Raw genomic sequence first — 111,035 nt, forward strand, 5'->3', positions numbered from 1 at the left:
TCGAAGTCGGCCGGGTCGGCCTTGACCGCGGCGAGGTGCAGGGCCAGGTCGCCCACGACTTTCGACGACGGCGTCACCTTGGGCACACGGCCCAGGATGCGATCGGCCGCCGCGTACATGTCCTCGATCAGCTCGAAGTCGTCCGCCAGGCCGAGCGCGATGGCCTGCTGACGGAGGTTCGACAATTGCCCTCCCGGGATCTCGTGCCGGTAGACCCGTCCGGTGGGGCCGGCGAGACCCGACTCGAACGGGCGGTACAGATGACGCACCGCCTCCCAGTACGGCTCGAGGTCGCTCACGGCGGCGAGATCGAGACCCGTGTCGCGCTCGGTGTGCGCGAGGGCGGCCACCAGAGCCGACAGCGACGGCTGGCTCGTCGTTCCCGCCATCGGCGCGGCGGCCGCGTCCACGGCATCCGCTCCGGCCGCCGAGGCGGCGAGCAGAGTCGCGAGCTGTCCGCCCGCGGTGTCGTGCGTGTGCACGTGCACCGGGAGGTCGAAGCGCTCGCGCAGAGCCGTGACGAGCTTGGTCGCGGCGGCGGGACGCAGCAGTCCCGCCATGTCCTTGATCGCGAGGATGTGCGCGCCCGCCTCGACGATCTGCTCGGCGAGGCCGAGGTAGTAGTCGAGCGTGTACAGACGCTCCGCGGGGTCGAGGAGGTCGCCCGTGTAGCAGAGCGCGACCTCGGCGACGGCGGTGCCGGTCGAGAGGACGGCGTCGATCGCGGGCCGCATCTGCGAGACGTCGTTGAGCGCGTCGAAGATCCGGAAGATGTCGACCCCGGATGCCGCCGCCTCGGCCACGAAGGCGTCGGTGACCTCCGTCGGGTACGGCGTGTAGCCCACCGTGTTGCGGCCGCGCAGCAGCATCTGGATCGCGACGTTCGGAAGAGCCTGACGCAGCGCGTCGAGGCGCTCCCAGGGGTCCTCGCCGAGGAACCGCAGCGCGACGTCGTAGGTCGCACCTCCCCAGGCCTCCACCGACAGCAGCTCAGGAGTCATGCGAGCGACGTAGGGCGCGACCCGGACGAGATCCCGCGTGCGGACCCGCGTGGCCAGCAGCGACTGGTGCGCGTCGCGGAAGGTCGTCTCCGTGACGGCGACGGCGGTCTGCTCGCGCAGGGCACGGGCGAAGCCCACCGGACCCAGCTCGCGCAGGCGCTGGCGCGAGCCCGCGGGTGCGGCATCCGTCAGATCGATCCGCGGGAGCTTGGCGCCGGGGTCGATCGAGAGGGGGTTGTCGCCGTGGGGGCGGTTCACCGTCGTGTCGACGAGCCACGACAGGATCTTCGTGCCGCGGTCCTTCGACTCCCGGCCCTTCAGCAACTCGGGGCGTTCGTCGATGAACGATGTGCTGAGATCCCCCGCAACGAACGCGGGGTCATCGAGCACGGCCTGCAGGAACGGGATGTTGGTGGAGACGCCACGGATGCGGAATTCGGCGAGGGCCCGGCGGGCACGCGCGACGGCCGCGGGGAAGTCACGTCCGCGGCAGGAGAGCTTCGACAGCATTGAGTCGAAGTGCGGGCTCACCTGCGACCCCGCCGCGGTCGTGCCTCCGTCGAGACGGATGCCGGCTCCGCCGGGCGAGCGGTAGGTGGTGATCTTGCCGGTGTCGGGGCGGAAGCCCTGCGTGGGATCCTCCGTGGTGATGCGGCACTGCAGCGCGGCGCCGCGCAACTGGATGTCGTCCTGCTGCAGGTGGAGCTCGGCGAGGGTCTGCCCCGCGGCGATGCGCATCTGCGACTGCACGAGGTCGACGTCGGTGACCTCCTCGGTCACGGTGTGCTCGACCTGGATGCGGGGGTTCATCTCGATGAAGACGACCTCGCCGGCGCGCGGTCCCGCGGTCTCGAGCAGGAACTCGACGGTGCCCGCGTTCTGGTATCCGATCGACCGGGCGAAGGCGACGGCGTAGCGGTGGAGATCCCGCCGCACGGCGTCGTCGAGGTTCGGCGCCGGGGCGATCTCGATGACCTTCTGGTGGCGGCGCTGCACCGAGCAGTCGCGCTCGAAGAGATGAACGGTCTGGCCCGTGGCATCCGCGAGGATCTGCACCTCGACGTGACGTGGACGCTGCACGGCCTGCTCGAGGAACATCCGCGGGTCGCCGAACGCGCTCTGCGCCTCGCGCATCGCCTCGGCCAGAGCCGGCGCGAGCTCGCCCATGGCCTCCACGCGGCGCATGCCGCGTCCGCCGCCGCCGGCGACCGCCTTGGCGAAGAGGGGGAAGCCGATCTCCTCCGCCTGCGCCAGCAGGGCGTCGATGTCGTCGGACGCCGGGGTCGAGCGCAGCACCGGCACGCCGGCTGCGATCGCGTGCTCCTTGGCGGTGACCTTGTTGCCGGCCATCGACAACACCTCGGCGGGAGGGCCGATGAAGGTGATGCCGTTCGCCGCGGCCTTCTCGGCGAGCTCCGGGTTCTCCGAGAGGAAGCCGTATCCGGGGTAGATGGCATCCGCTCCGCACTCCCTGGCGACGCGGATGATCTCGTCGACGTCGAGGTAGGCGCGTACGGGGTGACCGCGCTCGCCGATCTGGTAGGCCTCGTCGGCCTTCAGCCGGTGCAGCGACGCCCGATCCTCATACGGGTAGACCGCGACGGTGCGCGCTCCGACCTCGTAGGCGGCACGGAAAGCGCGGATGGCGATCTCTCCGCGATTGGCGACCAGGATTTTCGAGAACATGCGCACCTCACGTCAAGCTGGCGGGGCTGAATGTGCTCACAGCCTAGGGGACGGTAACGTGGACTCTTGTGCACGTACTCTCCGTCAGCTCTCTCAAAGGCGGGGTCGGCAAGACGACCGTGACACTGGGGCTGGCTTCGGCCGCCTTCGCGCGTGGCGTTCGCACTCTCGTCGTCGACCTCGACCCCCAGTCCGACGTGTCGACCGGGATGGACATCCAGGTCGCCGGTCGGCTCAACATCGCCGATGTCCTGGCGAACCCGAAAGAGAAGGTCGTCCGCCAGGCGATCACCTCGAGCGGGTGGGCGAAGGTGCATCCCGGCACCATCGACGTGCTGATCGGCAGCCCGTCGGCCATCAACTTCGACGGGCCGCACCCGAGCGTCCGTGACGTCTGGAAGCTCGAAGAGGCCCTCGCGACGATCGAGAGCGAGTACGACCTCGTTCTCATCGACTGCGCCCCCTCGCTGAACGCCCTCACGCGCACCGCGTGGGCCGCGAGCGACCGCGTGGTCGTCGTGACCGAGCCGGGACTGTTCTCCGTCGCCGCCGCCGACCGCGCGCTGCGCGCGATCGAGGAGATCCGCCGCGGTCTCTCGCCTCGTCTGCAACCCCTCGGCGTCGTGGTCAACCGCGTTCGCCCGCAGTCGATCGAGCACCAGTTCCGCATCAAAGAGCTGCGCGACATGTTCGGCCCCCTCGTGCTCAACCCGCAGCTGCCCGAGCGGACGTCGCTGCAGCAGGCCCAGGGAGCCGCGAAGCCGCTGCACGTGTGGCCGGGCGACTCGGCGCAGGAGCTGGCCGCCGATTTCGACGCGCTGCTCGACCGCATCGTACGCACGGGCCGTATCCCGGTCGACAACGAGGCCCCTCAGGCCTGACCTCTTCTCGAGACGCCGTCCCGCTGCCGCGCAGCCGGGGCGGCGTTTCCTTTCGGCACCGAGCCGTCGGAAGTCGGCACCCCCGCCGGCACCGGTGGCTTCGGCACGCTCAGCCACCTCCGACGCGAGAACGCTAAGCCTCGTGACGGATCCGGGAAACAGCCGGTATGCACGCGAGGACCCTGAGCCTGTCGAAGGGTCCGGGCCGCGCGTCGGGCCGCTGCGCGCGGCCGCGCGACGAAGCCCCGGATGCCGAGGCGTCCGGGAAGGGCGTGCCTCAGGCGGTGCGGGCGGCGCGACGGGCGGCGAGCTCGTCGACGGCCTCGGGCGTCGCGGCTTCGAAGTCGACGAGCGTCGACTCGACCTCGCGGAGCACCTTGCCGACCGCGATGCCGAAGACGCCCTGACCGCGGCTGACGAGGTCGATGACCTCGTCGTTCGAGGTGCAGAGGTACACCGACGCTCCATCGCTCATGAGGGTGGTGCCCGCGAGGTCGCGGATACCGGCGGCACGGAGCTGGTCGACGGCCGTGCGGATCTGCTGCAGCGAGATGCCGGTGTCGAGCAGACGCTTCACGAGCTTCAGGACGAGGATGTCGCGGAAGCCGTAGAGGCGCTGCGAGCCGGAGCCGCTGGCTCCACGGACGGTGGGGACGACCAGTTCGGTGCGGGCCCAGTAGTCGAGCTGGCGGTACGTGATGCCGGCGGCACGCGCGGCGACCGCGCCCCGGTAGCCGGTCTCGTCGTCCATCTCGGGCAGACCGTCGGTGAAGAGGAGGTCGGCGGCGAACCGGGGTTCACCGAGTGCATCGCCAGCGTTCATGCTCGCGTCCCTCCTCATCGGCTCGTTGGTTCCAACGCTAGATCAGCGCGGGTCCCCCGGCAATGACATCCGCTCCGAGGGCCGCGGCGTGTCGCGATCAGGACAGCATTCGCTCGATCGCGTCGCGCACGAACAGGGTGCGCACCTCGTCGAGACGGCCCGCGAGTTCGGGCGCGAGCTCGCTCGCGCGGGCCCGGGAGGCGGCGTCGGGACGACGCAGGAGCGCGGAGAGGGCGGATTCGACGAGCGACACCTCGCGTTCGGCACTCTGGCGCAGCGTGCGGACGTGCCGCGGCTCGATCCCGTGACGGTCGAGGGCGACGAGGGCGCGCAGCAGGGTCACGGTCTGCTCGGAGTAGGTGTCGGCCCCCGCGATCACGCCCGTGCTCACGGCGTCGTTCAAAAGCTGCGGGCGTGCTCCGGCGGCAGCGAGCAGCTCGTCGCGGCGGTACCGGCGCGGCGCGGAGGTCATCGACGGGATCGACGTCGGCGGGGCGGGGTTGCGCCCCGCGTCGAGGTCTTCGAGATACTCGCGGATGACGACGAGCGGCAGATAGTGATCGCGTTGCAGCGTCAACGCGAGGCGCAGCCGTTCGAGATCGGCCGGCGAGAACTTGCGGTACCCCGACTCGGTGCGGGTGGGCGAGACGATGCCCTGCACCTCGAGGAAGCGCAGCTTGCTCGAGGTCAACGCCGGGAAGTCGGGGGTCAGGCGCGCGAGCACCTGTCCGATGCTGAGCAGCCCCGCAGCCGCCTGACGACCACGGGAGGGGGCTGCCGCCATCAGTGCTCTGCCGCGGGCAGGTCGACCGGCGAACCGAAAAAGTTCAGGCGGAACTTGCCGATGCGCACCTCGGAGCCGTTCACGAGAGCGGAGCGGTCGACCCGCTCGCCGTTGACGTAGCTGCCGTTGAGCGAGCGCTGGTCGACGATCTCGAACGCCGAACCGGAGCGGATGATCTCGGCGTGGCGACGCGACACGGTCACGTCGTCGAAGAACAGGTCGGCCTCGGGATGACGCCCGACGGTGGTGACGTCGGTGTCGAGCAGGTACCGGGCACCGGTCGTGGGACCCGACCGCACGATCAGCAGCGCCGCCCCGGAGGGCAGCGCACCGATCGCTTCGAGCTCGGCCTCGGTGAGGTCGGCTCCGAAGGGGACGAACGACAGGTCGGCGTCGTGGGTCTGGGTCGTGTCGTGCGAGCTGTCGCGGGCGACGGCGTCGGCCGCGCGTCGGATCTCGTCTCGATCGAATCGGCTGGTCTCGTCCACGGCTTCTCCTTCATATTCACCATAACCGATCGGTTCAGATCGAACGGGGGGAACCGACCGCGCGCGGGCCATGGTGATGCGTGATGTGTCTTCATTTCGTCGACACCGGACACCGCGGTTCGGGGCGCGGAAACGGCCGACGAGACACTCGAACCTATCGACCCGGGGTCCGTCGTGTCGAGTCCGGTGACGCCACGGGTGTGGCGGGTGAGGAGCGCGAAGACGCAGGTGACGAGAACCTGAGCCGGTGAGGCCGCCGCCGGAGGACCCTTCGAGGGGCTCGAAGCCCCGCGCGCCGGGTGGGCGGAACCGCCGCGGGGTCCCGGACCCATCGACAGGCTCAGGGTCCTGGGGCACCGAGGTCGGGGTCCTGTGCGGGAGGTGGCTGAGCCCGTCGAAGCCACCGGAGCAGACGGGGCCCCAGACCCTTCGGCCAGGCGCAGGGTCTGGGGCGGGGAGAAGGGCCGGTACCCGGGGCGGCCCGTCACGCCGACGCCCTCGTTAGGGTCGAAGGATGACGTCCCCCTCGGCGCCGCGTCGGCGCAGCCTCCCCGCCGTCCTGGCATCCCTCCTGTTGGCCGCCGCCGTGCTGTTCGTCCCCGCGACGCCGGCCTCCGCGCACGACGAGCTGGTGTCGACCGATCCCGCGGCCGATGCGGTGCTCGAGGCCGTGCCGCAGCGCATCACCCTCACGTTCAGTGCCGACGTCCTCACCGACCCGGGCGCGACGGTGGTCGAAGTGACCGATGCGAGCGGCGCGTCGCTCGCGGAGGGTGCCCCCGAGCCGTCGGGCACCGAGGTGACCCAGGCGCTGGCGGGGTCGGCATCCGGTGCCGTCACCGTGAAGTGGCGCGTCGTCTCCAGTGACGGACACCCGATCGACGGCTCTTTCGCGTTCACCGTCCCCGAGGCCGCCCCGACCCCGACGGCGACGCCCACGACCTCGGCGTCGGCATCCCCCTCCCCCACCGTCTCCGCCTCGGCCGCGCCCACGGAAGCGGAGACCCCCGTCGCGGCGCCGGTCGAGGAGTCGTCGGCGAGCTCTCCCCTGCCGTGGATCCTGCTGGCCGTGGCCCTGGTGATCGTTGCGGGCGTGCTCGTCTACGTCTTCGCCTCGCGCGGGCGTCGGAACGCCGCCGGTGGCGGCACGACCGGGCGATAGGCTGGAGCCATGCCTCATTACGATCTGGTCATTCTTGGTGCGGGTCCCGGCGGGTACGTCGCCGCGGTCCGCGGTGCGCAGCTGGGACTGTCGGTTGCGATCGTCGAAGAGAAGTACTGGGGCGGTGTCTGCCTCAACGTCGGCTGCATCCCCTCCAAGGCGCTGCTGCGCAACGCCGATCTCGCCCACACCTTCCACGCGAAGGCTGACCTGTTCGGCATCTCGGGCGACGTCACCTTCGACTTCGGCAAGGCGTTCGACCGCAGTCGCAGCGTGGCCGCCGGTCACGTCAAGGGCATCCACTACCTGATGAAGAAGAACAAGGTCACCGAGTACGAGGGTCGCGGATACTTCGCCGACGACCACACCATCGACGTGACCAAGACCGACGGCTCCAAGGAGCAGGTCACCTTCGACAACGTCATCATCGCCACGGGCTCGACAGTGCGCCTCCTCCCCGGCGTCACCCTGAGCGAGAACGTCGTCACCTACGAGGAGCACATCCTCACCCGCGAGCTCCCCGAGTCGATCGTCATCGTCGGCGCCGGCGCCATCGGCATGGAGTTCGCCTACGTCATGACGAACTACGGCGTGAAGGTCACGATCATCGAGTTCCTCGACCGCGCCCTCCCGAACGAGGACGCCGAGGTCTCGAAGGAGATCCAGAAGCAGTACAAGGGCTACGGCGTCGACATCCTCACCTCGACGAAGGTCGACTCCGTCACCGACCACGGCGACAAGGTCACCGTCGCGTACACCGCGAAGGACGGCTCGACCGGCTCGATCGACGCCGACCGCGTGCTGATGTCGATCGGGTTCGCCCCCAAGGTCGACGGCTTCGGTCTCGAGAACACGGGCGTGAAGCTCACCGAGCGCGGTGCCATCGACATCGACGACCACATGCGCACCAACGTGCCGCACATCTACGCCATCGGCGATGTCACCGCGAAGCTGCAGCTCGCGCACGTCGCCGAGGCGCAGGGCGTCGTCGCCGCCGAGACCATCGGCAACGCCGAGACCCAGACCCTGGGCGACTACCGCAACATGCCGCGCGCCACCTTTTGCAACCCGCAGGTCGCGTCGTTCGGCCTGACGGAGCAGCAGGCCCGCGACGCCGGCCACGACATCAAGGTCGCGAAGTTCCCCTTCTCGGCCAACGGCAAGGCAAACGGCCTCGGCGAGCCGGTCGGCTTCGTCAAGCTCGTCGCCGACGCCGAGACGCTCGAGCTCATCGGCGGCCACCTCATCGGTCCCGACGTCTCCGAGCTGCTGCCCGAGCTCACCCTCGCGCAGAAGTGGGACCTCACCGCGCTCGAGGCGGCCCGCAACGTCCACACGCACCCGACGCTGTCGGAGGGCCTGCAGGAGGCCTTCCACGGCCTCGCAGGGCACATGATCAACCTCTGATCGCTCCACGCAGAAGGCCCGCCCGGTTCGCCCGGGCGGGCCTTCTGCGTGGGTGTCGGGAAGCCGCTCCCGCCAGGAGACATCACCTCGCCGACATGCCGGTCGCCGGATGTCCCGGAGTCGTCAGCGAGACGCTGTCTCGCGACGGGCGGGCTGTCGCGGCGGCGGGGAGACCCCGTCCAGGTCGATCAGTGGCCGAGGGCGCGGGCGAGCTTCGAACCGGATGCCGCGGGGCGGCCACCGGCGGCGAAGACGGCCGCATCGACGGCGGCGAAGAACGCCGCACGACCCTCGTCGTCGGTCGGACCGGCCGCGCCGAGCTCGACCTCCCATTCACGCCAGGACGACTCCACGCCCCGGCGCTCGTCGCGCGCACGGACCCGGTCGTCGACGAACTCGGCGACCTCGTTGCCCTCGGCATCCCGGAGCGCGTACGCCGTGCGGTGGTTGCGCAGGCGGGCGAGGGCGGCGAAGGGCGGTCGAGCGATCGCGGAGACGGCATCCTGAACCGCCGGAGGCACGACCGGGTCGGCCTCGGGGTCGACGTCATCGGCCTCGAGCGGCCACTGCGTCTCGGTGCGACCGGCGCCCTCGGCGGGCCCCTTCACGTGCCAGCCCGCGTCGGGACCGCCCAGACGGCGCCGCATCGCCACGCCCGCACGGGCCAGATCGGCCGCGGGGGTGTCGAGGTAGCGCGCGTCGAGATCTCGCGGCTCAGGGTCACCGACCGTCGCCACCCCTGGAAGGGTCGACCAGTCGGGCAGGGGCGTGGCGTCGTCGACGTCGTACTTCGTCTCGACCTCGACGTTCGACGACCCGTTCGGGCCTGCGCTCAATCGTCGCGCCCGTCGGCGTCGGGGTTGATGTCCTCGGTCTCTTCGGCGAAGGCGAAGACCGCCTGGGTGGGGCCGTCGGAGTCGCCCGTGTTCGTGGGCTCGCCCTCGCGGCGGTAGACGAGCTGTCCCTCGCTGTAGGGCATGATCAGCGTGTCGTCGGTCTCGTTCTCGAGCGGGATCACCTGCCCGTCGAGCGGGCCTCCGGTCAGTCGTGCAATAGCCATGCCGTCAGCGTAGACCGCACCCGCGACGAGGCCCCGCGCCTTGACACCGCGTCGCCGCGATCGCTCGCGCCGCTGCTCCGGGAAGCACTGCGCGCCTCGCCGCCGCTCCCGCGGGGACCACTCCGCGCCTCGCCGGCGGCGCTGCCCCGGGAACCACTGCGCGCCCCGCCGGCGGCGCTCCCCCGCCCGACGCGGGACCGCCCGACGGTCGCCGCCCGCTCGCCTAGACTCGCTCGGGTGAACGCGACGGACCTGCCCGGTGACCGCCCGTTCGTGCTGCTCGCGACGCGCGCCGAAGACGGCCCCGCCGACGAGGAGTACGCGCTGTTCCTGCGCTACACCGGGCTGCCGCCGCACCGTCTGCGCCGCGTGCGTCTCGAGCGCGAGACGATGCCCGCGATCGATCTCGACGAGGTGTCGGGGGTCCTCGTCGGCGGAAGCCCGTTCAACGCGTCCGACCCGTTCGAGCGCAAGTCCGTCGTGCAGCGTCGCGTCGAGGCGGAGATGGCACAGCTCGTCGCCGAGGTGGTCGCACGCGATGCGCCCTTCCTGGGCGCGTGCTACGGCGTCGGCACCCTCGGGACGCACCTCGGTGCGCCGATCGACGGCACGTATGCGGAACCCATCAGCGTCGTCGAGGTGACGTTGACCCCGGAGGGGCGCACCGACCCCCTGTCGGCGGGCCTCCCCGATGCCTTCACCGCGTTCGTCGGTCACAAGGAGGCCATCAGCGTCCTGCCGCCGTCGGCGGTGCTGCTGGCGTCGTCGGCCGCGTGTCCGGTGCAGATGTTCCGCGTCGGGCGCAACGTCTACGCCACGCAGTTCCACCCCGAACTCGACGTCGACGGGATCGTCACCCGCATCCACGCCTACGCCGGGTACGGGTACTTCGCTTCCGGCGACCTCGACCTCACCCTGTCGGCGGTGCGGCGGGCACCCGTCACAGCACCGTCGCGCATGCTCCGCACCTTCGTCGAGCGCTACGCCCGCTGAGCGGCGGCCGGCACCACTCGGCCCCTACGCCTCGGCAAGGGATCCCGGCGAATCGACCCGCACGACCTCGATCGGCGCGGTGACCGCCGGGTGCGCCCGCCGCAGGTACGGCTCGAGTCCCAGGTCGACCAGGTGCACCCGCCCGGCGAGTTCCGGGCCCCGACCGCGCACGAGACCCGACTTGATCGCGCCGAACGTGACCGTGACATCGGCGGCGAGCACGGCGGCATCCGCGGATCCGTCATCGGGATCGAGTCCGCTCGGGAGGTCGACCGCGACGATGCGCGGACGGCGGGGGCGGGCGAGCAGGCACTCCACGATCGCGCGGGCGCTGCCCCGCATCCGCCGGTCGGCGAGACGGCCGATGCCCAGGATGCCGTCGAGCACGAGGCTGTAGTCGTCGATCGCGCCGCAGATCTCCGACGCCTGCCGCACGACCACGCCGGCGGCGACGGCGGCGTCGAGGGCGGCGCGATGCACGCGATCGCGCACGAGCACGATGTCGACGCGGGAATCGGCGGCACGCGCCAGTTCGGCGGCGGCGTACAGCGCGTCTCCCCCGTTGTCGCCCGCGCCGACGAGGACCAGCGTCGGTCCGGGTGCCGTGTCGCGCTCCGCTGAGGCGACGACGGCGAGGGCATGCGCCGCCCACCGCATCAGCGGTCTCCCCTCCGCGAGGAGAGGCGCCTCGGCCGCGCGAACGGCATCCGCGGTGTATGCGGCGACGCGCGCCGCCCCCGCGGGGGTCGAACCGTCAGACACGCGCGTCCGCTTCCGCCTCGTCCGCACGCGCGGCGGCGGCGGCGTCGCTCTCGGCGAGGGTCTCGCGCTCCTTCTTCTCGGCCGCGCGCGCGGCGTCGAGCTCGCCCGCGGCGGCGCGGACGGCCTTCTCGGCGCGCCGCACCCGGAATTGGATCATCGTGGAGGCGCCGTACTTCGCGCGGACGCGATCGTGGTCCTCCTCCGTGGCGACGGTGATGTACGCGCCCGCGATCAGGATGACCTGGCTGGACAGGTTGAGCCACAGCAGCAGGGCGATGAGCGAGGCGAAGGTCGTCAGCAGCGGGTTGTTGCCCGCACCGCCCACGAACAGGCCCGACAACTGCTGCAGCACCACCAGACCGACGCCCCCGAGCAGCGCCCCGCGCCACAACGTGCGGCGACGGGTCTTCACGCCCGACAGCACGGCGAACGCCACCGCGACCGCCGCGGTGTCGAGGGCGAGGACGACGATCGTGGAGAGCGACCAGGTCAGCACGGCCGTGAGCCAGGAGTCCGCGGAGATGCCGAGCAGCCCCCGGACGAAAGTGAGACCCGCCGTCGCGAGGAAGGTCACCGCGGCCGCCCCCACCAGCGCGACGCCGATGCCGACGGCGACGGCGAGGTTGCGCACGATGACCAGGACGGGCAGGGTGTCGTCGGTCGTCACCCCCGCGATCTGGCGGAGGGCAGTTCGGAGGGAGCCGATCGCCCCGATCGCCGCGCCCAGCAGACCGATCGTTCCGATCACGCCCGCGATGGTGAACTCGGTCGGCGCCTCGATCGCGCTGACGTCGAGCAGACCGTCGGGGCCCACCAGGCCGGGGACGACGTTGTTGACGGAGCGCTCGAGCGCCGCGAGGCCCTCGGGGTTGCCCGACAGCCAGATCGCCGCCGCCGAGAAGCCGAGCAGCACCGCCGCGAACAGACTGAACAGCGTGCGATAGGTGACGCTGTCGGCGAGGACGGGGCCGCGTGCCCCCGAGTAGACGAGGAAGGCGCGCACGAGGCGGAGCGACAAGGCCCACGCGGTGACGCGACGGATGAGGTCGGCCATGGGGTCAGCGTATCGATGCGGCCGCGCCGGGCCGGACGGGCTTGACCCGCCGCCCGTCGAGCGACAAGCGGCCGGGCACCGGTCACGACGCCGGGGTCAGCAGGCGCACCCACGCACCGAGCAGCAGGAACGGGCCGAAGGGCAGGCTCGTTCCGCGCGCACCCGCCGCGAGTACGCCGACGGCGGCGACGCCGGCGGCCACGAAGCCGAGGGCGACTCCGGATGCCACGGCCTCCGGGCCGAACCACCCGAGGTGCGCACCGACGAGGGCGGCGAGCTTGACGTCGCCTCCGCCGAACGCCTCGGGCCGCGACAGACGCACCACCAGGCACGCGCCGAACGCCCCGACGGCGCCGAAGGCGACTCCGGCCGCGAGTGCCGGTCGTCCGGCGGTCGCCGCCGCGACCGCCAGGATGAGAACCGCCGCCGCCGTCGCGGGCAGCACGACCACATCGGGCAGACGGCGTCGACGCACGTCGGTGATCACGAGCACGACGCTCACGACCGCGAACAGCGAAAGCGCGACGACGGGGAGCGACGACGGTGCGTCTGCCGATGACGGCCGCAGCACAGCGCCGTGCGTCTCAGGCGTCGAGCACCGCGAGGTCGACCACGACGGTACCGCCCGGCTCGATCCCCTCGGCGTCGCGGACCGCCCGCTTGAGCGGCAGCACGTACACGCCACCCGCCTGCGGGAAGATCGACGTGCGGAACGACGTGGAACCGATGGTGGCGTCGACACGCACCCCGCCGAACCCGCGGCGGAACGTCTGGGTCTCACGGATGTCGTCGCTCAGCTCGGCTGGGAGGGCGACGAAGTACCAGTCGCTGTCGCTGCGGGCCTCCCACCGGAACACGACGCCGTCGAACTGCACGAGCACCGGGCCCTCCTTTCGTCGCGGAACCGTCACGCTACCCCGCGACGTCCCCGGGGCGCGGCATCCCTCCCCGGGGAGGAGCCGTCGGGCGGAGAGACCGCGGATCCCCGCCCGACGGCGCACGCACCGCGGGCGGGCGACCGGGTCAGCCCGTCTCAGCGCGCCGGGCACGCACCCTCGTCACCACGCCGTCGACGCCGAGAGCGCTCGCGACCGCAAGCACGTACACGACGAGGTCGCGCGCGTCGAACCCGGAGCCCAGCACGAGGGCCGCGACCGGCATCCGCTCCGCCAGCGTGATCGGCACCCCGGTGAGCTGCAACAGCTCGACGGCGACGCACCACACGACCGCGCCCGCCGCGAGAACGAGCGGTCGTGCGCGCGGGAGCAGCAGGACGAGCCCCGTGTAGGCCGCCACGGCGTACAGCGCGTCACCGGCGACGTCGGATGCCACCGAGGAGGGCATCAGACGGTGCACCGCGAGCCCCGCGGCGACGACGACGGCGAGGGCGAGGACCGCCGCGAGACGCCGTGTCATGAGATCACCCCGGCCGCGCGCGCGGGAGCAGCGTAGGCGGTCGCGAGCGACTCGACGGTGTCGTGCGCGTTCAGACCGCTCGGGTTGGGCAGGACCCATGTCTCGCATCCGGCGATCGCCTCGTCCTGTCGACCCGCGACGGCTTTCGCACGGTCGAACCCCTGCCGATACGCGGTCAGTCCGACGACCGCGACCACCCGCGGCCGCCAGGTCGCGACCCGCTCCGCGAGTGCGTGCGCGCCCGCGCGCAGCTCGTCGCGCGTGAGCTCGTCGGCCCGGGCCGTGGCGCGGGCGACGAGGTTGCTCACCCCGATCCCCGCATCGAACACGAGACGCCGGTCGGCCTCCCCCAGCGTCGACGAGTACGCGGGCGAACGCGGCAGGATCCCGGCTTTCACCAGAGCCGGCCAGAAGCGATTGCCGGGTCGGGCGAATGGGGTGCCCGTGGCCGCCGTCCACAACCCGGGGTTGATCCCCACGAACAGCAGCCGCACCCCGGGCTCCACGAGGTCGGGCACCGTGGCGTCGCGGAAGGACTCGAGCTCGGCACGCGTGAATCCCATGAGACCACTATGACCAGTACCGGGCCCGCACGCGGCGTTCTGCCAGGATCGGAGGAATGGATGCCGTGCCCGCCCTCACCGAGATCCCTCCCGCGCAGTTCGTCATCGTCGGGGACAACGTGCGCCTCGCCACCTACTCCTGGGGCGATCCCGAGGCGGAACCGGTGCTGTGCGTGCACGGTTTCGGCTCGAGCACGCGCGACAACTGGATCAACACCGGGTGGGTGCGCGATCTGCTGCGCGCGGGCTTCCGGGTGATCGCCGTGGACCAGCGCGGGCACGGGGCGAGCGAGAAGCCCCACGACGCCGCGTCGTACACGATGCCCACCCTCGTATCCGACCTCGTGGCCGTGCTCGACACCTACCTCGTCGACCAGGTGCGCTACCTCGGCTACTCGCTCGGCGGTCGCGTCGGCTGGCAGCTCGCCGTCGACGCGCCCGAGCACGTCGAGCGCGCCGTGCTGGGCGGCATCCCCGACGGCCGGCCGCTCGCCCGACTCAAGGTCGAGCAGGCGCGCGCGTTCCTCGATCACGGCGAGCCCGTCCAGGATGCCACCACCCTGCGCTACGTCTCGCTCGCCGAGCGGGTGCCCGGTAACGACCTGCGCGCGCTCGTGGCGATCGCCGAGGGGATGCGCCTCGGCGAGACCGACCCCGACCCGGCATCTCCCCCGCAGCAGCCCGTGCTGATCGCGACGGGGACCGAGGACCCCATCCACGACCAGTCCGCCCACCTGGCGAGCCTCCTCCCCCGCGGCGAGTTCGCCGACATCCCCGGCCGTCACCACGTCAACGCCCCCGGGGCACGCACGTTCCGCGAGGCGGGCCTGGAGTTCCTCGGCCGCGCCTAGCCCGGCCGCCGCTCCGCCGCGGCGTGCCCGCTCCCGCTCCCGCTCCCGCTCCCGCTCCCGCTCCCGGCGAGTGTCCACGACACCCGGACGGTTTTCGAGATCGACCGGGTGTTTCGGACAGTCGATCGCGCGGAGGGGCGGCGGCGATGCGCGCGGGGACGAGCTCAGCCGCAGGCGTACACCGTCGAGGGGGCGCTGCTGTCGATCGCGCAGTTCTCCCCGACCCAATCGCGGATCTGCGCCGACGCGCTCGACGCGGCCGCGGCCGGCGACCCGACCCCTCCGCCGCCGCGCTCCTGCCCCTCGATGACGAAGCGCACCTGGCCCGACTCGACGAGTGCGACGAACTCGTCGAGGGTGGGCACGGCATCCGTCCCGTTGAATCCGCCGATGGGGAGGAACGAGCCGCCGTCGCTGGCGATGATGAGGGATGCCGCGGACTGGGCGCCGAAGGTCGCGGCCAGGTAGGTCGACCCGGCGGCGTTCTGCTCCAGCCAGGAGATGAGGGCCGTGTCGGCGGTTCCCGCGCCGGCGCCTCCGCCGGCGCCTGCGCCTCCGCCGCGGTTCGAGCCGCCGTCGTCGGCCCCGCCGGGCGCTTGCGCGCCGCCGTCGTGCGCCGAGGAGCCGCCCGCGGCCGAGCCCGGTGCACTCCCTCCCGGGGCTGCACCGCCCTGCGCCGAGCCCCCCGCAGCCGAACCGCCCGGCGCCGCACCGCCGGGCGCCGCACCGCCCCCGGGGAATGCGCCCGAGCCGCCCGCGCCGCGGCCGGCACCCGGCATCCCGCCGCCGAAGCCTGCGCCCGACATCTCCGACACGCCCCCGGCGACCGGGTTGATCGAATTCGGGTGCGCGATCGTGACCGCCGACCAGACCGCGGGGGTCAGCAGCAGGCCGACCAGCATCGCCGCCGTGGTGACGGTGGGCGACCCGCGGCGAGCGAGCAGCAGGGCGATCGCCACGGCGGCCACCACGGCCTGCGCGAGGGAGACCGGGATGCTGTAGCCGCCCGAGGCGAGCCCGATCCCCAGCGCCGTCACCGCGGCCGTGCCGACGATCGCCACCTGCGGCCAGGTCCGCTCGGCGCGGTGCGCGACCGCCAGAGCCGTCGCCACGACAAGGCCGAGAGGCACGGCGAGGGCCGCGGTGTAGAACTGGTGCATCCCGGCCACCGTCGAGAACATGGCGACGAAAGTGGCCGTCCACACCGTGAGGAGCACCGTGAGCGGCCGCGGGAACCGCATCACCCACAGCACCGCGAGTGCCACGACCGCCGCGGGGATGAGCCACGCGACCTGTCCGGCGAGCTGCGCGTTGAACAGGCGCAGCACCCCCGGGTCGCCGGAGAACGGAGGGGTGAACGACTCGTACGCGCTGCTGTCGCTCGTCGCCGTGAAGCGGCCCAGGCCGTTGTAGCCGAAGACCATCTCCCACGGGTCGTTCGACAGCGTGCTCCCGATGTACGGGCGGCTGCCGGCGGGGATCGCCGCGACGATCGCCACCCACCACAGCGAGGCGACGAGGCTCACGACACCCGCGACGAGCGAATGCCCCACACGGCGCCCCCACGACTGCCGCGTGCAGAGATATGCGGCCGCGAGAGCCGGCCACACCGCCCACGCCTCGAGCATGTAGAACTGGAACGACAGCCCCACCAGCGCGCCCGCGGCGATCAGCCACCCGGCGCTGCGCTGCTGGACGGCGCGCACGGCGGCGGAGGCGGTGAGAGCGAGGCCGAGGACGAAGAACGTCTCCGGCTGATTCGACCGGGCCACCGCGACGAGGATCGGGGTGACCGCCACGATCGCCCCGGCGACCAGACCCGCGCGGACGCCCGCGAGCCGACGCGCGGTCGCCGCCGTCACCAGCGCCGCCCCGACGGCCGCCAGGGCGTTCGGCAGGATCACCGCCCACGCCGAATAGCCGAAGACACGGACGAACAGCGCCGGGATCCAGAACGACCCGGGGATCTTGTCGAGCGTCACCGTGCCCGCGGGGTCGACGGCGCCGAAGAAGAAGTTCGACCACGACCGGCTCATCGACAGGGCGATCGAGGCGTAGTACTCGCTCGGCGCCCCCGCCCACACCTGCCACCCCGTCAGCACGAGGGCGAGCAGCCCGATCGCGACGAGCCCGACCGTCCAGCCCCCGGGCCGTCGTCGCGCGCGCGGAAAGGAGACGGAGGGGGTGGGAGCGGGGGTCAGGACGGCGGTCACCCGCGCAGCGTAGACAGCGATCCCCTCGACCAGCCCTCACGCTTGTTATGCGTGAGCGATGGATACCGGTATCCCCGACCCGCCGTGTCCCTCCGCGCCACGGCGAGACCCACTGTCGCGGTGAGGGGTCGCGGTCGCACCGTGCGCGGGCGCTGCGCCCGCCGATCGACGGAGCTCAGGATGCCGAGACGCGCAGCGTCGGCGCGGTCGGCGCCGTGGTCGCGGCGGCCTGGAACCCCACCCGCACGCTCTGGCCGGGCGCGAGGGCGGCCGCCCAGTCGCTCCCGGTGCACGTCACGGTGATGCCGGCGACGCTGCACGACATGCCCCAGGCACTGGTCACCGCCGACGTTCCCGGCGCCTCGAACGACACCGACCAGCTCTTCACGGCCGCCCCCGCGGTGAGGGACAGCTCGGCGACGTACCCCTCCCCCCAGGCGCTCTGCGGCACCCACGTCGCGGAGAGGCTCGTCGCCGAGGGCTTCGGCGAGGTCGAGGGCGAGGGCTTCGGCGACGTCGACGTGGTCGGCTTGGGCGACGTGGACGGGCTCGAGCTCGGCTTCGGCGAGGTGGTGGGCTTCGGCGAGGTGGTGGGCTTCGGCGACGTCGACGGCTTGGGCGACGCGGACGGGCTCGAGCTCGGCTTCGGGGAGGCCGACGCGGTCGGCTTCGGGGATGCCGAGGCGCTCGGCCTCGGGGAGGTCGTGGGGCTCGACGTCGGCTTCGGAGTGGGCACCGTCACGGGGGTGAGGATCGGTCGCAGCGCCGCGAGCTTCGCCTTCTGAAGGGTGCGCCAGTCGTCGGCGACCAGGCCGCCGGTGTCGCCGCTGTTCGGATTGAACGACCAGTACGCGTAGCTGATCTTCGTCTTGGCGAGATAGGCGACGAGCGTGCTCATCCACTTCTTGTCGCTGTCGGTCTCGAGCTTCGTCCCGAATTCGCCCAGCAGCACGGGCGCGATGCCCTTGCGCACGAGGTAGCCCCAGTTGGCATCCCAGACCGCTTCGAGGTTGGTGGGGTAGCCCGGCGCCGTGAACCAGGACTGCTGGTGCACCGTGGCCGGGTAGTCGTGCGGGGAGTACACGACGCGGTTCTTCACCGACAGGGTCACGGGAGCCGCGCCGACGTCGCGCAGGCCGCCTCCCCACCACGTGCTCGAGCCGTCGTTCTGGCGCTCGACGCCCTCGACGACGATCAGCAGCTTCGGGTTGACCGACAGCACGGCGTTTCCGGCGCGCGTGGCTGCCGCGCGCCAGTCGCGGGCCGGATCGCCGCAGTTCCAGCAGGCCGGGCCGTGCGGTTCGTTGTGCAGATCGACACCGATCACGGCGGGCTCGTTCTTGTACCGCTGCGCGAGCATCTTCCAGTCGTCGATCCACCGCTTCTCGCTGTAGGCGCCGGTGTACCAGAGCTCGCTCTGCGCCGCGGAGTCGGGGCGATGACGGTCGAGGATGACCGACAGGCCATAGGCCTTCGCTCGGGCGATCACGGTGTCCATCAGCTTCAGGGGGCTGAGGGCGACGAGGTCGGCATTGACGGAGGCGTTGATCGAGTTCGACGACGAGGCGGCGAGGCACTCGTTCGAGAAGGGCAGGCGGATGGTGTTGAAGCCCATGCCCGCGATCGCCCGCAGACCCTCGTCGAGCGAGAGGGACCACAGGCCGTGCGGTGCGCAGTTGGAGGTCTCCATGCCGAACCAGGCGACGGCCTTGATGGTGTACGGCGTGCCGGCGGAGGTGACGATGCTCGCCCCGCGGGTCGAGAGCCAGCCGGGAAGAGTCGACGCTGCGGTCGCGCTCGGTGCGGCGACAGCACCGGTCACGGCGAGCGCGGCGACGGCGACCGCGGCCGCCGCGCGAAGGACGGTGCGGCGCGCAGACGACCACCGTTCGAGCCACCCCGACATCCGCACCTCCGCGGTCATCGTAGCGGCGCCGCGGACCATCGCGCGGACGCGCGGCGCACCGTCGGGGCCGCGGCATTGCGGCAACGACGGTTTCCGCGGTGTTACGCCTCCGTAAATGTCGAGATCATCATTGATTCAGCCAATGTTGCGCTGATACCGTCGCCCATCATGAGTCCCACGGCCGAACGCAGTCCCGCCCTCGATCGCGTCTCCAAGGCGATCGTCGAACAGCTGCAGGAAGACGGCCGCCGCTCCTACGCCGAGATCGGCAAAGCCGTCGGTCTCAGTGAGACCGCGACGCGCCAGCGGGTGCAGAAGCTGCAGGATGCCGGCATCCTGCAGATCGTCGCGGTCACCGACCCTCTGCAGCTGGGCTTCGCCCGGCAGGCGATGATCGGGGTTCGCGTATCGGGCGACACCCGCGTCGTCGCCGCGCAGATGACCGAACTGCCGGGCGTGATCTACGTGGTCTCGACGGCGGGCTCGTTCGACCTGCTCGTGGAGGTCGTCTGCGAGAGCGACGACGACCTCATCGATCTGCTCAACGATCGCATCCGGTCTCTCCCCGACGTCGTCTCGACCGAGACGTTCGTCTATCTCAAGCTCCACCGTCAGCTCTACAACTGGGGAACGCGATGACCCTCATCGAAACCGATCAGCACGCCGACCTGCAGGCGAAGGCCCGCGACCACCTCTGGATGCACTTCTCCCGTCAATCGACCATGACGGAGGGCCCGGGCGTGCCGATCATCGTCAAGGGCGAGGGGCACCACATCTTCGACGCCGCCGGGAAGCGCTACATCGACGGCCTCGCCGGTCTGTTCGTGGTCAACGCCGGCCACGGACGCCGCCGCATCGCCCAGGCCGCCGCGAAGCAGGCCGAGGAGCTCGCATTCTTCCCCCTCTGGTCGTACGCGCACCCCGCGGCGATCGAGCTCGCCGAGCGCCTCGCCGACCTCGCCCCCGGAGACCTCAACCACGTCTTCTTCTCCACGGGCGGCGGTGAAGCGGTCGAGACGGCGTTCAAGCTCGCCAAGCAGTACTGGAAGACGCAAGGCAAGCCCACCAAGCACAAGGTCATCTCGCGCGCGATTGCCTATCACGGCACCACCCAGGGGGCCCTGGCCATCACGGGACTCCCCGTGATGAAGCACATGTTCGAGCCGGTCACCCCCGGCGGTTTCCGCGTGCCCAACACGAACTATTACCGGGCCGAGGAGTCCGGCTTCGGGGGCGGCACCCCCGAGGAGTTCGGGCTGTGGGCGGCCGACCGCATCGAGCAGATGATCCAGTTCGAGGGCCCCGAGACGGTCGCCGCGGTGTTCCTGGAGCCCGTGCAGAACGCGGGCGGGTGCTTCCCCGCCCCGGCCGGGTACTTCCAGCGCGTGCGGGAGATCTGCGACAAGTACGACGTGCTGCTCGTCTCGGACGAGGTCATCTGCGCCTTCGGTCGTCTGGGCCACTACTTCGGCGCCTCGGCGTACGACTACCAGCCCGACATGATCACCTTCGCCAAGGCCGTCACCAGCGGCTACTCCCCGCTCGGCGGCACGATCATCAGCGACCGGATCTACGAGCCCTTCGCCCACGGGGATGCCACGTTCCCGCACGGCTACACCTTCGGCGGCCACCCGGTCTCGGCCGCCGTCGCGCTGGAGAACCTGGACGTGTTTGAGGAGGAGGGCCTGCTCCAGAACGTGCGGACCAACTCCCCCGTCTTCCGCTCCACCCTGGAACGGCTGCTCGACCTGCCGATCGTCGGCGACGTGCGCGGCGACGGCTACTTCTTCGGCATCGAACTCGTCAAGGACAAGGCGACCAAGGAGACCTTCGACGACGACGAATCGGAGCGACTGCTGCGCGGCTTCCTCTCGAAGGCGCTGTTCGACGCGGGCCTGTACTGCCGCGCCGACGACCGGGGCGACCCCGTCATCCAGCTCGCCCCGCCCCTGACCATCGGCCCGTCCGAGTTCACCGAGATCGAGCAGATCCTGCGCTCGACCCTCACCGAGGCGTGGTCGCGCCTCTGATCCCGCGGGATGCCGGCCCACACCCGCCGGCATCCCTCCCCCCATCGACGGTCGCACCTCGACCGCTCATCCGGCTCCACCCCTGCCGACACCCCCGCTCCCACCCCGAGCGGTGCTCCGACCGCTGTACCCCCGACATCAGCCCACGGACGCGACACCCGATCGCGCACCGCACCCCTCTAGGAGGAGCCACGAACGAGAACCTCGCCGCCGACGCGGCCACGTCACGCTCGGGAGCCAAACTCGCCCGCACCCTGGGTCTCTGGTCGATCGTCGGCCTGGGACTGGGGTACATGACCCCCACCGTCGTGTTCGACACCTTCGGTCTCGTCGCCGACAAGACCAACAACGTCGTCCCCGCCGCCTACGCGGTCGCCCTCGTCGTCCTCGTCTTCACCGCCATCAGCTACGGCAAGATGGTGCGCGTCATCCCCAGTGCCGGCTCCGCCTACACCTACGCGCGGGAGTCCATCCATCCCGGCGTCGGCTTCGTCGTCGGCTGGACGGCGCTCATCGACTACATGCTGCTGCCGATGGTCAACGCCCTCATCCTGCGCAGTTACATGGAGGCCCTCTTCCCCGATGTGCCCGGCTGGATCTGGGTCGTCGTCTTCACCGCCGGTGTGACCGGGGTGATCTACCTCACGATGCGCGGTACCTCGAACGTCAACATGGTGCTGCTGGTGTTCTCGATCCTCGTGATGACGGTCTTCGTCGTCATGGTCGTCGTGCAGTTGGTGGGTGGTGCGGGAGCCGGCACCGCGGTGTCGCTCGCTCCCTTCGCTCACAGCGACGTGCAGTTCGGCGCCGTGCTGGCGGGGGCAACGGTCGTGTGCTTCTCGTTCATCGGGTTCGATGCGGTGTCGATGTACTCCGAGGAGGCGAAGACCCCGAAGATCATGCCGCGCGCGATCGTGCTCACGCTCATCGTGGGCGGTCTCATCTTCCTCATCGCGTCCTACGTCACGCAGCTGCGCTTCCCCGAGGCGACGGCGTTCCCGCAGGAGGCGATCGAGGACAGCACGCTGCCCGAGATCGGCGTGCAGGTCGGCGGCCCCGTGCTGCAGGCCGTCCTCACCGCCGCGGGCTTCGCGGCGACCCTGGCGTCGTGGCTCGCATCCCACGCCTCGGTCTCGCGCATGCTGATGGTGATGGGCCGCAACAACGTGTTGCCGCGCCGCATCTTCGGTTTCATCAACCCCAAGACCCACACCCCGACGTTCTCGATCGTCATCGTGGGTCTCGTGAGCCTCTTCGCGATCTCGTTCACCCTCGAGCAGATCGCGGCCTACATCAACTACGGCGCCCTCGTCGCGTTCACCTTCGTCAACATCTCGGTGATCGCCTGGTTCGCGGTGCGCAAGGGGCTGCGCAAGACGCCCGGCGACATCGCGCGGTACATCGTCATGCCCGCGATCGGCATGCTGCTGACGGGCCTGCTGTGGGTCAACCTCGACATGCACGCCCTCGTCGGCGGCCTCATCTGGACCACCCTCGGCGTCGTGTACCTCGTGATCCTCACCCGCGGCTTCCGCCGGCCGATCGCCTCGTTCGACGAGAACCAGCCGGTCACCGGGGTCAACAAGGTGGCCCCGGGGCCGCGCTCGGAGATCTGACGCACCCCCGCACCGCGGCCGCGGCATCCCCCACCGGATGCCGCGGCCCTCGCGTGCACACCGCACCCGCCGTCCGCGGCTCGGGGCGGACCGGACCGCCCGGAGCGGTCACAGCCCGCTGATAGTCCGAACATACGCGGTGCCGTTGCGGCGGGAGCACTCTTCTCGTCGTGACCTCTCCCGTCGTCCTCGCGCGCTGGTGGCGCGAACCCTGGTGGGCCCGGATCTCGCTGACGCTCGTCGTCGCGGCATTCGTCGTCCTGACGTGCTGGAACCTCGCCCGTGGCGGCGACTTCTCCTTCTACGAGGCGTCGGCGCGGTCGATGGCGTCGTCATGGCACGCGATGCTCTTCGGCGCGTTCGACCCGGCGGCGACCGTGACCCTCGACAAGCTGAGCGGGTTCGCGGTGCCGCAGGCGCTCGGCATCCGGCTGTTCGGCATGTCGACCTCCGCGATCGCCCTGCCCCAGGTGATCGAGGGCGTGGTGACCATCGTCGCGTGCGCGGTGCTGGGGCTGCGATCCGGCGGGCGCGGGGTGGGCCTGGTCGCCGCCGCGGCCGCCGCGTCGACGCCCATCTTCGTCTCGATGTTCGCGCATCCGATGGAGGACGGGCTGTTGACGATGGCGCTGGCCGTCGCGGTGGTGTGGTGGCAGCGGGCCGTGATCACCTCCCGGTGGTGGCCGCTGCTGCTCTGCGCGGTGTTCATCGGCATCGGCTTCCAAGCCAAGATGATGTCGGCCTGGTTCGTGCTCCCGGCGCTCGTCGTCGCCACGGTCGTGGCCACGAGCGGTCGCCGCCGCGGCCTCGCACGGGCCGGCGTCGTGACGGGCGCCGCCGTCGCCGCCTCGGTGGCGTGGATCACCGCGATCGCCCTCGTCCCGACGGGTTCGCGCCCGTACATCGACGGCTCGACGGATGACGACGTCTTCGCCATGGTCTTCGGCTACAACGGTCTCGACCGCTTCGCCCCGGGCGCGGTGCCGGGCTCGGTCGGCTCCCCCGCGGCTTCGGGCGGGTGGGGGGCCACGCTCACCGCGCTCGTGCACGCCGTGACGGGGCACGGCGCCGCGGCCGGCGCCGGGGCGTCGTCGTCGCCGACGAAGCTGCTCGAGCTGCCGCTCGTCACGCAGATCGGGTGGCTCTATCCCGCGGCGATCGCCGGCATCGCCCTCGGACTGTGGCGCTGGTGGCCGCGTCGCGAGGAGGGGCGCGTCCGCGGGCGCCGAGCGGATGCCGCACGGCCCGGGGCCGAGGCGACGGCGATCGACGCGCGCGCCCGGTTCGCGCTGGTGGTTCTGGCGGCGGTCTGGCTCGTGACCGCGGCCGTCGTGCTGTCGCTGACGCGCGTCCCGCACACGGCCTATGTCGCCGCACTCGGCGTGCCGCTCGTGCTGCTGACGGCCATCGCGTGGGGCGAGGGCGTGCAGCTGCTGCGCGCGAACAGTCGGGGCCGACGCCTTGTGCTCCCGGGTATCGCGCTCGCGCAGGGGGCCTGGTGGGCGGTGCTCGTCACGCAGGCCCGGCTGCCCGGCATCCTTCTCCTCCCGGCGATGGTCGTCGGGGTCGTCGGTGTCGTCGTCGGGGTGGTCGCGGCTCTCTCGTCTGCACGAGGGCGTCGCGTGGCCCCCGCCGCCCTCGCTGCAGCCCTGCTGTGCGTGCCGATCGCGACGAGCCTGCAGGTGCTCGACGACGCGCGCGACGGCAGCGGCGGCGACGCGTACGTGGGCGTCACCGCCCAGAAGAGCGATCCGGACGAGACGTTCGCGGTGTCGAACCCGGCGCCCTGGGGCGGAAGCGCGGGGCTCACCCCGGCGATGGCGCAGCTCGTCGACACGGCCCGCGCCCACGGCGGCGGGAGCAGCGGTCAGGCCCTGATGGTCACCGACTCGTGGGCGATCTCGGCGCAGATCATCGACGCCACCGGTGCCGACGTGCTCACCGACGGCGGCTACTCCGGTCACGTGCCGGTGTTCACGGTGCACGCGCTCGAGCAGATGGTCCATTCCGGTCGGGCCCGCCTCCTGGCGGTGGCGAAGGGGGCGCCCGAGTCCGACCCCGTCCGCCACGTCGCGACGGAGCCCGGATGCCGGCAGGTGGGCGAGTGGTCCTTCTCGGCGGCGCACGAAGGCGGCGACGTGAACAAGGTGTCGGGCGTCACGCTGTACGACTGCGAAGGGGCGTGAGAGCGGGCCCAGTCCTATTCACCCACCCCGTCATCCGCGCGGGCGCGCGGGCCCGCGCCGGTAGACTTCAGCCAGTGACCCGCACCCGAGCCGAAGCCGCCTTCCTGCGCTCGGCGACGGCGTTCAAGAACCCCACCCTCGACCTGCTGCACGGGCGTTTCGCGCCCTTCGTGGTGGCCGCCCTGTCGGTGGTGTTCACGCCCGATCGCCCCGCCGTCGCGGTCGCGGACGCCCACGTGGAGGTCGCGGAGGTCATCGAGGAGCTGCGCGCCGCCGGCATCGACACCGACGACGAGCGCCGCATCCCCGCGGGCTCCGCGCGTGAGATCTGCCGCGGCTGGGTGCGCGTGGGCTGGCTCGGCCTGCAGATCGAGGACGACGTCGAGGTCTACCGCCTCTCGGCGCACGCGGTCGGCGCCCTCGAGATCGCCGGTCGTGCCGGCGGCGGCCGCGCCCGGGTCTCGCGCTCGCGCGTGCGCACGCTGCTCGACGCCGTCGAACGTCTCGCCCGCGACGCGGAGAGCGACCCCGGCCGCCGCCGCGAGGCGCTGCTGGCCGAACGCGCCGCCCTGGATGCCGAGATCGCGGCGCTCGACGAGGGCGTCGTCGAGCCGCTCGACGACGACCATCTGCTCGAGGAGGCCGAGAACGTCATCCACCTCGCCCGCGAGCTGCCCGCGGACTTCTCACGCGTCGCGGAGTCGATCACGGCGATGCAGCGCGACGTCGTGGCGGAGCTCCGCCGCGACGTGCGTCCGACGGGCGACGTGCTGCGGGAGTACCTCGAACGCGGGCGGCAGGTGATGCAGGCCACGCCGGAGGGCCGGGCGTTCCAGGGAGCACTGCGCCTCATCGGCGACCCCGAGCACATCGACGACCTCACCGAGCAGCTGCATGCGGTGCTCACCCAGCCGTTCTCGCGCCTCATGACCCCCGAGCAACGGGGCGAGCTCGACGCGATCGCCCGCCGCGTCGAGGCCGGCGTGCAAGAGGTGCTGACCGCCCAGCGGCGCGCGTCGCACGTGATCACCGCCCAGGTGCGCACCCATGACCCGATCCGCGACCGCCAGGTCGACGACCTCCTGCGCGGCGTCATGGCGGGGCTGCACCGCTGGAGTCAGACCCGCGCGCCCGGCCGCGTCGAACCGGTGCGGACCCTCCCCCTCGCCGACATCGGCCATCTGCGCCGCTCGGTGAGCGACGTGCGGCCGCCCGGAGCGCCCGAGCCCCTGGCATCCGCATCCGAGACGGCCGACGTCGAGTTCGCCACGGTCGACACGCGTGCCTGGGGCGGACCGCACTACCCCGAGCTCGAGGCGTACGTCGCCGGCCTCGGCGGCGACTTCGATCTCGCCGCGGCCTTCGCGGGCGCCGACGCTGAGACACGGCGCCCCGTCGACCTGGTCGGCCTGCTCGAGATCGTGCACCGGGGCGGCCTCGTCGAGACCGACGAGGTCTCGATCGTGGAGGCCGTACGCCCCGACGGAACGACCCGGCGCTTCGCGTTCGGCGCGGTCCGCGCCCAGAGCCACACAGAAACGGATGCCGATGACTGACCTCGAGTCCTCCCTCGCCGACACCGGCACCGAGACGGACACCCCCGCGTTCATCGCGCCCGTGGCGATGGAGAACGACCCCGACGCGCTCTTCGCCGGCGATCGCGGCGTCCTCGACGCGGACGTGCGCCGCGTGCTCGTGCGGATCTTGCAGCGCCGGTTCCTGCTGGCGGAGTCCTCCCCGACGGAGTGGAAGCTGCTGCTCGCCCACCAGCAGACGATCGAGTCGCGGCTGAACGACCTGTTCGTGCGCCTCGTCGTCGACCACTCCCGCGGGGTGGCCTACAAGGAGCAGGTGCGCAGCGACGAGCTCGACGTGCCGATCCTGCTCAAGGACGAGGCCTACTCGCGCGCCGAGACCCTCGTGCTCGTCTATCTGCGCACGGTTTTCCAGCGGGAGACCACCGCCGGTACCGGGTCCGCCCGCGTCGACGTCGAAGAGGTCGAGCAGACCGTGCTGACCTACTTCTCCGAGAGCGACGGCACGCGCGCGAGCCAGCAGCGCGCCGTGCGCACCGCGATCGCCCGCCTCGACCGCGAGGGCATCATCGAGGAGGAGTCTGAGGGCCGCTACCGCATCGGTCCCCTCATTGAGATCGTGCTGAGCGCCGAGACGCTGCGCGAGCTGCAGCGCTGGCTGGACGAGCAGACGACGGATGCCGCGACGCCGGCGGTGCGCAACGCCGAAGCCGACGCCGACGCCGACGCCGAGGCGGAGCTCGTGGCATCCGGAACGACCGAGGGAGAGCTCCCATGACCATGCTCGAGACCCTCTTCGGGCTCATCCCCGCCGCCTCCCGCGGGCAGCAGTGGGTGGCGGAAGACCTGCAGCTGATCAACTGGGGCGGCTACGACGGGACGCACCGCGTGCGTTTCGCGCCGACCGCGACGCTTCTGTGCGGCGGGTCCGGCTCGGGGAAGTCGACGCTCATGGACGCGTACGTCGCGTTGATGATGCCGCACACCACCCCCTTCAACGGCGCCTCGAACGGCGCGGTCGTGGGGCGCCCGCGCGGACAGGAGCAGCGCAACATCCTCTCCTACGGGCGCGGCAAGCTCGACGAGTCGCGCACCGACGAGGGCACGAAGGTGCGGGTGCTGCGCGGCGACGGCGTCGACACCTGGACGGCGATCGGCATGACCTGGGCCGACCACGACGGCGCCCGCTTCACCGCGGTGCGGGCCTGGTATATCCCCGCGACGGCCCGCACGCTCGACGACGCGGTCAAGGTGCGCGCGACCGTGCACGGCGCGTTCGACCTCCGAGACCTCGAGCGAGCGGCGCAGAGCCACCTCTCCGACGCGGCGGTCCGGGCCACGGGCCTCGACACCCTCGCCACCGACCGCGAATTCTCGGCCCGCCTTCACGCGGTGCTCGGCATCGGCGCGGCGGGGTCCGGGGCGAAGGCGATGAGCCTGCTCGCGCGCATCCAGGCCGGGCAGCAGATCACCACGGTCGACGATCTGTACAAGCGCATGGTGCTCGAGGAGCCCGAGACGCTCGCCGTCGCCGACGCCGTCGTGTCGCACTTCGACGGTCTCGAGGGCACGCGGACGCGCATGCTGGAGGCCCGCCAGCAGGTGCGGGCGTTGCAGCCCATCCGCGCGATGAAGACCCGCATCGACGAGGCCGCGGAACGACTGCGCCTCATCGACGCGCTCGGACGCTTCGGCGACCCCGAGTCGCGTGCCTCGCTCTGGCGCGCCCAGCGCCGCGTCGATCTCCTGGCGGCGGTCGAGACCGAGCTGCGCGAGCGTACCCACGCCACCGACGCCCTCGTCCGCGAGCGACAGGCTCTGGCGGATGCCGCCGAAGCCGAGCGCGAGGGACTGGGCGACGTGCTGCGTGCGGCCGGAGGCGACCAGCTCGACGCCGCCCAGCGCGAACTGCGCGCGCTCGAGCGGCGGCTCGCCGGGATGCAGCGCGACCGCGAGAGGTTCGACGCCGCCCTGTCTGTTCTGCACACGGAGGCGACCTCAGAGAAGCAGTTCGGCGCGCTGCTCGCCGAAGCCCGCGCCACCCTCGGCGATACTCTCGGCAAGAGCGCCGTGCGCGACGCGTTCGTCGCCGCGAGCAGCCGGCACACCGACCTGCGCCAGCAGCTCTCCGCCCTCGAGGCCGAGCACCGCCGCACGCAGACGCGCGACGACAACATCCCCCCGCGCCTGCACGAGGCGCGCGAGGCGCTGGCCGAGGCCGCCGGTCTCACCGCCGCCGACCTGCCCTTCGTCGCCGAGCTCGTCGACGTCCGCACCGAGTTCGAGCCGTGGCGCGGGGCGTTCACCCTCGCCCTCGGGGGCTTCGCGACGACCCTCCTCGTGGATGCCGCGCACCTGGCATCCTTCCGTGCCGCCATCGACGGTGTGCGCCTGTCGGAGCGGCTGCGGTTCGAGGGCGTGTCGACCGACCTGCCCGAGCGCACCGGGCTCGACCCCGCGACCCTGCCCGGACGCCTCGAGTACCGCCGCTCCCCCTTCACCGGCTGGCTGCAGGACCGCCTCGAGCAGCAGTTCGCGTTCGTCTGCGTGGATGCCGCCGCCGACCTGGCGCAGCACCGCCTGGCGCTCACGATCTCGGGGCAGACGAGTCAGGGCTCCCGCGGTGCGCACGGTGGATCGGTCCGCCAGAGCGTCCTGGGCTTCTCGTCCCGCGTGCGTCTGACCGAGCTCGGCGAGCAGATCGTCACGGTGCGTCGCGACCTCGCCACCGCGAAGTCGGCGGTCGACGAGGCCGCTGCGGCCCTCGACGCGTTCGACGAGCGGCGCAGCGCCCTCGAGAAGATCGCCGATCTGTCGTGGGACCAGGTCGACACGGCATCCGTCGAGCACGACCTCGAGCGCTGGAACGAGACGATCGTCGAGGTGACCGCGGGCAACCCGCGCATCGCCGAGCTGCAGGAGCAGATCTCCGGCACGCGCGCCCGCGCGGCGCGGCTGCGCGAGGAGATCGGGGCCGCCAAGACCGAGCAGCAGGCGCTCGCCGCACGCTGGGCCGAGGTCACCGACGAGGTGGATGCCGCGAACGAGCGCCTGGAGCGGGCGGAAGACGCCGCGATGACGCTGACGGTCGACGAAGCCGCGTACCTCGACGGGCTGTTCGTCGCGCCCTCCGACGACGCCTCCCCCTCGCAGCTGCTCTCCCGCTTCGACGCCGCCCTCGAGTCCGCCTCGAAGCGTCTGCTCGAGGAGCAGCGCGCCGCCCAGGAGACGTGGAGCGATCAGCGCGAGAGCCTGCGCCGCACCCTCACCGCCTTCACCGACCGGTGGCCGAGCCCGAACCTGCTGGCCGACCCCGACGAGTCGCTCGGCGACTTCGAGCGCATCCTCGCCGATCTCGAGGCGAGCGGCCTGCACGAACTCGAGGCGGAGTGGCGCGACTCGCTGCTGCAGCTGTCGGGCAACGACCTCACGAACCTGGACTCGGCGCTCACGCGGGCCCTGCGCGAGATCCGCGAGCGCATCGCGCCGATCAACGACATCATGCAGGATCTGCCGTTCTACGACGACGACCACCGCCTGCAGATCGTGCCGCGCGAAAACCAGTCCGAGGTGCGGCGCCGTTTCCGTCGCGAGTTGCGCGACGTGCGGGCGGCGATCGACGCGGCATCCACCGACGACGAGCGCGAGGCCGTGTACGGCCGCATGGCGCGGCTGATCGGCCGGATCCGCCCCACCGCACCCGACTTCGCCGACCTCGTCGACGTGCGCAACCACGTGCGCGTGAGCGCCGAGCGTTTCCGCGCCGACACCGGCGAGCACGTCGCCCTCTACGACCACATCGGCGAGAAGTCCGGCGGCGAGTCGCAGGAGCTCATCGCGTTCATCGTCGGCGCGGCCCTGCGCTACCAGCTCGGGGATGCCGGATCGGAGCGTCCGCGGTACGCCCCGGTGTTCCTCGACGAGGCCCTCATCAAGGCCGACGCGCACTTCACCAAGCGCGCGATCGGGGCGTGGCGCGGTCTCGGTTTCCAGCTTGTCATCGGCGCTCCGAACGACAAGTACAGCGCGATCGAGCCGCACGTCGACGTCGAGTACGACATCCTCAAGGACACCCGGGGGCGGTCGTGGGCGAAGGCGAAGGTGGGCGTCGCCGGCTGACGCGAGCGGCGGCGCCTCGGCTCGCGCGGGCGCAGCGCGCGCTCATCCCTCACGGGCGCGGAGCGCGTCGTCGACGCCGCGGAGGACGGCGGGTCCGGGGCCGTTCAGCTCCGCTCGCGCCGAAGGGACATCGCGGAAGTACCGCACCACCGTGGCGACCTGGTTCGGGTCCGAACCCAGCGCCAGCATGGGCGCTTCGATGCCGGGTCCCCCTGCGTCGGCGACGAGCCGGAGCTTCGCGACCGGTCCCGTGCCCACATCCACCTCGGCGAGCTCGTCCCAGGTCCAGTCGATGCGGCCGCGACCACGAATACCTGTGAGCCCCTCCACCGTCACGTGGAGGCCGGCCGCCTCGCGCAGCCGCACGGTGTTCACGACGATGATGCCGAGGCCGAGCAGTCCGAGCGCAGAGGGCGCGCGCGTGAGCAGGAACGACGGCATCGTCGCCAAGTCCGCCACGTCGACAACGATCTGCGCGACCGCGGGGAGCAGCAGAAGGCTCCCGAGCACGAACGGCATCGCCGTCGCGGCCGGGGCAGGGCGGAACCAGATGCCGGATGCCGACTCGTCGATGCGCACCACCCTCTCCCGCATCGTGCGGAGGAGCAGGTTCAGGCAGCCCGCGACGCCGAGGAGGGTGACGGTCGACGCACCCGTCACGAGGCGCAGGCCGGGTCGGCCGTCGGCGACCGCCATGACACCGGGCAGCACGGCGAAGAGCACGACGACGACGACGAGCCACGCGGGGCGTCGGCCGTTCGGGAAGACGGGCACACGCGCCTCCGCGGACGCCAGTCGAGGCGAGGTCGTGACGACACCCATCACCACGCTCCCCCGTCTCGTCGGCGCGATCGCGCCATCGGCCGATCGCCCCGTTCCTCCGCCAGAGTATCGAAGACGAGAACTGCTGCCCCTTCGATGCTCCTCCGCACCCTCCACAGCATGCTCATTCGAAACCGGTCGCTGAACGCGGCTACGCCGTCGTCGAGAGCGAGCCGCCCCGACCGGCGCGAACACCCCCTCGGGAATGTGCGGGCCTTTCTCTACGCTGAGTCCTGAGGGCATGGCGAAAGGCGGCACGGATGCAGGGACTCGAGATCACGGTTCTGCTGGGCCTCGCGATGCTCGTGGGCACGGTGCTGGCGCCGCGACTGCGCGTCGCGACGCCCCTGGTCCTCCTCGTCATCGGCCTCGCCCTGGGATTCATCCCCGAGCTCCGTCAGATCGAGCTCCCGCCCGAGACCGTGCTGCTGCTGTTCCTGCCGATCATGCTCTTCCGTGAGGCGTGGACCACGTCCCTCCGCTCGGTGCGCCGGTCTCTGCGCTACATCATCCCGATGAGCACGCTCCTCGTCGTGGCATCCGCGTTCGCCGTCGCCGGGGTCGCGACGCTGCTGGGCGTGCCGTGGGAGGCCGCCCTGGTGCTCGGCGCGGCGGTGGCACCGCCCGACGCCACGGCGGTCGCCGCGCTCGGGCGCCTGCTGCCCGCCAAGACCTTCATGAAGCTCAAGGCCGAGAGCCTGACGAACGACGGCACCGCCCTGGTCCTCTACGCGATCGCCGTCGCGCTCCTGCTGGGCGACCAGATCACGCCGCTGCAGATCACCGGCATGGTGCTGCTGTCGTACCTGGGCGGAGCGGCCGCGGGGATCGCCGTGGCCGCTGCGGCGTTCTTCGCCCTGCGACGGATGCAGTCGACCCTGACGATCAACCTCACCATGGTGCTGGTCCCGTTCGTCTCCTTCCTCATCGCCGAGCTCATCGACGCCTCGGGGGTGCTGGCGGTCGTCTTCGCGGGCCTCATCATGGCCTGGGTGTCGCCGCGGATCACCACCGCGATGTCGCGGAGGGCGGCGGATGCCACGTGGCCCTTCGGCGTCTACCTCCTCAACGGCGCGCTCTTCGTGCTGATCGGCCTCGAGGTGCAGCTCGTGCTGCACGAGATCTCGGGGTCGGAGATCGGCATCCTGCTCATCGTGACGGTCGCCGCCTGGATCGCCCTGTTCGTGGTGCGCTATCTGTTCCAGTGGATGTTCTCGCCCTTCTCGCGACCCGCCGCGGGATCGTCGCGGTCGCTCCGGCACCGGTCGCGGGTCGTGAGCACCGTGGCCGGGTTCCGCGGAGCCGTGTCACTGGCCATCGCCCTGTCGGTTCCCGTCACCACGGCCGCGGGCGACCCGGTCGCGGGACGCGACGCGATCGTCTTCGTGACGGCGGGCGTCATCGTCCTCACCCTTCTCGTGCAGGGACCGCTCCTTCCCGCGGTCATCAAATGGGCGAAGCTGCCGAACGACGATGCGGCGATCGAGGAGTACGAGCTCGCCGAACGCGCCATCTCGGGAGCCGCCCTCGCCGCCCTCGACGACCTCGCGGTCGAACACGGCATCAGCGATCGGGTGCGCGACCGCGCGCGGCGTGAAGGCTACGAGCGTCTCGAGCTCGCGAACGCGCGGGCCGTCGCCCGGCAGCGCGCCATCGAGGAGCGCGACCTCGCCGAACTCGACGCCTCTCTCGACGACGACGGCTCGGCGACCGGACCCGTCCCCCCGGACGGTCACGAAACCGACCGGCGCGGCGACGATCGCCGGGTCGACGACGGGGACGCGGCGGGCACGGCCTTCACCGGGCCCCTCCGGATGATCGCCGTCAGCGAAGACATCGACGTCACGCAGCGCTCCCCGCTGCTGCGTCACAAGGAGGCGCAGAGGCTGCGGCTCGCGGTCCTCGACCGCAAACGCGAAGTGCTGCTCCGGCTGCGCCGCGAGGGCACGATCGACGACCTCGTCGCACGCAAGATCCTCGCCGGCCTCGACCTCGAAGAGATCCGCACCCGTGGTCTCGAGAAGGCGGGCGAGTAGCCGCGCCGAGGGGAAGCGGCCCTGGGTGAACGGGCGGCAGCGCTCGTCAGCGCCCCGCAGACGAGGGCGTGAGGGCATCGGTCCCCGGTCGCGCCTGACCGGCGTTCCGCTCCGTGGGGATCAGCGGCGAGGGACCCCGCCCGAGCGGAGCGCCGCGGACGCCGCCTGATCGCGCGCGAGCACATCGTCGCCGCCGCGACCGCGCGTCTCGCGCGCCGACAGCCCCGCGTCGGTCAGCCGCCGGCGCAGGCCCGACCGCAGTGTGGGCAGCGTCGCCGCCATCCGTGCGGGCCGACGGGAGAGACCGAACAGCAGCACGAGCCCGGGGCCGTCCACCGGCCGTAGCTCGACGCGGGTCGGCGCCTCGCTCGCCGCCCAACGGAGCGACCGGAGCTCGGCGAGACCGAGGTCGACGATCGGTGCGCCCTCCGGCATCCGTTCCACCACCATCCGATCAGTGGTCACCCGCACGCGCGCGTCGACGGTGCGGGAACGTGCGATCAGCAGCAGGCCGCCGTAGACGGGCAGGCCGACGAGCCAGCCCAGGACGATGACGATGAGCAGCGGGCTCATGCGCATCGCGACATCGGAGAACCCGACCACGAAAGCGACCAGCGCGCCCCCGCCGCCCCCGATCAGGATGCCGAGCACGAGCCGATACGTCGACAGCCGCAGCGGCACGACCGGCAGGCGCAGCCCCCACACGTCTCCGCTCCGCTCCCACTCGGGAGTCACCAGCCGTGCCGCGCGCCGAGCGGAGTCCGCGCGGACGAGACCGGACACCCGCCCGATCAGGGTCAGCCAGACCCATCCCTCGGCCGGGACGGCCGCGTAGGACGCCGCCGTGACGATCGCCGCATCGACCGGAGCCGGCGCCGCGTGCTGCGTCAGCGCGTACAGAGCCACTCCGGCGGCCGCCGCGAGGCCGATGTGCAGCGAGAACGAGAGGGCGAGCGAGCGCAGGGTCATCAGCGCGCGGACGACCGCGTGCGCGACGAGCCAGCCCGCGGCGAGACAGAGGAGGAACCCTCCGAAGTCGAACGCCGTGCCCAGCAGGGGCACGGCCGCGAGACCGCACACCACCGCCCAGACCAGCGGATGCCCGAGCGCACCACGAACCCCGATGAGGCGTCGCCCTCCGCTCATGCGATCCCCCGCTCGTCCACGCCGACCCACCCCGCCGGTGTCACGATCCTACGAGGACCCGTGCGCCGACCCCGGCGGACCCGTCGGAGAGCGATGAGCCGCCCCGCCGCGCGCCCCGACGACATCCGCGCGGGCGACGATCGTGACGGTGGCCGTCACTCCCCCGGGACCAGCAGCCCGCTCTCGTACGCCGCGATCACCAGCTGCGCGCGGTCGTGCGCACCGAGCTTCAGCATCGTGTTCTTCACGTGGGTCTTCGCCGTGTGGGGGGAGATGAAGAGGGATGTCGCGATCTCGTCGTTCGACCGCCCGCGGGCGATGTGGCGCAGGACTTCGCGTTCCCGGTCGGTCAGCACGTCGAGCGACGGCGCCTCCCCCGCGACCGGCGCTGCGCGCCGCACGTACTTCTCGATGAGACCGCGGGTCGCCGCGGGCGACAGGAGCGCGCCCCCGTCGTCGACGGCGAGCACGGCGTGGATGATCTCCTCCGGCTCGGCGCCCTTGCCGATGAAGCCGCTCGCTCCGGCGCGCAGCGCTGCGACGACGTAGTCGTCCTCCTCGAACGTGGTGAGGATCAGTACGCGGGTGTCGGCCAGCGCCGGGTCGGTGCAGATACGGCGGGTTGCCTCGATGCCGTCCATGCGCGGCATCCGGATGTCGCACACCACGACATCGGGGCGAAGCGCCTGGGCGAGCGCGACGGCCTGCTCGCCGTCGGCGGCGTCGCCGATCACCTCGATGCCGTCGGCCGCGTCGAGGAGGTCGTGCACCGCGGCGCGGATGAGGGCTTGATCGTCGACGACGATGACGCGTGTCGGGCTCATGCGGAACCTCCGGGTCGAGCAGTCGGGCGGGGGGCGGGCACCGGCAGACGCGCGGCGAGACGATAGCCGCCGGGCGCCGGTCCCGCGTCGAGGCGACCGCCCGCCGACTCGACGCGCTCCCGCAGGCCGATCAGGCCGAAGCCCGACGGGGAAGGCTCGGCGGCGGCCTCCTCGGGGCGGAAGGGGTTGGTGACCACGACCTCGAGATCGTCGCCGTCACGACGCAGCAGCACGTGCACGCGACGGGCCGTGCCGTGCTTGAGGGCGTTGGTCAGCCCCTCCTGCACGACGCGGTAGGCGACGATGTCGACGCCGAGGGGCAGCACCTCGTCGGGGTCGCGCTCGTCGCGGACGGCCGCATCCCACCCGGCGACGCGCACCGACTCCACGACCGCCCCGAGGCGCGCGAGCCCCGGTTGGTCGCGGGCGTCCACGTCGTCGGGGGTGCGCAACACGGCCAGCATCGAACCGATCTCGGCGAGCACGTCGCGGGAAGCGGTGCGGATCGTGGCGAGCGCCTCGCGGGCCTTGTCCGGGCGGGTGTCCAGTGCCGAGCTCGCCACTCCCGCGTTCAGGCTGATGACCGAGATCTGATGGGCGACGGCGTCATGGAGGTCGCGGGCGATGCGCAGGCGTTCTTCGCTCACGCGGCGCCGCGCTTCGGCCTCGCGCGTCTGCTCGGCGCGCCGGGCGCGCTCGAGAACCGCCGCGACGTACGCGCGGCGGGAGCGCGCGGCATCTCCGATCGCTCCGGCGAGCGCGACGGCGAGGCCGACCTGCAGGAACCGCGTGTCGAGCCCTGTCATGAGGCCGATGACGATGCTTGCGCCGACGAGCCCCACCACCCCCGCGATGGCCACGGGCGCGGCCTCCCTGCGCCCGACGCGGTCGGCCATCCCGTAGGCCGCGATCGCCGTCGCCAGCGCCGCCCCCGGCGCGAGTGTCCCGAGCACGAGGGCTCCCACGAAGATGGCGATGCAGACGACGAAGACGAGACGCGGCCACCGGCGGCGCAGCGGCAGCAGCAGCGCCGGCAGCACGATGAGCACGTGCACCAGGGGGCTCGACGGCCGCAACTCGGGGAACGGGACCGGCGCGAACGAGGGCACGACGACCAGCACGGCGATGACCACGTCGACGAGCCAGGCGCGCCCCGCCGGCACCAGGCGCGGCGGCGTGTCCGTGGCCGGGTCGGGTCGCATCCTCCCAGTGTGGACTGCTCACTCCCCCGCGGGTATCGCCCGCACGGGGCATTCGCGGAATACCCCCGCGGGGGGAGTCGCCCACCCCGCGCGAGCGACGCGGAGCGGTGCGCTCGCGAGCGACAGTGAGGTCATGGCATCCGAACCTCCTCCTCCCCTGCTCTCCGTCACCGATCTGCACAAGTCCTACGGCCGCGGATCCGCGCGCTTCGACGCGCTGCGCGGTGTGAGCCTCGACATCCACCGCGGCGAGAGCATCGCGATCGTCGGCAAGAGCGGATCGGGCAAGTCGACCCTCATGCACCTGCTCGCTCTCATGGACGCCCCCTCGAGCGGAACCGTGCGTCTGGAGGGGAAGGATGCCGCGACCCTGCGCGGGCGCCACCTCAACCGCACGCGCAACAAGACGTTCGGCTTCGTGTTCCAGCAGTTCTTCCTCACCCCCAGCGCCTCGGTGCTCGAGAACGTGATCCTGCCGTTGAAGATCGCGGGCGTCGGACGCGCTGAACGCCGCCGGCGGGGACTTGCGGCGCTGGCCGAGCTCGACATGCAGGACAAGGCGAAGAACAAGGCCACGGCCCTCTCGGGTGGGCAGAAGCAGCGCGCGGTGATCGCCCGCGCTCTCGTGAACGACCCGCGGGTCATCTTCGCCGACGAGCCCACGGGCAACCTCGACTCCGCCACCGGCGCCGTGGTGGAGGACATCCTTTTCCGCCTCAACCGCGAGCACGGCATCACTCTCATCGTGGTGACCCACGACGACGAGCTGGCGGCGCGGTGCGACCGCCGGGTGCAGATCCGCGACGGCGTCATCGTCACCGAGGAACGGAGCGCCGCATGAAGACCACCGACCTGGTCGCCACGGCCGCCGCGAACACGTTCCGTTCCAAGACCCGCACGATCCTCACGGTGCTCGCGATCTTCGTGGGCGCCTTCACGCTGACGTTGACGAACGGTCTCGGCACCGGCATCAACCGCTTCATCGACGACACCGTCTCCTCCATCGGCGCTGCCGACGTGCTGACCGTGACGAAGACGGGAACGGGGGCCGCGGCATCCGCAGAACCGCAGAAGTACGACCCCGACGCGGTCTCCTCGGCGAACACGAACCCCGGTCGCCCCGGCGCCACCGCGACCGTCTCGGCACTGACGGATGCCGACATCCGGACGATCGAAGACCTTCCCGGTGTCGCGTCGGTGAGCCCCACCCGCGCCGTGCAGATCGACTACGTGCAGGTCGACGGCGGCGAGCGCTACGTCGCGAGCGCGGGCTCGCTCATCGGCGGCCAGACTCCGCAGCTGGCGGCGGGCGCCGCGCCCGACGAGTCCTCCGACGCGCTCGAGACCGCGATCCCCGAGTCGCTCGTGACGCCCCTCGGCTTCGCGGACGCCGCGGATGCCGTCGGGGCCACACTGACGATCGCCGTGTCCGACCCGGTGCGCACGCAGCACGTGGTCTCGGCGACCATCACGGGCGTGACCGAGGGCGCCTTCGCCTCCACGACCTCGTTGACCACCAACACCGCTCTGGAAGACGTGTTGTTCACCGCGCAGAACACCGGGGTCCCGGCCGATGAGCTCGATCGGTACGCGAGCGCGAGCGTGACCCTGTCGTCGGCGGCGGCGCAGGACGTCGACGACGCCAAGACCGCGCTGTCGGATGCCGGCTACTCCGGCCAGACCGTCTCGGATCAGCTCGGCACCTTCAAGGCGGTCATCGACGGCATCGTGCTCGTCCTCAACGCGTTCGCCGTCATCGCGCTGTTGGCGGCGAGCTTCGGCATCGTCAACACCCTGCTGATGTCGGTGCAGGAGCGCACGCGCGAGATCGGGCTGATGAAGGCGATGGGCATGGGCAGCGGCCGGGTCTTCTCGCTGTTCAGCCTCGAGGCGGTGATGCTGGGACTGTTGGGCAGTCTCATCGGCGCGGTCGTCGCGATCGGCGTCGGCACGGCCGTGAGCGCGCAGCTGGGGCAGACGCTCTTCAGCGATCTGCCGGGGCTGCAGCTCATCGCCTTCGACCCCGTGTCGATCCTGGTGACGACGGTGGCGATCATGGCGATCGCGTTCCTCGCGGGGAGCCTCCCGGCCGCGAGGGCGGCACGCGCCGATCCGGTGGAGTCGCTGCGGTACGAGTGACGGCGGGACGGGCCCGGGGTGACGCATCCCGGGCCCCGAGCGCAGCGCTGCACACGGCACGGCGCTCGGTCCACCGGAACGTCGACGGGGGTCCTCAGGCGAACACGAGCTCGATGTTCGCGTGATCGCGGAACACCCCGACGACGCGGTCGAAGTACGTCTCGCCGCGTCCGGCCTCGAGCTCGTCGAGGGCACGTCGCGCCGGTGCGACCGCATAGACGTCCGGGCGTTCGAGCTTGCGCCGCAGGTAGGCGAGGGTCGTCTCCACCCCGAGCGCCGCTCGCGCCGCCTCCGCGTCGCGCCACAGCACGCGCACCGGTTCCGAGCCGTGCAGGACCCCGAACCCGCCGTACAGCAGATCGTCCAACGCGTCGAGGCTCTCGCCGAGGGTCCAGGGCTCGTCCGGCATGAACACGCGGTTCAGCTCCGCGTACAGGGATGGGATGCCGTGCACCCGCGATCCGTCGATCTCGATGAGCCGCGCGGTCATGGCATCCGCCCTCCTTCCACGGGATCACGACGAAGGACCGGAGCCTGTCGGCATCCGGTCCTGTCGTGAGTGGCCCTGGCGGGCCGCGGGACGATCAGTCTCCGCCGTTGATCACCGAGAGGTACGAGCCGAAGGGGCGCGCGGTCTCGGAGGCGGAGAAGTCGTCGGCGAGGCCCTCGTGGGGCGTGGTTTCGAACTGCATGCATCGAGTGTGCCCGCACGGGCGCTTCACCACATGCTGCTTGACAATCCGCCGATATCTCGTCTAGCTAACTACTTGGCTCTCTAACTGAATGGTTCCGTCGGCCGGATCTCGAATCGGATGCCGTCACTCCGGCGCCCCGGCCGAGTCGGGCGCGAGCACGATGATCCCCGCCCCCACGAGAGCGACGGCCGAGCCGACGTAGTCCCACACCGTGGGACGGAAGCCGTCGACGACGATGCCCCAGGCGAGAGAACCCGCGACGAACACCCCGCCGTAGGCGGCGAGGACGCGCCCGAAGTGCGCGTCCGGCTGCAGCGCCGCGATGAAGCCGTACGCGCCGAGCGCGACGATCCCGAGCAGCGCCAGCCACCAGCCCCGGTTCTCGCGCACCGCCTGCCAGATGAGCCAGGCACCGCCGATCTCGGCGATGGCGGCGAGAGCGAAGAGCACGACGATGCGGGCGGTGACCATCGGGCCATTATGGCCGCGACCCGCCCAGGGAACCCTGCCGCATCCGCCCGGAAGACGGTCTGGAGACGCCCGGGTTACGGTCGTCCACGCGCGCATTACGGAAAGGAAAATTCTCGGCCAGGACCTATCTCCGAGGGCTACATTCCCCGCAGGGGGTGATGATGACTCGACCTCGCACCTTGACACACATCTACACACTCGCGGGCGGCTGGCAGAAGGCCCCCCACGAGCCCCTCACGCCGGAACGAGCCGCCGCGTTGCGCGACCAGGGGATCATGCTGGTACGCGCGCGTCGCGGCTTGTTCGACACGCGTGAGATCTCGCTGCGGCAGTATCCGCCGACACGCTGACCCTCCGAAGAGGGGACAGACACCCCCACCGACGACGCGTAACGTCGTCCTCCCCCGCTCCAATGGCGCAGCGCCCTCGAAAGCTCGTGTTCTGGAGTGGAAATGACTCGCCCTCGCACCGTGACCCACGCCTATCGCATGCCCGGCGGATGGGAGACGCTCCCCCACCGCCCCCTCACCGCCGAAACCGCCCACGCACTGCGTGACGAGGGGTACACCCTCGTCCGGGCTCGACGCGGGTGGGGCAACTCGAAAGAGCTGTCGCTCTCGCATTACACCCAGCAGCCGGCCGGCGCCGCCCCGTGGTCCGACGCCGACATCCGCCCGTCGGGGTCGTCTGCGGCCTGACCACACAGCCTCCCCCTGAGCGGTGAGGACCCGGATGCCGTGCGTATCGTCCCGCGCGCATCGGGCGCGGCGTCCGGCCTCACGGCATCCGCGTCCTCGTCGTGAGCCCCCCAACTCCGCGCCCGGATTCCGGGGACGGCCCGACGGGGGAGGCCGATCGAACCGGAGCTCCGACGAATCCCGGTAGTGCGAGCGGAAAGCGATTGCCCCACCGGCAGGTAAAGTCGCTTGAATCGGTCCGCTGCATTCAAGGGGGGCAATGCCGATGCCAGGGTCGCAGACGATCACGCACGCCTATCGACTGCCGGGAGGGTGGGAACCCGTGCCGAAGCAGCGATTGAGCGTCACGAACGCTCTCGCTCTCCGCGCTCAGGGCTACACGATGATCCGCGCGAAGCGGCGGTTCCGCAGCCCGTACAACCACTCGATGGTGCAGTTCCTCCAGGCGGCCGGTCACTCGGACCGCTGAGGCGCGACCTCTCCCAAGACGGTGCTCTCCCGGTGCCTGCGCATCCAGGAGACCCCGCCGACGCGCGTCGTATTCCGTATAGCCTTGGCGGATGACGTGCACTCGCCCCGCATTCGACGAGATCTCGCAGTGGGTCGCCGACTACGAGCAGGACGACCGCGTCGCCCACGCGACCGTTCACGTCCTCCCGCAGGACGACCCCGAGCACGCCGACTCGGGCATCGTCGCCGTCCATCTCAACCACGGTCCGGCGTCCATCTACCTCAACATCGACTGCGACCGCACCTGGACCGCGACCCTCACCGAGCGTTCCGGGGAGTTCCCGCTCACCGGAACGCACCTGATCTCCCTCGGCGAGGAGCTGTTCACGACGGGCAAGCTCTGCGAATACCTGCAGAAGCGAACGGATGCCGCGACGGTGGACGCCGCCTGATCTCCCCCGCCGCGGACGTGCCACCGTAGCTCGGAGCCCCGCGTCCGACGCCGAGATACCTGCGCAAGGTGTGCGCGCCGCTCGACAACGGGTGCGAGACTGCCGGTATGGAATCGCTCGAGGACTCGCCGCCCCGCCGCTCCCGCGAACAGCTCGAAGCATGGGTCGCGGAGTTCGAAAGCGAGGAGCACTGCATCGCGGGTTCGATCTCGGTCGCCCCTCAGGAGGACGACGGCGAGGACGACACGGGGCTCGTCATCCTGCGCCTGCGCAACGCGTCGGCATCCATCCACATGCGACCGCGCAGCTACGACGACCCGATGTGGGAACTGACCCTCAGCGAGCAGCCCGAGAGTCTGTCTCTGTCGATCCACGACATCACGAGCCTCGCCGCCGAATACGTGATCGCCAGCAACCTCTGCACTTTCCTCCAGTGGAAGTCGCTCGAGTGGGACCGCAACAGCGGGCGGCACGCGGACTGACTCGGCGGGCGCGCCCGATCGGATCGACACGGGAGGGCACCGGATCACTCCGACGCGTTCCGAATGGTCACCGGATCGTGTCCGTCCGCGTGCGCGTCGACGGCGTGCAGTCTCGCCCGCCGCAGAAGCATCCCGAATGCGGCGCAGTCGACGCACGAGCAGGGGCCGCGCGTCGGGCGCATCGCTGACCCGGACCGGAAGCCCGCCTGACGCACGCGGCGAGCATTCTCAGCTCGTCGAGCATCCGGTGAGCGAGGAGGTGACAACGGCGTCCGACTTCGCCCCTGTTGCGGTGTAGCCCTCGGGCAGCGTCATGAGAGCGTTCAAAGTCCACCTCGCGCTCGTCGACAGAGTCGTGCGGAACGAGATGGCTGTTCCCGCCGGAAGGTCTGCGGTCAGCGTGAATTGGGTAGCCGTGCCGCTGAGCCGAGTCTGCGTTGTCATCCCCGAAGGGGTCGAGGAGAAGACTCCGATACTGGAAACTCCTGTGCCGGAGATGAGCACCGTCGTTCCTGTCGGTACCGGTGCGGTGGCGCTGGCGACGAGAACGAACCCCGGCCCCTGAATACCCGGAGCTCCGCAGGAGCCGGAGAGCGAATACGCGCCGACATCGGACGTGGACGCCGCCGCGCGGGGTGCCGCGACGGCGATGGCGATTGCGGGAACTGTCCACGCAGCCGCTTTGATAACGGTGCGGCGATCCATTCCAGCGTTCGCGGTGGAATGGTCGGTGATGAGCTCGGTCACGAAGTCCCCCGTCGTTGCGGGGGTGCTGCCTCGATCGACTGGTGCCGCCCCGTGCAGTCCCATTGCCACCCCGTGCCGCCGAGTATGCATGAATCACATGACGTCTGTGTAACTGAGCCAAGAAATCAGCTCGGCAATTCCGACATCGCGTGTCCGCGGCACTTCAACAGCCGATAGCATCCGTGGCATGAGCGATCTCGAACGCGGTGTCATCAGTCGCCGCGCCCTCGTCGGGGCTGCCGCATGGAGCGCGCCCGTGATCGCGTTGGCCGTCGCTGCGCCCCTCGCATCAGCGAGCACCACACCTCAGCTCACCTACCGGGTGAGCGGCCCCACTGACAACAACGGCATCACGTCCTACGTGATCTGGATCACCAACGACGGCACCACTGCCCTTGCCGCCGGCGACCTCATCGCTGACCTTCCGGCGACCGAACCGGATTACTTCTACTCGGGATACAGCGGCGATGTCGCTTGGCGGTACGGCGACGGAGGCGAGTCCGTCGTCTGGTTTTTTGCAGCACCCATCGAGCCCGGCGCCGAGAGCGGGGCTTTCATCATCTACCTCGGCCGCCAGGGGCCGGAGCAGAGTTCCCCGCCGACGGCTGTCATCACCTTCTCGGCGCCGGGTCGAGGTTCGGTGTCAATTCCCCTCACGCTTCTCTGAGTAAAAGGACGCCGGGGCAATGAGTGCTGGCGTCAGTCGGACCGAACACGATCGCTTCCGCCGGGACTGCTCCTCCCCGGAATGTGGTGCTGACCCATCGGAATGAGTCACATGCGATCACGCACCCCAGGGGCCTTTGCTGCCGGCCTGCTCACCCTCTCCCTCATCACAGCCCCCACCGCCGCCAGCGCCGACTCGGCACCCGACTGCCTCACGGTGCCAGGCAAGGCCGGTGCCGCCATTGACGCGAACATCGCCGGCTACCCGGTCGAGAAGCCGAGCGAGTACCGGACTGTCGACGGGCAGAAGGAGCCGGTGTACCGCGTCAAGATCGGGCAGACACTGCACATCCCCACCCGTATAACCAATTCGGGCACCTGCCACTACTGGACGTTCGGCGGCGACCTCACCGCCATCGGCCACGATGCCTTCAAGACGCCCGGCAGCAGCACCTACGTCGAAGGAATCGGAAACCGAATCTGGGCCGCGTCCATCGGCGTGCCCACCTGGGACCCCGACCCAGACCGAAATCACCCGTACACACGACGCTCCGAGCGCCTCTACGTAGAGGTCTCTCCCGGCGACACCGCGAAACGACTGTGGCCGATCACGGTGGACAATATTCCCCGAGCAGGAGTCCTCTACGGCGTCCGGTTCCGTTACGACACCGACGTGTCCGACCCGCCTGTATCCGACAACGCCACCAGCAAACGTATCTGGCTCGTCCGCGACTGACGTCAGTGCCAGGTCCAGACGATTCTGTTAGAGCCGCTGATCGAACCGCACTCGGCGCTCATGTGCCCGCTCATGAGACGCACGCCCGTCGCCGGAAACGACAAGAGGCCCGAACCCCCGCAATCCTGCGGAAGTTCGGGCCTCAACTGTCGACATTGTCTATCTCTGTTCCAATAAATCAACGACCTCTGTTACGGCGGCGCAACTCCTTGAGATTTCCGCCTCTGTCAGGGATTCTTTGCGAGAGTTTCAACCTCGAGCCAAGCGTGGCTGGAACCGCCTGAACACCGACCAACAGTCTGCGGTCGTCACCCGGTACAGCAACGGCGAGACCTCAACCACACTCGCTGAGGAGTACGGCGTCGCGAAGTCCACCATCCTGCGGATCCTGCGCGAAGCCCGGGTCCTCGTGCGCCGTCAGCCGATGACTCCCGACCAGGTGAGCGAAGCATCTCGGCTTTATCAGGCGGGATTATCACTTTCGCAAGTCGAAAAACAGCTCGACGTGAACCAGGAGACGATGCGCGCAGCCATCCTGAGGGCTGGTGTCGTGCTGCGTGAACCGACGAAAACAAAGACCGCGTAACGCTGCCGCTCGGCCGTCAAACAAGTGAAGGACCGCACCCGTACAGACGGGGCGGTCCTTCACTTGTTCGGCGCCGTCGTCACAGGTCCGGGAGGTCGTCCAAGTTATTGCGGGTCGTGTTGTCCCGATCCGTGCGGAGATACTTGCCAGTCGCGCCGTTGACGACACGGATCTCCGTGCGCTTCTCAGGCCACTGCACGTAGTACGTGTGGATGCGGAGCTCGATGTCGCTGATGGCGTCTGCCTTCGCACGCGGCGACCAGTACTGGCCAGGCGTGCCGATGGCGGTGATGTCACCGTCGCGGTTCTTGCGGGAGTGGGTCACTCGTCGATCTGGCATGATTCCTTGCTCTCTTGATGAGGGTGAGATGAAGCGGTGACGAGCGAAGCCGACCGCGGGCCGGCTCCGCTTCGATCACTTCTCGTTGCGGACGCCCTTGTGCTGGTTGGGGCTGCCGTTCATGATGCGGCCCGTCGAGGTGTCTCGCTTGAACCAGGTCTTGCCGACCTGGAACTCACTGCGCCCCTTGACCGCGCCGACGCGGTGACCGCGTCCCGTGTTCTTCGCCATTTCCGGCTCCATCTCTGGGGGCTGACGGTCAGCCCCTCACTAAGTAGTCGGAGCAGGAGGCGATCGAGTTAGCGGCAGCTTTCGCAGAGGCCGTCGACGAGCAGGTGGCGTTGGAAGAGCATGTAGCAGCCGGTGCAGGCTTCCTCGGTCTTGGCAGCTCGGTCGCACTGACAGTTCTTGCAGACTGGGCAGAATCCCTGGCCGCACGCGGGGCAGGGATAGCTCTGGAATGATCGACTCTGTCCACAGCAGAAGACGGTCAGGAGGGGGCGCGTGTCGAAGTCGCGCGGCGGGATCATGTAGCCAGGGTCGACCCTCCAGATGTCATGTCCGGCCAGTACCGCGATGATCCGCCGGTCAGCGGCGATGGCGTCGGCATAGAAGTCGGCGGTCCTCCCCCACGAGTCACTCCACGTGATCCGACGGGTGAAAGCCGCTCCGGGAGCGATCTGCCGGAGGGCATGGGCGTCCGGCAGGGTCTGTCCGCGCCATGGGTAGACGACGGGCCACCCATCATCGGGCTCGGGCTGGATACTCGCGTGCGCGACTTGACCGTCGAAGCGGTCGACAAGCACGACGGCGCCCAGTCCTCGGATGCGTCGTGAGATCGCGATCGCGCAGGCCTGATAGCTGGCCTGGCTGTTGTCGAAGAGGTCCTGCACGTGGTGGGCACGCACCAGATCCGCGCCAACGACTTCGGCAACAAGCGCGTCGGGCAGCAGAAGACGCTGGGCAATCTGGTCGCACACCGTCTCGAGCAGCGCGGCCGGATCCGACTGATCAGCGATCCAGTCAAACAGCCCCTGGTCTCGCTCAACGATCCAATGGCCAAGCTCGTGCGCAAGAGTGAAGTTCTGGCGCCGGCTGTTCGGTGTTGGCGCGTACAGAATGACCCCGTCGTCGAGAAACGACATGCCATCGCAGAAGCCACCATCGCCACGACTGCTTGACAGCGAGTCCACCGCACGGACCGACAGATGCAGACCTGCGGTGAGCGCTTCGCTTGGGTCGAGGACGAACTGCTCCTGTACCGCGGGGGCGAGGATCTTCACGGCGCGCTCGATCCACGGTCCGAGCTTCACGAACCCTCGGCACTTTCGACTGACTCGACCAGCGCCTCAAGCGTCTCGAGCAGAACATCGGCTTCGGGAGCACCACCCCGGTGCACCGCGACCAGCATCCGCGACTCCAACGCAGAAGCCGCCAGCGCGATGGTAGTTCCCTGGATCCGCGCCCACCGCTGCGCCAGTGCCTTGAATGCTTCTGATCCAACGACAGCGGCCAGACGCGCACGCTCAGGGTCGGCGCCTGCGCTCCGGCGCAGGCGATCCGCGTCGACGCCGGCCTCCTCCGCGAGCGCATTGATCAACGCGGGGGTGTGAGTCAGATTTTTGCCACTCTCCCAAGCGAAGACATCCTTGCTCGTGACGTCCCAGCCACGCGCGGTGAGGTGCTGCGCTAGCGCACTGATCGTCAATCCCGCGCGTTTGCGAGCGGTTGATAGTGCCTTGCCATCCAGCTCAAGCTCCGCGTCGGGAACGAGCCCGAGCATGGCCGCGACCGGATCATCGGCAAGGGGCGGAGCGCTCTGCTGACTAGCCCAGGCGACATCGGCCGCCTCGAGCAGCCCTTGAAGCTCGGGGCGGTCCGACGCGTGGTCCGCTCCTGCGACAACGGCCGACCGGCCGACGCGGGCGTCAAGGATGTCCGCAATCTCCTGGTCTCGATCATCTGAGTGCATGGTCACCCTCCTTCCTCCGCTGCGGCTTTGATCTTGGACAAGACTTTCGTACTGATCTGGCTGACGCGACCAGGGCTGACGCCGAGCTCCGCCGCAACTTCGTCACGCGTACGGTCCAGCACGATGTACTGGGCCAGCACTTGCTGCTCCTGAGGGTCGAGGAGCGCGACCACAGGACGCACACGCGCCATCTTCTCGAGCCACTCCGCGGCATCATCTTCATCTGGCGCCGCCACTCCGCGCACATACTCCTCGGAGTACTCCACACCCCGCACGACCGCGGCGGATCGCACGATGTCGAGCGCCCGCCGCTTCGACGTTGCCACTAGCAAAGCTTCCCAACTACGTGGAGGCTCCGCCGGAGCCGCCTTCATGAGCGACACCATCGCCTCCTGGACCGCATCAGCGGCCAGGTCGAAACGCCCACTCCCGCGCAGCACTTCGTAGGCGACCCCGTACATCGCATCGCGATGCTTCTGATACAGGGCCGCCCAGTCGTAGGAGGGATCAGGCATGCGGAGGGTCCTCGCCGGGTGCACTCATCTCGTATCCCTCCATCGGCGCCGACGGTCGTCGCCTTAAAGATTAGTCGGGACAACCCACCGGATAGTTAGCGACGCATCAGCAGTTAGACGCATCACACAGACAACTCAGCTCACTCCTTCCCCTTAGCGACGGTGGTCGGCGTCAACGCTAAGGGCAGCCAGAAGGTGGCACCGGCAGAGCCCTGTCTACAGGAACGATTGTTGACTCGCGTGGCCTCCGTCTTGCCCGCTGCAGCACGGGCGCTGGTCGTATCGGCCGAAAGTGCCCGTGGGATTCTAGGTGATCCACGGCCAGGGGACGCGGTCGCGCTAACGGATTAAAGGGTGGCCCACGGAGACTCGGTTATCGGGCGGTCAAGCCGGCGGGCCGACGTCGTGGCCGTTACGGCTTTAGCTTGCTGAGACGTTCACCGATGCGGGTGCCGTCGCGGCGGTCCGGCGGGCAGTGGGCGAGCCAGCGTGTCAGCACCGTGATTTCCTCGCTGCGCTGCCCGAGCTTGCGGTGGATAATCGCGGCCTGCTCGGTGTACCACGGCGCTGGTTCGCTGCCCTCCCTATGAGCCTCCGCGCCTTCAATCGCGGCGTAGCAGAGGGTCAACGCCTCGTAGAGGCGTCCCTCGCGTTTGAGCTGCTTGATTGGCTCGACCAGCTGCAGGTAGTGGACGTCGGCGATCATGCCTCGCTCGAAGGACTCGGCTCGCGCACCGCCGCCCGAGAGCGCATCCGCCACCATGCGGTCGATGTCTTGTTGGTGCGCCGCAACTTTCGCACCCGACGATAGCGGCGGGCGGTTGGCTACAGACCACTGCCACTGCGCCGGCCCCTCCGCCAGCCACGCCCAGGCCTCTGCCCGCAGCCCCTTGGGAAGGACCTCGGTGAAAATCTGCACCTGCGCTTCTCGGGCGCCACTCGTGGATAGGTCGATCAGCTTCGCCAGGTAGCCAGGGAGGTACCCGATCTTCTCCCCCTCGACGTGCACGGCCACCGCATGAGGATCCGCCTGATTGTCCGGCTCACGTTGCAGCGTGCCGCCCGTCTCGATGTAGCCGCCCTCACCGGCGCCACGCCGTTCGGCAAGACGCGCAATCGCGTCTTTGGCGAAAGTCGTCGTGCCGGTGAGCTTCACAAGGTCTTGCTCGCCGCCGAGCGCGTATGTCATGTCGGCCCGCACCTGCGGACGGGCGAGATTGCGCGTTTCGGGCGGCTTCGTCGCCACGACCGGCGTCTCCGCCGACTCGGCACGACCGAAAAGCTTGCTCAGGAAGCCCATAGTAAGAATTCTGGCAGGCAGGCCTCAGACGGCGCCGTCTTCTTCGTCAATGCGCGCCAGGAGGATGTCGTAGATCTCGTCCCGGTACCGCGGCTTCACGCGGTGGCGAACGCCGCGCTGCATCTCGGTCACGAGCTTCGAGATGTCGGCAGCGCCCCGAAACGACCCACCCACGGCGAAGTACGCGCGCATCCAGAGCACCGGATCGACGGGGTATCCATGCGGCGCGAAGGCGCGCACCAGCTGCACGATGGCGTCCTTACCTCGGCCGGAGGAAAGTCCGTTGTAATCCTCGCTCTTGATGGACTCAGCCGCCTGCAGCAGCACCGGGCTCAGCACATCTGCCACTGTCCCGCTGTGCAGATCAGTGGCTCCCATCGCATCCAGCCAAATGCGGATGGGGTAGTTCTCGTGATGAACGATCACAAACAGCTTCTCCAGGTGACCTCCGCGGACGAGCTCAGCGAGCAGGTCACAGTGCCGTTCCTCGAATGGGCGGAGCACAGTGATCGCGTGAGAGATGGTCGCGTCGTCGCGGATCAGCTCGTCGAGCTCCCGAATCTCGACCACCGTCCGATCGGACGCCGTGGGAGCAATATGTTCCACGATCGTGCGGTCCAGACTGGCTTGGTCTTCATAATGCTTCTTGCTCGCCGTGGCGAACAAGTATGGAGCGGGCCCAAGCCACTCTCGTATGCGGGCGCTCTGCGGCTCCATGGTGGTGCCGCGCTGGCCCCAGTTCGACAACGTCATGTACGCGAGTTCTGTCACGCGCATCATGCTGGCATGGGCTTCCGACATGCGGCACACATAGGTCTCGACGTCGGATCCGGGGAGCACCATGGGACGAGTCTGTCTTCGCCGCCGGCCGGGGAATCACGTGCCTGACCTGGACCCCACCACGTTCCTAGAAGCAGCCGCGTGGGTACCCGACGATGCCCCGCGGCTGTCGTGGGAAGAAGCCGCTGACCTCGCCCTGCAATTGACATGGGAGCGGAGCGACGAGGAGGGCACTGTACCCCTAATTGTGAGCACCACGTTCCAGAATGGGCGAGGCATCCGAAGCCTGGGCGACATCGCTGGCCGAGATGAACACGCGACCCCGCATGGCAAAGAACGATTCAACGCCGGCCCCGTGTCCGGCAATCTATATGATCGGCTCGCTCCGCGTCGATCATTCGAACCAGAAAGGACAGCCGGTTTGAATATCCTCGTTGTCCTCCCCTCCCTGACGACATTGTCTATTTCTGTTCCAATAAATCAACGATTTTCGTTACGGCGGCGCAACTCCGCGAGATTTCCTCCTCTGTCGGGGATTCTTTGGGAGAGTTTCAACCTCGAGTCAAGCGCGGCTGGAACCACCTGAACACCGACCAACAGGCTGCGGTCGTCACGCGGTACAGCAACGGCGAGACGTCAACCGCGCTCGCTGAGAAGTACGGCGTCGCGAAGTCCACGATCCTGCGGATCCTACGAGAAGCACGCGTAGTCGTTCGTCGACAGCCACTAACGCACGATCAAGTCCGTGAAGCAGCGCGCCTTTACGAATCTGGGCTGTCACTTTCGCAGGTCGCGAAGCGCCTCGACGTGAACCAGGAGACCATGCGGACGGCCATCCTGAAGGCCGGTGTCGTCTTGCGGGAGCCGACACGGGCAAATCCGCATAAGTGCACACACCGCGCTCATGCACCCCAACTGTCGTAGCTCGGGCCATCAGACGCCGGCGGCGCCACCGGCTTCTGAATCCGCACGCTCACTGGAACGGGGAATTCGACGCCCATCAGGATCGCTTCTCCAGGCACGAGGCTCGGGAGAAGCTTCGTGGCGGGGTGATCGAGTTCGGCGGCCGCCTGCTCAACTCGCTGACGATCACGCCGATCCGCAAGTCCGTGCACGATTTGTCATACCGACCTGGCTGAGCACGCTGGCTGGCAGGTCGCGTGGACGCTGAGTGTCCACGTCGACGGTGAGCCCGCACTTCCGGCCTTCCTTCGCAATCGCGTCGTGGTGTCAGGAGTGCAAGCTGATTTGAGGTGTCGTCAGGTCAGCTACGTCTGTCGAGGCGGCAGCGCGCATGGCGGAGGCGAAGCGCAAGCGGGACAATCAGGTCGCCCGAGCCGAGCGCGAACTCAGGAAGGCGGAGAAGGCTGCGGCCGAGGCGGGGAAAAAAGCTCGTCGAGCTGCAGGTCGGTCGGTGACGACAACCGATTAGATCCGGTAGTAGGTCTCCGGCTCCAAGCTCGGCTTCCAGCCCTGGTTCTTCGGGTGCGTCATGAGCCACCGAACCATCCCGTTGAGCGCGTCGCTGAGGTCGTGAAGCAATGCCACTTGCCGATGCACGAAGGTCTTGTCCGTGATGTTCGCCCGCAGGACGTGTGCTGGCTTTTGCCGCGCTTGGCGAATCTCCCGCAGGGGCTTCATGAGCGCCTTCGCATCAACCGCGCTGAAGCCTCTGGACTCCAAGAGCGCCGCGAGACGAGTCAGCGTGCCAAGGTTCTGGTCGTTCTTGTCCTTTCGCGGCGCACCCGCGGCGTCCAGAGCGTCGTGGCGGACGTTCTCGGACAGCAGCTTGTCGAGCTGCACGATGAACTCATCCCATTCGCGCTGCGACGGGCGAAGCATCCAGCCGAGATCCTGCGGCCGATCGATGTTCTTGAAGAGCGGCTCGCCGAAGGCGCCGGCCCAAAGGGAGTTCAGGCTTTCCAGCTCGAGGAAGAGGTGATGGAAGGGACCAATGCCGTCCGGCCAGTGCCCCATCTGCGTCTTCCACCAAACCGGGTGGGCCTCGAGCTTGTCGTCCGGGACTTGGTACGACTGCCAGCGCTGCTGGTGCTCTGGAGTGAGCTTCGAGAGGTCTCCATAAAACGCTGCGACGCGGCGCACCATTGGTGAGTCTGGGTTCTTCGGGTCGTAGCCAGTGAGGTCGTACGCGAAGCCCAGGTGACTCAGCGAGATCTTGTCGCGCTCGAGCTCACTCTGGTCGAGGAAGGCCTCGTCGCCGATCCCCATGTCGACGCCAAAATCCCAGAAGGTGAATTGGTAGCGCGGGTCGTTCCGGTACGGCTCAAGGACATCGAAGCTGAAGTAGGCCAGCTCGAGCGTCCCGCGACCTTTCGCCATCGCAGTGCTGAACGGATACCCGTTGTAGCGAGCAGGAATCCGGACGCCTTTCAGGACCGACGGCGTTGGGTAAAGCACGATCCCGTAGAAGGCCGCCCCGAGCTTGTCGAGCGATTCAGCCTGTGACTCCACAGTCCGGCGCGAGGGCCAGGGTCGTATGTGCGGGTTCGGATAATCGAGGTGTTCGACCATCACCTCGAGCTGGCCGCCGAGCACCAGGCCCTTGGCCACTTCCACGAGGGCGGGGTCGGTGTCAGGCTCCAGATAGAGACCGTTGAAGTCCCCCGAATTGAAGTAGCGATCAACGACGGCCTTCATGAGAGCGTCGGGAGTGGCTTCAATCATGGCTCCATTGAATCGCATCGATGGCCTGGAACTGAATCGGCCCGACTATGTCGAACGGAGTGCCAGGCCCGACAAACCTGGACCTCGAAGCGCATCGCATCATCCAAGCGCATATCGTGATGACGACCGGCGAACTCCTCACCGCCGAGGGTGCGCCCGATGAGTTCGCCAGCCAGATAGCCCAGGCAATCTTCGCGAATTAAGCTGGCGCCGGTCGCTCTGTTACGTCGCATCTGGGTCAGGAAGTTGTGTCGCAGCCACCGTGGCGCTCTTCTTCGCGTAGCCACCACGGTAGACGCTCCAGGCTTCAAGCTCCTCCGTATCCGGATTCTCGAAGACGAGTACCCACGGTTGCCCACGGAACGAATTGTCGGCGGAGATGTTGCGGTAAGCGCCAATGAAGGAAGAGAGATTCCAGCGGCCACTCGCGCCGTCTGCGGTCCACTTGTTCATGACATCATCGATGGTCCAAAGCGGAACGTCGCCAGGATTGAATACTGCGCGGCGCTCACCGTCCAGGTAAGCGATGCGGCTAGCGTCAGATACCTCAGTGTCTTCCGGCTCTGCCGACTCGTCGGTCGGCGCACTGGGGTCTGGCGGTTGAGCGTCCGTCGTCTTCGCAACCACAGACAGCTTAGCGTCCATGCCGAGCGCTGTGTCTCGCGTCTCATCTGCAATCTGCCGGATCTCCGCGAGCAGCAACTGTTGCTTCTTCATGAGCGCGCTGTGATGACGGTTGTCCGCGCGGGTGCGGTCGGCCTGCTTCGCGAAGATTCGTATGGCCAAGTAGACCCCAAACAGCGAAATGGCAGCGCCGAGCAGAGACAGGGCAATCGTGCCACTGAGGCTCGGGTCGAATAGGCGGAAAGTGGATGTCGCCCCGAGCAGCCAGTCAAGTCCGGCCAGGATACAAAAGACCGTACCCACGCCGGTCGCTATGAGCACCGGCACTTCAAGGCGCTCAAACCATTGCCTGTGATTTGTAGTTTGGTCTTCTTCTGTTGGTTGCGGCACCGCATGATTCACGATGGCGAATCTATCGCGCGCCGCCCGCGAGCATCATCATCGCCGGCGGCGGTGTGCCCTATGGACGGCGCGTACGCTGTGCGGACTGCACGGGATCTTCGTTGCACGGCGGGCATCAACGTGGTTGACGAGGCGCTGAGCGCCGCTACCCCGCGCCTCGCCACCTGCCTCTTCCCGCTCGCGGTGAGCCCGAGTATTCCTACACGAAACTGCTCTGAGTGCTGGGTCGTCAGTCTCGACTGGGACTGCTTCGGTCGCTCACTCGCGGGGCGGGGGAAGCTCGCTTTGACACCGTCCGGGCGTTCATCCGCCCATGCCTCGTTGCCTACTCCTCGCCGCGCAGGTACCGATTCCTGGCAACGATGTGAACGCCGACGCCTCCGGGTTGGACGTGGGCGCAACCGTGGTCGCGGGAACCGTCCAGCTGCGACCGATTCCCGGACCGACGTGCATTGCCGCTATGCCGTTCTATTCATCGGCGTAGCCGAGCAGCTCTTCATGCGGAGGCGAGTCCTCGCGCCAGTACGGGTTCGCGCCATCAGGCTTCGCGCGATGACGTGCCGTGGTGAGCACGAGTTCGTCCTTCGCTCGTGAGATCGCAACGAAGAATTCCGCCATCACGTCCTTCGGCTTGCTACCCCAGAAGAACTGTGGCTCGACCCCAAGGACAATGACCTTCTCAAACTCCAGGCCCTTGCACTTATGAACCGTCAGGATCCGCACGGCGTCTTCCTCGGACAGCCTGTCGAGTGCCTCTACCGGATCGCCGTCAACGTCCAGCTCGCGCTTGAATGCGCCGGCGGCTTCCTTGATGACATCTTTAAGGCGGGAGCCCTGCTGGTACGAAGGCGAGAGCGCGTTCAGCGCCGGACGCGTCACGAACTTTAAGAAGGCGGAGATGAGCGGCTTCCACGACACAAAATTCGCCTGATCGAAGCTGGCAGCGCGCACGGCCAGTCGGTCCTGAAGGAGAATCGTTCGCAATTTGCTGTCCAGTACACCGTCGACCTCCTCGATACCCCCTCGCGTCACGACACGCACGAGCTCGCCGTAGGCGGTCGGGCGTCCTTCGTCCGCAACCACTCGCAGGTAGTTGAAGATCAGGGCCGCGACCGGCTCTGTCGTCAGGTCTTGGGACTGCTGCTCGTTGCGAAAGGGAATCCCCGCCGCTGTGAGGTGCCCAGCCAGCACGGCCGTGATCAGATGCGGCTGTTGCCGAGCGAGCACCGTGATGTCTTTCGGCGGCACGCCAGCGTCGAGCCACTCCTGGATCAACGTTGTCACAGTTGCCGCCTCATCCTCGTCGGTGTCGAAGCGGAGCGCCTGAAGCACGCCTTCATCGCCGACGAGGTCAGCCTCGGGACTAGCAGCAGTCGGATCCATCTCGAGAATCATGCGGTTCTGCATCCGTCGCAGGCGCGGCTTCGAACGAAAGTTTTGATAGAGCTGCAGCTCTAACGCACCGAAGTCTGAAGCAAATGTCGCCATAACCCCTTCCAGCGGCAGGCGACGCCGCCCGCGAGCTCGGAGCGACCGTCGCGGAGGAGTTTGTCGACCCAGGCCACTCGGCGCAGTCGATCTAGAGGCGCCCAGAGTTCAAGCGCATGATGCGCTACATCGATGAGCACTCGGAGGTGCGATATGTCGTGATCTACATGCGCTCCCGCGTCTTCCGCAACCACCTCGATGCCGCCGTCACCAAGATCCGGCTCAGGGAGAAAGGCATCACCCTCGTCTCGGCGAAAGAGAAGTTCGGCGACGGCTACATGGGCGACGCCATGGAAGCGATCACCGACATCATGAATGAGGTGCAAGTTCGCCAATCCGGTGAAGACATCAAGGTCAAGATGGCTCATAAGGTGCAACGCGGCGGCAGTGTTGGTCGGGCAAAGCTCGGGTACCTCAACGTCCGCAAAGAGTTTGACGGGCGCCTGGTCAACACCATCGACCTCGACCCCGACCGCTATCAAATTCTGCAGTGGGCGTTCGCGCAGTACGCCACCGACCAATACTCCATCTGGCAGCTGTGTGGGTTGCTCGAAGAACAGGGACTGACAACCCGCCCATCTTTGAAGCGTCCGGCTCGACCACTTTCGCCCAGCGCACTCGCAAAAATCCTCCGAGACCCGTACTACGCAGGGACCATCCGCTACAAAGGCGCGCTCTACGCGGGACGTCACCAAGCAATCATCGACAAAACGACGTTCCTCACCGTTCAGAAGATCCTCGACCGACGCAACCGCAAGGGCGACCGAGACATCACCCACTTCCACTACCTGAAAGGCCTGCTGGCCTGCGGACAGTGCGAATCCGAAGGTCGCACCAGCCGACTCGTCTATAGCCAGAACGTCGGCAACGGTGGCACCTACGAGTACTACCTGTGCGCCGCCAAACAGCGCGGAAACTGCACCATCGGCACCATGAGACTGGACGACATCGAAGCAGCCGTGGCCCGCGCCGTCGCCGCCGAACGCTTCCACACCGAATCCATCGACACGATCCGACGCGAGGTCACCCGCGCCATGGAGACACTGCAGGCAGCCGACCGAGAGCTCAAAGACAGCCTGCGGAAGCAACTGACCACCCTCGAAGCGCAAGAAGATCGGCTCATCGACCTCGCCGCAGACGGCGCCATGCCCAACGACAAGCTCCGCGGCAGACTCAACGACATCACCCTTCAAAAAGCCTCGATCAAAGAGCGTCTCGCCAAGACGGAAACCCACCTTCGATCAGGCGCCGAACGAGTAATCGCGTACGTCGACCTCCTCGAAAATCCTGGAGACCTCTACACCAGCCTCGCAGGCAACACCCGACGCGACCTCCTGGCGGCGTTCTTCCAGCGCCTGATCGTGCACGTGGAAGACGACGGCCTGCACATTCGCCCGGTCCGAACCGACGTCAACGAAGCGCTCCACGACTGGGAAACGAACACCCCCGCTGCAAACGAAAGAGCCTCCCGCGTTTCCGCGGAAGGCTCTCCGTTTTCGACCATCCAAAGGGACTCTTCGTCCAATGGTTTGAGTAACAGTCAATTGGTCGGGATGACAGGATTTGAACCTGCGACCCCTTGACCCCCAGTCAAGTGCGCTACCAAGCTGCGCCACATCCCGTTACCCGCGAGCGGGCAACTCCCCTATATTAGCCCCTCCCCGACACCGTCGCGAACCAGCGCCCACCCCGGGCGTGTGGCGCGCGTCGAACGGCGTGATGCCCTTGTCGATGTCGGACCCCCTCGCTAGCGTCGCGACATGACGATCGAGATCCTGCCCGCCACCGGTGACCGCTTCGACGACGCCGAGACGGCCCTCGACAGCGGCGACGGCCCCGGCTGTCAGTGCCAGTGGTGGCTGCTCACCAACGCGCAGTTCAACGACGAATCGCGCAGCCAGTTGACGGAGCGGTTCCGCGCCGAGACGCGGAGCGAAAGGGCGCCCGGCCTCATCGCCTACGTCGACGGCGAGCCGGCCGGGTGGGTCCGGGTCGGTCCACGTCTCGCGCAGCCGCGCCTCGTCCGCACGCGCGACGTCAAGACCGCGACCGTGGAGCCTCTCGACGCCGACGACGTGTGGGCCGTGTCGTGCTTCGTGGTGCGGGAGCAGCACCGGGGCACCGGCCTCACCCGTGCCCTCCTGCATGCCGCGGTGACCTTCGCCCGTGAGGGCGGTGCCCGCGTCGTCGAGGGCTACCCCCTTGATCCGTCGGTCCAGAAGCGTTCGGCTGATCAGCTGTTCCGCGGCACGGTGGCGGTCTTCCAGGATGCGGGCTTCGACATCGTCGACCGCCCCAAGCCCGACCGCGCCCTGGTCTCCCTCACTCTCCGCGATTGATCGCCCGTCTTACGATGGAGGTTCGCCGACGAAGGACCTGAGATGACGGATGCCACGACCACCGCTCGCGTCGACGCGTGGCTGTGGGCGGTGCGCGTCTACAAGACGCGGTCGGCCGCGACCACGGCGTGCCGCGCCGGACACGTGCGCGTCAACGGCGAACGGGCGAAGGCGGCTCAGCCGGTACGTCCCGGCGACGAGCTCCGCGTGCGCATCCAGGGGTTCGATCGCATCCTGGTCGTGAAGAAGACCATCGCCAAGCGCGTCGGTGCCGCTCTGGTGGCCGAGTCGGTGGACGATCGCACTCCCCCGCCCCCGTCGAAGGAGAGCATGCCGTTCGTGCCCGTCCGCGACCGCGGCGCAGGACGCCCCACGAAGCGCGACCGCCGCGAGATCGAGAAGCTGCGCGGCCGCGAGCTCGACTGAGCCCGTCGGCGTCGCACCACGCGGGGCTGCGTCCGGTCGTTGCGCCGGTCGCGGGGACCGATGGCTTCGACAGGCTCAGCCACCTCGCCGGGAAGGGAATCGCCGCCGGTCGGAAGCGCCGTCAGCCCAGCTGATCCAGCGCCCAGCGTGCGCCGCGCACGGTCGCGCCGAGAGCCTCGACGCGGGCCGCGAGCTCACGGTCGCCGGTCACCACCACGACGGGATCGAACGCCCCCACGAGCCCGCGCACGGCCTCGACAATCTCGTCATCACCCTCACCCGGGGCGCGGCGGACCTCGAGGGCCGGAGCCACCGGCTCCGCCGCCCGAGACTGTCCCTCCAGCACGGCGACCACCCGCGGGAACCAACGTGTGGCGGAGAGGCCGAGGAGGTCGGCATCCACCCCCTGTTCGGCGAGACGGGAGAGCTTCGTGACGAGGCGGGTCGCGGCTCCCGCGCGATCCTTCCACCAGCCATCGGGAACCGACCCCATGACGTTGGCCACGTCGACCACGATCGCCGGACGAGAGCCCAGCGCTGCGCGCAGCGCCGGCCAGGCCGCAGCGAATCCGGGGTGCAGCGGAAGGTCCGTCACCCGATCGACCGCGACCCACTCGAGGGCCACGCTCTCGGGGTCGCTGATGACCGGCTCGAAGGGCGTCGTGACGTCGGCGACGAGCGTGGAGTACGACCAGATACCCAGATCGAGGACGCTCTCGAAGCGCGCGCGCACGGCATCCACGGGCACACCGGCCTCTTCCGCCGACTCGCGCAGAGCACCGTCGCGAGCGGACTCCCCCTCGTGACGCGCTCCGCCGGGCAGCGCCCAGGTGCCGCCGAAGTGGCTCCACGAGACCCGGTGCTGCAGCAGCACGCCGCGCTCGGGGTCGAGGGCGAGCAGGCCCGCCGCGCCGAAACGTCCCCAGTACTTCTCGCCCGTGGGCGCGACGACCCACGCGTCGCCGGGGTCGCGCGGCCCGTGCGGTCGCCGCGGTTCGCCCGGGGCGGGAGGCTCGATCGTCATCCCGTCCAGCCTGGCACAGCCGTCGGGTGGGAGCGCCGCCGTGCGTCATATCCCGCCGCGGAACGCGCCACACTTGACGGGTGGAGTACGAATTCGACGACGACCCCCGGCGCATAGACCGTGACGCGGTCTGGCAGTGGCTGAGCACCGAGGCCTATTGGGCCCGGTGGCGCACCCGCGCCGACGTGGAGGCTCAGCTCGACAGCGCGTGGCGCCTCGTCGCCGCCTACCGCCGCGACACCGGCGAGCTCGTCGGCTTCGCACGGGCGATCTCCGACGGCGTCGCCTTCGGCTACCTCGCCGACGTCTTCGTCGTCGAGGGGCACCGCGGTCACGGCATCGGCCGGGGTCTCGTGTCGCTGATGATCGACGAGGGTCCGGGCCCGCACTTCCGCTGGACCCTCTTCACCAGCGACGCGCACGGCCTGTACCGGAAGTACGGATTCGTCGAGCCCGACCGGACCGCCCTCGTGCGTCCGGCGGCGTCCGTCTGACGCCGGCCCCGAGACGGCGCGGTGGACGGGCAGGGCCCCCGGTACCGCCACCGACGCCACTCGCGAGCGGATGCCGAGCGCAGGGCCAGCGGCATCCATCCTCCCCGCACACGCGAACGTCCCGACCCCCATGGGGGCCGGGACGTTGGGTATCGAGATCAGGCGTCGAATTGCGCTCCGCGCGGATCGCTGGGCAGCAGCTCGAAGACGAAGAGGATGATGCCGCCGACGAGCGGAACGAACCCGATGAAGATCCAGAACCCGCTGCGGTTGGTGTCGTGCAGACGGCGCACGATGAGCGCGAGATGCGGCACGAACGTCGCGAGGCCCCACAGCGACAGGATCACGTAGAACACGAAGCCGAGACCCGACGGCACGGCGGTCTGTCCGAATTCGTCGACCCCCGGTCCGCCGGTGAGCAGCGCCAGAACGCTGAGCACGATGGACACCAGCGCGTTCGCGAGGACCCACCACCAGAATTCGCTGCGGCTGGCGCGACCGCGGAAGGTCGCGTACTTCTTGAAGAAGCGCTGCACGGCGGCGCCGAACGAGGCGCCGTAGAGCGGCTGAGAAAGCGGAGTAGTGCTCTGCGTGTACGACATGTGTGTCCCCCTGACACGATGACGGATGATGCCCGATGCGGCGGCTGATCGCCCCCCGCTCGTGCACTGTATCGAGACTGCACGCCCGCCGTACGAGAACGACGCTCCATGACGACTCACACGTCGAAGCGCGCACCCTCCGGCCGCGGCCCCTGAACCGTGAAGACGAGGAGCACCAGGACGCCGATGAGGGGCACGATCCCGACGAGCATCCACAGGCCGCTCCGCCCGGTGTCGTGGAGGCGCCGCACCAGCACGGCCAGTGTCGGCACGATCGTGCCGAGGGCCCAGACGATCCAGATCAGCGAGAGGATCACCCCGTGCGGTCCCGTGATGGTCGTCGAGCCGTCGGCCTCGATCCGCACGCCGTCGGTCAGTGTCGGCAGCGCGTTCAGCACGGTGCCCACGACGGTCCCGGTCAGGACCCACCACCAGTACTCGCTGCGACTCGCCCGTCCGCGGAAGGTCGCGTACTTCGCGAAGAACCGCCTGACGGCAGCGCGAAGCGGCGCGCCGTAGTAGGGCTGGTCGAGGGGTGGTGCGATCGCGGTCATGGCGCGCCTCCGGGAGGGATCAGGGATGCCACGGCCCCCGCCGTCGCCCGTGCACTGTATCGGCACCCGGCTCGCGGCCGCGGACCCTTGCATCCGGCCCCGCACGGGACTCGCCACGAGCAGCCGGCCGGCATCCCGGCGGGATGACGCCGAGACGACAGGCACCCACCATCTTGCGCCCCCGGCGCCTCGCCGGACATCGCCCCGCGACCCCGGCACGCGTCGCAGTGACCGCCCGCGGCGACGCGAACGCCCCGACCCCCCGAGAAGGGGACCGGGGCGTCGGACGCGCGGCTCAGCGCTGGCGCTTCTCGCGGATACGCATGTTCAGCACGATCGGCGTGCCCTCGAAGCCGTAGATCTCGCGCAGGCGCCGCTGGATGAACCGGCGGTAGCCCGGGTCGAGGAACCCGGTCGTGAACAGCACGAATGTCGGCGGACGCGTCGCCGCCTGCGTCCCGAACAGGATGCGGGGCTGCTTGCCGCCGCGCAGCGGATGCGGGTGCTCGGCGACGAGCTCCGAGAGGAAGGCGTTGAACTTGCCGGTGGGGATGCGGGTGTCCCACGACTCCAGCGCCGTCTCGAGCGCCGGCACGAGCTTGTCGAGGTGACGGCCGGTGCGGGCCGAGATGTTCACGCGCGGAGCCCACGCCACGTGCGCGAGGTCCTGCTCGATCTCGCGCTCGAGGTAGCGGCGACGGTCCTGGTTCTCCATGTCGTCGTCGTTCAAGCGGTCCCACTTGTTGAACGCCAGCACGAGAGCGCGACCCGACTCCAGGACGAGGTCGATGATGTTGAGGTCCTGCACGCTGATGGGCTGCGACACATCGAGCACGACGACCGCGACCTCGGACTTCTCCAGCGCGGTCGAGGTGCGCAGCGACGCGTAGAAGTCGGCCCCCTGCGACAGATGCACGCGGCGCCGGATGCCGGCGGTGTCCACCAGCGTCCAGAGCTTGCCGCCGAGCTCGACGACCTCGTCGACGGGGTCGCGGGTGGTGCCCGCGAGCTCGTTGACGACGACGCGCTCCTCGCCCGCGGCCTTGTTCAGCAGCGACGACTTGCCGACGTTCGGGCGACCGAGGATCGCGACGCGGCGCGGTCCGCCGATCTCGTACTTCGCGACCGCCGAGACCTCGGGCAGCACCTTCATGAGCTCGTCGAGCAGGTCGGCGACGCCGCGACCGTGGATGGCCGAGACCGGATGCGGCTCGCCGAGGCCGAGGTTCCACAGGGCCGTGGCCTCGGGCTCCTGGCGGGCGTCGTCGACCTTGTTGGCGATGAGGAAGACGGGCTTCTTGCTCTTGCGCAGGAGCTTCACGACGTGCTCGTCGGTCGAGGTCGCCCCCACCGTGGCATCCACCACGAACAGCACGACGTCGGCGAGGTCGATCGCGACCTCGGCCTGGGCGGCGACGGAGCGGTCGATGCCCTTCGCGTCGGGCTCCCACCCGCCGGTGTCGACCAGCGAGAAGCGGCGGTCGAGCCACTCGGCCTTGTACGTGACGCGGTCGCGCGTGACACCGGGGGTGTCTTCCACGACCGCCTCACGGCGACCGAGGATGCGGTTCACGAGCGCCGACTTGCCGACGTTCGGCCGACCGACGATCGCGACGACCGGCAGTGCGGGCAGGAACTCGATCTCGCCGTCGCCCGACGCCAGCCCCGCGAGCAGTTCGGCGTCGTCCTCGTCGAGGTCGAAGTCGGCGAGGCCCGCACGCAGTGCTTCGGCTCGCTGCTCGGCGAGCGCCTCGTCGAGGTTCTGCATCTTCTCGGCGAGCTGGTCGGGCCCGCCTTCGTATTCGTCTTCTTCAACGCCCATCGCGGGCTCCCATCGTGTTCTCGACGACGCTCAACACGGCGTCGACGGTCTGTGCGAAATCGAGGTGGGTCGAGTCGATGACCTCGACGCCGGGCGCGGCGGTGAGGAAGTCGACGACCGTGGAATCAGCGGCATCCCGCTTGTGCAGAGCCGCGGCGACGGCCGCGGCGTCCTGCGAGGTGAGTTCTTTGCTGCGTCGGGCCGCCCGCACCTCGGGGGCCGCGGTCAGCAGGATGCGCACGGGCGCGTCGGGGTACACGACCGTCGTGATGTCGCGCCCCTCCACCACCACGCCGGGAAGACCCGCGGATGCCACGAGCCGACGGAACAGCTCGTTCACCGCGTGCCGCACGGGGGCGACGCGCGCCACCCCGCTCACCGCGTCGGTGACCCGGGGCTCCCGGATCGCGGCCGTGACGTCGGTAGACCCGACGCGCACCCACCGGTCGGTGGTGTCGAGCGAGATGGCGTAGTCGAAGTCGCCGAACACCTCGAGCACCGCGGTGGCGTCGGAGGTGTCGACCCCGTGTTCGAGCGCGTGCCACGCGAGGGCGCGGTAGGCGGCGCCGGTGTCGAGGAAGCCGTAGCCGAGGCGCGCGGCCGCAGCCTTCGACACGCTCGACTTGCCGCTGCCGGCGGGGCCGTCGATCGCGACGACGACGGGAGCCACGGACGCCGACCCCTCGGCCGGGGCGCCGAAAGCGGGCTTGAGGAGGGACTCAGTCATGGGTGGTGCTCGCAATCCGCCATCCGCGCTGCTGGAGCCCGTCGACGGCTCGACGGACCGCGTCGGGCACGACGCTGATCTCGGCGAGGCCGAACGGAGCACCGGGCGAGTGCTCGAGGCGCAGGTCTTCGACGTTGACGTCGAGGTCTCCGAGCTCGCCGAAGAGGCGGCCCAGCTGTCCGGAGGTGTCGTCGACCATGACGACGAAGGTATCGAAGCGGCGGTTCTGTCCGTGCTTGCCCGGCAGGCGTTCGACGCCCTCGTTGCCGCGGCGGATGGTGTCGGCCACCGTCCGGCGGGCACCGGGCACATCGGGATCGCGCAGGGCGTCGGCCACGTCGGTGAGATCGGAGGCGAGCCGATCGAGCACGTCGACCACGGGGGCGGCGTTCGCGCCGAGGATCTGCACCCAGAGTTCGGGAGCGGATGCCGCGATGCGCGTCGTGTCGCGCACGCCCTGGCCGGCGAGACGGAGGGAGCCGTCGGGCGCCTCCACGAAGCGTCCGGCGAGCAGGCTCGCGACGAGCTGCGGCACGTGCGACATGAGCGCGACGGACTCGTCGTGCTCCTCGGGCGTCATCTCGATGAGCGTCGCGCCGAGGTCGAGAGCCAGCCCCTCGACGAGCGACAGATCGTGCGCCGAGGTCTCGCCGTCGCGGCAGACCACCCACGGGCGGCCCACGAAGATGTCGGCGCGCGCAGAGATGGCTCCCCCGCGCTCTCGCCCCGCCATGGGGTGGGAGCCGATGTAGTGGGTCAGGTCGACCCCGCGTGCACGCAGAGTGCGCAGGGGCTCGAGCTTCACGCTCGCGACGTCGGTGACCACGGCATCCGGGTATCGGGCGAGCTCGCGCTCGACGACGTCGGCCGTGACGTCGGGCGGTACCGCCACGACGATCAGCGAGGGGGCGTCGTCGGGGCGCTCCGCGCGACCGGCGCCGTAATCGATCGCCAGCCGCAGCTGGGAGGGCGACGCGTCGACGAGCACCACATCGACCCCGCGCGCGGTCAGTGCGTGGCCGATGCTCGCGCCGAGGAGACCGGAGCCCACGACACGGACCGTGCCGCTCGTGCGGGTCGCCAAAGGCCCCGCCGCGCGCGCGGACGCCTCGTTCGATTCGCTCATCGGGTCTCCTGCTGCCCTGGGCGGTGCCGCACGCACCGCGAGACGCCCGGGAGGCTCACTCCACCGGAGCGTCGCCGTCTCGACGAGACAGCGTGAGCAGGGCACCACGTTCTACTGTAGTCAACTCGCGCGCCTTGCCCACCGGGAGTGTTCCCAGGTGAAGGGGTCCGAACTGCCGCCGCACCAGTTCGACGACCGGATGACCGACCTCGGCCATCATGCGGCGCACGATGCGGTTCTTGCCCGAGTGGAGGGTCAGCTCCACCAGGCTCTCCCCCCGCGAGGCGTCCAGGAGGCGCGCCTTGTCGGCGGCGATGCGTCCGTCTTCGAGCTCCACGCCCTTCAGCAGGCGCTGGATGGTCTGCGGCAGCACCTGCCCCTCGACCTTCGCGATGTAGACCTTGGTCACCCCGAACGAAGGGTGCGCGAGCACGTGGGCGAGGTCGCCGTCGTTGGTCAGTACGAGCAGGCCGCTCGTGTCGGCATCCAGTCGTCCGACGTTGTACAGCCGCTCGTCCCAGTCCTTCGTGTACCGACGCAGGTCGGGGCGGCCGCGGTCGTCGCTCATCGAGCTCACGACCCCGGTGGGCTTGTTGAGGATGACGTAGCGCTTCGACTCGTCGAGCTGGATGGCGGTCCCGTCCACGTCGACGAGGTCGGTCTCGGGGTGGATGCGGCGGCCCAGCTCGGTGACGACGAGGCCGTTCACGCGCACGCGCCCCTCGACGATCATCTGCTCGGCGACGCGGCGTGACGCCACTCCCCGGTTGGCCAGCACCTTCTGCAGGCGCACGCCCTCTTCACTCGCCGAGCCTGCGCCCCCGGTCGTCGAGCCTGTCGAAGCGTCGCTCATTTCAGTACCTCTCCGTCGAATCCGTCCGAGCCGTCGTCGAGCAACGGCGAGATGTGCGGCAGCTCGTCGAGCGAGTTGATGCCGAGGTTGATCAGCAGCTGATCGGTCGTGCCGTAGTGGATCGCCCCCGTGTCGGGGTCGGTGAACACCTCGGTGATCAGTCCGCGGGCGAGCAGGGTGCGCACGACCGAGTCGACGTTGACGGCGCGGATGGATGCCACCTGCCCGCGCGTGACGGGCTGCTTGTACGCGATGACGGCCAGGGTCTCCAGCGCGGCCTGCGACAGTCGCGAGGGCGCTTGCGTGTTGACGTACTCCCCCACGACGTCGTCGTACTCCTCGCGCACGTACAGGCGCCATCCGCCCCCGACTTCGCGCAGCTCGAACCCGCGGCGCGGTCCCCCGGTCTCGCCGTCGTAGTCGGCGACGAGCGCCTCGACCGCCTGGCGCACGGCCGGAACCGGAGCGCCGACCGCGGCGGCGAGGCTCACGAGACTCTGCGGCTCCTCGAGCACGAGCAGAATCGCCTCGAGGCGACGAGCGACGGATGCCGGGTCGGCCGACCGCGGCGCGGGAGATGGCGCGGGCGCGGTCTCGGCGGTCGGGGGCCCCGCAGGCGCTTCCTGCGCCGCGGGCGAAGTCATGGGATCAGCGGTCATAGTCGGCTCCGAGGGCGGCGAGGTTCTCTTCGGACCACCGTTCGGCGGTCCAGCGCAGCGTCAGCTCACCGAGGGGCTCCAGCTGCTCGAACGACAGGGCAGCGTGGCGGTAGAGCTCGAGGATCGACAGGAAGCGCGCGACGACGACCCCCGTCTCGGTGACACCTGCGACGAGATCCCGGAAGTTCAGCGTGCCCGCCGAGCGCAGCAGCGTGACGACGATCGCGGCCTGCTCACGGATGCTGACGAGCGGGGCGTGCAGGTGATCGAGTCCCACGGTCGGGATCTGCTTCGGGGCGAGGGCGACGACGGCCAGCGCCGCGAAGTCGGCGGCGGTGAGGGTCCACTTCAGCTCGGGGACCGCGCTGCGATACTTCTCGTCGAGGCGCACGGCGCGCGTGTGCCTCTTGTCTTCGCGCTGGAGGCAGCGCGCGAACCAGGCCGAGACCTCTTTGAACGCGCGATACTGCAGCAGACGCGCGAAGAGCAGGTCGCGGGCCTCCAGCAGCGCCACCGATTCGGCATCCACGAGCTCTCCCTGCGGGAGCAGTCCGGCGATCTTCATGTCGAGCAGGGTGGCGGCGACGACGAGGAACTCCGATGCCTCGTCGAGGTCGGCGTCGGGGCCGAGGGCGCGCAGATAGGCGATGAATTCGTCGGTCACCCGACTGAGGGCCACCTCGGTCACGTCGAGCTCAGCGCGCGAGATGAGCGTCAGCAGCAGGTCGAAGGGTCCGTCGAAGTCGGGCAGGGAAACGCGGAAACCGCCAGCGTCGGTCCCGGTCCCATCGACAGGCTCAGGGACCTCAGCAGGGAGGGGGTCGCCGGTCGCGAGGTGGCTGAGCCCGTCGAAGCCACCGGGACTCGCCGCGTCAGTGCCTTCCGCGGGCTCGGGACCCGGCCGCGCCGCGACGGGGCTGCCCGTGGGGGTGTCGTCAGGCGACGGCGCCACGGGCGACCAGCTCCCGCGCCAGCCGCAGGTAGGCCTGAGCGGCGGCATGTTCGGGGGCGAACTCCGTGATCGGCATGCCCGAGACCGACGCGTCGGGGAACTTCACCGTGCGACCGATCACCGTCTCGAGCACGTCGTCGCCGAACGCCTCGACCACCCGCTCGAGCACCTCGCGCGAGTGGAGGGTGCGGGGGTCGTACATCGTCGCGAGCACCCCGTCGAGCTCGATCGCCGGGTTGAGGCGGTCGCGCACCTTGTCGATGGTCTCGACCAGCAGTGCGACACCGCGCAGGGCGAAGAACTCGCACTCGAGCGGGATGAGCACGCCGTGCGCCGCGGTGAGGGCGTTGACGGTGAGCAGACCGAGCGAGGGCTGGCAGTCGACGAGGATCACGTCGTAGTCGGCCGCGACCTTGCGCAGCACGCGGGCCAGGATCGTCTCGCGGGCGACCTCGTTGACCAGGTGCACCTCGGCCGCCGACAGGTCGATGTTGGCCGGGATCACGTCGAGACCCTCGACGCGGGTGTGCACGATGACCTCGCGCGGGTCGCGCTTGGTGTCCAGCAGCAGGTCGTAGATGGTCGGCACGTCGTGCGTCTGGATGCCGAGACCCGCCGACAGCGCGCCCTGCGGGTCGAAGTCGATCGCGAGGACGCGCCGGCCGTAGCCCGCGAGGGAGGCCGCGAGGTTGATGGTCGTCGTCGTCTTGCCGACGCCGCCCTTCTGGTTGCAGAGCGCGATGATGCGGGCGGGACCGTGTCCGTCGAGCGGCTTCGGGGTGGGGAACCCCTGGTAGGGGCGTCCGGTGGGTCCGAGGATGACCTCGTCCGCGCCCGTCTTCGTGCCCTTCGTGCTCGCCGACACCGAGTCTCCCGCCTTCGTCATAACGGTTCCGAGTCTAACCGCCGCCCGCTCTCCCGCCCGGTGTGACCCGCGGGCGGCGCCCCCGAACCGTGCAACCGAGGTCCCGAGCCACGCAACCGAGGTCCCTGAGCCCGTCGAAGGGACCGGGCCCCGCTGCCCATCGCTCCCCGAGGCGCCACCACCCCGCGCACGATCGCCCGGTGACTCCGACGAGCTCAGCCGCCTCCTCACCGAGGGCTCCGGCGCCCCTACCCCGCGCGGACAGCCACCCGCGCGCGACGCGCCTGCACGAACAGCGCCAGGGCCACCGTCAGCGCGGCCCACGCGGCGGCGACCTTCGTCAGCACACCGTAGATGAGGTGGGTGGTGGTGTACTCCTCGCCGAACCCGCCGTTGGCCCCCAGCGCCACGAGGGATGCCACGACCAGCAGAACCGGGAGCGAGAGCCACCACGCCCAGCGGGCGGCATCCGGAAGCACCCTCCGTACGGGCTGGGGCGCATGCCGTGACAGCCACACCAGCGCGAAGATCCCCAGCACGGCCAGCCCGAACACCCCCGACCCGTACTGCAGCCACTTCGTCACCGAGAAGGGGCCCCAGCGCTCCGCGAGGGCGGGGAGCAGTTCCTCCCCCGTGCGCCCCTCGTGGGTGAACAGGTCCCAGGCGATGTGCGAGGCGACGCCGAGCGCGAGCGAGAGGACGAGCCACAGGATGCCGAGGGCTCCCCCGCCGACGCTCTCGCGCACCCCCGCGCGCGCATCCGTGTCCCACTGCGCCGGCAACCGCTCGGCCACCGGCCGCGGCAGCAGCTCGCGCGTCGCGGGGCGCAGCGCGCACCGCCACACGAGCAGTAGGACGAAGGCGACGACGACCGTCACCGGCAGCCATGCGAAGTCGTGGGTGAGGCCGTAGTCGGGCCACATCCCGCGCACGAACAGCGGCAGGTCGGGGGTCATCGCCCCGATCGCGATCGCCGCCGGGACCAGCCGCGTGCGCACGAACGGCAGTGCGACGACGGCGTGGCTCGGCGTGAACGGCATGTCAGCTGAGGAAGAGTCCCGCGAGGGTCTTCTTGCCGCGCCGCAGCACCGACACCCCGCCCGGGAGCGTCCCTTCCACGACCGCGTCGTCGCTCGCGACCTTCGCGCCGTCGAGCGAGACACCCCCCTGTGCGATCGCGCGCCGCGCGTCGCTCAGGCTCGACGACAGGCCCGTGGCCGTGAGCGCCTCCACGACGCTCGAGCCGGCGGCGACGGTCGCGTGCGGCAGCTCCTGCAGCGCCGTGCGGAGCACCGTGGCATCCAGTCCGGTCAGGTCGCCCTGGCCGAAGAGGGCCTCGGTCGCGGCGATCACGCTGTCGGTCGTGTCGGCGCCGTGCACCGTCGTGACGACCTCGCGCGCGAGACGCTTCTGCGCGGCGCGACGGAAGGGCTCGTCCTCGACCAGACGGGCGTACTCGTCGATCTCGGCGCGCGAGAGGAAGGTGAACACCTTGAGCCGCTCGATCACGTCGCGATCGTCGGTGTTGAGCCAGAACTGGTACATCACCCACGGGCTGCACATCTCGGCATCCAGCCAGATGGCGTTGCCCTCGCTCTTGCCGAACTTCGTGCCGTCGCTGTTGGTGATGAGCGGCGTGCCGATGGCGTGCACGGAGACGCCCTCGACCTTGCGCACGAGATCGGTGCCGCTGGTGAGGTTGCCCCACTGGTCGCTGCCACCGGTCTGCAGCACGCAGCCGTACTGCCGGTGCAGCTCGAGGTAATCCATGCCCTGGAGGATCTGGTAGCTGAACTCGGTGTAGCTGATGCCCGCCTCGGAGTTCAGGCGCGCGCTCACGGCATCCTTCTTCAGCATCGTGCCGACGCGGAAGTGCTTGCCGATCTCGCGCAGGAAATCGATCGCGCTGAGGGGGGCGGTCCAGTCGAGGTTGTTGACGATGCGCGCGGCGTTGTCGCCCTCGAAACTCAAGAATCGCTCGACCTGGGCGCGCAGGATCGCCACCCACTCGGCGACGGTCTCGCGCGTGTTGAGCGTGCGCTCGGCCGTGGGCCGCGGGTCGCCGACGAGACCGGTGGAGCCGCCCACGAGTCCGAGCGGGCGGTGTCCGGCCAGTTGCAGGCGACGCATGAGCAGCAGCTGCACGAGGTTTCCGAGGTGCAGGCTCGGTGCGGTCGGGTCGAACCCGCAGTAGTAGACGATCGGGTCCCCCGACAGCAGTTCGCGCAGCTCGTCCTGGTCGGTGGAGACGTGGACCAGGCCGCGCCACAGCAACTCATCCCAGACGTTGTCGAACGTCGGATCGTTGGCGGGTGCGAGGGCGCTCACGGGCGCCGCATCGGTGGAGGCAGACACCGGTTCAGGCTACCAGCGGGCTCGCCGGGCGCCGGATGGCGGGGTCCGGTTCCACCGACGGACACGCACGCCGGGGGCGCGGATGGCTGTCGACGGCGTCCTCGGGCCGAGGGCGCCGGCGCGCGGGCGGGGCGCCACGATACGCGCGACACCCTGGAGCGCTCAGCCCTGAAGCGGAGACGTCGCGACGGACGGCGGCTCGCTCGGCAGCAGGAGCAGGCGCGTCTGCGTGCGGGTCATCGCCAGGATGACGCCCACCAGAGCGGCGAAGACGACCCCGCCCCCGGCGAGCATCCACCCCCGGACGATCGCGGTGATGTCGCTTCCGCCCGCGGCGAGCACCAGCGTCACGATCCCCGCGATCACGGCCGCGACCGCGAGGACGGCGACGAGGATGGCGACGATCACGAGCGTCTGCAGGGCCGCTTCCGCGTGGAACGTCGGACGGATGCCCCACCGGGTCAGCGTGTACGCGGTCCATCGCGTCCCCGTCCACCACCGGCTCATCGTGCGGGAGATCGGATACCACCCCGCTCCGGGGCCCTCCACCGCCCCGGGCAGCGGCCGCACGGCATCCGGGTCGAGGGGGTCATCCTGAGGTGCGGGGGTGCGCCGCACCGCCGTGGTCTGCGCGGCCATCGCGAGGAACAGCGCACCGAGCAGCAGCGTCGTCACCGCGGAGAACGGCCAGCTGCCGGCCGTCGCGGCGAACGTCCCCTGCAGCAACGCGAGCGAGAGGAAGACCGCTCCCATCGTCCACGCGACAGCGGGCGATTCGGTGACGGCCCAGTCGACGCCGGCCCGGCCTCTCCGGATGCGCGAGCCGGACCAGACTCTCCCGTCCCACCAGCGCACGAGCTCCGAACGGGTCGCGTACCACCCGGGCCGCGGCCCGTCCGCCTCGCCGGCGGAGGAGTGCGGATGCCGATCCTCGGCCACCATGGACGGCCGCGCCTCCTCGGGAGCCCGGCCCTCGGGAACGGGGGCCTCGTGCGCCGTCCACTGCGCTCCGTCCCACCAACGCAGCTTCCCCGGCGTCCCGGCGTCGTACCATCCCGGCTCAGCGGTCATCGCGTCCCCCCTCGCATCGCTCGACCCTAACCGCACGCCATCGCCCGCGCGAGCGGTTGCTCACCCGGCGTTCACACCCCACCAGACGAGGAAGGCCGCGGCGAGCGAGGTCACCCAGCTGACGAGGCTGCCGATCAGGAAGTACTCGGCGCGGTCGCCGTCGTCTCGATCGCGCGAGATCTCGGGGAAGCGCACGATGCCCTTCGCGGCCAGCACGGCCGCCAGCAGCGTGTAGGCGCCCGCGAGGGTGAGCACGAACACGAGGATGCGTTCGAGGGGGCCGATGAGACGTCCGCCCTTGAGGGTGGGAGGGGACTGCTCGTCGTCTGCCGCCCCGCCCATCTCGGAGCGCAGCGCGATGCGCACGACGGCGTTACCCGACTCGAGCAGGAAGACGAGGCAGCCCACCACGAGCAGCACCACGTCGATCGAGACCGCCTCACCGGGGCGGTAGGCGGACCAGGCCGCGCCGATGAGACCCGGGCGCGCGCGGCCGGGAGCGATCACGACGCACGCGGCGGCCGCCAGCCCCAGCAGCGCGACCGGCCAGAGACCCGCGCGCGCGGCGCCCGTCTCAGGCAGCACCCGCGTCCAGATGGCCGCGACGGCGACGGCGAGGACACCGGCGACCACGGCGTCGAGCCCGGCCGAGACGACGACGAGCAGCACCGCGGCCACGGAGAAGACGATCCAGCGACGGGAGCGGATCATCCGCCGCAGCAGGTCGACCCCACCCACCGCGAGCAGCAGGAGCCCGGCGGCGATCATGCGCGCGCCCCCGCGACCAGCACGTCGTACCCCTCGACGATGGCGGCCGACCCCGCTGAGGCGAGCGCCTGCGACACCGCCGACTGGCTGATCCCCTCCTGCTCGGCGAGCTCGCGCTGCGATCGTCCGAGACAGCGGCCGTAGGTGAGGCGGCGGGCGCGCTCGCTCATGGCCGAGACGGACTGGTCGCGACTCAGGGCGTACGCGGTGGCCAGAGCGATGGTCTCGGTCATGGCGGCATCCTCTCCCTCCGCCGGCTCGATCCACGTGCGCGCGAGCGGCGCGGCGCGCTGCTGCAGCCGCTCGACCTGCTCGATCGCGGCGCGGGCCGCCCACCAGGCCGGCCCCTCGGGAACCTCCCGGCCCTGCAGGGCGATGGGTCGCACCTCGCCGACCCCGACCCCGAATCGGCAGTCGACGCCCTCGGGAAGGGCGAGACGCAGCAACAGGAGCGATGCGAGGGCCGCCGACAGCGAGGGGTACTCCCCCTGCAGTTCGTCTCCGACCACCGCGGCGAGAGGTGCCGTTGCGACCGGGAGCACCTTCTCGACCCCGGCGACGGCGTCGGCGATCGCGCGCTGCGCTCCCGCGCGGTCAGCCAGTCGTCGCGAGGCGACGATGTCCGCGATGACGGCAACGCTCATGCGATAAGCCTAACGCTTATAAACCGCTTTTGATAAGCGAAAAGCTGATATTCACGACACGAGAGAGCGCGCGGCGGACTGGGCGCGCGTGACGAGCTCTTCGCGCTGCTCGCCCACGCGCACCGGTGAGGTGCCGCCGACGCCGGTGCGGCTGGCCACCGACCCGTCGATGGTCAGGACCTCGCGGACGGCCGGGGTCAGGGCCGGAGACACCGAGGCCAACAGCTCGTCGTCGGCGTCTTCCAGGCCGATCTCGCGCTCCTCGCACGCACGGACGAGGGCGCCGGAGATCTCGTGGGCATCGCGGAACGCCACGCCCTGGCGCACGAGCCACTCGGCCACATCGGTCGCGAGGGAGAACCCCTGCGGGGCGAGCTCGGCCATCCGGTCGGCGTGGAAGCGCAACGTCGCGATCATGCCCGAGAACGCCGGGAGCACGAGCTCGAGGGTGCGCACCGAGTCGAAGACAGGCTCTTTGTCTTCCTGCAGGTCGCGGTTGTAGGCCAGCGGAAGACCCTTGAGGGTCGCGAGCAGGCCCGACAGGTTGCCGATCAGACGCCCCGCCTTGCCGCGCGCGAGCTCGGCGATGTCGGGGTTCTTCTTCTGCGGCATGATGCTCGAGCCGGTCGAATACGCGTCGTCGAGTGTGACGAAGCCGAACTCCCGCGTATTCCACAGGATGACGTCTTCGGACAGACGCGACAGGTCGACGCCGATCATCGCGGTGATGAAGGCGAACTCGGCCACGACGTCGCGCGACGCGGTGCCGTCGAGGGAGTTCTCCGACGGGCGGGCCAGGCCCAGATGGTCGGCGACGAGCTGCGGGTCGAGCCCCAGAGTGGCCCCGGCGAGCGCCCCTCCGCCGTACGGCGAGACCGACGCGCGCACCGACCAGTCGCGCAGCCGCTCGATGCCGCGGACGAAGGCCCAGCCGTAGGCCTGCAGGTGGTGGGCGAGCAGGACGGGCTGCGCGTGCTGCAGGTGCGTGCGCCCGGGCATGATCGCGGAGCCGTTGGCCTCGGCCTGAGCGACGAGGGCGTCGATGAGACGGAGCAGTTCGCGAGTCAGGGTGCGGGAGTGGTCGAGCAGGTAGAGCCGGACGAGGGTCGCGATCTGATCGTTGCGGCTGCGACCGGCCCGCAGCTTGCCGCCCAGGGCGGGTCCGACCGTCTCGATCAGCACCCGCTCGAGCGCCCCGTGCACGTCTTCATCACCGGGCGATGCGACGAGGGAGCCGTCTTTCACGCGGGCGGCGAGCTCGTCGAGGCCGTCGTGCATGGCCCGTGCCTCGTCGGCGTCGAGGTAGCCGGCCGCCTCGAGCGCCGCCGTGTGGGCGTGCGAACCCTGGATGTCGTAGAGGGCGAGATCCCAGTCGAAATGGGTGGAGCGGCTCAGCGCCGCCAGTTCGGGAGACGGTCCGCCCGAGAAACGGGCACCCCACAGGGCCCCCTCGTTCGTCGCCTGACCGGTCTCGCTGCTCATCCCCCCAGCCTACCGAGGGCGACCGACATCCCCCGAGCCGGAGGACGGCGCCCGCCCGTTCAGCGCAGCTGCGCCGCCGGTCTCACGACGTCCCCGCCGACGACCGCACGCACCGCCCTGTCGATGAGCGCCTCGAGCGGTCCCCGCCCGATCACGAGCACCCAGACCGTGCAGAGCACCACGAGACCCGCCACGAGCGGAGCGAACAGTCCCGCCTCCCGGATGCCGTACAGATCCGACGTGTCGCCCAGCAACGCCAGGGCCACGATCGCCCACACCACCAGCTGCAGCACGTAGGCGGTGAGCGGCATCGACCCCACGGCGCGCAGAGGCACCGCCACCCAGCGCAGCGGGGTGCGGCACAGCAGCAGACACGCGCCGATGACGGCGATCGCGAACCCGCCCGACCCGATGACCTCCCACAGCCCCGCCGAGTGGTCCTCGGCGGTCAGGACGACCGCGAGATAGGCGTTCCCCCGCACCGCGGGAGCCGTGAGCAGCGCCGCTCCGTACCCGGCGAGCGCGAGCGACCCGCCCACGGTGACGAGCAGGCCCTGCGGCGCGGGCGCCCGCAGGTCGAGGCGGCCCAGTCCCATCCCGGCCAGGAGAAACGCGATCCAGGTCGTGAACGGGTAGTTCCACCCGATCAACGCCGCCAGCTCGTCGCCGCCGGGCCCCGGCCAGATGGGCGCGGCATCCAGGACGGGCTGGACCCACGGCATGACGAGGGCGAAGACCGCGGCCGCCGTGAACAGACCTCGCGCGCGCAGGCCGAGGAACGGCAGCGCGAGCACGAAGAGCACCGCGTACGCGGGCAGGATGACGTACACGGGTACGCCGGTCATCACCAGCAGCACCCCGATGACCCAGAGCATCGCCCCGCGCATCGCCAGGCGTGCCGCCGCGCGGGGACGCCGCTCGGCCGGCAGCGGACGCGTGCCCCCCGTGACGAGCGCGATCGACAGCCCCGCGAGCACGGCGAAGAGGATCGACGACCGGCCGTTGACCAGCGTGATCCACGACTCCGGGTCGGGGGTCAGCACGCGCTCGGTGTCGAGGAGGTGCGCCGCGAGCATGCCCAGCACGGCGAGCCCGCGCGCCAGATCCACGCCGCTCAGCCGGCTCGGCCCGTCGAAACGGGACCAGAGCCGGCCGAGTCGCGACGTCAGCCCTGGCGCAGAAGCCACACCAGCAGCGCCTTCTGGGCGTGGAGACGGTTCTCGGCCTCGTCCCACACGACGCTCTGCGGGCCGTCGATGACCTCGGCGTCGACTTCGTACCCGCGGTCGGCGGGCAGGCAGTGGATGAAGATCGCGTCGTCGGCCGCGCTCGTCATGAGCTCGCTCGTGACCTTGAAGCCGCCGAGGTCGCGGATGCGCGCGATCTTCTCCTCCTCCTTGCCCATCGACACCCACGTGTCGGTGACGACGACGTCGGCTCCGGATGCCGCGACCTCGGGGTCGGCCACCAGTGTCACCGACCCGCCGGTCTCGGCGGCGATGCGCTCGGCATCCGCGATCACATCGGCGCGGGGGGCGTAGTCGTCGGGAGCGGCGACGCGCACGTGCATGCCCGCGGTGACGCCGGCGAGCACGTAGGAGTGGGCCATGTTGCTGCGCCCGTCGCCGAAGAACGACAGCGTCAGCCCCTTCAGCTCGCCCTTGTGCTCGCGGATGGTGAGGAGGTCGGCGAGCAGCTGGCACGGGTGGAAGTCGTCGCTGAGGGCGTTCACCACGGGCACGCGGGTGCCGCGGGCCATCTCCTCGAGGCCCGCCTGCGCGTAGGTGCGCCACACGATCGCGGCCACCTGACGCTCGAGCACGCGAGCGGTGTCGGAGGGGGTCTCCTTGCCGCCGAGCTGGCTGTTGGCCGTCGAGATGATCAGCGGTGACCCGCCCAGATCCGCGATGCCGACGGCGAACGAGACGCGCGTGCGGGTCGACGACTTGTCGAAGATGACCGCGACGGTCTGGGGTCCTTCGAGCGGCTTCTGGGCCCAGCGGTCCTTCTTCAGCTCGATCGCGAGGTCGAGGATCTCGGCCTGCTCGGCCGGGGTGAGGTCGTCGTCGCGCAGCAGGTGGCGGGTCATGCGGGTACTCCTACGATGAGGGCGTCGTTCACGGTGGCGAGCGCGGCGCCGAAGAGGTCGAGGAACTCGGCGACCTCGGCATCCCCGATCGTCAACGGCGGCGCGATGCGGATCGTGTCGTCGTTCGCGGCGTTCACGACGAGACCGTGCTGCTGGGCGGCCGCCACGACGGCCTTGGCGACGGGGCTGGTGAGGCCGATGCCGAGGAGCAGGCCCTTTCCGCGCACACCCGCGACGAGCGGCGAGCCGAGCGCGGCGATGCCCTCGCGCAGCTGCGTCTCGCGTCGGGCGGCGTTGGCGACGAGCCCGGCCGACTCGATCTCGTTCAGCACGGCGCCGCCGACGGCTGTGCCCAGGGCGTTGCCGCCGAAGGTGGAGCCGTGCGTGCCGGGGAAGAACAGCTCGCTCGCGGCCCCGAAGGTGATGAGCGCCCCGATGGGGAAGCCGCCGCCGATGCCCTTCGCCACGGTGATGGCATCGGGGACGATACCGGCGTGCTGGAAGCCGAACCACGCGCCGGTGCGGCCGGCGCCGGTCTGGATCTCGTCGACGATGAGCAGGGCGCCGTGGCGCTGGGTGAGTTCGCGCGCCGCCCGGAGGTAGCCCTCCGGCAGCTCGACGACGCCCGCCTCGCCCTGAATGGGCTCGACGAGGAGCGCCGCGACGCGATCGTCCATGGCGGCCTCGAGAGCCTCGATGGTGGCGTCGATGTGCTCGACCCCGGGCACCATGGGCAGGAAGTCGGCCTGCAGAGCGGGCTTGCCGGTCAGTGCCAGCGCGCCCATCGTCCGCCCGTGGAAGCCGCCCTTGAGCGTCAGGATGCGCGTGCGGTCGGTGCCGCGGCCGTGCAGACGAGCCAGCTTGAGCGCGGCCTCGTTGGCCTCGGCACCGGAGTTGCCGAAGTAGACGCGGCCCGACTCCCCCGTGCCGGCGAGGCGCTTGAGCCGTGCGGCCATGGCCAGCTGCGGCGGCGTGGCGAAGTAGTTCGAGACGTGAGCGAGGGTCGAGGCCTGCGCGGTGATCGCCTCGACGAACACCGGGTGGGCGTGGCCCAGGGCGTTGACGGCGATGCCGGCGAGGAAATCGAGGTACTTCTTCCCGTCGCCGTCCCACACGTACGCGCCCTCGCCGCGCACGAACAGCGCCATGCGGTCGCCGAAGCTGCGCACGAGGTCGCGTCCGGCGTCGTCCTGCCAGGCGGCGCGGGGCGTCGCGGGTTCCTGAGTCGTGTCCGCGTTCACGCGACCACCTCCGTTCCGATTCCTTTGTTGGTGAACAGCTCGACGAGCACCGAGTGCGGCACACGTCCGTCGATGATGGCCGCCGTGGGCACTCCCCCGTCGACGGCGTCCAGGCACGCCTGCATCTTGGGGATCATGCCCGACTCGAGCTTCGGCACCATCGCGCGCAACTCCGTCGAGGTCAGGTGCGACACCAGCGAGTCGCGGTTGGGCCAATCGGCGTACAGGCCCGGCACATCGGTCAGCACGACGAGCTTCTTCGCGTTCAGCGCGATGGCCAGGGCCGCCGCCGCGGCATCCGCGTTGACATTCAGCGACGCACCGGGGTGGTCGAGGTCGGGGGCGATGCTCGAGACGATCGGCACGCGACCGGCGGCGAGGTGGTCGAGCACCGGCTGAGGGTCGACGGTGACGACGTCGCCCACGCGCCCGAGATCGTGCTCGACGCCGTCGACGACGACACCGCGTCGACGACCGCCGAACAGGCCCGCGTCCTCGCCGCTCAGGCCGGTGGCCAGCGGCCCGTGCGCGTTGACCTTGGCCACGAGCTGCGGGTTGATCTGACCGGTGAGCACCATGCGCACGACCCCGATGGCCTCGGTCGAGGTCACCCGATACCCGCCGCGGAACTCGCTGGGGATGTCGAGACGGTCGAGCATCGACGAGATCTGCGGACCGCCGCCGTGCACGACGACGGGCTTCACGCCGACGTAGCGCAGGTACGCGATGTCGGCGGCGAAGGCGTCCTGAAGCTCGTCGCTGACCATGGCGTTGCCGCCGTACTTCACCACCACGACCTGATCGCGGTACTTGCGCACCCACGGCAGCGACTCGACGAGCGTGACGGCCCGTTCGCTGGCGGCGGCGGGATCGGTGTCTTGAAGATCGACGTGGGTCATGAGGAGTAGGCGCTGTTCTCGTGGACGTAATCGTGCGTGAGGTCGTTGGTGCGGATCGTGGCCGAGGCCTCGCCGACGCGGAGGTCGACGACGAGGTCGGTGGCGCGCGGCGTGAGGTCGACGTCCTCGCGAGGGCGATCGGGGCCGCCCGCCGTGCACACGCGCACGCCGTTCATCCACACGTCGACGTCGTACGGGTCGAAGGCGGCGTCGGTCGTGCCGATCGCGGCGAGGACGCGGCCCCAGTTGGGGTCGTTGCCGAAGATGGCGGCCTTGAAGAGATTGTTGCGGGCGATGGAGCGGCCCACTTCGACCGCGTCCTCTTCACTGGCCGCGTTCGTCACGCGGATCGTGATGTCGTGGCTCGCGCCCTCGGCGTCGCCCTGCAGCTGCGCGGCGAGGTCATCGCAGACGGCGGCGAGGGCTGCGGCGAACTCCTCGGCATCCACCCGGATGCCACTGGCCCCGCTCGCCAGGAGCGTCACCTGGTCGTTGGTCGACATGCAGCCGTCGGAGTCGAGTCGGTCGAAGCTGACACGCGTCGCCGCACGGAGCGCCGCGTCGGCGCCGGCCGCGTCGAGCACGACGTCGGTGGTCAGCACGACGAGCATCGTCGCGAGCCCCGGCGCGAGCATCCCGGCGCCCTTGGCCATGCCGCCGATGCTCCACCCCTGCCCCCGGTGCGCGGCGCGCTTCGGCTTCGAGTCGGTGGTCATGATCGCGAGCGAAGCGTCTTCTCCCCCGTCGGTCGAGAGCGCGGCGACGCCCTTCTCGACGCCGTCGAGGACCTTGGACCGGAAGACCTCGTCGCCCGTGCCGATCAGCCCCGTCGAGCACACGACGACATCGCCCGCGCTCGCACCGAGCAGCTCCGCCGCGCGCTCCGCGGTCTGGTGCGTGGTCTGGAATCCGAAGGATCCCGTGAAGCAATTCGCTCCGCCGGAGTTGAGCACGACGGCCTCGATCACCCCGTCCTTCACGACCTGCTCCGACCACAGGATGGGGTTGGCCTTGGCGCGGTTCGAGGTGAACACCGCCGCACCCACCTTGAGCGGTCCGCGGTTGACGACGACGGCCACGTCGCGCGCACCGGACGACTTCAGACCGACGGCGACGCCGGCGGCTTCGAAACCAGCGGGGATCGTCACACTCACGGGGCGACTCCGTTCACAGGAAGGGCGGTGGTCTCGGCGAGGCCCAGCGCGATGTTGAGGGACTGCACGGCGGCTCCCGCCGTGCCCTTGACGAGATTGTCGACCGCGGCGACGACGGTCACGCGATTGGCCGCGCGATCGATCGCCAGGCCCATCGACGCGATGTTGGCGCCGAGCACGTCGGCCGTGCGCGGGAAGACGCCCGCGGGGAGCAGCTCGACGAAGGTCTCGTCGGCGTAGGCGTTCTCCCATGCGTCGCGGATCTCGGCATCCGTCGCGCCATCGACGATCGGTGCCGAAGAGGTGGCCAGGATGCCGCGCGCCATCGGCACGAGGACCGGCGTGAACGACAGTCGGATGCCGTCGCGCGGCGCCCCCGCGGCGGCCAGAGCCTGGCGGATCTCGGGGATGTGGCGATGTGTACCGCCGACGGCATATGGGTTCGCGGTGCCGAGGATCTCGCTGGCGAGGAGATTCGTCTTGGCGGACTTGCCGGCTCCACTCGGGCCCACGGCGAGGACCGAGACGATGTCGCCCGGGTCGATGACCCCCGCTGCGACACCCGGCGCGAGGGAGAGGGCGACGGTGGACGCGTTGCACCCGGGCGCGGCGATCCGGGTGGCCCCGCGGAGGTGCTCGCGCTGCTTCACGCCGCCGACGACGAGCTCGGGGACGCCGTACGCCCACGGCTCGGGGTGCTCTCCGCCGTAGAACGCGGCCCAATCGTCCGCCGATGTCAGACGGTGGTCGGCACCCGCGTCGATGACGAGCGGGGTGCCGGTGAGGGCGTCGGTGTACTGCGCCGACTGCCCGTGGGGCAGGGCGAGCACGACGATGTCGTGACCTGCGAGCACCTCGGGCGTGGTCGGCTGCAGCTCGAGGTGCGCGAGGGAGCGCAAGTGCGGTTGATGGGCGACGAGCCGCTGGCCGGCGCTGGAATGCGCGGTGACCGTGCGGATCTCGACGTCGGGATGGTCGGCGAGGAGGCGGAGGATCTCGCCACCCGCGTAGCCGGAAGCGCCGGAGACGGCGACCGAGAGGGTCATGTATCCACCTTACGAGTCGGGGCTGATGCTGCACGCAGCGTGAAGCGGGGCGGCGACGCCCGTATGCCCGACCGATGGCGGGTTACGAGGTCGCCGAGAATCGGCGCGCGACCCGACGTCGACGCTCGTCACCGGTGCTCACGAAGAGCTCCTCGGTGCGCGCGGTGGTCGACGACATAGTGGCGAGGGTATCCGCCACGGGGCGGACGGGGCAAATCGGGGCCCCACCGCTTCTTTCGCAGGACCCGCCGTCGAACGTTCGGACGCCCTCGCCGTTGTCCCCCAAATGGGGGACAGAAAAAAGGTATGCTGTCACCCTGCCCTCATCGCCGGGCACTTCCGACTGCCCCCTTACCGGCGATGAGGGCAGTTCTCCGCCTGCTCGGCATCCGACCACGGACCGTCCACGCCCCCCGAACGCACGGGAGCGCCGCGCGGCGTGAGCCGGGCGGCGCTCCAGGAACGGCGTCGTCAGTCGCGGATCGCCGCGCCGAATCGTTCGGCGGCCACCGCGACGCCCGCGAGCTTGGCATCGGTCGCCTCCGCCGCCGTCAGCGTGCGGTCGGCGGCGCGGAAGCGCAGCGCGAACGTGAGGCTCTTCGTGCCCTGGGCGAGCCCCGGGCCGCGGTAGTCGTCGACGAGGCGGGCGCCCTCGAGGAGTGGCGCTCCTCCCTCGACGAGCGCGGCGCGCACCTCCCCCGCAGCGACGTCCGAGGCCACGGTCAGCGACACGTCCTGGGTCGCGGCCGGGAATCCCGACAGGGATGCCGCGACCACGCGCGACTGCGCGAGCTCGAGCATCGCGTCGAGGTCGAGCTCGGCCACCAGCACGCGTCCGGGCAGATCGGCCTCGGCCGACACGGTCGGCAGCAACTCGCCGACGTAGCCGATGTCCTGGCCCGCGGCGAGCACGCGGGCGGTGCGCCCGGGGTGCAGAGCCGCGCGCTGGGCCTGCACGAGCTCGATGTCGAGCCCCGCGGCCGCGGCGAGCACGCGCACCGCGTCGACGGCATCCGCGAGATCGGCGGCCAGAGCGGGCTGCCCGGGCTGCTTGGCGACGGAGTGTCCGGCCAGCAGGATCGCGACGTGTCGGCGCTGCGGCGGGATCGACGCGTCGAGCGCGGCGAGGGTGGCGGCGTCGGGCCGCACGGCCAGCGGCGGAACCAGGGGCGTGCCGTACTGCACCCCGGGCTTCGGAAGGAACACCGTCCCCGTCTCGAAGAGCGCGAGGTCGACGATGCCGCGCGAGACGTTGCGGTGCGCCACCTGCAACAGCGCCGGGATCAGCGAGCGGCGCAGGAACGGCGCGAGACCGTCGAGCGGGTTCGCGAGCTTGACGCTGGGCAGCGGGTCGCCGGAGGGCGAGCCGTGAAGGGCGTTCTGCTCCTCGGTGGTGAAGGGGAACGACGGCGTCTCGACGAAACCGGCCGCGGCCAGGGCGTTCGCCACGCGACGACGCCCCTGCTGGGCGGAGGTCAGACCGCGGCCCGACGGCGGCGTGGGGAGCACCGAGGGGATGCGGTCGTAGCCCTCGATGCGGGCGACCTCCTCGGCGAGCGTCCACTTGTCGGTCAGATCGGGGCGCCACGACGGAGGCGTCACCGCCCATCCGCCGTCGTGCTCGTCGACGCTGCATCCGATCAGCCGGAGAGCCGAGACGGTCTCGTCGTCGGTGTAGTCCACGCCGATCAGACCCGAGACGAAGCCGGCGGGCAGGGTGAGGGACTCGCGGCGGTGCGACGACGACAGCGATCCACCGAGGTCGGTGTCGAGCGTGCCGCCGGCGAGCTCCACCATCAGCGAGGCGACGCGCTCGGCCGCCACGTACGGCACCAGCGGGTCGACGCCGCGCTCGAAGCGGCGCGAGGCCTCCGACGGCAGCTTGTGGCGCCGCGCGGTCCGCGCGATCGTGACCTGGTCGAAGGTCGCGGCCTCGATCAGGACGTTGCGCGTCGCATCGCTCATCTCGGTCGGCCCGCCGCCCATGACGCCCGCGAGACCGATCGGTCCCGACTCGTCGGTGATGAGCAGGTCTTCCGCGCTGAGGGTGCGCACCTGACCGTCGAGGGTCTCGAGCTTCTCGCCCTCCTCGGCGCGGCGGACCGTGATGCCGCCCTGCAGGCGGTCGAGGTCGTAGCCGTGGATCGGCTGGCCGAGCTCGAGCATGACGTAGTTGGTGATGTCGATCAGCACACCGAGCGAACGGATGCCGGCCAGCGACAGCCGCGTGATCATCCACGGCGGCGTCGGGCGCGAGGGGTCGACGTCGCGCACGATGCGCGCGACGAATTCGCTCGCCCCGGCGCGTCCGCGGATGGGCGCGCGGTCGTCGACGGCGATCGGGAAGCCCGACGGCGTGCGCGAGACGGCCTCGTCGTGCCCCGTCCCGGGGTCGCGGAAGGCCGCGCCCGTCGCGTGCGAGTACTCGCGCGCCACGCCGCGCAGCGACAGGGCGTAGCCGCGGTCGGGGGTGACGTTGATCTCGACGGCGACGTCGTCGAGACCCAGCAGCGCGATGGCGTCCGTCCCCACCGGCGCATCGATCCCGAGGTCGACCAGACGCAGGATGCCGCTGTGCTCGCTGCCGAGCCCGAGCTCCTTGGCCGAGGCGATCATGCCGTCGGACACGTGCCCGTACGTCTTCCGCGCCGCGATCGGGAACGGCCCCGGCAGCACGGAGCCGGGAAGTGTCACCACGACCTTGTCGCCGGGGAAGAAGTTGCCCGCCCCGCACACGATGCCGCGGACTCCCCCGTGGGCCTCGCCCACGTCGACCTGGCACCAGCGGATGGTCTTGCCGTTGGACTGCGGCTCGGGGGTGAACTCCTGCACCTGTCCGACGACGATGGGACCGCTGAGCTCGAAGCGGTGCACGTCTTCTTCTTCGAAGCCGACCGAGACGAGCGCCGCCAGGACGTCGTCGGGCGTGGCCTCGGCGGGCACGTCGACGTACTCGCGCAACCAGGAGAGAGGGACGCGCATCAGACCACCATTCCGAACTGCTCACTGAAGCGCACATCGCCCTCGGCCATGTCGCGCATGTCCTGCACGTCGCTGCGGAACATGAGCGTGCGCTCGATGCCCATGCCGAAGGCGAAGCCCGAGTACTCCTCGGGGTCGATGCCGGCCGCCCGCAGGACGTTGGGGTTCACCATTCCGCAACCGCCCCACTCGATCCATCGCGCCCCGCCCTTGAAGGTGGGATGCCACAGATCGAGCTCTGCGCTCGGCTCGGTGAACGGGAAGAAGTTGGCGCGGAAGCGCGTCTTGGCCTCGGGCCCGAACAGCACGCGCGCGGCGTGGTCGAGGGTGCCCTTGAGGTGAGCCATGGTGATGCCCTTGTCGACCACGAGCCCCTCGAACTGCGTGAACACCGGCAGGTGCGTCGCGTCGAACTCGTCGGTGCGGTACACCCGGCCCGGGCACAGCACGTAGATGGGCAGGTCGCGCTCCAGCATCGAACGCACCTGGACGGGGCTCGTGTGCGTGCGCAGCACCAGGTGACGGGCGACCGGATCCACGAAGAACGTGTCCTGCATCTGGCGCGCGGGGTGGTCGACGTCGAAGTTCAACGCATCGAAGTTGAACCACTCGTGCTCGAGCTCCGGCCCCTCTGCGATCTCCCACCCCATGCCGACGAAGATGTCGGACACCTGCTCCTGCAGGAGGGAGATGGGATGCCGCGCACCGACGCGGGCGCGCTGCGGCAGCGCCGTGACGTCGATGCGCTCGGCCTCGAGCTGCGCAGCCGTCTCGGCGGCGGCGAGTTCGGCCTCGCGAGCGGCGAGCGCCTGATTGACCTGGCCGCGCGCCTGGCCGACGAGCTTGCCGACCGCGGCCTTCTGCTCGGGGGCCACGTGGCGCATCTGGGCGTTCAGGCGCGCGAGGGAGGACTGCTCCCCGGTGTGCGCGGAGCGGGCGGCTTTCAACTCGGCCGTGGTCGCGGCCGCGGCGATGGCCGCGAGAGCGGCTTCGACGGCGGAGGCGACGGCCTCGGGGGTGATCTCGGGTGCGTCGGACACGAGATGAGAGTCTACCGACGGGCGGGGACACTCCCCCGCCCGTCGGTGCGATGACTCAGATCGTTGACCCGCCGCGCTGGGCGACGATCAGCGAGGTGTCGGTCGCTCCCTGCTGCAGGGGCTGCACGGGCGCGGCGACGTCGCCGCGCGACGAGCGACGGAGCCGCTTCTCGACGAGGGTCGCCACGAACGACAGCAGAAGGCACAGCGCGATGTAGATCGCGCCGACCACGATCGTCGCCGGGACGATCGGCGAACCGACGACGGGCTGCGCGCCGATGTACTTCGCGTAGAACAGCAGCTCGGGGTAGGTGATGACGAAGCCGAGGGCGGTGTCCTTCAGGGTCACCACGAGCTGCGCGATGATGACGGGCATCATGGCGCGGATCGCCTGGGGCAGCAGCACGAGGCGCATCACGCCGGCCTTGCGCAGACCGATCGCGTATCCCGCCTCCGACTGCCCCCTCGGCAGCGACTCGACGCCGGCGCGGATGACCTCCGCGAGGACCGATCCGTTGTAGCAGACGAGGGCGATGACCACCGCCCAGTACGGCTCCATGCGGATCCCGATGACGGGGAACCCGTAGTAGAGCAGGAACATGAAGACGAGCACCGGAATCGCGCGGAAGACCTCGATTACCGCGGTGAAGGGCCAGCGCACCCACGCGTGATCGGAGAGACGCCCGATCGCGAGGACGAAACCGAGCACGAGAGCACCGACGGCGGCGGCGGCGAAGGCGGCGAGCGTGGCCAGCGTGGCATCCAGGATGCTCGCCCACACGTTCGTGTAGGTGAACGCCGACCATTTCTTGGCCGTGAACTGGCCCGTGTCGGCGAGTCGCCACACGAAGAAGCCCACGATGGCGAGCACGACCAGGATCGTGAGCACGCCCAGGATGCGATTGCGCAGGACGGCCTTGGGGCCGGGGACGTCGTACAGGACGCTGCTCATCGGGCGACCCTCCATCGGTTCTCGAGCGTTCGTTGCACCCATGACAGCAGGAGCACGAGCGCGACGAACACGATCATGATCCACAGGATCACGATGAACGCGTTCTCTCCCCGCTCGCTGAGGTAGTTGCGGACCGATCCCAGGTTCACGATGGAGAAGCCCGCGGCGACGGTGGTGTTCTTCAGCAGGGCGATGAAGACGCTCACCATCGGGGGGATGACCGAGCGGAACGCCTGGGGCAGCACGACCAGTGACATGACCTGCCCGAAGGTCAGGCCCAGGGCGCGCGCGGCCTCGGCTTGACCGACCGGGACCGTGTTCACACCCGATCGGATCGCTTCGGCGACGTAGGTGGCGGTGTAGATGCCCAGGGCGCAGATGCCCAGCACCAGCGACACCTCACCGGTCAGGCGGAGTCCGAGAAGAGGGGGCAGAGCGAACACGAAGGCGAAGAACACCAGCGTGAGGGGGGTGTTGCGGATGGCACTGACGTAGAACGTCCCGACTCCGCGCGCGATCGGCACGGGCGACACGCGCATCGCGCCGACGATGATCCCGAGGACGAGCGCGAGCGCGCCGCCGGCGAAGAACAGCACGAGCGTGCCGACGAGCGCTTGGCTCCAGATGTCGAGGTTGTCGGTGATGACACCCATGCAGGGTCCTTATCTCGAAGGAGGGAATCGGGGGCGGGCGGGCGCGGACAGCCGCACCGCCCCCGATCGGATCACTCGTCGGCGGTGGGCTGCTCGCCCTTGATGCCGGCCGGCGCGAGGTTCTTCTCGAACAGCGCGGTCCAGACGTCGCCGCCGTCGTTGAACAGGGTGTTGATGTGGTCCTTCAGCACCGTGTCGCCCTTGGGGAGGCCGACGCCGTAGCGCTCCTCGCTGAAGGTGTCGCCGGCGATCTTGAAGGTCTCGGGCTCCTGGGCCACGTAGCCGGCGAGGATCGCCTGGTCGGTGGTGACCGCGTCGACCGAGCCCGCGCGCAGCTGCTCGAGGCACTGCGTGTAGGTGTCGTACTCGACCGTGTCGCCCGGGTTGTACTCGTCGCGGATGCGCTGCAGCGGCGTCGAACCGGTCACCGAGCAGACGATCTTGCCGGCCAGGTCGTCCGGTCCGGTGATGTCCTCGTTGTCGGCTGCGACGAGCAGGCCCTGACCCGTGATGAGGTACGGACCCGCGAAGTCGATCTGCGCCTTGCGCTTGTCGGTGATCGAGTAGGTGCCGACGTAGTAGTCGATGTTGCCGTTGACCAGCTCCTGCTCGCGGTTCGCGGAGGGGATGGTCTTGTACTCGATCTTGTCGGCGTCGAAGCCGAGCGAAGCCGCGATCCACTGGGCGATCTCGACGTCGAAACCGCCCCGGTCGCCGCTGATCGGGTCCTTGAACCCGAGACCGGGCTGGTCCTCCTTGACGCCGACGACGACCTTGTCGGCCGAGACCATGCGGTCGTAGGTGGGGCTGCCGTCGAGCGAGACGTCGGACGCGACCTCCCACAGCTGGGTGGTGTCGGCGCCGTCGCCCTCGGCGGGGGCGGCGCCCGGGGCGCCGCTGTTGCAGGCGGTCAGTGCCAGCAGGCCGGCGGCGACGATGCTCGCGCCGGCCAGAAAACGTGTCTTACGCATGTGATGTCTCCTTGGTAACGAATGTGTGCTGTGCGAATAAGGGTCAACGGGGACGGCGCGCGTCATCGGAACGAGGTGGAGCGAGGCTCGAATCTCGGCCAGAACCTCCTCGTCCTCTGCCGTCCGGGGTCACGCGTCAGTGCGTGATGAGCTTCGAGAGGAAGTCCTTCGCCCGGTCGGACTCCGGCTGCGTGAAGAACTGCTCGGGGGCCGCCTGCTCGACGATCTGCCCGTCGGCCATGAAGACCACGCGGTTCGCGGCCTTGCGGGCGAAGCCCATCTCGTGGGTGACGACGATCATCGTCATCCCGTCCTTGGCGAGGCCGACCATGACGTCGAGCACCTCGTTGATCATCTCGGGGTCGAGCGCCGAGGTGGGCTCGTCGAACAGCATGACCTTGGGCTTCATCGCCAGGGCACGGGCGATCGCGACGCGCTGCTGCTGACCTCCCGAGAGCTGGGCGGGGAGCTTGTCGGCCTGGTGGCCGACGCCCACGCGCTCCAGGAGCGCCCGCGCCTCCTTCTCGGCATCCGCCTTCTTCATCTTGCGGACCTTGAGGGGACCGAGCATGACGTTCTCGAGGATCGTCAGGTGGGCGAACAGGTTGAACGACTGGAAGACCATGCCGACATCGGCACGCAGCTCGGCCAGGCCCTTCCCCTCTTTGGGAAGTTCCTTGCCGTCGATGGTGATCGAGCCGCTCGTGATGGTCTCGAGACGGTTGATGGTGCGGCACAGCGTCGACTTGCCCGACCCGGACGGGCCGATCACGACGACCACCTCGCCGCGGTCGACGGTGAGGTCGATGTCCTTCAGCGCCTGGAACTGGCCGTAGTGCTTCTGCACATCGGAGACGACGACGAGGGGCGCAGAGCCCGCCGGGGGAACGGATGCCATGCCTTCACCCTATGAGGATGTTGTGCGTCGGACCACATTCCGGCGCGCGCCTTAACCGTTCTGTAACAGCCGGGAGCGCAGCGAGCTCTGCCGCACTCAGACGGCCCGCTGGGCGAAAGCGGTCTCGTAGAGGCAGACGCTCGCGGCGGTCGCGAGGTTCAGCGACTCCGCACGACCGTAGATCGGCAGGCGGAGGGCGAGGTCGGCGTGAGCCAGGGCATCGTCGTCGAGTCCGCGTGCCTCGTTGCCGAACAACCAGGCCGTGGGCTCGGCCAGGCGATCGCGGGATGCCAGGAAGTCGTCTCCGTCGACGTCGGCCGCGACGACGCGCAGCCCCGCCTCGTGCATCCGGGCGACGACGTCGGGGAGCTCGAGGTCGACGGCCACGGCGACGTGGAACAAGGATCCGGTGGTCGAGCGGACGACCTTCGGGTTGTACGGATCGACGGTGCGACCGGTCAGGATCACGGCGTCGGCCCCGGCGGCATCCGCGGCGCGGATGATCGTGCCGAGGTTGCCGGGATCGCGCACCTCTTCGCAGATCGCGACGAGACGGGGGCCGGCTGCGAGCACGTCCTTCAACGCCGTCGGCGACTGCCGGGCGACCGCGATGATCCCCTGCGGCGTCACGGTGTCGGCCATGGCGTCCAGCACCGCTTCGGTCGTGTACTGCACCTCGACGTCGGCGCGCTCCGCGGCCTCGCGCACGTCGGTGTGCTTCTCCATCGCCGTCGGCGTCGCGTAGAGCTCCAGAACGGTCTCGGGCGCGTAGGCGAGCGCCTCTCTGGCAGCCTGCGGACCCTCGAGAAGGAACAGGCCGGTCTCCTGGCGGGCAGCGCGTTTGCTGAGCTTGGCCACGGCGCGCACCCGCGGCGAACGGGGGTTCTCCAGCACGTGACCAGTGTATGGCGCTGATGGCATGGGGCCCGGGATGCCGCGCGCGGACGACGAAACGGGCGCCCTCCGAGGAGGACGCCCGTTTCGGGAGAAGATGCGACTTACGCGGTCTTCGGAGCGTTGACGTCGCTGGGCAGCGCAGCCTTGGCGGTCTGCACGAGCGAGGCGAACACGGCGGGCTCGTTCACCGCGAGCTCGGCGAGCATGCGGCGGTCGACCTGCACACCGGCGAGGCCGAGGCCCTGGATGAAGCGGTTGTAGGTGAGGCCGTTCTGACGGGATGCGGCGTTGATGCGCTGGATCCACAGACGGCGGAAGTCGCCCTTGCGCTTGCGGCGGTCGCGGTACGCGTAGACCAGGGAGTGGGTGACCTGCTCCTTGGCCTTGCGGTACAGGCGCGAACGCTGTCCGCGGTAACCGGAGGCGCGCTCGAGGATGACGCGACGCTTCTTGTGGGCGTTTACTGCCCGCTTGACTCTAGCCATTTCTGTTTCTTCCTAACGTGCGTCGGCGCTCAGAGACCGAGGAGCTTCTTGGCGACCTTCGAGTCACCCTTGGCCAGGACCTGCTCCTGGTTGAGGCGGCGGGTGCGCTTCGAGGCCTTGCCTTCGAGGTTGTGGCGCATACCGGCCTGCTGCTTCATGAGCTTGCCGCTACCGGTGAGCTTGAAGCGCTTCTTGGCACCCGAGTGGGTCTTCTGCTTCGGCATCTGTCTTCCTTCGTTGGTGTTCCCGGCGGAGCGGGAGTCTGGGGAGCTTTACTCGGCGGGGGCCGAGGTCGGCGTTTCTTCCGGGGCCGAATCGCCGCGGGCCGCGCTGCGCGCCGCCTCGCGGTTCGCCGCGCGCTGCGCGTTCTGCTCGGTCTTGACCTCGGACTTGTTCTTGTGAGGAGCGACCACCATCACCATGTTGCGGCCGTCGATCGTGGGGTTCGATTCGACCGTGCCGAACTCGGCGACGTCTTCGGCGAACTTGCGGAGCAGGCGCACACCCTGCTCGGGACGCGACTGCTCACGACCACGGAACAGGATCATGGCCTTCACCTTGTCGCCCGCCTGCAGGAACCCCTCGGCGCGCTTGAGCTTGGTGATGTAGTCGTGGGCTTCGATCTTCAGACGGAAACGAACCTCTTTGAGGACCGTGTTCGCCTGGTTACGACGCGTTTCCTTGGCCTTCTGAGCGGCCTCGTACTTGAACTTGCCGTAATCCATGATCTTGACCACGGGCGGCTTCGAGCTCGGCGCAACCTCGACCAGGTCGAGGTCCGCTTCCTGGGCCAGGCGCAGCGCAGCTTCGATTCGGACGATGCCGACCTGCTCGCCGTTGGGTCCGACGAGACGGACCTCCGGGACTCGGATGCGCTCGTTGGTGCGGGGATCGCTGATGCGGAACTCCTCTTGTGTGCGGGTGGTGGCCGCCGCGATCCGATCGAATCGCGGGCGAAGAGGAGTACACACGCCACCCGGCACGGTGCTGTCAGCACCGGCTTCTGCACCCTGGCGACCCCGTGCGAAACGGAGCGGAGTGCGGGAACCCGGTAGCCTGGAGCGGCAAGCGCGGGTGGGATGTGATCCTCTTTCGTACGGAGTGAGACACTCCGAAGCCCGCCACAGTCTAGCAGAGAGATTCACGTGGACACGATCCCCTCCGACCAGCCCGCCGACGACCAGGCCGCGCACCGCCACGGCGCAGAAGACGAGCGGCTCGCGCGCTGGGAGGAGCAGGAGCGCGCCTCGGCCTCCGCCACGCGCGACATCGCCGACGTGCCCGCGGTCGAGGTCATCACCACCGCGGCGGTCCACCTCATGAGCGCCGCCGCCGTCAAGACCGGCCTGGCCGACAACCCCGCCGAACAGCTCGACCTCGACGAGGCCCGCAAGCTCATCAACTCCCTCGCCGGCCTCATCACCGCGGGCGCCCCGGAGATCAGCGACATGCACGCGCGCTCACTGCGCGACGGGCTGCGTTCGCTGCAGCTGGCGTTCCGCGAGGCCTCCGTCATCCCCGACCCGATCGGCAAGGGGCCGGGCGAGAAATGGACGGGTCCCGTCACGTAAGTCGTTCGTTCTGGGGTACCGGGCTCCGTGATGCCCCCTCCCCCAGGCAAGAGCAGGGCCCCTACCCCGATTGCCTGGGGAAGGGGGCATCACTGCGCCCTGTGCCCCAGGCCGGCTCCGCCGTGACACCCGCGGGCGTATGGGACCCTGCCCCGATTGCCCAGCGAAGCGGCATCCCTCCGCCCTTTCCCGCAGGCCGGCTCCGCCGTGACACCCGCGGGCGTATAGGGCCCCTACCCCGATTGCCTGGGGAAGGCGGCATCCCTCCGCCCTCCGGCCGCAGGCCGGCTCCGCCGTGACACCCGCGGGGGCCCCGGCCTGTCGTGAGAACAGGGGATGCCACGAGAACAGGTCGACCGCGTCGAAAACGGCCTGTTGCCGTGGCATCCCCTGTTCTGGTGACGTCCGGCGGGAACGTGTTCCTCAGACGTCCTTGCTGCGGTGCAGCTTCACCGTCAGGGAATCCACCAGCACCGCGATGCGGTCGTCGGCCGACCATCGGCGTGCGATGCGGGCGAGCACGGCATCCAGTTCCTCCTGCTCGAGGCCCGACATGAGCTGGAGGTGCACCACCAGTTCGGGACCACGCAGGCGGCCGGTGGGGTCGCCCGACTCGACGGCGAGGTCGAGCACCGCGAGTTCGCCCGAGATGCTCTCCTGCAGGCCGGTGAAGATCGCGGGAGACGTGTGGGCCGGTTCCCACGACTCCCCCTGCGCGATCGCCCAGACGGCGGGGCGCCGGATGACGAACTCCGTCTCCGACGCCGGGTCGATGACGATGAGCTCGGTGTCCTCGGACGCGGCAGCCAGAGCCGTGCGACGCCCGTCGGCCGGCACGGGGCGGGCTGCGGCATCCCAGGTCTGCAGGGCGGTCACCGAGGTGAACACGGGGAGCACCTTGCGACCGTCGGGGGCGGCGACCGTCACGATCGACAACTCCTGCGTCTTGTCGACCTCGAGGCCGTGAGCACCGATACCGTGGTCGCCCTTCTCGGCGACCAGCGGGATCAGCAGTCGCGCGTCGCGATAGGCGTCGACGACGGCGCGCGCGTCGCCGTCGCCCGCGCGGAACGCGACGAGAGCAGCGAGCAGCGCCGGGTCGGCCGAGCCGTCGTCACCGGAGTGCGGGTTCGACTCGAAACGACGCCCCTCCCAGGGAACGCCCGCGGAATCGCCGCGGCGCCCGTGGTCGTGGGGACCGCCGGCGCGAGGACCGTCAGTGTCCGGCGACATCCAGCGCCTCAGCGAGGGTGAACTGTCCCGCGTAGAGGGCCTTGCCCACGATGGCGCCCTCGACCCCCAGCGGCACGAGCTCGCGGAGCGCCGCGATGTCGTCGAGGCTCGACACGCCGCCGGAGGCGACGATGGGCTTGGGGGTGCGCTGGGTCATCTCGCGCAGAAGCTCGATGTTGGGACCGCGCAGCGTGCCGTCCTTCGTCACGTCGGTCACGACGTAGCGGCTGCAGCCCGCGTCTTCCAGGCGCTGCAGGACGGTCCACAGGTCACCGCCGTCGCGGGTCCAACCGCGCGCCGCGAGGGTCGTGCCGCGCACGTCGAGCCCGACGGCGATCGCCTCGCCGTAGCGGTTGATGACGTCGGCGGCCCACTCGGGGTTCTCGAGCGCGGCCGTGCCGAGGTTGATGCGGGTCGCACCGCTTTCGAGGGCGGCTTCGAGGGAGCGGTCGTCGCGGATGCCGCCCGACAGCTCGACCTGCACGCCCTTGACCTGCTTGATGACCTTGCGCATGACATTCGCGTTGCTGCCGCGTCCGAAGGCGGCATCGAGGTCCACGAGGTGGATCCACTGCGCGCCCTGACGCGCGAAGTCGGCCGCGGCGTCGACGGGGTCGCCGTAGCTGGTCTCGGTGCCCGCCTCCCCCTGGGTCAGACGGACGGCCTTCCCATCGGCCACGTCGACCGCGGGAAGAAGGACAAGCTCGGGCGTGGACGCGAAATCGTTCATGGCTCCTCGTGCCGGTAGGCGCCTCTCGCCAGCCCCGGGCACGAGGTCACACAGTAGTCGTGCGCAGCCCGTCGATCCAATTGGCGAGAAGACGGATGCCGGCATCTCCCGACTTCTCGGGGTGGAACTGCGTCGCGGCCAGCGGACCGTTCTCGACCGCGGCGATGAAGGGGGCACCGTACGTGCACCACGTCACGGCGGGCTGCGGGAACGGCGGCGTGACCTCGAGCGACCACTCCTGCGCCGCGTACGAGTGGACGAAGTAGAAGCGCTCCCGTTCGATGCCCTCGAAAAGACGCGATCCCTCCCCCGCGGCGACCGTGTTCCAACCCATGTGCGGCAGCACGGGGGCGGCGAGCTCGTCGACGGTGCCCGGCCACTCACCGAGTCCGGGCGTGTCTGTGCCGCGCTCGATGCCGCGCTCGAACATCACCTGCATGCCAACGCAGATGCCGAGCACCGGACGACCGCCCGCGAGCCGGCGATCGATGATCTCGCCCCCACGACTGGCGTTCAGGGCGCCCATGACGGCGCTGAACGCGCCGACGCCGGGGACGAGGAGGCCGTCGGCGTCCATCAGCAACGAGCGGTCGGATGTCAGCCGCGCGTCGGCTCCGGCTTCGACGAGCGCCTTGACCGCGGAGTGGACGTTGCCCGAGCCGTAATCGAGGACGGCGACGACCGGCTTGGCCGTCACAGCGCGCCCTTCGTGCTCGGGATGCCGTCGACGAACGGGTCGAGGGCCTTGGCCTGTCGGAAGGCACGCGCGAACGCCTTGTACTCCGCCTCGGCGATGTGGTGCGGATCGCGTCCCCCGACGACGCGCAGGTGCACGGTGAGGCCGCCGTGGATCGAGATGGCCTCGAACGAGTGGCGCACGAGCGAGCCGGTGAAGTGCCCGCCGATCAGGTGGTGCTCGAAGCCCGCGGGCTCCCCCGTGTGCACGAGGTAGGGGCGTCCGCTGATGTCGACGACCGCCTGCGCCAGAGCTTCGTCGAGCGGAACGAGCGCGTCGCCGTACCGCGCGATGCCGGACTTGTCTCCGAGCGCCTGGCGGATGGCCTGACCCAGCACGATGGAGGTGTCTTCGACGGTGTGGTGCGCATCGATGTGGGTGTCGCCCGTCGCGCGCACGCGCAGGTCGGTCAGGGAGTGCTTCGCGAACGCCGTCAGCATGTGATCGAAGAACGGGACGCTCGTGGAGATGTCGCTGACGCCGCGACCGTCGAGGTCGAGCTCGAGCTCGACGCGGGACTCGCTCGTCTCGCGCGTGATCGAGGCGGTGCGGGGGGTGGCGGGGGCGGTCATGCTCGGGATCCTATCGAGGCGAGGGCGTCCAGGAACGCGGTGGTCTCGTCGGCCGTTCCGGCCGAGACGCGGAGGTGGTGGGGGATGCCGACGTCGCGGATCAGCACGCCCCGGTCGTAGAGCGCCTTCCACGTCGCGGCGGGATCGTGGACGCCCCCGAAGAGGACGAAGTTCGTCCAGGACTCGTGCGCCGTGTACCCCAGCGCCGACACGGTCGCCGAGATGCGGTCGCGCTGCGCGACGATCTCGTCGACCATCGAGAGCATGGTGTCGGCGTGCCCGAGAGCGGCCGTCGCGGCGGCCTGCGTCAGCGCGCTGAGGTGGTATGGCAGCCGTACCAGGCGGAGCGCGTCGACGAACGCCGGGTCGGCGGCGAGGTAGCCGACGCGGGCTCCCGCAAAGGCGAACGCCTTGCTCATGGTGCGCGAGACGACCAGCCGCGGGCGCCCGGGCAGCAGCGAGATGGCCGACGGCTCATCGCGCGGGGCGAACTCCTCGTAGGCCTCGTCGACGATGACGACCCCCTCGAAGGCGTCGTACACGGCCTCGATGACGTCGAGGCGCAGGGGGGTGCCCGTGGGGTTGTTGGGGGCGCAGAGGAAGACGATGTCGGGACGCTGCTTGCGCACCTGCGTCGCCGCGGACTCGGCGGAGAGGGTGAAGTCGTGCGCGCGCTCCCCGGCGATCCACCGGGCGCCCGTGGCGCGGGTGAGGATCGGGTACATCGAGTAGGTGGGGGCGAATCCCATCGCCGTGCGGCCAGGACCGCCGAACGCCTGGAGGATGTGTTGGAGGACCTCGTTCGAGCCGTTGGCCGCCCAGATCTGATCGGGGTTCAGTCCGTGCCCGAGGTACTGCGCGAAGGCCTCACGGAGAGTGGTGAATTCGCGGTCGGGATACCGGTTGACATCGCGGAGGGCGCGAGCCACGGCATCCAGGATGTCGTCGGCGACTTCGGACGGAACGGGGTGCGTGTTCTCGTTCACGTTCAGCGCCACGGGCAGCGCGGCCTGCGGTGCCCCATAGGGCGTCATGCCCCGGAGATCGTCGCGAAGCGGGAGGTCGTCGAGGCGTACGTTCACCTCACCCATCGTAGGCGGCGGTGACACCGACGGATCACGCTCGCGGGTCGGGCGGATCGCCCCTGCCGTCGGCGTCGATCCGGTGCGGACGGTCAGTTCGCGGGAGCGTATTCGGCGGGGATGGCGATGCGCTGACCCGCCGCGACGGAACCGCCGGACAGGGCGTTGAGACGCGAGATCTCGGCGACCACATCGCGCGGGTCGGCCGCGGGCGCGAGCTCCTCGGCGATCGACCACAACGTCTCGCCGCTCATGACGGTGATCTCGGTGAACGACCCGACGGGCGCCCCGGCCTCGTTCGAGGCGAGCGCGGCTCCCCCGCCGACGACGGCGAAACCCAGGGCGATGGCGAGGGGAAGGGCGACCAGGAACGCGACGACACGGCGTCCGCGCGCGGTGATGCGCAGGCGGGTGGTCGGGGCGGTGATGGCGATGCTGCTCATGATGTGCTCCTCGGTGGGGAGAGATTCGCACCCCGCCCTCGGCCGGGAGGGCGGGGGTGCGAATCTGTATTCCGAATCTATCTTCGATACTTTCGATGTGTCAAGACCGCGGATATCGCAGACGGATCGAACGCGACACGCGCGCCGTTCCCTGCCTTCCGGCTCGTTCACCGGATACGGTTTCGACACGGAGACCTCATCACCAACCTCCGACATTCGAATTTCCGCCGCATCGACAGCGGCGCGAGGGGAGCACAGATGACCGACGCGACGACCGCCGCCGGCCGCGAACGTCCGCAGACTCGGCGACGCAAGAACCTGAGCGACAAGCAGCTCGCCATCCTCGAGGTCATCCAGCGATCGATCGCCCGGCACGGCTACCCGCCGAGCATGCGCGAGATTGGCGACGCGGTCGGCCTGAAGTCGCTGTCGAGCGTGACCCACCAGCTCAACCAGCTGGAACTGAGCGGCTACCTGCGGCGCGACCCGGGCAAGACGCGCGCCATGGAGGTCCTCATCGACCTCCCCGGTGCCGCCGCCGAGAACCCGGCCGACACGGCTCCCGCGCTGGGCGACGCCGCCCTCGTGCCCCTCGTCGGCCGCATCGCCGCCGGCGTGCCCATCACCGCCGACCAGCAGGTGGAGGAGATCTTCCCCCTCCCCCGCCAACTGGTGGGCAAGGGCGAGCTCTTCATGCTCAAGGTGTCGGGCGACTCGATGATCGACGCCGCCATCTGCGACGGCGACTGGGTCGTCGTGCGATCGCAGGCGACGGCTGAGAACGGCGAGATCGTCGCCGCGATGCTCGACGGCGAGGCGACCGTGAAGACGTTCCGCCGCCGCGACGGCCACACCTGGCTGCTCCCCCGCAACAGCGCGTTCGAGCCGATCCTGGGCGACGAGGCCGTCGTGCTCGGCCGCGTCGTCGCCGTCCTGCGCGCCGTCTGACCTTCCCCGCCCCGGGGCCGGATGCGCGCTCGGGCGTGGCATCCGCCCCTCTCGGCTCGCTCGTCGCGAGTACCGGGGATCTCCGTCGATGTCGGACGCCCTGCCTAGGCTGGAGTCATGGCTGACACCCTCCCCTACGGTTCCTGGCCCTCCCCGATCACGCCCGCGTCCGTCGCCCAGGCCTCGCCGCGCGTCGACGGCGCACGACTGGTGGGAGACGAGGTGTGGTGGGGCGAGTCCGTCCCCCACGAGGCCGGTCGCGTCGCCGTGAAGCGTCGCAGCGGCGACGGCTCCGTCGAGACGGTGCTTCCCGCACCCGCCGACGCGCGCTCCGCGGTGCACGAGTACGGTGGCGGCGCCTGGACGGCGTCCGACGACGGGGAGCTGTACTACGTCGAGAAGGCCGACCAGCGGGTCTACGCGCTCCGCCCGGGCGAGACCTCGCGCCCACTGACCCCCGCCGACGACGCCGTGCGACACGGCGGACTGCGCTGGGAGCACGGGGTCCTCCTCGCCGTGCGCGAGACCCACGGGTCGTCGCGGGTCCCGGCCCGGACCATCGTCCGCATCCCCCTCGACGGGCCGGCGGAGGTCCTCGCCGAGGGCAGTGACTTCCTGGCCCAGCCGGCCCTCTCGCCCGACGGTCGCCGCCTGGCCTGGGTGGCCTGGGATCACCCCGACATGCCGTGGGATGCCACCGTCCTCCGCGTCGCCGACCTCGAGACGGGCGAGGTCCACGACGTCGCGGGCGGTGCGCACCGCGCGCCCGTGCAACCCGTGTGGATCGCGGACGACGAGCTCCTCTACGCGGACGATCCCGAAGGCCGATGGAACCTCTTCCGTCGCCCCCTCGACGGCGATGCGCAGCCGCTCGCCCCGGCGGACGCCGACACCGGCGGGGGCCTGTGGGTACTCGGAACCCGGTGGTTCGGAGCGGCCGACGACGGGCGCGTCGTCGCCGTCCGGACGAACGGGGCCGATGAGGTCGTCGAGATCGCACCGAGCGGCGTCCGTCCCCTCGACGTCCCCGTCGTCGCCGGCGCCGCGATCGACGACGCCCGCGGGTCGCAGGTGCTCGTCTCGGGTTCGAACGCCGGCGGGCGATCGGGCCTCTGGCTCGTCGACCTCGATTCCGGCGCTGTCGACCTCGTGACGGGAGGCACCGGCCCGTGGGGAGACGAATGGATGCCGACGGCCCGCGCGCTGTCGACGGACGGACCGCACGGTCCGGTGCACGCTTTCGCCTACGCCCCCACCAACCCCGACGTCGCCCCCGTGACAGGCGAGCGCCCGCCGTACGTCGTGCTCGTCCACGGCGGACCCACCTCGCACGTCGGCCCCGCTCCGTCGGCGAAGACGGCGTTCTTCACGAGCCGGGGTATCGGCGTCCTCGACGTCAACTACGGCGGTTCCACCGGCTACGGGCGCGCCTATCGGGACCGCCTGAAGGGACAGTGGGGCGCGGTCGACGTCGATGACGTCGCCGCCGCGGCATCCGCCCTCGCGGAAGCGGGACTCGCCGACCCCGAGCGCCTCGCCATCGCGGGAGGCTCGGCCGGGGGCTGGACGGTGCTCGCCGCCGTCACGCGCACCGACGTGTTCGCAGCCGGCATCTCCCGCTACGGGGTGGGCGACGCACGCGCCCTCGCGGAAGACACCCACGACTTCGAGGCGCGCTACCTCGACGGGCTCATCGGGCCTCTGCCCGATGCCGAGGCCGTGTACGTCGAGCGCTCACCCCTGAGCCGCCCGGAGCTCTTCCGTGTGCCGCTGCTGATCCTGCAGGGATCGGAAGACCGGGTGGTCCCCCCGTCGCAGGCGGAGGCCATCCGCGACGCCCTGACGGCGCACGGCGTCCCGCACGCGTACGTCCTGTACGAGGGCGAGGGGCACGGGTTCCGCCGGTCGGAGACGGTGATCGACTCCCTCGAGCGCGAACTCGGCTTCCTCGGCGCGGTGTTCGGCTTCGAGACCCCGGGTATCCCCGCGCTCGAGCTCGACTGAGCCGACGCCTTCCGGGCGACTCACCCGCGGCGCCGACGCGCCGAAGAGCGCCCCCACGGCGATGGGCCCCCGCGCGTACGCGCACGGGCCCATCGTGCCGCGCGGGCCTCAGCCGTCGAACGCCGCCAGCTCGGCGGCGAGCCGGGCGCCGACGTGAGCGTGCAGATAGGTGCCGTTCTCGCGGTGCTCCTGCGCCACGATGAGGCCGCTCTCGTGCACCGCCGACACGAGGTCGCCGCGGTCGTACGGAACGACCGCCTGCACCTCGACCGCCGGCAACGGCAGCGCCTCTTCGATCGCGGCACGCAGTTCGGCGATGCCCTCACCGGTGCGCGACGACACGAATTTCGCGTTCGGAGCGAGACCCCGCAGCACGAGCCGGTCGTCTTCGCTCACGAGATCGGACTTGTTGAAGACGACGATCTCCTGCCCGAAGTTCGCGTCGACATCGCCCATCACGTCGCGCACCGTCATGAGCTGCGCGGCCGGGTCGGGATGCGACGCGTCGACCACGTGCAGGATGACGTCCGCGTCGCCGACCTCTTCGAGCGTGGAGCGGAAGGCTTCGACCAGCTGATGCGGGAGGTTGCGCACGAAGCCCACGGTGTCGGTCAGCGTGTACACACGCCCGTCGGTGGTCTCGGAGCGGCGGACCGTGGCATCCAGGGTCGCGAAGAGGGCGTTCTCCACGAGCACTCCGGCGCTCGTGAGGCGGTTGAGCAGGCTCGACTTGCCGGCGTTGGTGTACCCGGCGATCGCCACCGACGGGATCGTGTGGCGCTTGCGCTCGGCGCGCTTGGCCTCACGGGCGGGGGCGAAGTCGCGCAGCTGCTTGCGCAGCTGGGCCATACGCGTACGGATGCGGCGACGGTCGAGCTCGATCTTCGTCTCACCGGGTCCGCGGGAGCCCATGCCCGCTCCGCCTGCACCGACCTGTCCGCCGGCCTGACGTGACATCGAGTCACCCCATCCGCGCAGTCGCGGGAGGAGGTATTCGAGCTGCGCGAGTTCGACCTGGGCCTTGCCCTCACGGCTCTTCGCGTGCTGGCTGAAGATGTCGAGGATGACCGTCGTGCGGTCGATCACCTTCACCTTCACGACGTCTTCGAGCGCACGCCGCTGGCTGGGCGCGAGCTCCGTGTCGGCGATGACGGTGTCGGCGCCGACGGCGGCGACGATGTCGCGAAGCTCCGCGGCCTTGCCCCGGCCGACGTAGGTCGCCGGATCGGGGTGGGGCCGACGCTGCAGGACGCCGTCGAGCACGACCGCTCCGGCCGTTTCGGCGAGCGCCGACAACTCGCGCAGCGAGTTCTCCGCATCCGTCTGCTCCCCCTGGGGGTGCACGCCGACGAGCACGACGTTCTCGAGGCGCAACTGGCGGTACTCGACCTCGGTGACGTCTTCGAGCTCGGTCGACAGGCCGACGACACGGCGCAGCGCCGCGCGTTCCTCGCGGTCCCACTGGTCGCCGTCGCTGTCGCCGCCGTACGCGGTGGTGCTGTCTTGAAGGGCCTGAGCGGCACCGAAGACCCGGACCCCGCGGTGCGCTTCGGCGCGCGCGAGCACACGGTCGACCGGATCCACGGCTGACGCGTCGATGCTCGGGGGTGTGGTCTGTTCGGTCATGTGTTCCTTTCGTCGCGGGCGGGGCCCGCGGTGGTACTGATGTTCTGGCACTTTATCCGGCCCGGCGCCCGAGGCTCCGGTCGGATATCCTGTGCGGATGGGGAGCGAGCACTACTTCAGCGCGTCGCCGTCGAGTCCCGAGCAGCTCCGCCGCATCCGCGTGACGCTGGCCGGTCGCGAACTCGAGGTGGTCACGGCGGGCGGCGTCTTCAGCCCCGAGCACGTGGATGCCGGCACCTCGGTGCTGCTGGCCAACACGCCTCCCCCGCCCGCCGGTGGGAACTTCCTCGACCTGGGGTGCGGGTGGGGTCCGATCTCGTTGTCGCTGGCGCTCGCGTCACCGCACGCGACCGTGTGGGCGGTCGACGTCAACGAACGTGCTCTCGATCTCGTGAGGCGCAATGCCGAGTCGCTCGGCCTCACCAACATCAACGCCGTGCGCCCGGAAGATGTTCCCGACGACGTGACGTTCCGCACCATCCGGTCGAACCCGCCGATCCGGGTCGGCAAGAACGAGCTGCACAGCATGCTCCAGCACTGGATCCCGCGCCTGCAGGAGCGCAGCGACGGCTGGTTCGTCGTCCAGCGCAACCTCGGCTCCGATTCCCTGCAGCGCTGGCTCGCGGCGACCTTCCCCGAGGGCTACGGCGTCCAGCGCGCCGCCACCGGCCGCGGGTACCGCGTCCTGCGGGTGCGCCGCCACGGCTCGCCCCCGAGCGAACTCATCGACGTCGTCCGCTGAGCCGACGGCATCCGCCGCGCCGTCGCCGGAGGGGGCGCGGACGGGAGCGGAGCCCCGTCCGCGGTGGAATCATCCGCTCGCGCCCGCGAGCCGGCATCCGGCTGCCACGGTTCGAGCGCGCACGCGCCGTCTCCCCGCGACGTTTGACGTCACGCGATTCCGCTCCGACGCCCCGTTCCGGTGTCAGGCGAGAGCGACCTCGCCCGTGAACACCAGCGATGCGGGACCCGACAGGAAGACCCGCCCCTCGGCGACGCGCACGCCGAGCGTGCCGCCCGGGGTGTCGACGACCCAGTGATTGGGAGCGGCGGCGCCCGCCCAGTGCCGCACGGCGAGCGCGGCGGCGGCGACGCCCGTTCCGCAGCTGAGGGTCTCGCCGACCCCGCGCTCGAACACGCGCAAGCGGATCGCCCCGACGCCGTCGCGCACGAGCGGGTCGGCCGGGACGACGAATTCGACGTTGGCGCCGTGTCGCGGCGCGGGGTCGAGTACGGGCTGGAAGGTCAGATCGAGCCCCTCGAGCTCGGCATCCGACGACAGGGCGACGACCACGTGCGGGTTGCCGACGTCGATGCCCACCCCCGGGCGCGCGACGCTCAGGCCCTTCGCGCGCACGAGCGTCTCGTCGGCCTCGACCGCGTACGCTCCCAGGTCGACCTCGAACCCGCGGTCGCTGCGCGTGAGGGTCTTCACGCCCGCTCGCGTGCCGATCCGCAGTCCCTCGTCGATGGAGGCGAGACCCGTGTCGGTGAGGTACCGGGCGAAGACGCGCGTGCCGTTGCCGCACATCTCGGCCGCGGATCCGTCGGCGTTGCGGTAATCCATGAACCACTCGGCCCCGGATGCCGCCGCCTCGGCGCCGTCGCGGATCGCGGCGGAGCGCACGACCCGCAGCAACCCGTCGGCGCCGATGCCGAAGTGACGGTCGCACAGCGCGGCGACCTGCGCGTCGGAGAGGTCGAGCTCGCCGTCGGGGTCGGCGACCACCACGAAATCGTTGCCGGTGCCGTGGCCCTTGGTGAACGCGAGAGAGGACATGCGCCCAGTCTACGGACGACCCGCAGCCGGCCATCCGCCGTGCCAGGGCCGGGCGGCCTCAGTCGGGTCGTCCGGGACCGTCGACGATCAGTCGCCGGCCGGTGGCCCAGGTCTCGAACGGCTCGTAGCCGAGCGCGTCGTAGAAGCCCCGCGCTCCGGTGTTGTCGGGGCGCACCATGAGCTGCACCTTGGGGCAGCCCATCTCCTCCAGCAGCCGCTCTGCCTCGGCCACGAGCGTCCGCCCCACTCCCCGCCCGCGGTGCGAGGCCGCGGCGGCCAGGTAGTAGAGCCACCCGCGGTGTCCGTCGTAGCCCGCCATCACGCTGCCGACGAGCGCGTCCCCGTCGACGGCGACGAGGAAGAGCTCGGGCTGCACGGTCAGCTTCCGGCGGATGTCGGCGCGCGGGTCGTTCCAGGGCCTGGTCAGCCCCGCGTCCTCCCACAGGGCGACGACGGCGTCCTCGTCGGACGGCACGAATGCGCGGATCGCGATGGTCATCGATCATCTCCCACTGTCGCGCGCACGAGGTGCGCGGCATCCGTCGTCCGGGCGTCGACGACGCGGGCATCGGCGTAACGGCGGAACCACGACACCTGTCGGCGCGCGTACCGCCGGGTGAGGGCCTGCGTCTGCGCGATGGCCTCCGCGCGCGTCAGGTCGCCGCGCAGCTGGGCGAGCGCCTGCGCGTACCCGATCGCTCGTGACGCCGTGACGCCTCGCTCGAGTCCGTCGCCGCGCAGCCTCTCGACCTCGTCGACGAGGCCCGCGGCCCACATCCCCTCGACGCGCTCGTCGAGCATCGACACGAGCTGCTCGCGTTCCACGTGCGTCGTCACGATACGCGTCGACGGATGCCACGGTTCCGGCGCATCCGGAAGGGCACCGCCGTGCGTCTGGCCGCCCTGGGCCAGCACCTCGAGCGCGCGCACCACGCGTCGCTCGTTGCGCGGGTCGATGTTCGCCGCCGCACGGGGATCGGCCTCGCGGAGCCGCGCGAAGAGCGCACCCGGGCCCTCGCGCCCGAGCTCCGCCTCGAGGCGGGCGCGCAATGCCTCATCCCGCGGGGGGAAACGGAAGTCCCACAGCACGCTCGAGACGTAGAGCCCCGAGCCGCCGACGAGGATCGCCTCGGCGCCCCGGGAGTGGATCTCGGAGATCGCCGCGCGGGCGGCATCCTGGTACCAGGCCACCGCGGCCTCGTCGGTCACCGTGAGATCGTCGAAGAGGTGATGCGGGATGCCGCGGCGCTCGGCGACCGGGATCTTCGCGGTTCCGATGTCCATGCCGCGGTACAGCTGCATCGCGTCGGCGTTCACGATCTCGGCCGGCCGCCCCTCGGCCGCGAGAGCCTCCGCGAGGGCGAGGGAAAGACCGGTCTTGCCGGTGCCGGTGGCTCCGACGACCGCCCAGAGGGACGGGCTCGTCACACGCCCACGCGCAGCGTGGGGAGTCCGAGCGACACCGCGCGCGGCGCGCTGGCTTCGCCGGCGGGCGCCGGCACTGCGCACGACTCGGCCTGCGACCGGTCCCACGCGTCGCCGGCGCGGGTGCGACGGATGCGCAGCGGCGCGCCGTCGACGGCGTCGGCGAGCAGGTGGAAGGGCGCCGCGTGGGTCACCGTGACCGACACGACGTCGCCCGGACGCGGCACGGCCGAGCCCGCCGGCAGCTCGAAGTGCACGAGGCGGTTGTCTTCGGCGCGGCCGGTCAGGCGGTGGGTCTCGGCATCCTTCTTGCCCTCCCCCGCCGAGACGAGGACCTCGAGGGTGCGGCCGAGCTGCTTCTGGTTCTCCTCGGCCGAGATCCGGTCCTGCAGGGCGATCAGCCGCTCGAAGCGCTCCTGCACGACGGCCTTCGGCACCTGATCGGCCATGGTCGCGGCCGGTGTGCCCTCGCGGATCGAGTACTGGAACGTGAAGGCGCTCGAGAACCGCGAGGCCTCGACCACGCGCATGGTCTCTTCGAAGTCGTCGTCGGTCTCGCCCGGGAATCCCACGATGATGTCGGTCGTGATCGCCGCGTGCGGGATGCGCTCGCGCACGCGGTCCAGGATGCCGAGGAACTTCTCGCTGCGGTACGACCGACGCATCGCCTTGAGGATGCGGTCGGAACCGGACTGCAGGGGCATGTGCAGCTGCGGCATGACCGCCGGGGTCTCGGCCATCGCCGCGATGACGTCGTCGGTGAAGGCCGCCGGATGGGGGCTGGTGAACCGGATGCGCTCGAGGCCCTCGATCTCGCCCGCCGCGCGCAGCAGCTTGCCGAACGCGAGACGGTCGCCGAACTCGACGCCGTACGAATTGACGTTCTGGCCGAGCAGGGTGACCTCGATCGCGCCGTCGTCGACGAGCAGGCGGATCTCGTTCAGGATGTCGCCCGGGCGGCGGTCCTTCTCCTTGCCGCGCAGGCTCGGCACGATGCAGAACGTGCAGGTGTTGTTGCAGCCGACCGAGATCGAGACCCACCCGCTGTGCACCGAGTCGCGCTTGGTGGGCAGCGTGGACGGGAAGATCTCGAGCGACTCGAGGATCTCCAGCTCCGCTTCGCCGTTGTGGCGGGCACGCTCGAGCATGCCGGGGAGCGAGCCCATGTTGTGTGTTCCGAAGACGACGTCGACCCACGGCGCTTTCTGCTGGACGGCTTCTTTGTCCATCTGCGCGAGGCAGCCGCCGACGGCGATCTGCATGCCCGCGCGCGCGTCCTTGCGCGACTTCAGGTGACCCAGCGTTCCGTAGAGCTTTCCCGCGGCGTTGTCGCGCACCGCGCACGTGTTGATGACCACGACGTCGGCCTCGGTGCCCGCCTCGGCGCGCACGTAGCCGGCGCTCTCGAGTGACCCGCTGAGGCGCTCGGAGTCGTGCACGTTCATCTGGCATCCGAACGTGCGGACTTCATAGGTGCGCGCACCGGCGTCGCCCTGGGCGGCGGCGGAGGGCGCGATGAGCGTCGGAGAGGAGACGGGGGTGGTCATGATGCGAGCAATTCTAAAGCCCGTGCCCCCAGACCTCGACGCGTACCGCCGGACGACGCTGATCGCGAAACGCCCACGTTCCTTCGTTCACCGGCCTAGCGGCGCGCATAGCTGATCGATAGTGTGTGCCCACGCTGACCCGTCCGCCTGCGGGTATCCGGGGGGAGAAGTATGCGGACAGAACAGGCGACCTCGTGGTCGCGCGCAGTGATCGGTTCCGATCGGGATGTGATCGACCTGGCATCCCGTGTGCAGGCCGGCGTCTCCATGGTGGTGGCGGGGCCACGTGGAAGCGGCCGTAGCTACGTCCTCCGGGCCATCACGGCGGAGGTCGAGAAGCGCGGACGCGAGGTCATCATCGTCCGGCCGGCCTCAGCGCTGAGGGCCGTCCCATTCGGAGCCCTGGTCGCTACCGGCCACCCCGCCCTGCGCAATCTGAGCGAAGGATCACCGACGCGGATCGAGGGCGTGGTCGTCATCGACGACGTCGACGCCCTCGATCCCGCCTCAGCGCGTGCGCTCGCCCATGCGGTGGCCGCAGGCCGGGCGACCGCTGTTGTCGGGCTGCGCACCGCTCGCCCTCGGTCGCGGTACCGCCCCGATGACGCCGACAAGGTGCGCCGCACGTTCCTCGACCTCTGGATGGACGGCTTCGCTCGACGCATCGACCTGTCGGAGCTCACCGACGACGACGCACGGCGCATGATCGCGCTCTTCCCTGACGCGGATCTGCTCGACGTGCCGACGCGGGCGGGCCTCATCTGGCGCGCGGACGGCTCCCGCACACTGCTGCGTCAGCTCGTGCTGGAGGCGCTCCGGGCTGCCCGCGACGGCCGCGATCCGCTCCGGGCGGTCCGCTCCGTCGCCCCCGACAGCCGACTCGCCGTCGCGGTGGAACGCCACGTCGCCGGCTTTCTGCGGCAGGACCTCGAGTGCCTCGCCGGTGTGCGCCGCCTGGCCCACCTCGAGTTCGCGGTCGCCACACGCCTGTTCGACCCCGAGGCCGTCGGCGCGCTTCTCGGCAGCGGCCTCCTCCACGCCGATTCCTCGGCGGAACAGCGCCTCACGGCCAACGATCTCTTCGCGCTCCAGGCGCACCGGCAACTCGGCGACGATGTCGTCGATGCGATCATCGACGGCGCCGGCAGACGCATGCTCGCCGAGGCCGACCGCTGGTGGAGCTCCACCATCGCGGTCGCCGTCTCCGAACGATGGCACCGTCTCGGTTTCGACGCCTCGGGCGAAACGGCCTATGACCCGGCGCTTCGCGCCCGGGTGGCACTCGACGCGGCGCGAGAGGCGAATGACCGCGGGGACCCCGCCCATGCGGCCGCCCACGCCGCGCGCGGCCTCGCTGCCGTCGATGACCCCGCGCTGCACATCGAAACCGCTCTCGCGCGGCACGACGTGGTCGACCCGGACGGCGTCGTCGCCGACGGTTCCGCCCGCCGCCGGATCGCTCGTCTGCAGGCGTACAGAGCGGCGGCGGGGATGCCGCTCTCCACCGATGCGGCGCGGATCTCGCCCGAGCAGGCCGAGGCGGACGCCCAGGTGGAGCGCCTGCTCGGCGAGGCGGCGCGGGCGGGTGACCGGCTCGACTCCGCGAAGGCGAGCGAACTCGCCGAGCTGGCGATCTCGATCCCCGGCGCCTCGCCCCTGGGGCGACTGCGGGCTCTCGTGACGGCGGGCACCATGGAGACTCTTCGGGGCCGCTGGGCCGTCGCTCGAACCCACTACCGCGACGCGCAACGTCTGCTCGACGCGGACCCACGCCCACCCGGGATCACCACCCGAGATCGGCTGGCGACGTTGCTCTCGCTCCTCGTGGGGCACCAGATCGCCGGAGCCGATGGCACTGCGGCTCAGCACCGCCTCGAACGCGAGCTCGGTCCGGCCGCGCGTGAGGGCGGCTCTTCCGAACTGACCGTCGCGGGCGTCGCCGCGGCCATCGCGTTCGCTGCGTCCGGGCGACCCGTGCAGGCGTATCGCGAGGTGGTTTCGGCCATGCGCCGGGACCCGGCCGCGGTGGGCGACTCCACGGCCGCGATGCTGAGACTGGATGTCGCGGAGGAATTGGCTCTTGCGCAGCGGCTGGAGGAGGCGCGCGCCATCCTCGCGCACGTCGATGAGGACGGGCCGCTCATTGTGCGTCGCAGCCGCCTCTACGTCGAGACGACCGTCCTGGTCGCGGAGGCGCGGGTCGCCGAGGCGCGTGCCGCCGCGCGCGCCGCCGCCGATCTCAGCCGCGATTGCACGGCAGCGGCCCTGCGGATTCGCGACCTGTATCGGCTCGTGAGTCTCGACATCGCCGTGCAGGACGAGATCGACGAACTCGTGCAGCTGGCCGCCACGACGGACCTCCCCCTCGCGACGAACGCGGTTCGCCGGGCGTCAGCCCGGTCAGTCGGAGCCGACGACGCGCGACCCGTCGATGAGCTTCGGCTCCACGCGCTGTGGTCGGCGCCCGCCGCCGAAGCGGTGATCCCCGCTCCCGCACCCGCTCCGGCGCCCGTTGCCTCCCCGCCGCCCGAGGAGCTCACAGCCCGAGAACGTGAGATCGCTCTCCTCGCGAACGAAGGGCTCACCAACCGGGCGATCGCCGCTCGTCTGTTCCTCTCCGTCCGGACCGTGGAGTCCCACGTGTACCAGGCGCGCTCGAAAGTCGGAGCACCGTCGCGGCGCGAGCTCGCGCGCATGGTGGCGCAGGGTGTCGTCGCGCGTCTGCCTGACCCGCAGGATGCCGACGGGAACAGTCGTCAGGGCTGAACGCTCCCCTCACGCCGGTCAGGGATGAACACCGGTCAGGGGCGAACGCACGCCGGTCAGCGGCAAACGCACGCCCCATACGGGTCGAGGGCGAACGCACGCCTCACTCCGGTCAGTCGTCAGGAGTGAAACGCACGCCTGACGTCGGCCGGCTGAAAGACCGCGACCGTCCGATCCCCGCCTCGCTCAGCGCCGTCTTCGCGGCCGACAGAGCCACCGACGACGGATATCCCCGCCGCGCCAGCTGACCGGCCAGTCGCCGGAGCGACGCATCGTAGTCTTTGCCGTCCACGCCGCGGACTTTGGTGCGGGCGAATTCCAGCGCGCGCTCCGCGTCGTCGTCGGGAAGCTCTGCGAGTGCGGCTTCCGCGACGTCTCGAGGGATGCCGCGCTTGCGCAGCGTCTCGGCCACAGCCCGACGACCTTCGCCGCGCTTCTCGATCGCCGACATCGCGAGTTGTTCCGCGAACGCCGCGTCGTCGAGATAGCCGAGATCCACGAACTTGGCGATCAGCTCTTCGATGACGACCTCGTCCGCGCCGTCGACGCCGCGGAGGGCCGTTCGCGCTTCCGCCAGTGACAACGAGCGCGAACGGAGTTTGCGAAGCAGAAGCGCTTCGGCACGTTCGAGCGCATCGTCGACGTCGGCGTCTGCACCGGTTCCGCGTGAGTCTGTCGCACAGAGCGAAAGCGAATCACCCCCGGGGAGGTTCCACGCCGCGGCGGGGGAATCGTGAGCGGACTCGCCGGACGATGTGTCGCTTCTCAGCGCCCTCAGTCGCGGACGCGTCGACCGAGGGACCGCGACATCACCCGCCGTCGTGGGATCCGCGGCAGCGGCACGACCGCGCGACGGGTGGGCGCCCTCGGAGGCGCGGCCGGAGCGCGTCGCCGCCGACACCCCGAACAGGGGAATGACCGGTGCGAGATCGGTGTCGACAGCACGCAGGGAAGCCGTCCGGCCCGCGCGCGCATCGGCGCCGTCACGCGAGGCGGTCGAATCTGTGGGCGCGTCGGCGTCTTCACTCGAGGCGGTCGAGCCTGTGCGCGCGCCGGTGTCGTCGTGACGCGAAGCGGGTGGATCCGCTGGCGCGCTGCCGTCATCGCTCGCGGTTGCGACCCCTGTATCGGTGACATGGGCCCACGGCGAATCCGGCGAATCCGACGCCGAGGAACCCCGCCCGTCTTCGCCGCCTGACGAACGCGGACGGACGGGGCCCTTGGTGTCGTCGCTCATCACGCCGGGCGGCGCTGGGCGAGCTCGTCGTCGGCGGGTGCCGCCACAGCAGGCGCTCCACCGATGCCGAGCTTGGTCTTGATCTTCGACTCGATCTCGGCCGCGACATCCGGGTTCTTGATGAGGAAGTTGCGGGCGTTCTCCTTGCCCTGCCCGAGCTGCTCTCCCTCGTACGTGTACCACGCGCCGGACTTCTTCACGATGGCGTGCTCGACGCCGAAGTCGATCAGGCTGCCCTCGCGTGAGATCCCCACGCCGTAGAGGATGTCGAACTCGGCCTGCTTGAAGGGCGGCGCCATCTTGTTCTTGACGACCTTGACGCGGGTGCGGTTTCCGACTGCTTCGGTGCCGTCTTTCAAGGTCTCGATACGACGGATGTCGAGGCGCACGGAGGCGTAGAACTTCAGCGCCTTTCCACCCGCCGTCGTCTCGGGAGAACCGAAGAAGACACCGATCTTCTCGCGCAGCTGGTTGATGAAGATCGCCGTGGTCTTGGTCGTGTTCAGACCACCCGTCAGCTTGCGGAGCGCCTGCGACATGAGGCGCGCCTGGAGACCGACGTGGGAGTCGCCCATTTCGCCCTTGATCTCGGCCTCGGGCACGAGAGCGGCGACGGAGTCGATGACGACGAGGTCGATCGCGCCGGAGCGGATCAGCATGTCGGCGATCTCGAGGGCCTGCTCACCGGTGTCGGGCTGAGACACGAGCAGAGCGTCGATGTCGACGCCGAGCTTCTTGGCGTACTCGGGGTCGAGCGCGTGCTCGGCGTCGATGAACGCGGCGATGCCGCCGGCACGCTGCGCGTTGGCGATGGCGTGGAGCGTCAGCGTCGTCTTACCCGACGACTCCGGTCCGTAGATCTCGATGATGCGACCGCGCGGCAGGCCGCCGATACCGAGGGCCACGTCGAGGGCGACGGAGCCGGTGGGGATGGTCTCGATCGGGGCGCGGTCGTCGCTGCCCAGTCGCATGACCGAGCCCTTTCCGAACTGCCGGTCGATCTGCGCCAGGGCGGATTCGAGGGCCTTTTCGCGCTCTGCGGGTGAGGGCATGACGTCTTCTTTCTGCTCGCGTTCCGGTCGCCTATAGGCTGTCGCGTCCCCCATCGACGATGGGGCACCCGACAAGGCGTTCAGAGTGTCGTTCGACGTTCCTCACGTTAGAGAGGGCCTCCGACATTGGTGTCGGGAGACGGCCTTCCTGGGGATGAACGGGGCACGAAGCTCGTTGTGAAGGAGCCTACGCCCGAATCGAACGTAGATTCGATGACACGCCGGGATCTCGTCTGTGAGTCCCGAAAGCCCGGCGGCGCGCTGCCCTGCGGGGCGCGTGCATCAGCCCGCACCCGTTCGGCCCCGATCCGCGCTGTCGAAGGGAGCCGGCCTCACGGGTGGCCGACCGAGGCGATACCGAGATCGACGTCTCAGGACCGACGCGGTTCGAGCCGCCCGACGCCGTACCGACGGTTCTCCGGTACGTCGGTCTCAGCGCAGAGCGCGAGCCACACGTCGCGAGGATCGACGCCGGCCGCGAGAGCATCGGCACTGGTGCGTCCCCCCACCGCCGACAACACGAGATCGGTCAGCAGGGAGCCACCGCGGGCGCCGAACTCATCGGCGACAGCGCGATCGAATTCGCTACGACGCATGCGGACGCGACGTCAGCGCAGCGACAGCTCGGGCTCGACCGCGGCGACGAGTTCGTCGGGGACGACGTCGGGGAAGGTCTGGAGGCCCTCGAGCACGGAGAGCCGGTCGCCCACCTGGCGCATGATGGTCGAGATGGGGACGTCGAGCGCTTCGGCCACCGAAGCGAGGATCTCGCTCGAGGCTTCTTTCTGACCGCGCTCGACCTCGCTGAGATAGCCGAGGGCGACGCTCGCGCGACTGGCGACCTGGCGGAGGGTACGGCCCTTCTGCTGGCGGAGGTCACGCAGGACTTCGCCGATCTCTTGACGAACCAGGATCATTTGGGGCCCTCCTCACTGCTGATTCCGTCGCTGCCCGGATGAGCAACTGTAAAACACCATCTGTGGTCACCCTAATGCCGCGCGCTGTGCACCGGATGGGAATCGCTGGACGAAACCGGAGTGTGCGATCATTTGTTCCCGCACTCGGCGTCGATCCTCCACGGACGAGGATTCACAGGGCCGCGAGGACCCGCCGGATGGCCAGATGGGCGGTCTCCCGGCGGATGCGGTCGCGGTCCCCCGCGATCACCAGCGAGTCGACGCGGGTGCCCAGCGGCGTCGAGACCGCGATGTGCACCGTGCCGACGGGTTGTCCGTCCTGCTCGTCGGGACCCGCCACTCCCGTCGTCGCGACGCCGACATCGGCGGGGACGCCGTCCGCACCGAGGACATCTCTGACCCCGCGCGCCATCTGGCGTGCCACGCGAGGATGAACGGCGCCGTGCGCGTCGAGCAGGGCGTGATCGACTCCGAGCACGCTGTGTTTGAGGTCGGTCGCGTA

At 70.1% G+C, this 111,035-nt stretch carries 111 protein-coding genes, 1 tRNA gene and 1 pseudogene (2 of these 113 only partly in view); 33 read left to right on the forward strand and 80 right to left on the reverse strand.

The features are described from left to right. On the reverse strand, window positions 1-2,687 hold the 5' portion of the coding sequence (locus AB0N82_RS14350; RefSeq protein WP_363392439.1) for a pyruvate carboxylase. It extends 721 nt beyond the left edge of the window; only the first 2,687 of its 3,408 coding nucleotides appear in the window; it begins with the start codon at window positions 2,685-2,687; the stop codon falls past the left edge of the window. A 68-nt stretch (window positions 2,688-2,755) separates the two neighbouring features. On the opposite strand from AB0N82_RS14350, the gene AB0N82_RS14355 reads away from it, so the two are divergent. Further along, window positions 2,756-3,568: a ParA family protein gene (locus AB0N82_RS14355; RefSeq protein ID WP_298875452.1), complete on the forward strand. Its 813-nt coding sequence runs from the start codon at window positions 2,756-2,758 to the stop codon at window positions 3,566-3,568. 277 nt (window positions 3,569-3,845) lie between these two features. Here the strand turns inward: AB0N82_RS14355 and AB0N82_RS14360 are convergent, their stop codons facing one another. From AB0N82_RS14360 to AB0N82_RS14370, 3 genes are all read right to left on the reverse strand, one after another. Further along, a complete protein-coding gene (locus tag AB0N82_RS14360) occupies window positions 3,846-4,391 on the reverse strand; it encodes a MerR family transcriptional regulator (RefSeq protein WP_315992998.1) in 546 nt (181 codons plus the stop codon). Window positions 4,392-4,488: 97 nt separating this feature from the next. After that, window positions 4,489-5,175, reverse strand: a complete 687-nt coding sequence (locus AB0N82_RS14365) for a MerR family transcriptional regulator (protein ID WP_315992999.1) — start codon at window positions 5,173-5,175, stop codon at window positions 4,489-4,491. Then, window positions 5,175-5,630, reverse strand: a complete 456-nt coding sequence (locus AB0N82_RS14370) for an FHA domain-containing protein (RefSeq protein WP_315994570.1) — start codon at window positions 5,628-5,630, stop codon at window positions 5,175-5,177. Before AB0N82_RS14370 ends, AB0N82_RS14365 begins: the two co-directional genes overlap by 1 nt. A 547-nt stretch (window positions 5,631-6,177) precedes the next feature. Between AB0N82_RS14370 and AB0N82_RS14375 the strand changes: the two genes are divergently transcribed. Both AB0N82_RS14375 and lpdA read left to right on the forward strand, forming a co-directional pair. Beyond that, window positions 6,178-6,825 (forward strand): copper resistance CopC family protein, encoded by a 648-nt coding sequence (locus AB0N82_RS14375; protein ID WP_363392442.1) that lies wholly within the window; start codon window positions 6,178-6,180, stop codon window positions 6,823-6,825. A gap of 9 nt (window positions 6,826-6,834) precedes the next feature. Further along, window positions 6,835-8,232, forward strand: a complete 1,398-nt coding sequence (lpdA, locus tag AB0N82_RS14380) for a dihydrolipoyl dehydrogenase (RefSeq protein WP_363392444.1) — start codon at window positions 6,835-6,837, stop codon at window positions 8,230-8,232. A gap of 188 nt (window positions 8,233-8,420) precedes the next feature. On the opposite strand, the gene AB0N82_RS14385 is transcribed toward lpdA, so the two are convergent. Next, window positions 8,421-9,068, reverse strand: coding sequence for a CYTH domain-containing protein (locus AB0N82_RS14385; RefSeq protein WP_363392446.1), 648 nt, complete (start codon window positions 9,066-9,068; stop codon window positions 8,421-8,423). Next, on the reverse strand, window positions 9,065-9,292 hold the full coding sequence (locus AB0N82_RS14390) for a response regulator (RefSeq protein ID WP_315993003.1): 228 nt from the start codon (window positions 9,290-9,292) through the stop codon (window positions 9,065-9,067). The genes AB0N82_RS14385 and AB0N82_RS14390 overlap by 4 nt, the downstream gene beginning before the upstream one ends. A gap of 237 nt (window positions 9,293-9,529) precedes the next feature. Here AB0N82_RS14390 and AB0N82_RS14395 point away from each other — a divergent pair, with 237 nt between their 5' ends. Beyond that, on the forward strand, window positions 9,530-10,285 hold the full coding sequence (locus AB0N82_RS14395; RefSeq protein WP_315993004.1) for a glutamine amidotransferase: 756 nt from the start codon (window positions 9,530-9,532) through the stop codon (window positions 10,283-10,285). Between the two features lie 24 nt (window positions 10,286-10,309). Here the strand turns inward: AB0N82_RS14395 and AB0N82_RS14400 are convergent, their stop codons facing one another. The 6 genes from AB0N82_RS14400 to AB0N82_RS14425 all read right to left on the reverse strand — a co-directional run bounded on the left by AB0N82_RS14400 (window position 10,310) and on the right by AB0N82_RS14425 (window position 14,080). After that, window positions 10,310-11,047, reverse strand: a complete 738-nt coding sequence (locus AB0N82_RS14400; protein ID WP_363392449.1) for an NAD(P)H-hydrate epimerase — start codon at window positions 11,045-11,047, stop codon at window positions 10,310-10,312. Then, window positions 11,040-12,101: a YhjD/YihY/BrkB family envelope integrity protein gene (locus AB0N82_RS14405; RefSeq protein WP_363392451.1), complete on the reverse strand. Its 1,062-nt coding sequence runs from the start codon at window positions 12,099-12,101 to the stop codon at window positions 11,040-11,042. Before AB0N82_RS14405 ends, AB0N82_RS14400 begins: the two co-directional genes overlap by 8 nt. 82 nt (window positions 12,102-12,183) lie before the next feature. Further along, window positions 12,184-12,672, reverse strand: a complete 489-nt coding sequence (locus AB0N82_RS14410) for an A24 family peptidase (protein ID WP_363392453.1) — start codon at window positions 12,670-12,672, stop codon at window positions 12,184-12,186. Window positions 12,673-12,685: 13 nt separating this feature from the next. After that, window positions 12,686-12,982, reverse strand: coding sequence for a DUF1905 domain-containing protein (locus tag AB0N82_RS14415; RefSeq protein ID WP_315993008.1), 297 nt, complete (start codon window positions 12,980-12,982; stop codon window positions 12,686-12,688). Between the two features lie 142 nt (window positions 12,983-13,124). Further along, on the reverse strand, window positions 13,125-13,517 hold the full coding sequence (locus AB0N82_RS14420; protein ID WP_363392455.1) for a DUF2809 domain-containing protein: 393 nt from the start codon (window positions 13,515-13,517) through the stop codon (window positions 13,125-13,127). Further along, a complete protein-coding gene (locus AB0N82_RS14425; RefSeq protein WP_363392457.1) occupies window positions 13,514-14,080 on the reverse strand; it encodes a mismatch-specific DNA-glycosylase in 567 nt (188 codons plus the stop codon). Before AB0N82_RS14425 ends, AB0N82_RS14420 begins: the two co-directional genes overlap by 4 nt. Before the next feature lie 56 nt (window positions 14,081-14,136). Here AB0N82_RS14425 and AB0N82_RS14430 point away from each other — a divergent pair, with 56 nt between their 5' ends. Next, window positions 14,137-14,931, forward strand: a complete 795-nt coding sequence (locus tag AB0N82_RS14430; RefSeq protein WP_315993011.1) for an alpha/beta hydrolase — start codon at window positions 14,137-14,139, stop codon at window positions 14,929-14,931. Window positions 14,932-15,095: 164 nt separating this feature from the next. Here AB0N82_RS14430 and AB0N82_RS14435 read toward each other — a convergent pair whose 3' ends face one another. Together AB0N82_RS14435 and AB0N82_RS14440 are read right to left on the reverse strand one after the other, a co-directional pair. Beyond that, window positions 15,096-17,144 carry a glycosyltransferase family 39 protein gene (locus tag AB0N82_RS14435; protein ID WP_363392460.1) on the reverse strand — a complete coding sequence of 683 codons (2,049 nt, stop codon included), beginning with the start codon at window positions 17,142-17,144 and terminating at the stop codon, window positions 15,096-15,098. Window positions 17,145-17,319: 175 nt separating this feature from the next. Next, a complete protein-coding gene (locus AB0N82_RS14440; RefSeq protein ID WP_363392462.1) occupies window positions 17,320-19,050 on the reverse strand; it encodes a cellulase family glycosylhydrolase in 1,731 nt (576 codons plus the stop codon). A 168-nt stretch (window positions 19,051-19,218) separates the two neighbouring features. Here AB0N82_RS14440 and AB0N82_RS14445 point away from each other — a divergent pair, with 168 nt between their 5' ends. The 7 genes from AB0N82_RS14445 (at window position 19,219) to AB0N82_RS14475 (ending at window position 30,536) form a co-directional block, all read left to right on the forward strand. Beyond that, a complete protein-coding gene (locus tag AB0N82_RS14445; RefSeq protein ID WP_076674833.1) occupies window positions 19,219-19,689 on the forward strand; it encodes an Lrp/AsnC family transcriptional regulator in 471 nt (156 codons plus the stop codon). Then, window positions 19,686-21,080 carry an aspartate aminotransferase family protein gene (locus AB0N82_RS14450; RefSeq protein WP_363392464.1) on the forward strand — a complete coding sequence of 465 codons (1,395 nt, stop codon included), beginning with the start codon at window positions 19,686-19,688 and terminating at the stop codon, window positions 21,078-21,080. The genes AB0N82_RS14445 and AB0N82_RS14450 overlap by 4 nt, the downstream gene beginning before the upstream one ends. 254 nt (window positions 21,081-21,334) lie before the next feature. After that, window positions 21,335-22,696 carry an APC family permease gene (locus tag AB0N82_RS14455; protein ID WP_363393326.1) on the forward strand — a complete coding sequence of 454 codons (1,362 nt, stop codon included), beginning with the start codon at window positions 21,335-21,337 and terminating at the stop codon, window positions 22,694-22,696. Window positions 22,697-22,866: 170 nt separating this feature from the next. Continuing rightward, window positions 22,867-24,882, forward strand: coding sequence for a glycosyltransferase family 39 protein (locus AB0N82_RS14460; protein ID WP_363392465.1), 2,016 nt, complete (start codon window positions 22,867-22,869; stop codon window positions 24,880-24,882). Between the two features lie 74 nt (window positions 24,883-24,956). Further along, a complete protein-coding gene (locus AB0N82_RS14465; RefSeq protein ID WP_363392466.1) occupies window positions 24,957-26,438 on the forward strand; it encodes a DUF3375 domain-containing protein in 1,482 nt (493 codons plus the stop codon). Then, the gene (locus tag AB0N82_RS14470) at window positions 26,431-27,195 is read left to right on the forward strand and encodes a DUF4194 domain-containing protein (RefSeq protein ID WP_363392467.1); all 765 of its coding nucleotides are present in this window, start codon (window positions 26,431-26,433) and stop codon (window positions 27,193-27,195) included. The genes AB0N82_RS14465 and AB0N82_RS14470 overlap by 8 nt, the downstream gene beginning before the upstream one ends. Beyond that, the gene (locus AB0N82_RS14475) at window positions 27,192-30,536 is read left to right on the forward strand and encodes an SbcC/MukB-like Walker B domain-containing protein (RefSeq protein ID WP_363392468.1); all 3,345 of its coding nucleotides are present in this window, start codon (window positions 27,192-27,194) and stop codon (window positions 30,534-30,536) included. Before AB0N82_RS14470 ends, AB0N82_RS14475 begins: the two co-directional genes overlap by 4 nt. 42 nt (window positions 30,537-30,578) lie before the next feature. Here AB0N82_RS14475 and AB0N82_RS14480 read toward each other — a convergent pair whose 3' ends face one another. Then, window positions 30,579-31,358 carry a hypothetical protein gene (locus AB0N82_RS14480; RefSeq protein ID WP_315993019.1) on the reverse strand — a complete coding sequence of 260 codons (780 nt, stop codon included), beginning with the start codon at window positions 31,356-31,358 and terminating at the stop codon, window positions 30,579-30,581. A gap of 260 nt (window positions 31,359-31,618) precedes the next feature. Between AB0N82_RS14480 and AB0N82_RS14485 the strand changes: the two genes are divergently transcribed. Then, on the forward strand, window positions 31,619-33,394 hold the full coding sequence (locus AB0N82_RS14485; protein WP_363392470.1) for a Na+/H+ antiporter: 1,776 nt from the start codon (window positions 31,619-31,621) through the stop codon (window positions 33,392-33,394). A gap of 120 nt (window positions 33,395-33,514) precedes the next feature. Here the strand turns inward: AB0N82_RS14485 and AB0N82_RS14490 are convergent, their stop codons facing one another. From AB0N82_RS14490 to AB0N82_RS14500, 3 genes are all read right to left on the reverse strand, one after another. Further along, the gene (locus AB0N82_RS14490) at window positions 33,515-34,540 is read right to left on the reverse strand and encodes a hypothetical protein (protein ID WP_363392472.1); all 1,026 of its coding nucleotides are present in this window, start codon (window positions 34,538-34,540) and stop codon (window positions 33,515-33,517) included. 155 nt (window positions 34,541-34,695) lie between these two features. Beyond that, entirely contained in the window at window positions 34,696-35,364 is a 669-nt protein-coding gene (locus tag AB0N82_RS14495; protein WP_363392474.1) for a response regulator transcription factor, read from the reverse strand. Further along, a complete protein-coding gene (locus tag AB0N82_RS14500; RefSeq protein ID WP_363392476.1) occupies window positions 35,361-36,566 on the reverse strand; it encodes a sensor histidine kinase in 1,206 nt (401 codons plus the stop codon). The genes AB0N82_RS14495 and AB0N82_RS14500 overlap by 4 nt, the downstream gene beginning before the upstream one ends. A gap of 133 nt (window positions 36,567-36,699) precedes the next feature. Between AB0N82_RS14500 and AB0N82_RS14505 the strand changes: the two genes are divergently transcribed. Both AB0N82_RS14505 and AB0N82_RS14510 read left to right on the forward strand, forming a co-directional pair. Beyond that, window positions 36,700-37,407: an ABC transporter ATP-binding protein gene (locus AB0N82_RS14505; protein ID WP_363392478.1), complete on the forward strand. Its 708-nt coding sequence runs from the start codon at window positions 36,700-36,702 to the stop codon at window positions 37,405-37,407. Then, complete coding sequence (locus tag AB0N82_RS14510; RefSeq protein ID WP_363392480.1) at window positions 37,404-38,705, forward strand: ABC transporter permease; 1,302 nt, start codon at window positions 37,404-37,406, stop codon at window positions 38,703-38,705. The genes AB0N82_RS14505 and AB0N82_RS14510 overlap by 4 nt, the downstream gene beginning before the upstream one ends. A 94-nt stretch (window positions 38,706-38,799) precedes the next feature. On the opposite strand, the gene AB0N82_RS14515 is transcribed toward AB0N82_RS14510, so the two are convergent. Both AB0N82_RS14515 and AB0N82_RS14520 read right to left on the reverse strand, forming a co-directional pair. Further along, window positions 38,800-39,195, reverse strand: a complete 396-nt coding sequence (locus AB0N82_RS14515; protein WP_363392482.1) for a ribonuclease inhibitor — start codon at window positions 39,193-39,195, stop codon at window positions 38,800-38,802. Between the two features lie 328 nt (window positions 39,196-39,523). After that, a complete protein-coding gene (locus AB0N82_RS14520) occupies window positions 39,524-39,871 on the reverse strand; it encodes a YnfA family protein (RefSeq protein ID WP_363392484.1) in 348 nt (115 codons plus the stop codon). Window positions 39,872-40,323: 452 nt separating this feature from the next. Between AB0N82_RS14520 and AB0N82_RS14525 the strand changes: the two genes are divergently transcribed. The 4 genes from AB0N82_RS14525 to AB0N82_RS14540 all read left to right on the forward strand — a co-directional run bounded on the left by AB0N82_RS14525 (window position 40,324) and on the right by AB0N82_RS14540 (window position 41,953). Further along, window positions 40,324-40,569 (forward strand): alternative tryptophan synthase beta-subunit, encoded by a 246-nt coding sequence (locus AB0N82_RS14525; RefSeq protein ID WP_315993028.1) that lies wholly within the window; start codon window positions 40,324-40,326, stop codon window positions 40,567-40,569. Between the two features lie 322 nt (window positions 40,570-40,891). Next, window positions 40,892-41,038 (forward strand): hypothetical protein, encoded by a 147-nt coding sequence (locus tag AB0N82_RS14530; RefSeq protein WP_315993029.1) that lies wholly within the window; start codon window positions 40,892-40,894, stop codon window positions 41,036-41,038. A gap of 91 nt (window positions 41,039-41,129) precedes the next feature. Continuing rightward, the gene (locus AB0N82_RS14535; RefSeq protein WP_363392486.1) at window positions 41,130-41,471 is read left to right on the forward strand and encodes a hypothetical protein; all 342 of its coding nucleotides are present in this window, start codon (window positions 41,130-41,132) and stop codon (window positions 41,469-41,471) included. Window positions 41,472-41,578: 107 nt separating this feature from the next. Next, window positions 41,579-41,953, forward strand: a complete 375-nt coding sequence (locus AB0N82_RS14540) for a hypothetical protein (protein WP_315993031.1) — start codon at window positions 41,579-41,581, stop codon at window positions 41,951-41,953. Window positions 41,954-42,181: 228 nt separating this feature from the next. On the opposite strand, the gene AB0N82_RS14545 is transcribed toward AB0N82_RS14540, so the two are convergent. After that, window positions 42,182-42,700 carry a hypothetical protein gene (locus tag AB0N82_RS14545; protein WP_363392488.1) on the reverse strand — a complete coding sequence of 173 codons (519 nt, stop codon included), beginning with the start codon at window positions 42,698-42,700 and terminating at the stop codon, window positions 42,182-42,184. A gap of 187 nt (window positions 42,701-42,887) precedes the next feature. Between AB0N82_RS14545 and AB0N82_RS14550 the strand changes: the two genes are divergently transcribed. The 3 genes from AB0N82_RS14550 to AB0N82_RS14560 all read left to right on the forward strand — a co-directional run bounded on the left by AB0N82_RS14550 (window position 42,888) and on the right by AB0N82_RS14560 (window position 44,688). Then, window positions 42,888-43,367, forward strand: coding sequence for a hypothetical protein (locus tag AB0N82_RS14550; protein ID WP_315993033.1), 480 nt, complete (start codon window positions 42,888-42,890; stop codon window positions 43,365-43,367). Window positions 43,368-43,478: 111 nt separating this feature from the next. Continuing rightward, the gene (locus AB0N82_RS14555; protein WP_363392490.1) at window positions 43,479-44,102 is read left to right on the forward strand and encodes a hypothetical protein; all 624 of its coding nucleotides are present in this window, start codon (window positions 43,479-43,481) and stop codon (window positions 44,100-44,102) included. A 238-nt stretch (window positions 44,103-44,340) separates the two neighbouring features. Then, complete coding sequence (locus AB0N82_RS14560; RefSeq protein ID WP_363392492.1) at window positions 44,341-44,688, forward strand: helix-turn-helix domain-containing protein; 348 nt, start codon at window positions 44,341-44,343, stop codon at window positions 44,686-44,688. Window positions 44,689-44,767: 79 nt separating this feature from the next. Here the strand turns inward: AB0N82_RS14560 and AB0N82_RS14565 are convergent, their stop codons facing one another. From AB0N82_RS14565 to AB0N82_RS14595, 7 genes are all read right to left on the reverse strand, one after another. Further along, window positions 44,768-45,028 carry a DUF3892 domain-containing protein gene (locus AB0N82_RS14565; protein ID WP_363392494.1) on the reverse strand — a complete coding sequence of 87 codons (261 nt, stop codon included), beginning with the start codon at window positions 45,026-45,028 and terminating at the stop codon, window positions 44,768-44,770. A 75-nt stretch (window positions 45,029-45,103) separates the two neighbouring features. Further along, window positions 45,104-45,259, reverse strand: a complete 156-nt coding sequence (locus AB0N82_RS14570) for a hypothetical protein (RefSeq protein WP_022894611.1) — start codon at window positions 45,257-45,259, stop codon at window positions 45,104-45,106. A 68-nt stretch (window positions 45,260-45,327) separates the two neighbouring features. Further along, a complete protein-coding gene (locus AB0N82_RS14575; protein ID WP_363392496.1) occupies window positions 45,328-46,311 on the reverse strand; it encodes an ImmA/IrrE family metallo-endopeptidase in 984 nt (327 codons plus the stop codon). A 26-nt stretch (window positions 46,312-46,337) separates the two neighbouring features. Next, window positions 46,338-47,000, reverse strand: coding sequence for a helix-turn-helix transcriptional regulator (locus tag AB0N82_RS14580; RefSeq protein ID WP_363392498.1), 663 nt, complete (start codon window positions 46,998-47,000; stop codon window positions 46,338-46,340). A gap of 2 nt (window positions 47,001-47,002) precedes the next feature. After that, window positions 47,003-47,515 (reverse strand): sigma-70 family RNA polymerase sigma factor, encoded by a 513-nt coding sequence (locus AB0N82_RS14585; RefSeq protein ID WP_363392500.1) that lies wholly within the window; start codon window positions 47,513-47,515, stop codon window positions 47,003-47,005. 412 nt (window positions 47,516-47,927) lie between these two features. Further along, window positions 47,928-48,815, reverse strand: a complete 888-nt coding sequence (locus tag AB0N82_RS14590) for an HIRAN domain-containing protein (protein ID WP_363392502.1) — start codon at window positions 48,813-48,815, stop codon at window positions 47,928-47,930. 24 nt (window positions 48,816-48,839) lie between these two features. Continuing rightward, a complete protein-coding gene (locus tag AB0N82_RS14595) occupies window positions 48,840-49,658 on the reverse strand; it encodes a hypothetical protein (protein ID WP_363392504.1) in 819 nt (272 codons plus the stop codon). A 477-nt stretch (window positions 49,659-50,135) separates the two neighbouring features. Between AB0N82_RS14595 and AB0N82_RS14600 the strand changes: the two genes are divergently transcribed. After that, a complete protein-coding gene (locus tag AB0N82_RS14600; protein WP_363392506.1) occupies window positions 50,136-50,519 on the forward strand; it encodes a helix-turn-helix domain-containing protein in 384 nt (127 codons plus the stop codon). A 504-nt stretch (window positions 50,520-51,023) separates the two neighbouring features. On the opposite strand, the gene AB0N82_RS14605 is transcribed toward AB0N82_RS14600, so the two are convergent. From AB0N82_RS14605 to AB0N82_RS14615, 3 genes are all read right to left on the reverse strand, one after another. Beyond that, a complete protein-coding gene (locus AB0N82_RS14605; RefSeq protein WP_363392508.1) occupies window positions 51,024-52,280 on the reverse strand; it encodes a hypothetical protein in 1,257 nt (418 codons plus the stop codon). Window positions 52,281-52,502: 222 nt separating this feature from the next. Continuing rightward, on the reverse strand, window positions 52,503-53,306 hold the full coding sequence (locus tag AB0N82_RS14610) for a hypothetical protein (RefSeq protein ID WP_363392510.1): 804 nt from the start codon (window positions 53,304-53,306) through the stop codon (window positions 52,503-52,505). Window positions 53,307-53,774: 468 nt separating this feature from the next. Further along, a complete protein-coding gene (locus AB0N82_RS14615) occupies window positions 53,775-54,794 on the reverse strand; it encodes a 3'-5' exonuclease (protein WP_363392512.1) in 1,020 nt (339 codons plus the stop codon). Between the two features lie 110 nt (window positions 54,795-54,904). Between AB0N82_RS14615 and AB0N82_RS14620 the strand changes: the two are divergent. Together AB0N82_RS14620 and AB0N82_RS14625 are read left to right on the forward strand one after the other, a co-directional pair. Continuing rightward, window positions 54,905-55,168, forward strand: a pseudogene (locus AB0N82_RS14620) (recombinase family protein); the annotation flags it as partial. Next, window positions 55,154-56,377, forward strand: coding sequence for a recombinase family protein (locus AB0N82_RS14625; RefSeq protein ID WP_363393329.1), 1,224 nt, complete (start codon window positions 55,154-55,156; stop codon window positions 56,375-56,377). The pseudogene AB0N82_RS14620 and the gene AB0N82_RS14625, both read left to right, overlap by 15 nt. Here the strand turns inward: AB0N82_RS14625 and AB0N82_RS14630 are convergent. Then, window positions 56,340-56,416: transfer RNA gene (locus AB0N82_RS14630), tRNA-Pro, on the reverse strand. The genes AB0N82_RS14625 and AB0N82_RS14630 overlap by 38 nt on opposite strands. Before the next feature lie 138 nt (window positions 56,417-56,554). Here AB0N82_RS14630 and AB0N82_RS14635 point away from each other — a divergent pair. Together AB0N82_RS14635 and AB0N82_RS14640 are read left to right on the forward strand one after the other, a co-directional pair. Next, complete coding sequence (locus tag AB0N82_RS14635; RefSeq protein WP_363392514.1) at window positions 56,555-57,133, forward strand: GNAT family N-acetyltransferase; 579 nt, start codon at window positions 56,555-56,557, stop codon at window positions 57,131-57,133. Window positions 57,134-57,175: 42 nt separating this feature from the next. Continuing rightward, on the forward strand, window positions 57,176-57,559 hold the full coding sequence (locus AB0N82_RS14640) for a S4 domain-containing protein (protein ID WP_076674808.1): 384 nt from the start codon (window positions 57,176-57,178) through the stop codon (window positions 57,557-57,559). 121 nt (window positions 57,560-57,680) lie between these two features. Here AB0N82_RS14640 and AB0N82_RS14645 read toward each other — a convergent pair whose 3' ends face one another. Further along, entirely contained in the window at window positions 57,681-58,583 is a 903-nt protein-coding gene (locus tag AB0N82_RS14645) for an NUDIX hydrolase (RefSeq protein WP_315993043.1), read from the reverse strand. Window positions 58,584-58,663: 80 nt separating this feature from the next. Here AB0N82_RS14645 and AB0N82_RS14650 point away from each other — a divergent pair, with 80 nt between their 5' ends. Beyond that, window positions 58,664-59,077 (forward strand): GNAT family N-acetyltransferase, encoded by a 414-nt coding sequence (locus AB0N82_RS14650; protein ID WP_315993044.1) that lies wholly within the window; start codon window positions 58,664-58,666, stop codon window positions 59,075-59,077. Between the two features lie 158 nt (window positions 59,078-59,235). Here AB0N82_RS14650 and AB0N82_RS14655 read toward each other — a convergent pair whose 3' ends face one another. From AB0N82_RS14655 to infC, 31 genes are all read right to left on the reverse strand, one after another. Further along, on the reverse strand, window positions 59,236-59,679 hold the full coding sequence (locus AB0N82_RS14655) for a DUF805 domain-containing protein (RefSeq protein WP_363392517.1): 444 nt from the start codon (window positions 59,677-59,679) through the stop codon (window positions 59,236-59,238). A 116-nt stretch (window positions 59,680-59,795) separates the two neighbouring features. Further along, window positions 59,796-60,233: a DUF805 domain-containing protein gene (locus AB0N82_RS14660; RefSeq protein ID WP_363392519.1), complete on the reverse strand. Its 438-nt coding sequence runs from the start codon at window positions 60,231-60,233 to the stop codon at window positions 59,796-59,798. Window positions 60,234-60,528: 295 nt separating this feature from the next. Continuing rightward, window positions 60,529-62,055: a ribosome biogenesis GTPase Der gene (gene der / locus AB0N82_RS14665; protein ID WP_315993047.1), complete on the reverse strand. Its 1,527-nt coding sequence runs from the start codon at window positions 62,053-62,055 to the stop codon at window positions 60,529-60,531. Further along, window positions 62,045-62,782, reverse strand: coding sequence for a (d)CMP kinase (gene cmk, locus AB0N82_RS14670; protein WP_363392521.1), 738 nt, complete (start codon window positions 62,780-62,782; stop codon window positions 62,045-62,047). Before cmk ends, der begins: the two co-directional genes overlap by 11 nt. After that, on the reverse strand, window positions 62,775-63,908 hold the full coding sequence (locus AB0N82_RS14675; protein ID WP_315993049.1) for a prephenate dehydrogenase: 1,134 nt from the start codon (window positions 63,906-63,908) through the stop codon (window positions 62,775-62,777). Before AB0N82_RS14675 ends, cmk begins: the two co-directional genes overlap by 8 nt. 55 nt (window positions 63,909-63,963) lie before the next feature. Further along, window positions 63,964-64,761: a pseudouridine synthase gene (locus AB0N82_RS14680; protein ID WP_315993050.1), complete on the reverse strand. Its 798-nt coding sequence runs from the start codon at window positions 64,759-64,761 to the stop codon at window positions 63,964-63,966. Continuing rightward, complete coding sequence (gene scpB / locus AB0N82_RS14685) at window positions 64,758-65,405, reverse strand: SMC-Scp complex subunit ScpB (RefSeq protein WP_363392523.1); 648 nt, start codon at window positions 65,403-65,405, stop codon at window positions 64,758-64,760. The genes AB0N82_RS14680 and scpB overlap by 4 nt, the downstream gene beginning before the upstream one ends. Window positions 65,406-65,409: 4 nt before the next feature. After that, window positions 65,410-66,171: a segregation/condensation protein A gene (locus AB0N82_RS14690; protein ID WP_315994572.1), complete on the reverse strand. Its 762-nt coding sequence runs from the start codon at window positions 66,169-66,171 to the stop codon at window positions 65,410-65,412. A gap of 184 nt (window positions 66,172-66,355) precedes the next feature. Further along, on the reverse strand, window positions 66,356-67,258 hold the full coding sequence (locus AB0N82_RS14695; RefSeq protein ID WP_315993052.1) for a ParA family protein: 903 nt from the start codon (window positions 67,256-67,258) through the stop codon (window positions 66,356-66,358). A gap of 227 nt (window positions 67,259-67,485) precedes the next feature. Beyond that, window positions 67,486-68,277, reverse strand: coding sequence for a DUF4184 family protein (locus tag AB0N82_RS14700; protein ID WP_363392525.1), 792 nt, complete (start codon window positions 68,275-68,277; stop codon window positions 67,486-67,488). A 1-nt stretch (window position 68,278) separates the two neighbouring features. Then, window positions 68,279-69,592, reverse strand: a complete 1,314-nt coding sequence (tyrS, locus tag AB0N82_RS14705; protein WP_315993054.1) for a tyrosine--tRNA ligase — start codon at window positions 69,590-69,592, stop codon at window positions 68,279-68,281. Window positions 69,593-69,754: 162 nt separating this feature from the next. Continuing rightward, window positions 69,755-70,663, reverse strand: a complete 909-nt coding sequence (locus AB0N82_RS14710) for a DUF2510 domain-containing protein (protein WP_363392527.1) — start codon at window positions 70,661-70,663, stop codon at window positions 69,755-69,757. A 60-nt stretch (window positions 70,664-70,723) separates the two neighbouring features. Beyond that, window positions 70,724-71,431, reverse strand: coding sequence for a hypothetical protein (locus AB0N82_RS14715; protein WP_363392529.1), 708 nt, complete (start codon window positions 71,429-71,431; stop codon window positions 70,724-70,726). Then, entirely contained in the window at window positions 71,428-72,075 is a 648-nt protein-coding gene (locus tag AB0N82_RS14720) for a SatD family protein (protein ID WP_315993057.1), read from the reverse strand. Before AB0N82_RS14720 ends, AB0N82_RS14715 begins: the two co-directional genes overlap by 4 nt. 51 nt (window positions 72,076-72,126) lie before the next feature. Continuing rightward, window positions 72,127-73,557, reverse strand: a complete 1,431-nt coding sequence (gene argH, locus AB0N82_RS14725) for an argininosuccinate lyase (protein ID WP_363392531.1) — start codon at window positions 73,555-73,557, stop codon at window positions 72,127-72,129. A 59-nt stretch (window positions 73,558-73,616) separates the two neighbouring features. Next, the gene (locus AB0N82_RS14730; protein ID WP_363392533.1) at window positions 73,617-74,666 is read right to left on the reverse strand and encodes a heparan-alpha-glucosaminide N-acetyltransferase domain-containing protein; all 1,050 of its coding nucleotides are present in this window, start codon (window positions 74,664-74,666) and stop codon (window positions 73,617-73,619) included. 56 nt (window positions 74,667-74,722) lie between these two features. Continuing rightward, on the reverse strand, window positions 74,723-75,646 hold the full coding sequence (argF, locus tag AB0N82_RS14735) for an ornithine carbamoyltransferase (protein WP_315993060.1): 924 nt from the start codon (window positions 75,644-75,646) through the stop codon (window positions 74,723-74,725). After that, the gene (locus tag AB0N82_RS14740) at window positions 75,643-76,794 is read right to left on the reverse strand and encodes an acetylornithine transaminase (RefSeq protein WP_363393332.1); all 1,152 of its coding nucleotides are present in this window, start codon (window positions 76,792-76,794) and stop codon (window positions 75,643-75,645) included. The genes argF and AB0N82_RS14740 overlap by 4 nt, the downstream gene beginning before the upstream one ends. Before the next feature lie 89 nt (window positions 76,795-76,883). Next, window positions 76,884-77,786, reverse strand: a complete 903-nt coding sequence (gene argB / locus AB0N82_RS14745) for an acetylglutamate kinase (protein WP_315993061.1) — start codon at window positions 77,784-77,786, stop codon at window positions 76,884-76,886. After that, a complete protein-coding gene (argJ, locus tag AB0N82_RS14750) occupies window positions 77,783-78,940 on the reverse strand; it encodes a bifunctional glutamate N-acetyltransferase/amino-acid acetyltransferase ArgJ (protein WP_363392535.1) in 1,158 nt (385 codons plus the stop codon). Before argJ ends, argB begins: the two co-directional genes overlap by 4 nt. Further along, complete coding sequence (gene argC, locus AB0N82_RS14755; protein ID WP_363392537.1) at window positions 78,937-79,986, reverse strand: N-acetyl-gamma-glutamyl-phosphate reductase; 1,050 nt, start codon at window positions 79,984-79,986, stop codon at window positions 78,937-78,939. Before argC ends, argJ begins: the two co-directional genes overlap by 4 nt. Before the next feature lie 471 nt (window positions 79,987-80,457). Next, window positions 80,458-82,968: a phenylalanine--tRNA ligase subunit beta gene (pheT, locus tag AB0N82_RS14760; RefSeq protein ID WP_363392539.1), complete on the reverse strand. Its 2,511-nt coding sequence runs from the start codon at window positions 82,966-82,968 to the stop codon at window positions 80,458-80,460. Continuing rightward, the gene (pheS, locus tag AB0N82_RS14765) at window positions 82,968-84,008 is read right to left on the reverse strand and encodes a phenylalanine--tRNA ligase subunit alpha (protein WP_315993065.1); all 1,041 of its coding nucleotides are present in this window, start codon (window positions 84,006-84,008) and stop codon (window positions 82,968-82,970) included. Before pheS ends, pheT begins: the two co-directional genes overlap by 1 nt. Window positions 84,009-84,063: 55 nt before the next feature. Next, window positions 84,064-84,960: an amino acid ABC transporter permease gene (locus tag AB0N82_RS14770; protein ID WP_363392541.1), complete on the reverse strand. Its 897-nt coding sequence runs from the start codon at window positions 84,958-84,960 to the stop codon at window positions 84,064-84,066. Beyond that, window positions 84,957-85,613, reverse strand: a complete 657-nt coding sequence (locus tag AB0N82_RS14775) for an amino acid ABC transporter permease (protein ID WP_363392543.1) — start codon at window positions 85,611-85,613, stop codon at window positions 84,957-84,959. The genes AB0N82_RS14770 and AB0N82_RS14775 overlap by 4 nt, the downstream gene beginning before the upstream one ends. A gap of 71 nt (window positions 85,614-85,684) precedes the next feature. Continuing rightward, window positions 85,685-86,584 carry a glutamate ABC transporter substrate-binding protein gene (locus AB0N82_RS14780; RefSeq protein ID WP_315993068.1) on the reverse strand — a complete coding sequence of 300 codons (900 nt, stop codon included), beginning with the start codon at window positions 86,582-86,584 and terminating at the stop codon, window positions 85,685-85,687. Window positions 86,585-86,720: 136 nt separating this feature from the next. Then, entirely contained in the window at window positions 86,721-87,482 is a 762-nt protein-coding gene (locus AB0N82_RS14785; protein WP_315993069.1) for an amino acid ABC transporter ATP-binding protein, read from the reverse strand. Between the two features lie 96 nt (window positions 87,483-87,578). Further along, on the reverse strand, window positions 87,579-88,376 hold the full coding sequence (locus AB0N82_RS14790) for an RNA methyltransferase (RefSeq protein WP_315993070.1): 798 nt from the start codon (window positions 88,374-88,376) through the stop codon (window positions 87,579-87,581). A gap of 104 nt (window positions 88,377-88,480) precedes the next feature. Then, window positions 88,481-88,864 carry a 50S ribosomal protein L20 gene (gene rplT, locus AB0N82_RS14795; protein ID WP_013583374.1) on the reverse strand — a complete coding sequence of 128 codons (384 nt, stop codon included), beginning with the start codon at window positions 88,862-88,864 and terminating at the stop codon, window positions 88,481-88,483. A gap of 29 nt (window positions 88,865-88,893) precedes the next feature. Next, window positions 88,894-89,088, reverse strand: a complete 195-nt coding sequence (gene rpmI, locus AB0N82_RS14800) for a 50S ribosomal protein L35 (RefSeq protein WP_013583375.1) — start codon at window positions 89,086-89,088, stop codon at window positions 88,894-88,896. 48 nt (window positions 89,089-89,136) lie between these two features. Further along, window positions 89,137-89,802 (reverse strand): translation initiation factor IF-3, encoded by a 666-nt coding sequence (infC, locus tag AB0N82_RS14805; RefSeq protein ID WP_108317775.1) that lies wholly within the window; start codon window positions 89,800-89,802, stop codon window positions 89,137-89,139. A gap of 216 nt (window positions 89,803-90,018) precedes the next feature. Between infC and AB0N82_RS14810 the strand changes: the two genes are divergently transcribed. Beyond that, complete coding sequence (locus AB0N82_RS14810) at window positions 90,019-90,435, forward strand: DUF1844 domain-containing protein (protein WP_315994574.1); 417 nt, start codon at window positions 90,019-90,021, stop codon at window positions 90,433-90,435. Between the two features lie 423 nt (window positions 90,436-90,858). Here the strand turns inward: AB0N82_RS14810 and AB0N82_RS14815 are convergent, their stop codons facing one another. From AB0N82_RS14815 to AB0N82_RS14840, 6 genes are all read right to left on the reverse strand, one after another. Next, on the reverse strand, window positions 90,859-91,668 hold the full coding sequence (locus AB0N82_RS14815; RefSeq protein ID WP_363392546.1) for an SseB family protein: 810 nt from the start codon (window positions 91,666-91,668) through the stop codon (window positions 90,859-90,861). Further along, on the reverse strand, window positions 91,652-92,398 hold the full coding sequence (gene priA, locus AB0N82_RS14820; RefSeq protein WP_363392548.1) for a bifunctional 1-(5-phosphoribosyl)-5-((5-phosphoribosylamino)methylideneamino)imidazole-4-carboxamide isomerase/phosphoribosylanthranilate isomerase PriA: 747 nt from the start codon (window positions 92,396-92,398) through the stop codon (window positions 91,652-91,654). Before priA ends, AB0N82_RS14815 begins: the two co-directional genes overlap by 17 nt. A 46-nt stretch (window positions 92,399-92,444) precedes the next feature. Then, on the reverse strand, window positions 92,445-93,095 hold the full coding sequence (gene hisH, locus AB0N82_RS14825; RefSeq protein ID WP_315993073.1) for an imidazole glycerol phosphate synthase subunit HisH: 651 nt from the start codon (window positions 93,093-93,095) through the stop codon (window positions 92,445-92,447). Then, window positions 93,092-93,706 carry an imidazoleglycerol-phosphate dehydratase HisB gene (gene hisB, locus AB0N82_RS14830; RefSeq protein WP_363392550.1) on the reverse strand — a complete coding sequence of 205 codons (615 nt, stop codon included), beginning with the start codon at window positions 93,704-93,706 and terminating at the stop codon, window positions 93,092-93,094. Before hisB ends, hisH begins: the two co-directional genes overlap by 4 nt. Then, entirely contained in the window at window positions 93,703-94,797 is a 1,095-nt protein-coding gene (locus AB0N82_RS14835; protein ID WP_363393336.1) for a histidinol-phosphate transaminase, read from the reverse strand. The genes hisB and AB0N82_RS14835 overlap by 4 nt, the downstream gene beginning before the upstream one ends. Before the next feature lie 83 nt (window positions 94,798-94,880). Then, window positions 94,881-95,231 carry a LysM peptidoglycan-binding domain-containing protein gene (locus AB0N82_RS14840; protein ID WP_363392552.1) on the reverse strand — a complete coding sequence of 117 codons (351 nt, stop codon included), beginning with the start codon at window positions 95,229-95,231 and terminating at the stop codon, window positions 94,881-94,883. A 258-nt stretch (window positions 95,232-95,489) separates the two neighbouring features. On the opposite strand from AB0N82_RS14840, the gene lexA reads away from it, so the two are divergent. Both lexA and AB0N82_RS14850 read left to right on the forward strand, forming a co-directional pair. Continuing rightward, the gene (gene lexA, locus AB0N82_RS14845; RefSeq protein ID WP_013583385.1) at window positions 95,490-96,179 is read left to right on the forward strand and encodes a transcriptional repressor LexA; all 690 of its coding nucleotides are present in this window, start codon (window positions 95,490-95,492) and stop codon (window positions 96,177-96,179) included. A gap of 117 nt (window positions 96,180-96,296) precedes the next feature. Beyond that, window positions 96,297-98,183 (forward strand): prolyl oligopeptidase family serine peptidase, encoded by a 1,887-nt coding sequence (locus tag AB0N82_RS14850; RefSeq protein WP_363392555.1) that lies wholly within the window; start codon window positions 96,297-96,299, stop codon window positions 98,181-98,183. A gap of 108 nt (window positions 98,184-98,291) precedes the next feature. Here the strand turns inward: AB0N82_RS14850 and hflX are convergent, their stop codons facing one another. Then, on the reverse strand, window positions 98,292-99,809 hold the full coding sequence (hflX, locus tag AB0N82_RS14855; protein ID WP_363392558.1) for a GTPase HflX: 1,518 nt from the start codon (window positions 99,807-99,809) through the stop codon (window positions 98,292-98,294). Window positions 99,810-99,906: 97 nt separating this feature from the next. Between hflX and AB0N82_RS14860 the strand changes: the two genes are divergently transcribed. Further along, the gene (locus AB0N82_RS14860; protein WP_363392561.1) at window positions 99,907-100,551 is read left to right on the forward strand and encodes a methyltransferase; all 645 of its coding nucleotides are present in this window, start codon (window positions 99,907-99,909) and stop codon (window positions 100,549-100,551) included. A 183-nt stretch (window positions 100,552-100,734) separates the two neighbouring features. On the opposite strand, the gene dapF is transcribed toward AB0N82_RS14860, so the two are convergent. Genes dapF through miaB form a run of 4 tightly spaced genes read right to left on the reverse strand, consistent with a single transcriptional unit; the run spans window position 100,735 to window position 104,561 of the window. Beyond that, window positions 100,735-101,589 carry a diaminopimelate epimerase gene (gene dapF, locus AB0N82_RS14865; RefSeq protein WP_363392564.1) on the reverse strand — a complete coding sequence of 285 codons (855 nt, stop codon included), beginning with the start codon at window positions 101,587-101,589 and terminating at the stop codon, window positions 100,735-100,737. 58 nt (window positions 101,590-101,647) lie between these two features. Then, the gene (locus tag AB0N82_RS14870) at window positions 101,648-102,088 is read right to left on the reverse strand and encodes a GNAT family acetyltransferase (RefSeq protein WP_315993081.1); all 441 of its coding nucleotides are present in this window, start codon (window positions 102,086-102,088) and stop codon (window positions 101,648-101,650) included. Continuing rightward, window positions 102,085-103,017, reverse strand: coding sequence for a tRNA (adenosine(37)-N6)-dimethylallyltransferase MiaA (miaA, locus tag AB0N82_RS14875; RefSeq protein WP_363392568.1), 933 nt, complete (start codon window positions 103,015-103,017; stop codon window positions 102,085-102,087). The genes AB0N82_RS14870 and miaA overlap by 4 nt, the downstream gene beginning before the upstream one ends. Further along, entirely contained in the window at window positions 103,014-104,561 is a 1,548-nt protein-coding gene (gene miaB, locus AB0N82_RS14880) for a tRNA (N6-isopentenyl adenosine(37)-C2)-methylthiotransferase MiaB (RefSeq protein ID WP_363392571.1), read from the reverse strand. Before miaB ends, miaA begins: the two co-directional genes overlap by 4 nt. Before the next feature lie 171 nt (window positions 104,562-104,732). Between miaB and AB0N82_RS14885 the strand changes: the two genes are divergently transcribed. Next, entirely contained in the window at window positions 104,733-107,327 is a 2,595-nt protein-coding gene (locus AB0N82_RS14885) for a helix-turn-helix transcriptional regulator (RefSeq protein ID WP_363392574.1), read from the forward strand. A gap of 112 nt (window positions 107,328-107,439) precedes the next feature. Here AB0N82_RS14885 and AB0N82_RS14890 read toward each other — a convergent pair whose 3' ends face one another. From AB0N82_RS14890 to AB0N82_RS14910, 5 genes are all read right to left on the reverse strand, one after another. Beyond that, window positions 107,440-108,564: a regulatory protein RecX gene (locus AB0N82_RS14890; protein ID WP_363392577.1), complete on the reverse strand. Its 1,125-nt coding sequence runs from the start codon at window positions 108,562-108,564 to the stop codon at window positions 107,440-107,442. Further along, window positions 108,564-109,616, reverse strand: a complete 1,053-nt coding sequence (recA, locus tag AB0N82_RS14895) for a recombinase RecA (protein ID WP_315993086.1) — start codon at window positions 109,614-109,616, stop codon at window positions 108,564-108,566. Before recA ends, AB0N82_RS14890 begins: the two co-directional genes overlap by 1 nt. A gap of 371 nt (window positions 109,617-109,987) precedes the next feature. Then, window positions 109,988-110,212 carry a DUF3046 domain-containing protein gene (locus tag AB0N82_RS14900; RefSeq protein ID WP_108319447.1) on the reverse strand — a complete coding sequence of 75 codons (225 nt, stop codon included), beginning with the start codon at window positions 110,210-110,212 and terminating at the stop codon, window positions 109,988-109,990. 12 nt (window positions 110,213-110,224) lie between these two features. Beyond that, window positions 110,225-110,533, reverse strand: coding sequence for a helix-turn-helix transcriptional regulator (locus AB0N82_RS14905; protein ID WP_108319449.1), 309 nt, complete (start codon window positions 110,531-110,533; stop codon window positions 110,225-110,227). Between the two features lie 172 nt (window positions 110,534-110,705). Then, on the reverse strand, window positions 110,706-111,035 hold the 3' portion of the coding sequence (locus AB0N82_RS14910; RefSeq protein ID WP_315993087.1) for a CinA family protein. The gene runs 198 nt beyond the window's last position; 330 of the gene's 528 nt are visible here — the last part of the coding sequence; its start codon lies off the right edge, out of view; it ends in the stop codon at window positions 110,706-110,708.

This window comes from Microbacterium sp. NPDC089186, from assembly GCF_040685115.1.
In the GTDB taxonomy this organism is placed as follows: domain Bacteria; phylum Actinomycetota; class Actinomycetes; order Actinomycetales; family Microbacteriaceae; genus Microbacterium; species Microbacterium galbum.

Excerpts from the sequence above, each read along its gene's own strand:
- AB0N82_RS14360 (WP_315992998.1), bottom strand. The coding sequence starts at position 4,391 with ATGAACGCTGGCGATGCACTCGGTGAACCCCGGTTCGCCGCCGACCTC.
- AB0N82_RS14365 (WP_315992999.1), bottom strand. The coding sequence starts at position 5,175 with ATGGCGGCAGCCCCCTCCCGTGGTCGTCAGGCGGCTGCGGGGCTGCTC.
- AB0N82_RS14375 (WP_363392442.1), top strand. The coding sequence starts at position 6,178 with ATGACGTCCCCCTCGGCGCCGCGTCGGCGCAGCCTCCCCGCCGTCCTG.
- lpdA (WP_363392444.1), top strand. The coding sequence starts at position 6,835 with ATGCCTCATTACGATCTGGTCATTCTTGGTGCGGGTCCCGGCGGGTAC.
- AB0N82_RS14390 (WP_315993003.1), bottom strand. The coding sequence starts at position 9,292 with ATGGCTATTGCACGACTGACCGGAGGCCCGCTCGACGGGCAGGTGATC.
- AB0N82_RS14405 (WP_363392451.1), bottom strand. The coding sequence starts at position 12,101 with ATGGCCGACCTCATCCGTCGCGTCACCGCGTGGGCCTTGTCGCTCCGC.
- AB0N82_RS14420 (WP_363392455.1), bottom strand. The coding sequence starts at position 13,517 with ATGACACGGCGTCTCGCGGCGGTCCTCGCCCTCGCCGTCGTCGTCGCC.
- AB0N82_RS14425 (WP_363392457.1), bottom strand. The coding sequence starts at position 14,080 with ATGGGATTCACGCGTGCCGAGCTCGAGTCCTTCCGCGACGCCACGGTG.
- AB0N82_RS14430 (WP_315993011.1), top strand. The coding sequence starts at position 14,137 with ATGGATGCCGTGCCCGCCCTCACCGAGATCCCTCCCGCGCAGTTCGTC.
- AB0N82_RS14440 (WP_363392462.1), bottom strand. The coding sequence starts at position 19,050 with ATGTCGGGGTGGCTCGAACGGTGGTCGTCTGCGCGCCGCACCGTCCTT.
- AB0N82_RS14445 (WP_076674833.1), top strand. The coding sequence starts at position 19,219 with ATGAGTCCCACGGCCGAACGCAGTCCCGCCCTCGATCGCGTCTCCAAG.
- AB0N82_RS14450 (WP_363392464.1), top strand. The coding sequence starts at position 19,686 with ATGACCCTCATCGAAACCGATCAGCACGCCGACCTGCAGGCGAAGGCC.
- AB0N82_RS14470 (WP_363392467.1), top strand. The coding sequence starts at position 26,431 with ATGACTGACCTCGAGTCCTCCCTCGCCGACACCGGCACCGAGACGGAC.
- AB0N82_RS14475 (WP_363392468.1), top strand. The coding sequence starts at position 27,192 with ATGACCATGCTCGAGACCCTCTTCGGGCTCATCCCCGCCGCCTCCCGC.
- AB0N82_RS14480 (WP_315993019.1), bottom strand. The coding sequence starts at position 31,358 with ATGGGTGTCGTCACGACCTCGCCTCGACTGGCGTCCGCGGAGGCGCGT.
- AB0N82_RS14485 (WP_363392470.1), top strand. The coding sequence starts at position 31,619 with ATGCAGGGACTCGAGATCACGGTTCTGCTGGGCCTCGCGATGCTCGTG.
- AB0N82_RS14490 (WP_363392472.1), bottom strand. The coding sequence starts at position 34,540 with ATGAGCGGAGGGCGACGCCTCATCGGGGTTCGTGGTGCGCTCGGGCAT.
- AB0N82_RS14495 (WP_363392474.1), bottom strand. The coding sequence starts at position 35,364 with ATGAGCCCGACACGCGTCATCGTCGTCGACGATCAAGCCCTCATCCGC.
- AB0N82_RS14500 (WP_363392476.1), bottom strand. The coding sequence starts at position 36,566 with ATGCGACCCGACCCGGCCACGGACACGCCGCCGCGCCTGGTGCCGGCG.
- AB0N82_RS14505 (WP_363392478.1), top strand. The coding sequence starts at position 36,700 with ATGGCATCCGAACCTCCTCCTCCCCTGCTCTCCGTCACCGATCTGCAC.
- AB0N82_RS14510 (WP_363392480.1), top strand. The coding sequence starts at position 37,404 with ATGAAGACCACCGACCTGGTCGCCACGGCCGCCGCGAACACGTTCCGT.
- AB0N82_RS14515 (WP_363392482.1), bottom strand. The coding sequence starts at position 39,195 with ATGACCGCGCGGCTCATCGAGATCGACGGATCGCGGGTGCACGGCATC.
- AB0N82_RS14520 (WP_363392484.1), bottom strand. The coding sequence starts at position 39,871 with ATGGTCACCGCCCGCATCGTCGTGCTCTTCGCTCTCGCCGCCATCGCC.
- AB0N82_RS14525 (WP_315993028.1), top strand. The coding sequence starts at position 40,324 with ATGACTCGCCCTCGCACCGTGACCCACGCCTATCGCATGCCCGGCGGA.
- AB0N82_RS14535 (WP_363392486.1), top strand. The coding sequence starts at position 41,130 with ATGACGTGCACTCGCCCCGCATTCGACGAGATCTCGCAGTGGGTCGCC.
- AB0N82_RS14540 (WP_315993031.1), top strand. The coding sequence starts at position 41,579 with ATGGAATCGCTCGAGGACTCGCCGCCCCGCCGCTCCCGCGAACAGCTC.
- AB0N82_RS14550 (WP_315993033.1), top strand. The coding sequence starts at position 42,888 with ATGAGCGATCTCGAACGCGGTGTCATCAGTCGCCGCGCCCTCGTCGGG.
- AB0N82_RS14555 (WP_363392490.1), top strand. The coding sequence starts at position 43,479 with ATGCGATCACGCACCCCAGGGGCCTTTGCTGCCGGCCTGCTCACCCTC.
- AB0N82_RS14565 (WP_363392494.1), bottom strand. The coding sequence starts at position 45,028 with ATGCCAGATCGACGAGTGACCCACTCCCGCAAGAACCGCGACGGTGAC.
- AB0N82_RS14570 (WP_022894611.1), bottom strand. The coding sequence starts at position 45,259 with ATGGCGAAGAACACGGGACGCGGTCACCGCGTCGGCGCGGTCAAGGGG.
- AB0N82_RS14580 (WP_363392498.1), bottom strand. The coding sequence starts at position 47,000 with ATGCACTCAGATGATCGAGACCAGGAGATTGCGGACATCCTTGACGCC.
- AB0N82_RS14585 (WP_363392500.1), bottom strand. The coding sequence starts at position 47,515 with ATGCCTGATCCCTCCTACGACTGGGCGGCCCTGTATCAGAAGCATCGC.
- AB0N82_RS14590 (WP_363392502.1), bottom strand. The coding sequence starts at position 48,815 with ATGGGCTTCCTGAGCAAGCTTTTCGGTCGTGCCGAGTCGGCGGAGACG.
- AB0N82_RS14595 (WP_363392504.1), bottom strand. The coding sequence starts at position 49,658 with ATGGTGCTCCCCGGATCCGACGTCGAGACCTATGTGTGCCGCATGTCG.
- AB0N82_RS14605 (WP_363392508.1), bottom strand. The coding sequence starts at position 52,280 with ATGATTGAAGCCACTCCCGACGCTCTCATGAAGGCCGTCGTTGATCGC.
- AB0N82_RS14615 (WP_363392512.1), bottom strand. The coding sequence starts at position 54,794 with ATGGCGACATTTGCTTCAGACTTCGGTGCGTTAGAGCTGCAGCTCTAT.
- AB0N82_RS14625 (WP_363393329.1), top strand. The coding sequence starts at position 55,154 with ATGGCTCATAAGGTGCAACGCGGCGGCAGTGTTGGTCGGGCAAAGCTC.
- AB0N82_RS14635 (WP_363392514.1), top strand. The coding sequence starts at position 56,555 with ATGACGATCGAGATCCTGCCCGCCACCGGTGACCGCTTCGACGACGCC.
- AB0N82_RS14640 (WP_076674808.1), top strand. The coding sequence starts at position 57,176 with ATGACGGATGCCACGACCACCGCTCGCGTCGACGCGTGGCTGTGGGCG.
- AB0N82_RS14645 (WP_315993043.1), bottom strand. The coding sequence starts at position 58,583 with ATGACGATCGAGCCTCCCGCCCCGGGCGAACCGCGGCGACCGCACGGG.
- AB0N82_RS14655 (WP_363392517.1), bottom strand. The coding sequence starts at position 59,679 with ATGTCGTACACGCAGAGCACTACTCCGCTTTCTCAGCCGCTCTACGGC.
- AB0N82_RS14660 (WP_363392519.1), bottom strand. The coding sequence starts at position 60,233 with ATGACCGCGATCGCACCACCCCTCGACCAGCCCTACTACGGCGCGCCG.
- der (WP_315993047.1), bottom strand. The coding sequence starts at position 62,055 with ATGGGCGTTGAAGAAGACGAATACGAAGGCGGGCCCGACCAGCTCGCC.
- cmk (WP_363392521.1), bottom strand. The coding sequence starts at position 62,782 with ATGACTGAGTCCCTCCTCAAGCCCGCTTTCGGCGCCCCGGCCGAGGGG.
- AB0N82_RS14675 (WP_315993049.1), bottom strand. The coding sequence starts at position 63,908 with ATGAGCGAATCGAACGAGGCGTCCGCGCGCGCGGCGGGGCCTTTGGCG.
- AB0N82_RS14680 (WP_315993050.1), bottom strand. The coding sequence starts at position 64,761 with ATGAGCGACGCTTCGACAGGCTCGACGACCGGGGGCGCAGGCTCGGCG.
- scpB (WP_363392523.1), bottom strand. The coding sequence starts at position 65,405 with ATGACTTCGCCCGCGGCGCAGGAAGCGCCTGCGGGGCCCCCGACCGCC.
- AB0N82_RS14695 (WP_315993052.1), bottom strand. The coding sequence starts at position 67,258 with ATGACGAAGGCGGGAGACTCGGTGTCGGCGAGCACGAAGGGCACGAAG.
- AB0N82_RS14700 (WP_363392525.1), bottom strand. The coding sequence starts at position 68,277 with ATGCCGTTCACGCCGAGCCACGCCGTCGTCGCACTGCCGTTCGTGCGC.
- AB0N82_RS14710 (WP_363392527.1), bottom strand. The coding sequence starts at position 70,663 with ATGACCGCTGAGCCGGGATGGTACGACGCCGGGACGCCGGGGAAGCTG.
- AB0N82_RS14715 (WP_363392529.1), bottom strand. The coding sequence starts at position 71,431 with ATGATCGCCGCCGGGCTCCTGCTGCTCGCGGTGGGTGGGGTCGACCTG.
- AB0N82_RS14720 (WP_315993057.1), bottom strand. The coding sequence starts at position 72,075 with ATGAGCGTTGCCGTCATCGCGGACATCGTCGCCTCGCGACGACTGGCT.
- argH (WP_363392531.1), bottom strand. The coding sequence starts at position 73,557 with ATGAGCAGCGAGACCGGTCAGGCGACGAACGAGGGGGCCCTGTGGGGT.
- argF (WP_315993060.1), bottom strand. The coding sequence starts at position 75,646 with ATGACCCGCCACCTGCTGCGCGACGACGACCTCACCCCGGCCGAGCAG.
- AB0N82_RS14740 (WP_363393332.1), bottom strand. The coding sequence starts at position 76,794 with ATGGCGCTGTTCGTGCGCGGCGAGGGCGCGTACGTGTGGGACGGCGAC.
- argB (WP_315993061.1), bottom strand. The coding sequence starts at position 77,786 with ATGACCCACGTCGATCTTCAAGACACCGATCCCGCCGCCGCCAGCGAA.
- argC (WP_363392537.1), bottom strand. The coding sequence starts at position 79,986 with ATGACCCTCTCGGTCGCCGTCTCCGGCGCTTCCGGCTACGCGGGTGGC.
- pheT (WP_363392539.1), bottom strand. The coding sequence starts at position 82,968 with ATGCGCGTCCCTCTCTCCTGGTTGCGCGAGTACGTCGACGTGCCCGCC.
- AB0N82_RS14770 (WP_363392541.1), bottom strand. The coding sequence starts at position 84,960 with ATGAGCAGCGTCCTGTACGACGTCCCCGGCCCCAAGGCCGTCCTGCGC.
- AB0N82_RS14775 (WP_363392543.1), bottom strand. The coding sequence starts at position 85,613 with ATGGGTGTCATCACCGACAACCTCGACATCTGGAGCCAAGCGCTCGTC.
- AB0N82_RS14780 (WP_315993068.1), bottom strand. The coding sequence starts at position 86,584 with ATGCGTAAGACACGTTTTCTGGCCGGCGCGAGCATCGTCGCCGCCGGC.
- AB0N82_RS14785 (WP_315993069.1), bottom strand. The coding sequence starts at position 87,482 with ATGGCATCCGTTCCCCCGGCGGGCTCTGCGCCCCTCGTCGTCGTCTCC.
- rplT (WP_013583374.1), bottom strand. The coding sequence starts at position 88,864 with ATGGCTAGAGTCAAGCGGGCAGTAAACGCCCACAAGAAGCGTCGCGTC.
- rpmI (WP_013583375.1), bottom strand. The coding sequence starts at position 89,088 with ATGCCGAAGCAGAAGACCCACTCGGGTGCCAAGAAGCGCTTCAAGCTC.
- AB0N82_RS14815 (WP_363392546.1), bottom strand. The coding sequence starts at position 91,668 with ATGTCGCCGGACACTGACGGTCCTCGCGCCGGCGGTCCCCACGACCAC.
- priA (WP_363392548.1), bottom strand. The coding sequence starts at position 92,398 with ATGAACGATTTCGCGTCCACGCCCGAGCTTGTCCTTCTTCCCGCGGTC.
- hisB (WP_363392550.1), bottom strand. The coding sequence starts at position 93,706 with ATGACCGCCCCCGCCACCCCCCGCACCGCCTCGATCACGCGCGAGACG.
- AB0N82_RS14835 (WP_363393336.1), bottom strand. The coding sequence starts at position 94,797 with ATGGGTGAGGTGAACGTACGCCTCGACGACCTCCCGCTTCGCGACGAT.
- AB0N82_RS14840 (WP_363392552.1), bottom strand. The coding sequence starts at position 95,231 with ATGAGCAGCATCGCCATCACCGCCCCGACCACCCGCCTGCGCATCACC.
- lexA (WP_013583385.1), top strand. The coding sequence starts at position 95,490 with ATGACCGACGCGACGACCGCCGCCGGCCGCGAACGTCCGCAGACTCGG.
- AB0N82_RS14850 (WP_363392555.1), top strand. The coding sequence starts at position 96,297 with ATGGCTGACACCCTCCCCTACGGTTCCTGGCCCTCCCCGATCACGCCC.
- hflX (WP_363392558.1), bottom strand. The coding sequence starts at position 99,809 with ATGACCGAACAGACCACACCCCCGAGCATCGACGCGTCAGCCGTGGAT.
- AB0N82_RS14860 (WP_363392561.1), top strand. The coding sequence starts at position 99,907 with ATGGGGAGCGAGCACTACTTCAGCGCGTCGCCGTCGAGTCCCGAGCAG.
- dapF (WP_363392564.1), bottom strand. The coding sequence starts at position 101,589 with ATGTCCTCTCTCGCGTTCACCAAGGGCCACGGCACCGGCAACGATTTC.
- AB0N82_RS14870 (WP_315993081.1), bottom strand. The coding sequence starts at position 102,088 with ATGACCATCGCGATCCGCGCATTCGTGCCGTCCGACGAGGACGCCGTC.
- miaB (WP_363392571.1), bottom strand. The coding sequence starts at position 104,561 with ATGACCACCCCCGTCTCCTCTCCGACGCTCATCGCGCCCTCCGCCGCC.
- AB0N82_RS14885 (WP_363392574.1), top strand. The coding sequence starts at position 104,733 with ATGCGGACAGAACAGGCGACCTCGTGGTCGCGCGCAGTGATCGGTTCC.
- AB0N82_RS14890 (WP_363392577.1), bottom strand. The coding sequence starts at position 108,564 with ATGAGCGACGACACCAAGGGCCCCGTCCGTCCGCGTTCGTCAGGCGGC.
- recA (WP_315993086.1), bottom strand. The coding sequence starts at position 109,616 with ATGCCCTCACCCGCAGAGCGCGAAAAGGCCCTCGAATCCGCCCTGGCG.
- AB0N82_RS14900 (WP_108319447.1), bottom strand. The coding sequence starts at position 110,212 with ATGCGTCGTAGCGAATTCGATCGCGCTGTCGCCGATGAGTTCGGCGCC.
- AB0N82_RS14905 (WP_108319449.1), bottom strand. The coding sequence starts at position 110,533 with ATGATCCTGGTTCGTCAAGAGATCGGCGAAGTCCTGCGTGACCTCCGC.